Source organism: Vibrio aestuarianus, from assembly GCF_028858425.1.
In the GTDB taxonomy this organism is placed as follows: Bacteria; Pseudomonadota; Gammaproteobacteria; order Enterobacterales; family Vibrionaceae; genus Vibrio; species Vibrio aestuarianus.
The window spans coordinates 1-115,343 of sequence record NZ_JAKNYQ010000001.1 but is presented as its reverse complement, the minus strand read 5'-3'; the positions used below and the strand labels follow the sequence as shown (position 1 = coordinate 115,343).

At 44.2% G+C, this 115,343-nt stretch carries 90 protein-coding genes, 22 tRNA genes, 9 rRNA genes and 2 pseudogenes (1 of these 123 running past the window's edge); 94 read left to right on the top strand and 29 right to left on the bottom strand.

Going from position 1 to position 115,343, the window contains the following annotated elements; all coding sequences use genetic code 11:
• Both ompR and envZ read left to right on the top strand, forming a co-directional pair.
• Positions 1–409 carry the 3' portion of an osmolarity response regulator transcription factor OmpR gene (gene ompR / locus MCT08_RS00610; protein WP_053312223.1) on the top strand. It extends 311 nt beyond the left edge of the window, so 409 of the gene's 720 nt are visible here — the last part of the coding sequence; the start codon falls outside the window, past its left edge; its stop codon occupies positions 407–409.
• A gap of 59 nt (positions 410–468) precedes the next feature.
• Positions 469–1,773 carry a two-component system sensor histidine kinase EnvZ gene (gene envZ / locus MCT08_RS00605; protein WP_192075107.1) on the top strand — a complete coding sequence of 435 codons (1,305 nt, stop codon included), beginning with the start codon at positions 469–471 and terminating at the stop codon, positions 1,771–1,773.
• 99 nt (positions 1,774–1,872) lie between these two features.
• On the opposite strand, the gene MCT08_RS00600 is transcribed toward envZ, so the two are convergent.
• The 6 genes from MCT08_RS00600 to gmk all read right to left on the bottom strand — a co-directional run bounded on the left by MCT08_RS00600 (position 1,873) and on the right by gmk (position 9,564).
• A complete protein-coding gene (locus tag MCT08_RS00600; protein WP_274677698.1) occupies positions 1,873–3,267 on the bottom strand; it encodes a uracil-xanthine permease family protein in 1,395 nt (464 codons plus the stop codon).
• 217 nt (positions 3,268–3,484) lie between these two features.
• Positions 3,485–5,563: an ATP-dependent DNA helicase RecG gene (recG, locus tag MCT08_RS00595; protein ID WP_274677697.1), complete on the bottom strand. Its 2,079-nt coding sequence runs from the start codon at positions 5,561–5,563 to the stop codon at positions 3,485–3,487.
• 84 nt (positions 5,564–5,647) lie between these two features.
• On the bottom strand, positions 5,648–6,334 hold the full coding sequence (gene trmH, locus MCT08_RS00590; protein ID WP_274677696.1) for a tRNA (guanosine(18)-2'-O)-methyltransferase TrmH: 687 nt from the start codon (positions 6,332–6,334) through the stop codon (positions 5,648–5,650).
• Positions 6,335–6,401: 67 nt separating this feature from the next.
• Positions 6,402–8,522, bottom strand: coding sequence for a bifunctional GTP diphosphokinase/guanosine-3',5'-bis pyrophosphate 3'-pyrophosphohydrolase (gene spoT / locus MCT08_RS00585; protein WP_261915903.1), 2,121 nt, complete (start codon positions 8,520–8,522; stop codon positions 6,402–6,404).
• A gap of 39 nt (positions 8,523–8,561) precedes the next feature.
• The gene (rpoZ, locus tag MCT08_RS00580) at positions 8,562–8,834 is read right to left on the bottom strand and encodes a DNA-directed RNA polymerase subunit omega (protein WP_053312218.1); all 273 of its coding nucleotides are present in this window, start codon (positions 8,832–8,834) and stop codon (positions 8,562–8,564) included.
• Positions 8,835–8,940: 106 nt separating this feature from the next.
• Entirely contained in the window at positions 8,941–9,564 is a 624-nt protein-coding gene (gene gmk / locus MCT08_RS00575) for a guanylate kinase (RefSeq protein ID WP_053312217.1), read from the bottom strand.
• Positions 9,565–9,953: 389 nt separating this feature from the next.
• Here gmk and MCT08_RS00570 point away from each other — a divergent pair, with 389 nt between their 5' ends.
• Positions 9,954–10,628 carry a 7-cyano-7-deazaguanine/7-aminomethyl-7-deazaguanine transporter gene (locus tag MCT08_RS00570; RefSeq protein WP_168523646.1) on the top strand — a complete coding sequence of 225 codons (675 nt, stop codon included), beginning with the start codon at positions 9,954–9,956 and terminating at the stop codon, positions 10,626–10,628.
• A 75-nt stretch (positions 10,629–10,703) separates the two neighbouring features.
• Here MCT08_RS00570 and gppA read toward each other — a convergent pair whose 3' ends face one another.
• Entirely contained in the window at positions 10,704–12,197 is a 1,494-nt protein-coding gene (gene gppA, locus MCT08_RS00565; RefSeq protein WP_053312215.1) for a guanosine-5'-triphosphate,3'-diphosphate diphosphatase, read from the bottom strand.
• A 7-nt stretch (positions 12,198–12,204) separates the two neighbouring features.
• Positions 12,205–13,515, bottom strand: a complete 1,311-nt coding sequence (gene rhlB / locus MCT08_RS00560) for an ATP-dependent RNA helicase RhlB (RefSeq protein ID WP_053312214.1) — start codon at positions 13,513–13,515, stop codon at positions 12,205–12,207.
• Positions 13,516–13,626: 111 nt separating this feature from the next.
• On the opposite strand from rhlB, the gene trxA reads away from it, so the two are divergent.
• The 13 genes and pseudogenes from trxA to MCT08_RS00500 all read left to right on the top strand — a co-directional run bounded on the left by trxA (position 13,627) and on the right by MCT08_RS00500 (position 25,280).
• Complete coding sequence (gene trxA / locus MCT08_RS00555; RefSeq protein ID WP_053312213.1) at positions 13,627–13,953, top strand: thioredoxin TrxA; 327 nt, start codon at positions 13,627–13,629, stop codon at positions 13,951–13,953.
• 197 nt (positions 13,954–14,150) lie between these two features.
• Complete coding sequence (gene rho, locus MCT08_RS00550) at positions 14,151–15,410, top strand: transcription termination factor Rho (RefSeq protein ID WP_053312212.1); 1,260 nt, start codon at positions 14,151–14,153, stop codon at positions 15,408–15,410.
• Positions 15,411–15,517: 107 nt separating this feature from the next.
• Positions 15,518–16,513 (top strand): hypothetical protein, encoded by a 996-nt coding sequence (locus MCT08_RS00545; RefSeq protein WP_274677695.1) that lies wholly within the window; start codon positions 15,518–15,520, stop codon positions 16,511–16,513.
• 77 nt (positions 16,514–16,590) lie between these two features.
• Positions 16,591–17,968: pseudogene (gene ubiD / locus MCT08_RS00540) on the top strand (4-hydroxy-3-polyprenylbenzoate decarboxylase); the annotation flags it as partial.
• 83 nt (positions 17,969–18,051) lie between these two features.
• Positions 18,052–18,447: pseudogene (locus MCT08_RS18630) on the top strand (4-hydroxy-3-polyprenylbenzoate decarboxylase); the annotation flags it as partial.
• Positions 18,444–18,713, top strand: a complete 270-nt coding sequence (locus MCT08_RS00535) for a 2Fe-2S iron-sulfur cluster-binding protein (RefSeq protein WP_274676936.1) — start codon at positions 18,444–18,446, stop codon at positions 18,711–18,713. The pseudogene MCT08_RS18630 and the gene MCT08_RS00535, both read left to right, overlap by 4 nt.
• A gap of 14 nt (positions 18,714–18,727) precedes the next feature.
• Positions 18,728–19,438 carry an NAD(P)H-flavin reductase gene (fre, locus tag MCT08_RS00530; RefSeq protein ID WP_274677694.1) on the top strand — a complete coding sequence of 237 codons (711 nt, stop codon included), beginning with the start codon at positions 18,728–18,730 and terminating at the stop codon, positions 19,436–19,438.
• Positions 19,439–19,977: 539 nt separating this feature from the next.
• Positions 19,978–21,523, top strand: a 16S ribosomal RNA gene (locus tag MCT08_RS00525).
• A gap of 65 nt (positions 21,524–21,588) precedes the next feature.
• A tRNA-Ile gene (locus MCT08_RS00520) sits at positions 21,589–21,665 on the top strand.
• Between the two features lie 44 nt (positions 21,666–21,709).
• Positions 21,710–21,785, top strand: a tRNA-Ala gene (locus tag MCT08_RS00515).
• 298 nt (positions 21,786–22,083) lie between these two features.
• Positions 22,084–24,975: ribosomal RNA gene (locus tag MCT08_RS00510) — 23S ribosomal RNA — on the top strand.
• A gap of 83 nt (positions 24,976–25,058) precedes the next feature.
• Positions 25,059–25,174, top strand: a 5S ribosomal RNA gene (rrf, locus tag MCT08_RS00505).
• Together the 16S, 23S and 5S rRNA genes with 3 tRNA genes alongside form the textbook arrangement of a ribosomal RNA operon.
• A gap of 29 nt (positions 25,175–25,203) precedes the next feature.
• Positions 25,204–25,280, top strand: a tRNA-Asp gene (locus MCT08_RS00500).
• 199 nt (positions 25,281–25,479) lie between these two features.
• Here MCT08_RS00500 and pssA read toward each other — a convergent pair.
• Both pssA and MCT08_RS00490 read right to left on the bottom strand, forming a co-directional pair.
• Positions 25,480–26,820 carry a CDP-diacylglycerol--serine O-phosphatidyltransferase gene (pssA, locus tag MCT08_RS00495; protein ID WP_171980933.1) on the bottom strand — a complete coding sequence of 447 codons (1,341 nt, stop codon included), beginning with the start codon at positions 26,818–26,820 and terminating at the stop codon, positions 25,480–25,482.
• A 71-nt stretch (positions 26,821–26,891) separates the two neighbouring features.
• Positions 26,892–27,401 (bottom strand): GNAT family N-acetyltransferase, encoded by a 510-nt coding sequence (locus tag MCT08_RS00490; RefSeq protein WP_080996316.1) that lies wholly within the window; start codon positions 27,399–27,401, stop codon positions 26,892–26,894.
• Between the two features lie 8 nt (positions 27,402–27,409).
• Here MCT08_RS00490 and murB point away from each other — a divergent pair, with 8 nt between their 5' ends.
• Together murB and birA are read left to right on the top strand one after the other, a co-directional pair.
• The gene (murB, locus tag MCT08_RS00485) at positions 27,410–28,456 is read left to right on the top strand and encodes a UDP-N-acetylmuramate dehydrogenase (RefSeq protein ID WP_274677693.1); all 1,047 of its coding nucleotides are present in this window, start codon (positions 27,410–27,412) and stop codon (positions 28,454–28,456) included.
• The gene (birA, locus tag MCT08_RS00480) at positions 28,453–29,415 is read left to right on the top strand and encodes a bifunctional biotin--[acetyl-CoA-carboxylase] ligase/biotin operon repressor BirA (protein WP_274677692.1); all 963 of its coding nucleotides are present in this window, start codon (positions 28,453–28,455) and stop codon (positions 29,413–29,415) included. Before murB ends, birA begins: the two co-directional genes overlap by 4 nt.
• Before the next feature lie 17 nt (positions 29,416–29,432).
• Here birA and coaA read toward each other — a convergent pair whose 3' ends face one another.
• A complete protein-coding gene (gene coaA / locus MCT08_RS00475) occupies positions 29,433–30,356 on the bottom strand; it encodes a type I pantothenate kinase (protein WP_053309849.1) in 924 nt (307 codons plus the stop codon).
• 214 nt (positions 30,357–30,570) lie between these two features.
• On the opposite strand from coaA, the gene MCT08_RS00470 reads away from it, so the two are divergent.
• The 13 genes from MCT08_RS00470 to rpoC all read left to right on the top strand — a co-directional run bounded on the left by MCT08_RS00470 (position 30,571) and on the right by rpoC (position 44,473).
• Positions 30,571–30,646 (top strand) — tRNA-Thr (locus MCT08_RS00470).
• Between the two features lie 35 nt (positions 30,647–30,681).
• A tRNA-Tyr gene (locus MCT08_RS00465) sits at positions 30,682–30,766 on the top strand.
• Between the two features lie 34 nt (positions 30,767–30,800).
• Positions 30,801–30,875: transfer RNA gene (locus MCT08_RS00460), tRNA-Gly, on the top strand.
• Positions 30,876–30,887: 12 nt separating this feature from the next.
• Positions 30,888–30,963 (top strand) — tRNA-Thr (locus tag MCT08_RS00455).
• A 101-nt stretch (positions 30,964–31,064) separates the two neighbouring features.
• Positions 31,065–32,249 carry an elongation factor Tu gene (tuf, locus tag MCT08_RS00450; RefSeq protein ID WP_171980930.1) on the top strand — a complete coding sequence of 395 codons (1,185 nt, stop codon included), beginning with the start codon at positions 31,065–31,067 and terminating at the stop codon, positions 32,247–32,249.
• A 254-nt stretch (positions 32,250–32,503) separates the two neighbouring features.
• Positions 32,504–32,884: a preprotein translocase subunit SecE gene (secE, locus tag MCT08_RS00445; RefSeq protein ID WP_053309807.1), complete on the top strand. Its 381-nt coding sequence runs from the start codon at positions 32,504–32,506 to the stop codon at positions 32,882–32,884.
• Between the two features lie 12 nt (positions 32,885–32,896).
• On the top strand, positions 32,897–33,445 hold the full coding sequence (gene nusG / locus MCT08_RS00440; RefSeq protein WP_013857954.1) for a transcription termination/antitermination protein NusG: 549 nt from the start codon (positions 32,897–32,899) through the stop codon (positions 33,443–33,445).
• A 130-nt stretch (positions 33,446–33,575) separates the two neighbouring features.
• Positions 33,576–34,004, top strand: coding sequence for a 50S ribosomal protein L11 (rplK, locus tag MCT08_RS00435; protein ID WP_053309808.1), 429 nt, complete (start codon positions 33,576–33,578; stop codon positions 34,002–34,004).
• A gap of 4 nt (positions 34,005–34,008) precedes the next feature.
• Positions 34,009–34,710: a 50S ribosomal protein L1 gene (gene rplA / locus MCT08_RS00430; protein ID WP_053309809.1), complete on the top strand. Its 702-nt coding sequence runs from the start codon at positions 34,009–34,011 to the stop codon at positions 34,708–34,710.
• A 288-nt stretch (positions 34,711–34,998) separates the two neighbouring features.
• Positions 34,999–35,493 carry a 50S ribosomal protein L10 gene (gene rplJ / locus MCT08_RS00425; protein ID WP_168523632.1) on the top strand — a complete coding sequence of 165 codons (495 nt, stop codon included), beginning with the start codon at positions 34,999–35,001 and terminating at the stop codon, positions 35,491–35,493.
• A 57-nt stretch (positions 35,494–35,550) separates the two neighbouring features.
• Complete coding sequence (gene rplL, locus MCT08_RS00420; protein ID WP_274677691.1) at positions 35,551–35,916, top strand: 50S ribosomal protein L7/L12; 366 nt, start codon at positions 35,551–35,553, stop codon at positions 35,914–35,916.
• 246 nt (positions 35,917–36,162) lie between these two features.
• Entirely contained in the window at positions 36,163–40,191 is a 4,029-nt protein-coding gene (rpoB, locus tag MCT08_RS00415; RefSeq protein WP_053309812.1) for a DNA-directed RNA polymerase subunit beta, read from the top strand.
• Between the two features lie 79 nt (positions 40,192–40,270).
• A complete protein-coding gene (gene rpoC / locus MCT08_RS00410; protein WP_053309813.1) occupies positions 40,271–44,473 on the top strand; it encodes a DNA-directed RNA polymerase subunit beta' in 4,203 nt (1,400 codons plus the stop codon).
• A gap of 142 nt (positions 44,474–44,615) precedes the next feature.
• Here the strand turns inward: rpoC and MCT08_RS00405 are convergent, their stop codons facing one another.
• Complete coding sequence (locus MCT08_RS00405; protein ID WP_053309814.1) at positions 44,616–45,110, bottom strand: Rsd/AlgQ family anti-sigma factor; 495 nt, start codon at positions 45,108–45,110, stop codon at positions 44,616–44,618.
• A 176-nt stretch (positions 45,111–45,286) separates the two neighbouring features.
• Between MCT08_RS00405 and nudC the strand changes: the two genes are divergently transcribed.
• From nudC to MCT08_RS00385, 4 genes are all read left to right on the top strand, one after another.
• A complete protein-coding gene (nudC, locus tag MCT08_RS00400) occupies positions 45,287–46,075 on the top strand; it encodes an NAD(+) diphosphatase (RefSeq protein WP_274678640.1) in 789 nt (262 codons plus the stop codon).
• A 252-nt stretch (positions 46,076–46,327) separates the two neighbouring features.
• Complete coding sequence (hemE, locus tag MCT08_RS00395; RefSeq protein ID WP_053309815.1) at positions 46,328–47,395, top strand: uroporphyrinogen decarboxylase; 1,068 nt, start codon at positions 46,328–46,330, stop codon at positions 47,393–47,395.
• Positions 47,396–47,485: 90 nt separating this feature from the next.
• Positions 47,486–48,124 (top strand): TetR/AcrR family transcriptional regulator, encoded by a 639-nt coding sequence (locus MCT08_RS00390; RefSeq protein WP_053309816.1) that lies wholly within the window; start codon positions 47,486–47,488, stop codon positions 48,122–48,124.
• Between the two features lie 88 nt (positions 48,125–48,212).
• Positions 48,213–49,172: a DHH family phosphoesterase gene (locus MCT08_RS00385; protein ID WP_274677690.1), complete on the top strand. Its 960-nt coding sequence runs from the start codon at positions 48,213–48,215 to the stop codon at positions 49,170–49,172.
• Between the two features lie 16 nt (positions 49,173–49,188).
• Here MCT08_RS00385 and MCT08_RS00380 read toward each other — a convergent pair whose 3' ends face one another.
• From MCT08_RS00380 to rsgA, 7 genes are all read right to left on the bottom strand, one after another.
• Positions 49,189–50,340, bottom strand: coding sequence for a murein hydrolase activator EnvC family protein (locus MCT08_RS00380; RefSeq protein ID WP_274677689.1), 1,152 nt, complete (start codon positions 50,338–50,340; stop codon positions 49,189–49,191).
• 202 nt (positions 50,341–50,542) lie between these two features.
• Entirely contained in the window at positions 50,543–52,075 is a 1,533-nt protein-coding gene (gene gpmM / locus MCT08_RS00375) for a 2,3-bisphosphoglycerate-independent phosphoglycerate mutase (protein ID WP_274677688.1), read from the bottom strand.
• Positions 52,076–52,242: 167 nt separating this feature from the next.
• Positions 52,243–53,130 (bottom strand): DMT family transporter, encoded by an 888-nt coding sequence (locus MCT08_RS00370; RefSeq protein ID WP_053309820.1) that lies wholly within the window; start codon positions 53,128–53,130, stop codon positions 52,243–52,245.
• 115 nt (positions 53,131–53,245) lie between these two features.
• Positions 53,246–55,126 carry a methyl-accepting chemotaxis protein gene (locus MCT08_RS00365; protein WP_261915891.1) on the bottom strand — a complete coding sequence of 627 codons (1,881 nt, stop codon included), beginning with the start codon at positions 55,124–55,126 and terminating at the stop codon, positions 53,246–53,248.
• 287 nt (positions 55,127–55,413) lie between these two features.
• The gene (locus tag MCT08_RS00360; RefSeq protein WP_168523618.1) at positions 55,414–56,829 is read right to left on the bottom strand and encodes an SLC13 family permease; all 1,416 of its coding nucleotides are present in this window, start codon (positions 56,827–56,829) and stop codon (positions 55,414–55,416) included.
• A gap of 181 nt (positions 56,830–57,010) precedes the next feature.
• Positions 57,011–57,868 carry an archaetidylserine decarboxylase gene (gene asd, locus MCT08_RS00355; RefSeq protein WP_274677687.1) on the bottom strand — a complete coding sequence of 286 codons (858 nt, stop codon included), beginning with the start codon at positions 57,866–57,868 and terminating at the stop codon, positions 57,011–57,013.
• A 153-nt stretch (positions 57,869–58,021) separates the two neighbouring features.
• Positions 58,022–59,083, bottom strand: coding sequence for a small ribosomal subunit biogenesis GTPase RsgA (rsgA, locus tag MCT08_RS00350; protein ID WP_053309824.1), 1,062 nt, complete (start codon positions 59,081–59,083; stop codon positions 58,022–58,024).
• A 153-nt stretch (positions 59,084–59,236) separates the two neighbouring features.
• Between rsgA and orn the strand changes: the two genes are divergently transcribed.
• From orn to MCT08_RS00300, 10 genes are all read left to right on the top strand, one after another.
• On the top strand, positions 59,237–59,782 hold the full coding sequence (orn, locus tag MCT08_RS00345) for an oligoribonuclease (RefSeq protein WP_274675416.1): 546 nt from the start codon (positions 59,237–59,239) through the stop codon (positions 59,780–59,782).
• A 177-nt stretch (positions 59,783–59,959) separates the two neighbouring features.
• Positions 59,960–60,035: transfer RNA gene (locus tag MCT08_RS00340), tRNA-Gly, on the top strand.
• A 57-nt stretch (positions 60,036–60,092) separates the two neighbouring features.
• Positions 60,093–60,169: transfer RNA gene (locus MCT08_RS00335), tRNA-Met, on the top strand.
• 31 nt (positions 60,170–60,200) lie between these two features.
• A tRNA-Gly gene (locus MCT08_RS00330) sits at positions 60,201–60,276 on the top strand.
• A 152-nt stretch (positions 60,277–60,428) separates the two neighbouring features.
• Positions 60,429–60,505, top strand: a tRNA-Met gene (locus MCT08_RS00325).
• A 31-nt stretch (positions 60,506–60,536) separates the two neighbouring features.
• Positions 60,537–60,612 (top strand) — tRNA-Gly (locus MCT08_RS00320).
• Between the two features lie 57 nt (positions 60,613–60,669).
• Positions 60,670–60,746, top strand: a tRNA-Met gene (locus MCT08_RS00315).
• A gap of 31 nt (positions 60,747–60,777) precedes the next feature.
• Positions 60,778–60,853 (top strand) — tRNA-Gly (locus tag MCT08_RS00310).
• Positions 60,854–60,955: 102 nt separating this feature from the next.
• A tRNA-Met gene (locus tag MCT08_RS00305) sits at positions 60,956–61,032 on the top strand.
• A 31-nt stretch (positions 61,033–61,063) separates the two neighbouring features.
• Positions 61,064–61,139 (top strand) — tRNA-Gly (locus tag MCT08_RS00300).
• Positions 61,140–61,796: 657 nt separating this feature from the next.
• Here the strand turns inward: MCT08_RS00300 and queG are convergent.
• Entirely contained in the window at positions 61,797–62,921 is a 1,125-nt protein-coding gene (gene queG, locus MCT08_RS00295; RefSeq protein WP_168523612.1) for a tRNA epoxyqueuosine(34) reductase QueG, read from the bottom strand.
• A 219-nt stretch (positions 62,922–63,140) separates the two neighbouring features.
• Between queG and tsaE the strand changes: the two genes are divergently transcribed.
• The 9 genes from tsaE to MCT08_RS00250 all read left to right on the top strand — a co-directional run bounded on the left by tsaE (position 63,141) and on the right by MCT08_RS00250 (position 72,545).
• Positions 63,141–63,605, top strand: coding sequence for a tRNA (adenosine(37)-N6)-threonylcarbamoyltransferase complex ATPase subunit type 1 TsaE (gene tsaE, locus MCT08_RS00290; protein WP_053309826.1), 465 nt, complete (start codon positions 63,141–63,143; stop codon positions 63,603–63,605).
• Entirely contained in the window at positions 63,599–65,317 is a 1,719-nt protein-coding gene (locus MCT08_RS00285; RefSeq protein ID WP_053309827.1) for a LysM peptidoglycan-binding domain-containing protein, read from the top strand. Before tsaE ends, MCT08_RS00285 begins: the two co-directional genes overlap by 7 nt.
• Before the next feature lie 9 nt (positions 65,318–65,326).
• Positions 65,327–67,300, top strand: a complete 1,974-nt coding sequence (gene mutL / locus MCT08_RS00280) for a DNA mismatch repair endonuclease MutL (protein ID WP_274677686.1) — start codon at positions 65,327–65,329, stop codon at positions 67,298–67,300.
• Between the two features lie 15 nt (positions 67,301–67,315).
• Positions 67,316–68,248: a tRNA (adenosine(37)-N6)-dimethylallyltransferase MiaA gene (gene miaA, locus MCT08_RS00275; protein WP_274678639.1), complete on the top strand. Its 933-nt coding sequence runs from the start codon at positions 67,316–67,318 to the stop codon at positions 68,246–68,248.
• Between the two features lie 196 nt (positions 68,249–68,444).
• On the top strand, positions 68,445–68,711 hold the full coding sequence (gene hfq, locus MCT08_RS00270; RefSeq protein WP_053309830.1) for an RNA chaperone Hfq: 267 nt from the start codon (positions 68,445–68,447) through the stop codon (positions 68,709–68,711).
• A 41-nt stretch (positions 68,712–68,752) separates the two neighbouring features.
• Entirely contained in the window at positions 68,753–70,042 is a 1,290-nt protein-coding gene (hflX, locus tag MCT08_RS00265) for a ribosome rescue GTPase HflX (protein WP_053309831.1), read from the top strand.
• 45 nt (positions 70,043–70,087) lie between these two features.
• Complete coding sequence (gene hflK / locus MCT08_RS00260; RefSeq protein WP_274677685.1) at positions 70,088–71,287, top strand: FtsH protease activity modulator HflK; 1,200 nt, start codon at positions 70,088–70,090, stop codon at positions 71,285–71,287.
• A gap of 2 nt (positions 71,288–71,289) precedes the next feature.
• The gene (gene hflC, locus MCT08_RS00255; protein WP_053309833.1) at positions 71,290–72,270 is read left to right on the top strand and encodes a protease modulator HflC; all 981 of its coding nucleotides are present in this window, start codon (positions 71,290–71,292) and stop codon (positions 72,268–72,270) included.
• Between the two features lie 86 nt (positions 72,271–72,356).
• Positions 72,357–72,545 (top strand): DUF2065 domain-containing protein, encoded by a 189-nt coding sequence (locus tag MCT08_RS00250; protein WP_053309834.1) that lies wholly within the window; start codon positions 72,357–72,359, stop codon positions 72,543–72,545.
• Positions 72,546–72,548: 3 nt separating this feature from the next.
• Here the strand turns inward: MCT08_RS00250 and MCT08_RS00245 are convergent, their stop codons facing one another.
• Positions 72,549–72,776 (bottom strand): SlyX family protein, encoded by a 228-nt coding sequence (locus MCT08_RS00245; RefSeq protein WP_053309835.1) that lies wholly within the window; start codon positions 72,774–72,776, stop codon positions 72,549–72,551.
• A gap of 9 nt (positions 72,777–72,785) precedes the next feature.
• A complete protein-coding gene (locus MCT08_RS00240; protein WP_171981013.1) occupies positions 72,786–73,766 on the bottom strand; it encodes a WD40 repeat domain-containing protein in 981 nt (326 codons plus the stop codon).
• 139 nt (positions 73,767–73,905) lie between these two features.
• On the opposite strand from MCT08_RS00240, the gene fkpA reads away from it, so the two are divergent.
• The 13 genes from fkpA to rplI all read left to right on the top strand — a co-directional run bounded on the left by fkpA (position 73,906) and on the right by rplI (position 82,873).
• A complete protein-coding gene (gene fkpA, locus MCT08_RS00235) occupies positions 73,906–74,694 on the top strand; it encodes an FKBP-type peptidyl-prolyl cis-trans isomerase (protein WP_168523601.1) in 789 nt (262 codons plus the stop codon).
• 179 nt (positions 74,695–74,873) lie between these two features.
• Positions 74,874–75,593, top strand: a complete 720-nt coding sequence (locus MCT08_RS00230) for a helix-turn-helix transcriptional regulator (RefSeq protein WP_053309838.1) — start codon at positions 74,874–74,876, stop codon at positions 75,591–75,593.
• Positions 75,593–75,991 carry a sulfurtransferase complex subunit TusD gene (gene tusD / locus MCT08_RS00225; protein ID WP_420883316.1) on the top strand — a complete coding sequence of 133 codons (399 nt, stop codon included), beginning with the start codon at positions 75,593–75,595 and terminating at the stop codon, positions 75,989–75,991. The genes MCT08_RS00230 and tusD overlap by 1 nt, the downstream gene beginning before the upstream one ends.
• Positions 75,988–76,344, top strand: coding sequence for a sulfurtransferase complex subunit TusC (gene tusC, locus MCT08_RS00220; protein ID WP_274675512.1), 357 nt, complete (start codon positions 75,988–75,990; stop codon positions 76,342–76,344). The genes tusD and tusC overlap by 4 nt, the downstream gene beginning before the upstream one ends.
• Before the next feature lie 9 nt (positions 76,345–76,353).
• Complete coding sequence (gene tusB, locus MCT08_RS00215) at positions 76,354–76,629, top strand: sulfurtransferase complex subunit TusB (RefSeq protein WP_192075474.1); 276 nt, start codon at positions 76,354–76,356, stop codon at positions 76,627–76,629.
• A gap of 181 nt (positions 76,630–76,810) precedes the next feature.
• A complete protein-coding gene (gene rpsL / locus MCT08_RS00210; RefSeq protein ID WP_005595139.1) occupies positions 76,811–77,185 on the top strand; it encodes a 30S ribosomal protein S12 in 375 nt (124 codons plus the stop codon).
• 96 nt (positions 77,186–77,281) lie between these two features.
• The gene (rpsG, locus tag MCT08_RS00205; RefSeq protein ID WP_053309842.1) at positions 77,282–77,752 is read left to right on the top strand and encodes a 30S ribosomal protein S7; all 471 of its coding nucleotides are present in this window, start codon (positions 77,282–77,284) and stop codon (positions 77,750–77,752) included.
• Positions 77,753–77,827: 75 nt separating this feature from the next.
• Complete coding sequence (gene fusA, locus MCT08_RS00200) at positions 77,828–79,924, top strand: elongation factor G (RefSeq protein WP_168523595.1); 2,097 nt, start codon at positions 77,828–77,830, stop codon at positions 79,922–79,924.
• A gap of 123 nt (positions 79,925–80,047) precedes the next feature.
• Positions 80,048–81,232 (top strand): elongation factor Tu, encoded by a 1,185-nt coding sequence (gene tuf / locus MCT08_RS00195; RefSeq protein ID WP_171980930.1) that lies wholly within the window; start codon positions 80,048–80,050, stop codon positions 81,230–81,232.
• A gap of 234 nt (positions 81,233–81,466) precedes the next feature.
• Positions 81,467–81,835, top strand: a complete 369-nt coding sequence (gene rpsF, locus MCT08_RS00190; protein WP_053311187.1) for a 30S ribosomal protein S6 — start codon at positions 81,467–81,469, stop codon at positions 81,833–81,835.
• Positions 81,836–81,843: 8 nt separating this feature from the next.
• Positions 81,844–82,146 (top strand): primosomal replication protein N, encoded by a 303-nt coding sequence (priB, locus tag MCT08_RS00185; protein ID WP_053311188.1) that lies wholly within the window; start codon positions 81,844–81,846, stop codon positions 82,144–82,146.
• A gap of 16 nt (positions 82,147–82,162) precedes the next feature.
• Positions 82,163–82,390, top strand: coding sequence for a 30S ribosomal protein S18 (rpsR, locus tag MCT08_RS00180; RefSeq protein ID WP_000090472.1), 228 nt, complete (start codon positions 82,163–82,165; stop codon positions 82,388–82,390).
• A 33-nt stretch (positions 82,391–82,423) separates the two neighbouring features.
• A complete protein-coding gene (rplI, locus tag MCT08_RS00175) occupies positions 82,424–82,873 on the top strand; it encodes a 50S ribosomal protein L9 (RefSeq protein WP_168523591.1) in 450 nt (149 codons plus the stop codon).
• Between the two features lie 60 nt (positions 82,874–82,933).
• Here rplI and MCT08_RS00170 read toward each other — a convergent pair whose 3' ends face one another.
• Positions 82,934–83,698, bottom strand: coding sequence for a DUF481 domain-containing protein (locus MCT08_RS00170; RefSeq protein ID WP_171375569.1), 765 nt, complete (start codon positions 83,696–83,698; stop codon positions 82,934–82,936).
• Between the two features lie 174 nt (positions 83,699–83,872).
• Here MCT08_RS00170 and MCT08_RS00165 point away from each other — a divergent pair, with 174 nt between their 5' ends.
• Genes MCT08_RS00165 through MCT08_RS00155 form a run of 3 tightly spaced genes read left to right on the top strand, consistent with a single transcriptional unit; the run spans position 83,873 to position 87,605 of the window.
• A complete protein-coding gene (locus MCT08_RS00165) occupies positions 83,873–85,279 on the top strand; it encodes a replicative DNA helicase (protein ID WP_053311190.1) in 1,407 nt (468 codons plus the stop codon).
• Between the two features lie 13 nt (positions 85,280–85,292).
• Complete coding sequence (gene alr / locus MCT08_RS00160; RefSeq protein ID WP_274678637.1) at positions 85,293–86,378, top strand: alanine racemase; 1,086 nt, start codon at positions 85,293–85,295, stop codon at positions 86,376–86,378.
• Between the two features lie 54 nt (positions 86,379–86,432).
• Entirely contained in the window at positions 86,433–87,605 is a 1,173-nt protein-coding gene (locus MCT08_RS00155) for a BamA/TamA family outer membrane protein (RefSeq protein WP_246203196.1), read from the top strand.
• A gap of 27 nt (positions 87,606–87,632) precedes the next feature.
• On the opposite strand, the gene MCT08_RS00150 is transcribed toward MCT08_RS00155, so the two are convergent.
• Positions 87,633–88,064 carry a secondary thiamine-phosphate synthase enzyme YjbQ gene (locus tag MCT08_RS00150; RefSeq protein WP_274677684.1) on the bottom strand — a complete coding sequence of 144 codons (432 nt, stop codon included), beginning with the start codon at positions 88,062–88,064 and terminating at the stop codon, positions 87,633–87,635.
• A gap of 291 nt (positions 88,065–88,355) precedes the next feature.
• Here MCT08_RS00150 and pgi point away from each other — a divergent pair, with 291 nt between their 5' ends.
• Positions 88,356–90,008 carry a glucose-6-phosphate isomerase gene (gene pgi, locus MCT08_RS00145; protein WP_274677683.1) on the top strand — a complete coding sequence of 551 codons (1,653 nt, stop codon included), beginning with the start codon at positions 88,356–88,358 and terminating at the stop codon, positions 90,006–90,008.
• Between the two features lie 106 nt (positions 90,009–90,114).
• On the opposite strand, the gene MCT08_RS00140 is transcribed toward pgi, so the two are convergent.
• The 3 genes from MCT08_RS00140 to MCT08_RS00130 all read right to left on the bottom strand — a co-directional run bounded on the left by MCT08_RS00140 (position 90,115) and on the right by MCT08_RS00130 (position 91,748).
• Positions 90,115–90,576 (bottom strand): chemotaxis protein CheX, encoded by a 462-nt coding sequence (locus MCT08_RS00140; RefSeq protein ID WP_053311194.1) that lies wholly within the window; start codon positions 90,574–90,576, stop codon positions 90,115–90,117.
• A gap of 17 nt (positions 90,577–90,593) precedes the next feature.
• Positions 90,594–91,052 carry a zinc uptake transcriptional repressor Zur gene (gene zur / locus MCT08_RS00135; RefSeq protein WP_171375566.1) on the bottom strand — a complete coding sequence of 153 codons (459 nt, stop codon included), beginning with the start codon at positions 91,050–91,052 and terminating at the stop codon, positions 90,594–90,596.
• 405 nt (positions 91,053–91,457) lie between these two features.
• On the bottom strand, positions 91,458–91,748 hold the full coding sequence (locus MCT08_RS00130; protein ID WP_130711870.1) for a pyocin activator PrtN family protein: 291 nt from the start codon (positions 91,746–91,748) through the stop codon (positions 91,458–91,460).
• 476 nt (positions 91,749–92,224) lie between these two features.
• On the opposite strand from MCT08_RS00130, the gene MCT08_RS00125 reads away from it, so the two are divergent.
• The 4 genes from MCT08_RS00125 (at position 92,225) to MCT08_RS00110 (ending at position 94,463) form a co-directional block, all read left to right on the top strand.
• Positions 92,225–92,851, top strand: coding sequence for a hypothetical protein (locus MCT08_RS00125; RefSeq protein WP_274677682.1), 627 nt, complete (start codon positions 92,225–92,227; stop codon positions 92,849–92,851).
• A 112-nt stretch (positions 92,852–92,963) separates the two neighbouring features.
• Complete coding sequence (locus MCT08_RS00120; protein ID WP_236531849.1) at positions 92,964–93,182, top strand: hypothetical protein; 219 nt, start codon at positions 92,964–92,966, stop codon at positions 93,180–93,182.
• Between the two features lie 46 nt (positions 93,183–93,228).
• Positions 93,229–94,125, top strand: coding sequence for a hypothetical protein (locus MCT08_RS00115; RefSeq protein WP_274677681.1), 897 nt, complete (start codon positions 93,229–93,231; stop codon positions 94,123–94,125).
• A complete protein-coding gene (locus MCT08_RS00110) occupies positions 94,125–94,463 on the top strand; it encodes a hypothetical protein (RefSeq protein WP_274677680.1) in 339 nt (112 codons plus the stop codon). Before MCT08_RS00115 ends, MCT08_RS00110 begins: the two co-directional genes overlap by 1 nt.
• A gap of 184 nt (positions 94,464–94,647) precedes the next feature.
• Here MCT08_RS00110 and MCT08_RS00105 read toward each other — a convergent pair whose 3' ends face one another.
• Positions 94,648–95,187: a hypothetical protein gene (locus tag MCT08_RS00105; protein ID WP_274677679.1), complete on the bottom strand. Its 540-nt coding sequence runs from the start codon at positions 95,185–95,187 to the stop codon at positions 94,648–94,650.
• 136 nt (positions 95,188–95,323) lie between these two features.
• The gene (locus tag MCT08_RS00100; protein WP_274677678.1) at positions 95,324–96,451 is read right to left on the bottom strand and encodes a tyrosine-type recombinase/integrase; all 1,128 of its coding nucleotides are present in this window, start codon (positions 96,449–96,451) and stop codon (positions 95,324–95,326) included.
• 150 nt (positions 96,452–96,601) lie between these two features.
• Here MCT08_RS00100 and dusA point away from each other — a divergent pair, with 150 nt between their 5' ends.
• The 19 genes from dusA (at position 96,602) to rrf (MCT08_RS00005) (ending at position 115,341) form a co-directional block, all read left to right on the top strand.
• Positions 96,602–97,597 carry a tRNA dihydrouridine(20/20a) synthase DusA gene (dusA, locus tag MCT08_RS00095; protein ID WP_176246862.1) on the top strand — a complete coding sequence of 332 codons (996 nt, stop codon included), beginning with the start codon at positions 96,602–96,604 and terminating at the stop codon, positions 97,595–97,597.
• A gap of 229 nt (positions 97,598–97,826) precedes the next feature.
• A complete protein-coding gene (gene pspG, locus MCT08_RS00090; RefSeq protein ID WP_053311204.1) occupies positions 97,827–98,045 on the top strand; it encodes an envelope stress response protein PspG in 219 nt (72 codons plus the stop codon).
• Between the two features lie 98 nt (positions 98,046–98,143).
• The gene (locus MCT08_RS00085) at positions 98,144–98,800 is read left to right on the top strand and encodes a TIGR04219 family outer membrane beta-barrel protein (protein WP_274677677.1); all 657 of its coding nucleotides are present in this window, start codon (positions 98,144–98,146) and stop codon (positions 98,798–98,800) included.
• Between the two features lie 153 nt (positions 98,801–98,953).
• A complete protein-coding gene (locus MCT08_RS00080; protein WP_053311198.1) occupies positions 98,954–99,184 on the top strand; it encodes a hypothetical protein in 231 nt (76 codons plus the stop codon).
• Between the two features lie 96 nt (positions 99,185–99,280).
• Positions 99,281–101,134 carry an assimilatory sulfite reductase (NADPH) flavoprotein subunit gene (locus MCT08_RS00075; RefSeq protein ID WP_274673706.1) on the top strand — a complete coding sequence of 618 codons (1,854 nt, stop codon included), beginning with the start codon at positions 99,281–99,283 and terminating at the stop codon, positions 101,132–101,134.
• Positions 101,134–102,867 carry an assimilatory sulfite reductase (NADPH) hemoprotein subunit gene (cysI, locus tag MCT08_RS00070; protein WP_274677676.1) on the top strand — a complete coding sequence of 578 codons (1,734 nt, stop codon included), beginning with the start codon at positions 101,134–101,136 and terminating at the stop codon, positions 102,865–102,867. Before MCT08_RS00075 ends, cysI begins: the two co-directional genes overlap by 1 nt.
• A complete protein-coding gene (locus MCT08_RS00065) occupies positions 102,860–103,636 on the top strand; it encodes a phosphoadenylyl-sulfate reductase (protein ID WP_274677675.1) in 777 nt (258 codons plus the stop codon). The genes cysI and MCT08_RS00065 overlap by 8 nt, the downstream gene beginning before the upstream one ends.
• Positions 103,637–104,297: 661 nt before the next feature.
• A 16S ribosomal RNA gene (locus MCT08_RS00060) occupies positions 104,298–105,844 on the top strand.
• Positions 105,845–105,909: 65 nt separating this feature from the next.
• Positions 105,910–105,986, top strand: a tRNA-Ile gene (locus MCT08_RS00055).
• A 44-nt stretch (positions 105,987–106,030) separates the two neighbouring features.
• Positions 106,031–106,106 (top strand) — tRNA-Ala (locus MCT08_RS00050).
• A 298-nt stretch (positions 106,107–106,404) separates the two neighbouring features.
• A 23S ribosomal RNA gene (locus MCT08_RS00045) occupies positions 106,405–109,296 on the top strand.
• A gap of 83 nt (positions 109,297–109,379) precedes the next feature.
• Positions 109,380–109,495: ribosomal RNA gene (gene rrf / locus MCT08_RS00040) — 5S ribosomal RNA — on the top strand.
• A 367-nt stretch (positions 109,496–109,862) separates the two neighbouring features.
• Positions 109,863–111,409: ribosomal RNA gene (locus tag MCT08_RS00035) — 16S ribosomal RNA — on the top strand.
• Positions 111,410–111,497: 88 nt separating this feature from the next.
• Positions 111,498–111,573, top strand: a tRNA-Glu gene (locus tag MCT08_RS00030).
• Position 111,574: 1 nt separating this feature from the next.
• Positions 111,575–111,650, top strand: a tRNA-Lys gene (locus MCT08_RS00025).
• A gap of 44 nt (positions 111,651–111,694) precedes the next feature.
• A tRNA-Ala gene (locus tag MCT08_RS00020) sits at positions 111,695–111,770 on the top strand.
• Between the two features lie 43 nt (positions 111,771–111,813).
• A tRNA-Val gene (locus MCT08_RS00015) sits at positions 111,814–111,889 on the top strand.
• A 361-nt stretch (positions 111,890–112,250) separates the two neighbouring features.
• Positions 112,251–115,142: ribosomal RNA gene (locus tag MCT08_RS00010) — 23S ribosomal RNA — on the top strand.
• 83 nt (positions 115,143–115,225) lie between these two features.
• Positions 115,226–115,341: ribosomal RNA gene (gene rrf, locus MCT08_RS00005) — 5S ribosomal RNA — on the top strand.
• Positions 115,342–115,343 lie beyond the last annotated feature (2 nt).

Genomic DNA, 115,343 nt, shown 5'->3' with positions numbered 1-115,343 from the left:
AAAACCGTTCAATCCACGTGAGCTATTGGCTCGAATTAAAGCGGTATTGCGTCGTCAAGTGATTGAAGCACCGGGAGCTCCGAGCGCTGAAGAGTCGGTGATTGAATTTGGTGAATTCCGCCTAAATTTAGGCACGCGTGAAATGTTTCGTGGTGATGAACCAATGCCACTCACATCCGGTGAGTTTGCGGTATTGAAAACTTTAGTGACCAATGCGCGTGAACCAATGTCTCGTGACAAACTGATGAACATGGCGCGCGGTCGTGAATATTCCGCAATGGAGCGTTCTATCGACGTGCAGATTTCCCGTTTACGTCGCATGCTTGAAGTTGATCCAAGCAAACCTCGATATATTCAAACCGTTTGGGGACTTGGTTACGTCTTTGTCCCAGATGGTAAAGAATCTTAAGATTTAACGAGCTCCTGAATGGTTACCATCAGGAGCTTTTTTCACAGCAAGGTCTTCGTATGCGTATTCGCAGCTCGTTCACTCAATCGATTCTACTTTTCTTTTCATTACTCATTGCTAGCCAAATGTACTCTTACTATGCGGTGTTCAATTATGCTTTGATGCCAAGTTTGCAGCAGTTCAATAAAATTCTCGGGCACGAAATTAACCTCATGCTCGATGATGCAGCCAGCGATACTGATGGGCTGGATATGGATGCCCCGCAGCGCCGCCGCGTGTTAGAGCAGTTAGGGGTAACCATTCATGCTGAAGGCAGTGAAATTGCACAAGAGTATGAACAGGCGCTTAGTATTGATTTGATGAGTGAGGAGATGACTCATGAGCTCGGCTCTCCCACTGATGTACGCATGATGCTTGGCAAAGAGAGTTACATTTTATGGATAAAAGTGGAGTCGTTCCCTGGATCATTGATTCGAATCCCACTATCTGAGTTGCAAAAGGAAGATTTTTCACCGTTATTTCGCAACAGTTTGCTGATGGCGATTTTTATTGTTGTCGGCGGGTGGTTGTTTATCCGTTTACAAAATCGTCCTTTAATTGCGCTAGAAAAAGCGGCTAAGGCGGTGGGGCGAGGTGACCATCCACCGCCATTACCAGTAAAAGGGGCATCGGAAATTCGTTCCGTCACCGTGGCGTTTAACCAAATGTCACAAGGGATACAAGCCTTAGAGGAAGATAGAGCATTACTGATGGCAGGCATAAGCCATGACTTACGCACGCCATTGACGCGCATTCGTCTTGCGACGGAGATGATGTCACCTCAAGACAGCTATCTAGCGGAAGGGATCATCAGTGATACCGAGGAGTGCAATGAGATCATCAGTCAATTTATGGATTATCTAAAACCGGTCAATATACAGACATTTGAGAAGGTTGATCTCAATGAGATAGCCAACGATGTCGCAACTGCTGAAGGGGGATATGAGATAAAAATTGATGTCTCTTTGCATTCATCGATGCAGACCGCTTTCGGTAACCCCATTGCAATTAAGCGTGCGGTGAGTAACTTGGTGGTGAATGCGATTCGTTATGGAAATGGATGGGTAAAAGTCAGCACGGGCACCACTGCCGATAATAAAATGGCGTGGATATGTGTTGAAGATAATGGTCCCGGTATTGAGCCTAGCCAAGTGAGTAAAGTATTTGAACCCTTTACGCGTGGAGATACCGCACGAGGCAGCGAAGGGACCGGATTGGGGCTTGCGATAGTCAAACGTATTGTCGGACAGCACCATGGTAGCGTGACGGTTCGTAATCGCAGTGAAGGTGGTTTGAAAGCGCAGATCAGCTTCCCAACTAAATGAAGTTAACGCAACATCGTTCAATATCCTATCGTGATATTCGATCGATAAATCGATAGTAATAAAAATGGGCTCATCTGAGCCCATTGTTGTATTTGCTGGTTAATTCGATTTCATCTCTTCTAAGAGGCCATCTTCTTCTGGCAATCTTTCTGGCAAAATTAGATTAAGCAAAATAGCGGTAATACCGCCAGCGGCTACGCCAGATGAGAAAATACTCTTAATGAATTCAGGCATGAATTGTAAGATTTCAGGTTTTTGAGCAATACCTAAGCCCATCGAAAATGACAGTGCCATGATCAAAATGGCGCGGCGGTCGAGTTCAACACGCGAAATAATACGCACTCCAGCGGCTGCGATTGTGCCAAACATAACAATGGTCGCACCGCCTAATACTGGTTCAGGAATCAACTGCACAAAGCTGGCAACACCTGGGAATAAACCAAGTAGCACTAACATTGCTGAGATAAAATAACCCACGTAGCGACTTGCTACGCCAGTTAGCATGATCACGCCGTTGTTTTGGCTAAAGGTTGAATTGGGGAAACTATTAAATACCGCTGCCAGTGCAGAGTTTAGACCATCGGCTAAGACGCCGCCTTTAATCCGCTTCATGTAGATAGGGCCTTTTACAGGCTCTCCTGACACCTCTGATGTAGCGGTGATATCACCAATGGCTTCGAGAGCGGTGATCAAGAAAATTAGTACTAATGGAATAAATAGCGACCAATCAAAACCGAGACCAAACTGCATCGGTATTGGTAGTGCAATGGTTGCCGTTTCACCTAATGAGGAAGTGTCTATCATGCCCATGAAGTACGCCATCATATAACCGGTGAGCATCGCAATCACGATCGAGGCAACACGAATGTAAGGGTTGCTTGAGCGGTTCAGTAACACAATCAGCCCCAATACGGTTCCAGCTAGCGCCAGTTTATCTAGGCTGCCAAAGGTTCCGTCGCTTAAAGCGGCGTAACCGCCCCCCATTGAGACCAAACCAACTTGTACTAACGTTAGGCCAATCAGTGTGACCACAATGCCAGAGACCAAAGGCGTAATGACTCGGCGTGCGTATTCTAAAACGCGAGATAGTAAAATTTCAGCAAAAGAGGCGACCAAAATGGTGCCGAAGATTGCGGCCATCATGGTTGATATATCCGCGCCGCCCGCTTTTAGTGATAAGCCAGCGCCAATGATTGGGCCAAGAAAGTTAAAGCTGGTCCCTTGAATTGACAATAATCCAGAGCCAATCGGACCAATGGTACGAATTTGAATGAAAGAGGATAAACCAGACGCGAACAATGACATGCTAATAATGGTGTTGGTTTGTTCTGGTGACACACCGAGAGCTTGGCAGATGATTAATGATGGCGTAATCACGGCAACAAACATGGCCAGTAAGTGTTGTAGGGCCGCAAAAATCGTTTGTGGCAGTGGCGGTCGGTCATTGAGTTGATAAACCAAGTCAGACTTACGCGAAGCGTTTTGGGTAGTCATAGTGTTTTCCTAATTGTGCATAGTAGCTTAGAGCCCGCTGAATGGGAGCACTAAGTGGAGCAGATACGTCATCTGTGATTGCTGTTAGTCAGAATCTGCTCGGACTGGGAGTGGTGAGTCGATCACCAAAAAAATTGGCGAAATTATAGAGGCTTTATTGTGAAAAGCAAACGTTTGCCTTTGGTGGGGCCAAATTAATATGCAAAGGAGTCACGTACTAAGCTTTAGCGTAAACGTCTTTATCACCGAGCCAGCGTTCAATAATCGCGGTGGCGTTACTTGGATAGTGGTCGTGTAAATAACGTGCGATACGCTGTACTTCAGGTATTAAGCGCTGATCGCGGATTAAATCGGCAATTTTAAAATCAGCCAAACCAGTTTGTTTGGTGCCGAGTAATTCACCCGGGCCACGGATTTCTAAATCACGCTGGGCAATCACAAAACCATCATTGCTTTCGCGCAATACCGCGAGTCTTTTTTGTGCCGTTTTAGAGAGTGGAGCGTGGTAAAGCAATACACAATGGCTGGCGACGGAACCGCGTCCAACGCGTCCACGCAATTGATGTAGTTGAGCTAAACCTAAGCGTTCTGGGTTCTCAATGATCATTAAACTCGAATTGGGAACGTCTACTCCAACCTCTATGACCGTGGTCGCGACCAATAAGTGTAGCTCGTTGTCTTTGAACGCTTTCATCACCGCCTGTTTTTCAGCTGGCTTCATTCTGCCATGCACTAAGCCAATTTTGACATCGGGCAGCGTTCGTTGCAGTTCTTCAGCCGTATCTGCCGCAGCTTGTGCTTCTAATACTTCTGATTCATCAATTAAGGTACAAACCCAATAGGCCTGTTTTCCTTCATTGAGGCAGGCGTTACGCACTCGTTCGACGATGTCATCACGTTTGGTATCAGGAATGGCGACCGTTTGAATGGGGGTTCGCCCCGGTGGTAGTTCATCAATCACTGAGGTTTCTAAGTCAGCATAGGCGGTCATGGCCAGTGTGCGTGGAATCGGTGTGGCCGTCATGATTAGCTGATGCGGATAAGCCCCTTGTTTGGCTCCTTTTTCTCGCAGTTCCAAACGCTGGTGGACACCAAAGCGATGTTGTTCATCAATGATCACCAGAGCCAAATGGTGGAATTGCACATGTTCTTGGAACAGTGCGTGAGTACCTACTACCATTTTTGCCTCACCGCTAGCAATACGCGCAAGTTCAGTTTCTTTGGCTTTTCCTTTTAGTTTACCCGCCAGCCAGCCAACAGTAATGCCCATATTTTCAAACCAGTTGGCAAAATTGATCGCATGCTGCTCGGCCAGTAATTCGGTAGGGGCCATTAACGCAACCTGATATCCATGTTCTATCGCGCGTAGAGCGGCCAACGCTGCCACCAATGTTTTACCGGAACCAACATCACCTTGAACCAAGCGCATCATCGGGTGTGGTTTGGCAAGGTCAGCTTCGATCTCTTGCACCACACGTGTCTGAGCATTGGTTGGCGAAAAAGGCAGTTGTTTAAGTAGCTGCCGTTTGAGGTTTGCAGATTCTGTTAGTGGCAGTGCAATATCTTGTTGCCCTTGGCTACGAACCGCCAACATCGAAAGATTCTGCGCAAGTAATTCTTCGATGATTAAGCGAATTTGTGCCGGGTGTTTACCTTCATCAAACAGTTCGAGATTGATGTCAGTTGGTGGGCGATGGACGATGTGCAGCGCTTGGGCTAGCGTTAATTGGTGAGCGTATAAACCGGAAGGCAGTAACTCTTGTACTGCGGCTTTATCGAGTAAATCGAGAGCTTGATCTGTGAGGGTACGCAGTGTCAGTTGGCGCAGACCATCGGTGGTTGGGTAAACTGGTGTTAAGCTGGCTTCAATATCTGGTTGTTGCTGTGGGACATGGAATTTGTAATCAGGGTGGACAATTTCTAATCCAAAACCACCGCGCTTTATTTCGCCGTAAGCGTGTACTAACTTACCTTCCGAAAAGTTATTTTTCATTCCTGCTGTGAAATTAAAAAAACGCAGCGTGATCGTACCATTGCCATCGCTGATTTTAACCGTCAGCATTTTACGTTTACCAAATACCGTATCAACGGTCATCACTTTACCCTGTACAGCAGCCCAAAGCCCAGGGTGAAGTTTGGCTATTGGGTAGATACGAGTTCGGTCTTCGTAGCGTAAAGGAAGATGAAACAGCAGATCTTGAACGTTATTCAAGCCAATTTTACTGAGCTTCTCAGCCACTTTTGCCCCCACTCCAGAGAGTGAGGTAAAAGGAATTGCAGAAAGTAGCTGTGACATAAAGTGGCTCGTTAACAGTTCATTTTGTTGTTATTCAATCATCTAACTGTTTTTTTGTACAGGATAAAATAAGGTGAGTTGAGGTTACTTGCTTTGCATCGCCTGCCACCAAGCTTCATCCGCCACAATTTGTCCTACATGGTCTAATTCGGGGTAGGATAACCCCTTACGCTTGGCCACTTTGGCTAAGACTGGATGACCACGTTCAAAAATAATGCGTTGAATGGTTTGCTCCGGTAGGAGACTCTTTTCTCGGTCATACATGCCTGCCGCTTGGCGTTGACGCTGTGCTTCATACAGAATCAAAGCACTGGCGACAGAAACATTGAGTGATTGCACCATACCTACCATGGGAATGATGATGTCTTGGTCTGCGAGATCTAACGCTTGCTGAGTGATCCCATTTTTTTCACCGCCTAAAATGATGGCGGTCGGTTTGGTGTAATCAATCTCTCTAAAATCCACAGCGCTATCTGATAAATGCGTCACTAATACCTGCATGCCTTGGTTTTTTAATTCACTTACCGCATCGCCGATGGTGTCATGGGTATCGACCTCGACCCAGTTTCTTGCCCCCGCTGAAGTATGGGCTAGAGTACGCATTTTTTTGTCTGGCCACACAGCATGAATTTTATGTAAGCCAGTTGCATCCGCGGTGCGGATAACCGCTGACACATTGTTGGGTTTGTGAACTTCCTCTAGGCATAGGGTGAGGTCTGGTTGACGAGCTTTTAATACTTGTTGGATTCGTTGGTATCGTTCGATATTCATAAAAAATTTAGCTTGTATGGAAATAAAAATGCCCTTGAGCATCAGCATCAAGGGCACGTTTTGATCTTTAGTTCTTTCTACGTCGCACTTTGAGTGCATGAGGCATCACGCGAATTTTCTTCATAATGCCAGCCAAGTGAATGCGATCTTTTGTGGTCAGTAGTACCGTTACCGTATACAAACGACCATCACGCTCTTCTGTTGATAGACCATGAATGTTTGATCCCGTTTTTGAGATCACATTGGTCAATGCCGCTAAAGCACCTTGGTGGTTTTGCATATCCACTTTAAGCTCGGTAATGAACTCTTGGTCGTAATCTTTTGACCATTCCACTGCCATATATTTGTCCGGTTCTCGTTGATAGCCACGGACATTCGGACAAGTTTCACGGTGCACGACTAAACCACGTCCCGGAGAGACATGAGCAATGATGTGATCATCTGGAATAGGGTGACAGCAGTTCGCAAAGGTCAGCAAAATTCCTTCAGCACCACGGATTGGTAGTTTTTTCCTCGGCTTTCCATCACTGCTTTGCACTTCGGTCAGTTCATCAGCATCGCCCAATAAGCGGCGCGCAATGACAATGCTCATCAGTTCGCCCAAACCAATGGCAGCAAGGAGATCATCGACGGAGGCAATTTTCAGTTCGCCTAATACGTGCTTGATATTGCTCTCATTGATATCACTCAGTGAGAGATCGCCCAACGCGTGGTTTAGTAAGCGGCGGCCGAGAGTGATTGACTCTTCGCGACGCATTGTTTTGAGTACTTGACGGATCTTCGTACGAGCACGAGAGGTCACTACGTAGTTGAGCCAAGCGGCGTTAGGACGAGCACCAGGTGCACTGATGATTTCTATCGTTTGGCCATTCTTTAGGGCTTTGCTCAGTGGGTATGGGCTGCGATCTACACGTGTACCAACACAAGTATTGCCAACGTCGGTATGAACTGCGTAAGCAAAATCAACGGCGGTTGCACCGACAGGTAGCTCAACAATGCGACCTTTTGGAGTAAAGACATAAATCTCATCAGGGAAGAGATCAGATTTTACATTTTCAATAAATTCAAATGAGTTACCAGCACTTTGTTGAAGCTCAAGTAGGCTTTGCATCCAACGCTGCGCTTTGATTTGCGCAGTGGTACCAGTACGGTCACCATTGCCTTTATAAGACCAATGCGCCGCAACCCCTTTGTCCGCCATTTGATCCATATCTTCCGTTCGGATTTGGACTTCAACAGGCACACCGTGAGGGCCAACCATTGAGGTATGAAGTGATTGATAGCCATTCGCTTTTGGTACGGCAATATAATCCTTCATACGACCTGGACGAGGCTTGTAAAGGCTGTGTACTTGTCCTAACACGCGATAGCATGTATCGGCGCTATCAACGATGACACGAAATGCGTAGATATCCATGATGGTGTGAAAGCGCTGCTCTTTGGTTTTCATCTTGTTGTAGATAGAGAACAGGTTTTTTTCACGGCCAACCACGCGAACTTGCAGGTTAACGTCTTGCAGACGGCCTTCAATTTCACTATGGATACGCTGGATCATCTCTTTTCGATTACCACGCGCTGACTTTACCACTTCTTTTAGAACACGATAGCGATTGGGATACAGTGCTTCAAAGCCAAGCTCTTCGAGTTCAGTCTTAATATTATGGATACCCAAACGATGAGCAAGTGGGGCGTAAATCTCTAGCGTTTCGCGGGCAATACGACGTTTTTTATCCGGTCGCAGAGCGCCCAGCGTGCGCATGTTATGTGTGCGGTCAGCAAGTTTGATAAGAATAACGCGAATATCTTGCACCATGGCGAGCACCATCTTACGAAAGTTCTCTGCTTGTGCTTCTTTGCGGTCACGGAATTTAAGTTTGTCGAGCTTGGAAACGCCATCCACAAGTTCTGCAACGGCATGGCCAAATTGATTTTCGAGATCGTCTTTGGTGACGTCGCAATCTTCAATGACATCATGTAGCAATGCCGCTTGAAGCGTTTCTAAATCTAGACGCATTTCGGCCAAGATACGAGAAACAGCAACAGGGTGAATGATATAAGGCTCGCCGCTAGAACGTGTCTGCCCTTCATGAGCCTCACGTGCGACAACATAAGATTGACGCAGAGCCTCAACTTGAGGCTCTGTTAGATATTCTTGTACAACGTCTTTAAGGCTATCAAATAGGTACAAATTATAGGCCCGGAAGGTTGTTGAATTTGAATGTCAGAATTAACGGTTGTGAGCGATACTGCTTACTGCGGCTAATTCTGCTGCTTCTTGCTCTTGTTGCTCTTGACGCTCACGTGCATCAAGTACATCTTTCGTGATAAGACCTTCTTCAATTTCGCGAAGAGCGATAACTGTCGTCTTATCGTTCTCTTCTGGCACAAGTGAATCTTTACCGCCAGTTTGCATTTGACGTGCGCGGCGAGCCGCAATCAGAACTAGGTCGAAACGGTTGCCAACTTTTTCAACAGCGTCTTGAACAGTTACGCGTGCCATGAGAACTCCAAATAGTTAACTAAATTTTTGAATGACGAGAAAGTATACAGCCTAACGATACTAGATTCTAGCAATTAGACTGCTCTATATCAGTTTGTGGCTGAGGTTATTCAGCCAATAGTGCTTTAAGCATGCCGTTATATTTAGCAGCTTGCTTGTCTTGCTTCAATCTTTCTGCTCGAATGATGGCTTTAAAATCAATCAGGGCAGTGTCGAAATCATCGTTAATGATCAAATAATCGTATTCATCATAATGAGAAATTTCAGATTTTGCTTCAGCCATGCGTTTTGCAATAACCGCTTCGCTGTCTTGACCACGAGTGTTAAGGCGACGCTCTAATTCACCGTTTGATGGCGGCAAAATGAACACGCTTTTTGCAAGTGGCATCTGCTCTCGAATTTGACGGGCACCTTGCCAGTCAATGTCCAAGAACACATCAATTCCTTTATCTAGGTTATTTTCAATCCAAATACGAGAAGTACCGTAGTAGTTACCAAACACTTCCGCATGCTCTAAAAATTCACCCTGGGCAATGAGTGTTTCAAACTGCTCTTTTTGAACAAAGTGGTAGTGTACGCCATCTTGTTCGCCAGGACGCATGCCGCGAGTAGTATGGGAAACAGACACTTTCATTGCATAAGCTGGGTTGGTTTCCAACATTGCAGAGATCAAGCTAGATTTGCCTGCGCCACTCGGTGCAGAGACGATATAAAGAGTACCTTTGCCCATCAGTTCTGTTCCACTTTAAGGTTTGGATTGAACGTTGATAATACGTCTATCAACATTATAAAAGATAGCACTGACCGCGACAGTCACATCAAGTTTGATGGAAAATTAGGCCAGAAAAAATGGAGGCGAAGAGTAGCATGATCTTTCAGATCTTCACAAGAGAAAGCTTGATCCCAAGTGATAAAGGAAAATGCCACCAACTATAAAAATAGCGTAAAGAAAGTTTATTAGCTTAAACGTTTGCTTTTTTGGAGTCACTTGCAGCGTAAATTGATTAATGTATAATCGCCGCCCGCTGAGTTTTCATGCTCAGTCATACCATTTATTCGCAGAAGATTTTTCTTCAATTTGGGTTCCCTCGCCCCCAAAACAAACTAAAAAGGTACAGTATGAATAACTTTACCCCTGCGCAGCAGCGCAAAGCTTTGGCACTATTGGTGCTGTTTCATTTGATCATTATTGCTTCAAGCAACTACCTTGTTCAATTACCCTTTACGGTGTTTGGCTTCCATACCACTTGGGGCGCATTTACATTTCCGTTTATTTTCCTAGCGACAGACTTAACCGTGCGTATTTTTGGTGCGCCATTAGCTCGTAAGATTATCTTCTTAGTGATGTTACCGGCATTGGCAGTGTCGTACTTTTTGTCGGTGGTGTTCTTTGAAGGTCAATATCAAGGAGTGGCTCACCTACAGGAATTTAACCTGTTTGTCGCGCGGATTGCGATTGCGAGCTTTATGGCTTACTTGCTTGGACAAATTATGGATGTTCATGTCTTTAACCGCTTACGCCAAATGAAGCAGTGGTGGGTGGCACCGACCTGTTCGACGCTATTTGGCAATGCTCTCGATACCATCGCCTTTTTTGCTATTGCATTTTACCAAAGCCCAGATCCATTTATGGCCGAGCATTGGACTGAAATCGCGTTGGTTGATTACGGTTTTAAACTGGTGATTAGTTTAGGTTTATTTGTACCTATGTACGGTGTGTTACTGAATTATTTAATTAAGAAGCTGACGGCAGTCAACCCTGGTTTTCGTGCAGTTGGTATGAAAGCGCAATAAGTTTCTCTATAAATAGTTCCAAATATAAAAAAGCCCGAGTATGGTGAGTGCTCGGGCTTTTTTATTGATATTGTTTTAGCTATTTTCGATAGCTAGCGGCCAACCAATATCGGTTTGACGGTTAGCCTCTATTTCTAATTCTGCTGCAGTAAGAGGATTGGCTTTTAACCAACTTGCTTGCAAAGTGAGTGTGAGCTGATCGTCTTGCGCATGAAGCGTGAAGGTCGGCTCTAACTGACTATTTCGGCGATGGCTAAGTAATACCGCGAGGCGTAGCAGGCGTAAAACTCGTTTACCACTGTTTGCAGAAAGCGCGTGTTGTTCTGGCAATGAATAAAGCTGTTCACGATAACGGCGTACTACTTCAGCTAAAAAGTGTTTTTGTGCCCGCGTATAACCGGGTAAATCGAGGTTTTGTAGTAGGTAGGCGCTGTGTTCGCCCCCTTTTTTGAAATCTATCGCTAAGCCGATTTCATGTAATTGTGCTGCCGTTGATAGCAGCATTGCAGCTTGTGGTTCCGCAACCCAATCTTCACCACCACACTGTTGCAGTAGTGATAATGTCAGTTTAGAAACTTGCTGGGCGTATTCAGTATCAATTTGATATCGAGCTTGCACACTGTTAATCGTACGAGCTCGAATATCGTTTTGGCGTAATTCGTCGACCATCTCATAAACTAAGCCTTCGCGTAGTGCGCCTCCAGCTAAAGTCATCGACTCAATGTTGAGTAACTCAAAGATAGCAATCAAAATGGAAAGACCACTTGGGAAAACTAACGCTCTCTCTAGGGTTAAGCCTTCGATCTCTAGCTCTTCTAAATGGTCGGCCAACATTGCTTGTTTTTGTAAGCGTTTGAGCTTGGCATGAGTGATTACCTCATCCATACCTTGCGCTAACATAATTTCTTGTAGTGCTTGTACTGTGCCGCTGGCACCGACACAAACATTCCATCCCAACTGAGAGTATTGCTCAAGAATTGGTTCTAGAGTTTGCTTGGCAGCTTCAATCGCTTGATTGAAATTGGTGACGTTGAGCTGTCGATCTTTAAAATGACGTTCAAGCCAAGTTACACAACCCATTTTTAGACTAGTTAGGGCTTTGGCTTCAAAACCTTCACCAATAATGAGTTCGGTACTGGCACCACCAATATCGACCACTAAGCGACGTCCTAAGCCACCAGAAGTATGAGCTACCCCTTTGTAGATAGTGGCAGCTTCTTCTTCACCAGAGATAACGTTAATTTGATGGCCTAAGATGCTATTGGCTTTGGTTAAGAACAAATCAACGTTAGTCGCAGTGCGCAGTGTGGCAGTACCAACAATACGAATATTGCTGGCGGGTATGTCTTGCAGTCGTTCCGCAAATAAGCTTAAGCAGTCCCATCCTCTTTGCATGGCTTCATGGCTGAGTTGGTTGTTATCGTTTAACCCAGCAGCTAAGCGAACCTTACGCTTTATTTTGGCCATGGTCTGCACACTACCATTGATATGACGCACAATGAGCATATGAAAACTGTTCGACCCAAGGTCGATGGCAGCATAGAGTGGAGAGGAGGCGGCTTTACTCATAAATGAATTAAGAACTCTTATTCTGATGCGGTTGACGTGGTCGACGGTTTTGCGGCTTGCGATTATTGCCAGAACGAGGACCGTTATTATTGGTACGACGTTGTTGCGGGTTGCGACTACGCATACGTATTGGTGCTGGAAGGTCTTCAATGAGAGCTGAAGCATCGTAGTCGGATACAGGAATCGCGTGTCCGGTGTATTCTTCAATCGCCGTTAAGTTAATGGCATATTCTTCACATGCAAAACTGATGGAATGACCACTTGCTCCTGCACGACCAGTACGGCCAATGCGGTGAACGTAATCTTCGCAATCGTCGGGTAAATCATAGTTAAATACGTGAGTTACTTGTGGAATATGCAAACCACGAGCGGCGACATCTGTTGCGACAAGAATATCAACTTCACCAGTTGTGAATTGCTCAAGGATTTTTTCACGTTTTTTCTGTGGAACATCACCCGTTAGCAAGCCTACACGGTGACCATCTGCAGCTAAGTGTCCCCAGATTGAATCACAACGGTATTTGGTATTAGCAAAAATAATGGCGCGCTCTGGCCAATCTTCTTCGATAATGGTCTGTAATAATGCCATCTTGTGTTCATTAGAAGGGTAGAAAAGCTCTTCTTGAATACGATGACCCGTTTTTTGCTCAGGTTCTACTACCACGTGCTCAGGGTTGTTCATGTGTTCAAAAGCTAACTCTTGCACACGATATGACAAAGTTGCTGAAAACAGCATGTTCAAACGCTCTTTCGGTTCTGGCATACGGCGGAACAAGAAACGAATGTCTTTAATAAAGCCAAGGTCGAACATGCGATCTGCTTCATCAAGTACAACTGCTTGAATGTTGTTTAAGTTAAATACGTGCTGTTTGTAGAAATCAATGATACGGCCAGTGGTACCGATTAATACATCCACACCACCTTGTAACTTAGTTAGCTGTTTATCATAGCTTTCACCACCATAAGCTAACGCGGCTTTAATACCAGTGCTAGCAATTAGCGGTTCTGCATCATTGTAAATCTGGATTGCTAACTCACGCGTAGGAGCCATGATAATGGCACGAGGCTGAGTCGGTTTACGCCCTTCATGTTCAGGGGTGGTAAGCAAATGGTTAAAAGTAGCAGTAAGAAACGCAAGCGTTTTACCAGTCCCTGTTTGGGCCTGGCCTGCAATGTCTTGGCCGGTGAGCAGTACCGGCAACGCCAAGGCTTGGATCGGGGTACAATAATCGAACCCTTTTTTCTCCAATCCTTCAACAACTTGAGGGTTTAATCCCAAATCGGCGAACTTTTGCTCTGTGATATGCGTCTTTTTCATTGCTATAGAATATCAGCTTAAGCTTGCAATACGAAAGTAAATACATTCCAATAGAGCATCTATTTACTGGTTAGCTTACAACCAGTTCAGAAAAACACATTGGAGTGGAAGATGAGCGATAAGATTTTGCAGCTTACGGATGAAGGTTTTGAGAACGATGTAATCAAAGCTGCAGGCCCAGTTCTTGTTGATTTTTGGGCAGAATGGTGTGGTCCTTGTAAGATGATTGCCCCAATTCTGGATGAAATTGCAGAAGAGTACGAAGGCAAACTGACTATCGGTAAATTAAATATCGACCACAACGCAGGTACTCCACCTAAGTTTGGTATTCGTGGCATCCCAACGCTATTGCTGTTTAAAAATGGTAGTGTTGCAGCAACGAAAGTAGGCGCGCTATCAAAAACTCAGTTAAAAGAGTTTTTGGACGCTAACCTATAACTGGTATCATAAGGCCGTACATTTTTGATGTACGGCTTTGTTTTTTGAAATTAAACAAACTCTAGACTAGGCTAGTATTTAGTGCTAGTTTATCGCACGTTAATTAGACATGTGTTCACTTCTTGGTCGATCCTGAGACCAAAATCCATCTTAACTAGAAAATAGATCCTATTTTGACTAAACAAGTATCCACCACAATGAATCTAACAGAATTGAAGAACAGACCAGTGTCTGATCTTGTGAAACTTGGTGAGAGCCTAGGCCTCGAAAACCTAGCGCGTCTAAGAAAACAAGACATTATCTTCTCCATCCTAAAAGCGCACGCAAAAAGTGGTGAAGACATATTTGGCGACGGGGTCTTGGAAATTCTTCAAGACGGTTTTGGTTTTCTTCGCAGTGCCGACAGCTCATACCTAGCTGGTCCTGACGATATCTACGTATCACCAAGCCAAATTCGTCGTTTCAACTTACGCACTGGTGACTCAGTAGCGGGTAAAATTCGTCCACCCAAAGAAGGTGAGCGTTACTTTGCTTTGCTGAAAGTTAACACGGTTAACCGTGATAAGCCTGATAACGCACGTAACAAAATCTTATTCGAGAACTTAACACCTCTTCACGCTAACGAGCGTATGATCATGGAGCGTGGTAATGGTTCGACAGAAGATATTACCGCACGTGTTCTTGATCTAGCTTCACCTATCGGTAAAGGCCAGCGTGGTTTGATTGTTGCTCCGCCAAAAGCGGGTAAAACCATGTTGCTACAGAACATCGCACAAAGTATTGCTAACAACCACCCAGAATGTGAGTTGATGGTACTGCTTATTGATGAACGCCCTGAAGAAGTTACTGAAATGCAACGTTTGGTAAAAGGTGAAGTGATTGCATCGACGTTTGATGAACCTGCTTCCCGCCACGTTCAAGTTGCTGAAATGGTAATTGAAAAAGCGAAGCGTCTGGTTGAGCATAAGAAAGACGTTGTTATCTTGCTTGACTCAATTACTCGCTTAGCTCGTGCTTACAACACCGTTGTTCCTTCATCTGGTAAGGTACTGACTGGTGGTGTCGACGCTAACGCATTGCATCGTCCTAAACGTTTCTTCGGTGCCGCTCGTAATGTCGAAGAGGGTGGTAGTTTAACCATTATCGCGACTGCGCTTGTGGATACAGGCTCTAAAATGGATGAAGTTATCTACGAAGAGTTCAAAGGTACAGGTAACATGGAACTGCACCTTAACCGTAAGATTGCAGAAAAACGTGTCTTCCCAGCGATTGATTTCAACCGCAGTGGTACTCGTCGTGAAGAGTTGTTAACTAAGACCGATGAACTGCAAAAAATGTGGATTCTACGTAAGATCGTTCATCCTATGGGTGAGTCGGATGCGATGGAATTCCTTATTGATAAGCTTGCAATGACGAAAACTAACGATGAGTTTTTTGATGCAATGCGTCGTCAATAACGACAGCTAAGTTATACTTTGCGAACGCCACCTACTTAGGTGGCGTTTTTATTTGCATTATCCTCAGTAACCTTTCACAATGGATGAAATGTTACAAGGAGGTTAACATGCAACAAGGAATGTTGTCGTCACTTATCCTTTCGGCTGTTTTGTTGCAGGCGACGCCCACAGCGTTGGCAATTGAAATGCCGTCAGCTAATGCCCAACAATGGCTACAAGAAGAATCAATTCGCAATAAAACCGCGGAATTACTGCAGTATGCGATGCTTGATGAAGTTGATTCTCTGAATTTTGCGTTACAGCGATTAGCATTACCGCAGCAAGAAGCTGTGCGTTTTCTTTTGTTGCAGAAAATAGAGCAGTTGAATCTCACTTTAACGCCGAAAATGCTTATCTTTGTCGAATCTCAACAAGCAATAGTACCGACTTATCAAGTAGTGGAAAAAGAAGAGGGGTATGAATTTTCAACGCCTGCTTTTAATTCTCCCTCTATAGCAAACCGCCTAATTAAAAAGCAGCAGCAAGAGCAAACCATTCTCGATTTTTTGATCAAGGTAGAGCAGAAAGATTTGATATTAAAAACCTGGCTATCTGGTAGTGCCAATCAGGTGCGTATACGAGAAGCGTTATTGATCCGTGAATTAGACCGTTTATCAACGGAAGCGCTTTTGTATCTTGCCGCTCAATTGACCTCTGAATCGGTGACAAGTTGGTTGCCATCTTCCCAAGTGATGGTGCGTTTAGCTCAAGTTAGCGAAAATCCAGACATATATAAGTTGCTCTGGCTAATGCGGGCTGACTTCCATCTTGAACAAGAATTGGTTCGTCTAGCTAGTGTTGGTAACGAGTTTGCCATCAATCAGATAATACTAGCCAGTGAAAACCCAAGCTTAAAAATACAAGCGATTGATGAGTTAGTCCGAATAGAGCCGATGCCACCGTTAGTTCGTGAGTTTTTGATCGCAAAAATGTCAACCAATGATGATGTATCTCTTGTAGCTAGTGCATTGGTTGAACAAGGGCAGTCAAATTGGTTGAAAGAATTAGTATCTAGTAATCATCGAGTAAAAAGTCATAATATTTTGCAGGTGCTCTCGCAATAACCTCATTAAAATTGGGGATCGTCTCACGTTTGTTTTTGGTATACTGCATGCAGTTTAACCAGCCATGCAGTAGGCCTATGAGTTTTAAGGATTTACGTGAGTTCATTGACCACCTAGAAAAAATCGGTCAATTGAAGCGTATAACTCACCCCATCGACCCTCATTATGAAATGACGGAGATCAGCGATCGTATTTTACGTGCAGCTGGTCCTGCTTTGTTGTTTGAAAATCCTATCGGTTACGATTTTCCCGTACTGACCAACCTATTCGGTACGCCAGAGCGTGTGGCTATTGGTATGGGGCGTCAAGAGGTTCAAGAACTACGAGAAGTAGGTAAATTGTTGGCTTATCTCAAAGAGCCGGAGCCACCGAAAGGTTTTAAGGATGCGATTGATAAGCTACCAGTTTTTAAACAGGTGCTTAATATGCCGACTAAACGTTTGCGTAAAGCATTTTGCCAAGAAGTAATTTGGCAGGGTGAGCAAGTTGATCTAGATAAAATTCCAGTGATGAGTTGTTGGGCTGACGATGTTGCACCGCTCCTTACTTGGGGTTTAACTGTGACTAAAGGGCCTAATAAGAAGAGACAAAATCTCGGGATTTATCGTCAGCAGAAGCTAGGTAAAAATAAAATTATCATGCGCTGGCTTGCTCACCGAGGTGGTGCTCTGGATCTAAGAGATTGGATGGAAACTCACCCTGGGGAAAATTTCCCAGTTTCTGTGGCCTTTGGTGCAGATCCTGCAACCATTTTAGGCGCGGTAACCCCCGTTCCCGATACACTTTCTGAATACGCTTTTGCAGGCTTGCTCCGTGGTAGCAAAACCGAAGTCGTTAAATCAATTAGCAATGATCTAGACGTGCCTGCCAGTGCTGAAATTGTGCTGGAAGGCTACATCGATCCAAACGAATTTGCTGATGAAGGACCTTATGGTGACCACACTGGTTACTATAATGAAGTAGAAAAACATCATGTATTTACCATCACTCATATTACGATGCGTAAAAATCCAATCTATCACAGTACTTACACGGGGCGTCCGCCGGATGAACCTGCTGTGTTAGGAGTGGCACTAAATGAGGTTTTCGTACCAATACTCCAAAAGCAATTCCCTGAAATTATTGACTTCTATTTACCCCCTGAAGGCTGTTCGTATCGAATGGCTGTAGTGACAATGAAGAAACAGTATCCTGGCCATGCGAAACGGGTCATGATGGGAGTATGGTCATTCCTACGTCAATTTATGTATACCAAATATGTGATTGTTTGCGATGAATCGGTGAATGCCCGAGATTGGAGCTCAGTAACGCAAGCGATGACAGAGCATATGGAGCCGGTCCGGGATACATTGTTCATTGAGCACACTCCGATTGATTCATTAGACTTTGCTTCTCCGGTTGTTGGTTTAGGTTCAAAGATGGGCTTCGATGCAACCATCAAATGGGATGTAGAATCGTTAAGTTCCGCTGAAGTATTGGAATTGGAAACAGCAAGTATTTGCTCTGAGCATATAGAGCAGTTAAAAACACTGTATCCAGAAGTTATTGATGTCTACCTGCCGCTAGCACCTCAAGATAATCGCTTTGTAACTATCACGATGAAGAAGCAAAGCGCAGGACAATCTATAACAGTATTACAAGGTGTTTGGTCATTCTTAGAGCGGTTCACTGATGCAAAATTTATTGTGCTGTGTGATGAAGATGTTAATGCCCGTGACTGGAATGATGTAATCTGGGCTATCACCACTCGCATGGATCCTGCGCGCGATACTATCCAGCTCAAAGCACAATCAGGTCGATGTTCTAAATTGGCTTTAGATGCAACTAATAAATTAGGTGATGAGGTTCAGAGGGAGTGGGGAACACCAATTAAAAAAGACGCGCAACTTGTCGGCAAAATTGATTCATTGTGGGATGAGTTAGGTATTTTATGACCTACAGCGTGATCTTGTTGCCTAAAGGCGATAGTTTCGATGTTCAAGATGGAGAAACAGTATTGGAAGCTGCACTCAATAATAACATCAGCTTTCCGAACCGCTGTCATATAGGCGCATGCGCTATGTGTATGTGCAAAAAATTAGAAGGTGAAGTGGAATACAACCTTGAACCAATGTTGACGGATAGTGAGCAACAACAAGGCTGGATATTCCCTTGCCTAGCTTTTGCAAAAAGTAATTTAGTACTTACTTTCGCTGAGTAAGTAAGAGGAAGAACATGACCATTCAATGTAAAGTGCAGTCTATTGAACCATTAGCTTGTAATACGTATAAAATAATCCTTAACCCCGAAACAGCTTTGGCCTTCAAAGCTGGACAGTATTTGATGGTTGAAATGGGTGAAAAAGATAAACGTCCATTTTCAATTGCAAGTAGTCCTTGCCGTCATAATGGTGAGTTGGAATTGCATATTGGTGCAGCAGAGCACAATGCTTATGCATTTGAAGTTGTAGAAATGATGAAAACGGTTTTGAATGGCAATGGAACGGTAAGTATCGATGCTCCACACGGTGAAGCATGGCTCAAAGAAAGTGAGCGACCTCTGCTGTTGATTGCAGGGGGAACTGGCTTTAGCTATGTGCGTTCAATCCTCGATCAATGTATAAATCGAAATAAAACAACACCTATCTATTTATACTGGGGAGCCAAAGATAGCTGCCAGTTGTATGCGCAAGATGAACTAAAGGATATTGCACAGCAATTTGATAACATACATTTTGTGCCTGTTGTTGAAAACGCAGATGAAGTTTGGAATGGGAAAGTTGGTAATGTACTTCAGGCAATTAATGAAGACTTTGAGTCTCTAGAAGACTATGATATTTATATCGCAGGTCGTTTTGAAATGGCAGGCTCGGCAAGAGAACAGTTTACTCAGCATAAACAAGCCAAAAGTGATCGAATGTTCTCTGATGCATATGCTTTTATATAAATATTGCTATTCAATCATAACTAAGAGAAGGCTAAAAACCTTCTTTTGTGCACTTTCGACGTATATTTAATCAAACAACCTGTTTTTATCAGTTTTTATTAAAAACCGCTTGCACTCATCTTCGCTATCCCTATAATGCCGCCTCACTGACACGGCACAGCCAGTAAGGGTTCAAGCCCCACTAGCCAGTCAATCAGTAGGTCAAATCGGTAAGACGAAATAATTTAAAAAAGTGTTTGACACAAAAAATTATCTCGCTAGAATGGCCGCCTCTTCCAAGGAAGCCACGGCAACCAAACGAAGAACGCTCTTTAACAATATAAACCTATCAATCTGTGTGGGCACTCGTTGATGATAATCGAAAAAGATTTATCAATGAACTGAGTGACCAATCAGAATCAAGTTTACTTGATTTTGGCACAGTCAATTCATTGTTGTTCTGTTGGAACAGCAATAGCTTTAAAATTACTTTTTACTTTCGAGTAAGAGCAGTTTTGAAGTCAGTATTCATTGAGCCGGTCTTAGGACCAACAAAACTTTAATTGAAGAGTTTGATCATGGCTCAGATTGAACGCTGGCGGCAGGCCTAACACATGCAAGTCGAGCGGTAACATTTCAAAAGCTTGCTTTTGAAGATGACGAGCGGCGGACGGGTGAGTAATGCCTAGGAAATTGCCCTGATGTGGGGGATAACCATTGGAAACGATGGCTAATACCGCATGATGCCTACGGGCCAAAGAGGGGGACCTTCGGGCCTCTCGCGTCAGGATATGCCTAGGTGGGATTAGCTAGTTGGTGAGGTAATGGCTCACCAAGGCGACGATCCCTAGCTGGTCTGAGAGGATGATCAGCCACACTGGAACTGAGACACGGTCCAGACTCCTACGGGAGGCAGCAGTGGGGAATATTGCACAATGGGCGCAAGCCTGATGCAGCCATGCCGCGTGTATGAAGAAGGCCTTCGGGTTGTAAAGTACTTTCAGTCGTGAGGAAGGGGTGTTGTTAATAGCAGCATCATTTGACGTTAGCGACAGAAGAAGCACCGGCTAACTCCGTGCCAGCAGCCGCGGTAATACGGAGGGTGCGAGCGTTAATCGGAATTACTGGGCGTAAAGCGCATGCAGGTGGTTCGTTAAGTCAGATGTGAAAGCCCGGGGCTCAACCTCGGAACTGCATTTGAAACTGGCGGACTAGAGTACTGTAGAGGGGGGTAGAATTTCAGGTGTAGCGGTGAAATGCGTAGAGATCTGAAGGAATACCGGTGGCGAAGGCGGCCCCCTGGACAGATACTGACACTCAGATGCGAAAGCGTGGGGAGCAAACAGGATTAGATACCCTGGTAGTCCACGCCGTAAACGATGTCTACTTGGAGGTTGTGGCCTTGAGCCGTGGCTTTCGGAGCTAACGCGTTAAGTAGACCGCCTGGGGAGTACGGTCGCAAGATTAAAACTCAAATGAATTGACGGGGGCCCGCACAAGCGGTGGAGCATGTGGTTTAATTCGATGCAACGCGAAGAACCTTACCTACTCTTGACATCCAGAGAATCCAGCGGAGACGCAGGAGTGCCTTCGGGAGCTCTGAGACAGGTGCTGCATGGCTGTCGTCAGCTCGTGTTGTGAAATGTTGGGTTAAGTCCCGCAACGAGCGCAACCCTTATCCTTGTTTGCCAGCGAGTAATGTCGGGAACTCCAGGGAGACTGCCGGTGATAAACCGGAGGAAGGTGGGGACGACGTCAAGTCATCATGGCCCTTACGAGTAGGGCTACACACGTGCTACAATGGCGCATACAGAGGGCAGCCAACTTGCGAAAGTGAGCGAATCCCAAAAAGTGCGTCGTAGTCCGGATTGGAGTCTGCAACTCGACTCCATGAAGTCGGAATCGCTAGTAATCGTGGATCAGAATGCCACGGTGAATACGTTCCCGGGCCTTGTACACACCGCCCGTCACACCATGGGAGTGGGCTGCAAAAGAAGTGGGTAGTTTAACCTTTCGGGGAGGACGCTCACCACTTTGTGGTTCATGACTGGGGTGAAGTCGTAACAAGGTAGCGCTAGGGGAACCTGGCGCTGGATCACCTCCTTATACGATGATTACACTGATGAGTGTCCACACAGATTGATGGTTTATACAGTTTTAGAGACGATGCTGGGTCTGTAGCTCAGGTGGTTAGAGCGTTCGCCTGATAAGCGAGAGGTCGGTGGTTCAAGTCCACTCAGACCCACCAATTCTTCTTAATCGAAGATTGGCACACAGTATCACACACCTGATGGGGCTATAGCTCAGCTGGGAGAGCGCCTGCCTTGCACGCAGGAGGTCTGCGGTTCGATCCCGCATAGCTCCACCATCTTTAAGCACATTTGCTTAAGTGTTCTTAAAAATGGTTTTCATCAGAAAATCTTGCTCTTTAACAATTTGGAAAGCTGACTGATAACAACGTGATTTGTTGTTATCAAATAAAAGTTCTCAATATCAATACGTTTACGTGTTGATACCAAACACATTCAAGTGTTCTTGGGAAAGCTTACTGCGGTAAGTTTTCAAAATTGAGTCCGGCAAAATCGAAATGTCTCTCGCTCATTCAATAAAGAGAGACACTAAACCTTGGTGACTTGTCATCAACACGAAACTTCTTCGGGTTGTATGGTTAAGTGACTAAGCGTACACGGTGGATGCCTTGGCAGTCAGAGGCGATGAAGGACGTATTAACTTGCGATAAGCGTAGATTAGGCAGTAAAAGCCACTTGAGTCTACGATTTCCGAATGGGGAAACCCACTAGCATAAGCTAGTATCGCTGCGTGAATACATAGCGCAGCGAGGCGAACTCGGGGAACTGAAACATCTAAGTACCCGAAGGAAAAGAAATCAACTGAGATTCCGAAAGTAGCGGCGAGCGAAATTGGACTAGCCCTTAAGCTTTAAATGATGCAGGTGAACACGCTGGAAAGCGTGGCAATAAAGGGTGATAGCCCCGTAACCGACACGTCATTCTAAGTGAAAACGAGTAAGGCGGGACACGTGATATCCTGTTTGAATATGGGGGGACCATCCTCCAAGGCTAAATACTACTGACTGACCGATAGTGAACCAGTACCGTGAGGGAAAGGCGAAAAGAACCCCTGTGAGGGGAGTGAAATAGAACCTGAAACCGTGTACGTACAAGCAGTAGGAGCAGGCTTTGTCCTGTGACTGCGTACCTTTTGTATAATGGGTCAGCGACTTATATTCAGTGGCAAGGTTAACCGTATAGGGGAGCCGTAGGGAAACCGAGTCTTAACTGGGCGCTTTAGTCTCTGGATATAGACCCGAAACCGAGTGATCTAGCCATGGGCAGGTTGAAGATTGAGTAACATCAATTGGAGGACCGAACCGACTAATGTTGAAAAATTAGCGGATGACTTGTGGCTAGGGGTGAAAGGCCAATCAAACTCGGAGATAGCTGGTTCTCCCCGAAAGCTATTTAGGTAGCGCCTCGGACGAATACTACTGGGGGTAGAGCACTGTTAAGGCTAGGGGGTCATCCCGACTTACCAACCCTTTGCAAACTCCGAATACCAGTAAGTACTATCCGGGAGACACACGGCGGGTGCTAACGTCCGTCGTGGAGAGGGAAACAACCCAGACCGCCAGCTAAGGTCCCAAATTACTACTAAGTGGGAAACGATGTGGGAAGGCTCAGACAGCCAGGATGTTGGCTTAGAAGCAGCCATCATTTAAAGAAAGCGTAATAGCTCACTGGTCGAGTCGGCCTGCGCGGAAGATGTAACGGGGCTAAGTAGTAAACCGAAGCTGCGGCTGCAATCGTAAGATTGTGGGGTAGGGGAGCGTTCTGTAAGCCGTTGAAGGTGTGTTGTAAAGCATGCTGGAGGTATCAGAAGTGCGAATGCTGACATGAGTAACGATAATGGGGGTGAAAAACCCCCACGCCGGAAGACCAAGGGTTCCTGTCCAACGTTAATCGGGGCAGGGTAAGTCGACCCCTAAGGCGAGGCTGAAAAGCGTAGTCGATGGGAAACGGGTTAATATTCCCGTACTGCTTATAATTGCGATGGGGGGACGGAGAAGGCTAGGTGGGCCTGGCGACGGTTGTCCAGGTTCAAGTGCGTAGGCTAAGAGACTAGGTAAATCCGGTTTCTTGTTAGGCTGAGACACGACGTCGAGCACCTACGGGTGTGAAGTCATTGATGCCATGCTTCCAGGAAAAGCCTCTAAGCTTCAGATTATAAGCAATCGTACCCCAAACCGACACAGGTGGTCGGGTAGAGAATACCAAGGCGCTTGAGAGAACTCGGGTGAAGGAACTAGGCAAAATGGTACCGTAACTTCGGGAGAAGGTACGCTCTTGGCGGTGAAGTCCCTAGCGGATGGAGCTACTGAGAGTCGCAGATACCAGGTGGCTGCAACTGTTTATTAAAAACACAGCACTGTGCAAAATCGTAAGATGACGTATACGGTGTGACGCCTGCCCGGTGCCGGAAGGTTAATTGATGGGGTTAGACTTAGGTCGAAGCTCTTGATCGAAGCCCCGGTAAACGGCGGCCGTAACTATAACGGTCCTAAGGTAGCGAAATTCCTTGTCGGGTAAGTTCCGACCTGCACGAATGGCGTAATGATGGCCACGCTGTCTCCACCCGAGACTCAGTGAAATTGAAATCGCTGTGAAGATGCAGTGTACCCGCGGCTAGACGGAAAGACCCCGTGAACCTTTACTACAGCTTGGCACTGAACATTGAACCTACATGTGTAGGATAGGTGGGAGACTTAGAAGCGCAGTCGCTAGATTGCGTGGAGTCGTCCTTGAAATACCACCCTTGTAGTTTTGATGTTCTAACGTTGGCCCCTAATCGGGGTTGCGGACAGTGCCTGGTGGGTAGTTTGACTGGGGCGGTCTCCTCCCAAAGAGTAACGGAGGAGCACGAAGGTGGGCTAAACACGGTTGGACATCGTGTGGTTAGTGCAATGGCATAAGCCCGCTTAACTGCGAGAATGACAATTCGAGCAGGTACGAAAGTAGGTCATAGTGATCCGGTGGTTCTGAATGGAAGGGCCATCGCTCAACGGATAAAAGGTACTCCGGGGATAACAGGCTGATACCGCCCAAGAGTTCATATCGACGGCGGTGTTTGGCACCTCGATGTCGGCTCATCACATCCTGGGGCTGAAGTCGGTCCCAAGGGTATGGCTGTTCGCCATTTAAAGTGGTACGCGAGCTGGGTTTAGAACGTCGTGAGACAGTTCGGTCCCTATCTGCCGTGGGCGTTGGAAGATTGAAGGGGGCTGCTCCTAGTACGAGAGGACCGGAGTGGACGAACCTCTGGTGTTCGGGTTGTTACGCCAGTAGCATTGCCCGGTAGCTAAGTTCGGAATCGATAACCGCTGAAAGCATCTAAGCGGGAAGCGAGCCCTGAGATGAGTCTTCCCTGGCACTTTAAGTGTCCTAAAGGGTTGTTCGAGACTAGAACGTTGATAGGTTGGGTGTGTAAGCGCTGCGAGGCGTTGAGCTAACCAATACTAATTGCCCGTGAGGCTTAACCATACAACACCGAAGGGGTTTTGTGGGCTCAATAGAAGAACATTGAATGTGAAGAACGAAGACAGCTTTCCGAATTAAAGAATTTGCTTGGCGACCATAGCGTTGCGGACCCACCTGACTCCATGCCGAACTCAGAAGTGAAACGCAATAGCGCCGATGGTAGTGTGGGGCTTCCCCATGTGAGAGTAGGACATCGCCAGGCTTTGAATATTGTCTAACCAGACACGCAGCGGAGCGGTAGTTCAGTTGGTTAGAATACCGGCCTGTCACGCCGGGGGTCGCGGGTTCGAGTCCCGTCCGCTCCGCCACTTTATTAGAAACCCCAGCAGCAATGCTGGGGTTTTTTGCGTTTAGGGCATTAAACTATACTCGTTACCTCTTTTCCTACTAGCCTCTCTTCTCTTCCCATGTCTTATTGCTACAGCGACAGATGTGCACAGCACTAAAAAATGAGTATAAAAAAGCCGATACATAATGTGATCGGCTTTTGCTATCGAGAGTTGGGTATTATAGAATTTGCTTAAGTACTTTATCTGCTTTAACTCTGGTGACTTTTCGTAATAGCTTTTGCACCGAATTAGGGTAATCCTCAATTTTTTCTAATTGCTTGTAAGTACAGACTAATTGAGTGTGCTTAAGGATATTTTCGATTTCACGATCAAATTTTTCAGTAAGATGATGGTAGTGATCTTGGATAAGAATCGCATTTTCTAGATCTAACTTCCAAGCCCTTGGATTTAAGTTATTGCCTGTAATTAGCATATAGCGTTTATCTACCCATATCCCTTTTAGGTGAAAGCTATTTTCATCATGCTTCCAAAGATGAATAGAAAGGTTTCGGCTAGCGATATTGGCTTCATTGGCTTTGGCAAAACGACGCAGATTTATTTCGTATAAATAAGGCAATCCACCAATAGTTTTAAAATCTTGCTCAGGAGAGATATAGAAGTCGTTGGCTGTTTTATCACCGACCACGATATGAACTTTTACTCCTCTTTTTAATGCTCTTTTGACTTCCTTAGCAACACTTTTGGGGAAATTAAAATATGGAGTACAGATAAAAACTTCATCTTTGGCTTGAGCTATCAATTGATTAATATGGTGATTGAGCTTATTTCTACGTTTGCCAATGCCAACCAATGGCGTTAAAGCAACTTGCTCTGCGCTTATCGTTTGTGTTTCAAATTCATAGTTTGCTAAAGCCAAAGTTGCGCGAAATTGACGGATGTCGGCTTTAATATCTTTTGTTTTTGGTTTTGATGTACAGGCTAAGTCATTGACAGCTGGATGGCTGATCATTGTTTGGTGAATGAATTTCACCATTGAGTCTGCCAGTGTTTCATTATCGATAGTATGGTAACGGTCGAATCGATAGCGCTCTTGCTGATGCAGATAAACGTTATTGAGACTAGCCCCACTGTAAATTACTTGATCGTCAATGATGAAACCTTTGAGGTGTAAAACACCAAAAACCTCTCTACCTCTGACGGGGATGCCGTAAACGGGAATTGCATGCTCATGCTTTTGGGCCAACTCTTTGTACATTGAAGCATTCCCTTCAGATGCATCAGCGCCAATGAGGCCACGCTGAGCTCTGTGCCAATCAACGCAAATTACAATGTCTAAGCCTGGGTTTCTTTGCTTGGCTTGATAAAGTTCGTTGAAAACTTCTCTGCCCGCTTCGTCATCTTCTAAATAAAGAGCCACAAGATAAATCCGCTTACTTGCCTGACGGATCGACTCAATCAAGTGATTCTTAAATTCTTTGGCGGAAAATAAAACCTCAAATTGATCTGGCGATTGTGCAATAGTTGGCAGGTGTTCGAATGGATTTCTATGAGCAATCATATTGGATGATATACCTTACTTATTTGCAAAATTGCGAACTCTAGATAGTATCAAATTAGAGTGATGAATTGCTAGAGAAGCTGATTATTCTCACTAGCTTTTCCCATGTATCGCATAGGAATGAGATCTTTGCCACTACGTAAATAGCGCTCTAGAAGCTGCATGAGGCTTTGTGGTATTTCATTTGGCGCTAAAGTCCTAAAACCGTGCGCACAATAAAAACTTTCTAGATGGCTATAGGCAAAACAATAGTCTTGTGAGGTCAGAATGTGAGATTCACAATAGCCGAGCAACTGTGAGCCAACTCCTTGCCCTCTATGCACTGGAACAACAAGCATGCCAGTTAATAATCGATATTGTTCAATGCTTCTAAATCTAACCACAGTGCATATCGCGCCGTTGATAGTCCCCACAATACACAGCTCATCTTTCTTTGCTTTTGCTGAAGGATAGTGATCTTTATAGATCCGCTTGATCAAGGGGAGTTTGATTGGGGGAAGGACTTCAAAGTGTAGTTCAGTCATTTCTTTCTGCTTCATATAACTATCTGTTGTAGAATGAAGCGAGTTTAATTTATTCATAGAATGCCATGCAATTACATCCCAACGCTAATCTCAAAGACCACCATACTTTTGCTATTGAGCAGTCATGCCACTTCCTAGTTGAAATTGAATCAGTACAAGATTTGATTGAAGTTTATCAGAGCCCGCAATGGCACAATTTACCCAAACTTATACTCGGTAAGGGAAGTAATGTACTATTCACTAGTGAGTTTCAAGGTGTGGTATTAAGCAACCAAATTAAAGGGTTGCAGCATACACAGGATGAAAATTATCACTATTTACATATCTCTGGTGGGGAAGATTGGCCTTCACTTGTTGAGTGGACGGTGGAACAAAATATCGCAGGTCTTGAAAATTTAGCCTTGATACCCGGTTGTGCGGGCTCTGCCCCGATCCAAAATATCGGAGCTTATGGCGTAGAGTTTCAAGATGTTTGTCATTACGTTGATTATCTATGTTTAGAGTCATTTACCGTTAGACGTTTAACAGCCCAAGAGTGCTTGTTTGGTTATCGAGACTCTATTTTCAAACATCAGCTATATGGCAAAGCTATTGTGGTTGCGATTGGATTAATACTTCAGAAAAATTGGCAACCCACTCTGAATTATGGACCGTTACAGGATCTTAATGCCGAATCTTGCACATTGTTGGATATATATCAGTGTATATGTGCAACGCGCCAAGCTAAATTACCTGATCCCCGAATACTTGGTAATGCTGGCAGCTTTTTTAAGAATCCTATTATTAGTCTAAGTCTATGGGAAGTATTATTACAGCGTTATCCTGATATAGTTTCTTACCCGGTTAATGGCGGTAGAAAAATTGCTGCGGGTTGGTTGATTGATCAGTGTGGGCTAAAAGGTGTTCGTGTTGGAGGGGCTCAAGTGCATCCAAAACAAGCTCTTGTTATTGTCAACAGTGGTGATGCAACCGCGGAAGATGTTATTCAACTTGCTTCGAAAATTTGTAAGACGGTTTACAGTAAATATTCTATCTATTTAGAGCATGAAGTCCGATTTTTAGACAACAAGAAAGAAACAACGCTACAGCAAATTATGGAGAAGCAAGATTGAAAGATCATAGCGTTAAATTATCTTTGTTAAAACATTTAGCCAAGGGTGATTTCTGCTCAGGAGAGTCCTTAGGGGCTGGACTTGGCATCTCTCGTGCTGCTATTAGCAAGCACATGCAGGGCATCCAAGAATGGGGTATTGATGTTTTTCGTGTGCAGGGGAAGGGGTATCAACTTGCTCAACCTCTGAGCTTACTTAACGAAGACGTCGTTCAAGAAGCGGTCGATAACCCTGTCAAACTCTTTCCTATCATTGATTCGACTAACCAGTACTTACTCGAAAAAATTGATAGTTTGCCATCGGGGAGCGTGTGCTTAGCCGAGTATCAAGCTAATGGTCGTGGCCGTCGTGGTCGCCAATGGATCTCTCCTTTTGGTAGTAATCTTTATATTTCAATGTATTGGAGATTAGAGGCTGGAATGGCTGCAGCCATGGGACTTAGTTTGGTGGTTGGGGTTGCCATTGTTGAGGCTTTAGAACGCCTAGGGTTTGACGGAGTTAAGCTGAAATGGCCAAATGATCTCTATTTTCAAGATAGAAAGCTTGCTGGAATTTTGGTTGAATTGACTGGTCAGGCTGGAGCAGCAGCGCATTTAGTTATTGGCATGGGGATGAACATTTTTATGTCGGAAAATGAATCATCAATTGATCAACCTTGGGCTAGCCTGTCACAAGTCACTGATCGTGCCAATATTGATCGGAACCAGCTCACAATTGCGTTTATCCAATCTCTGGACCACGCTCTACGTGATTATGAAATGAACGGTATGAAAGATTTTGTGCCGCGCTGGAATCGCCTTGATAATTTCATCGGTCGTAAAGTTAAGTTGATCATCGGTCCGCGAGAAATCTATGGAACAGTGCATGGAATTAGTGAGCACGGTGCAGTTTTACTTCAAACTGAAAATGGCTTACAAAGCTATATTGGTGGTGAGATCTCATTACGTAAGGCTGAATAGATGTATCTGTAAATCCATTACTTTCGCAACAATATCTCTTCAACGGTATGATTTACCCCTTTGCGTAAAATAAGCTGGGCACGTTCTTTTGTCGGTAGAATATTGCTTTGCAGGTTTTTACCATTGATGGAATGCCAGATACTTTGTGCTTTTTCCCGCGCTTCTTGCTCTGATAGTTTTGTATAGTGACTGAAGTAAGAACCAGATTTTTTGAAAGCGCCATGACGAAATTTCATAAATCGTTCCACGTACCACTTTTCAATCTGTTCGCTATCAGCATCAACATAAAGAGAAAAGTCTAAGAAATCTGAAATAAACACGCGATGAGGGTCATGGGGATAATCCATACCACTCTGAAGGACATTCAAGCCTTCAATGATCAGAATGTCAGGCCTATCTACTACTTTTTCTTCACTTGTAATGTCATAAGTAAGATGTGAGTAGACTGGTGCTGAAACATGACGCTTTCCTGCTTTAACATCCGAAACAAACTGCACGAGGCGTTTCATATCATAGGATTCAGGAAAGCCCTTTCGTTGCATTATTCCTTTTTCATTCAATACTTGATTAGGAAATAAAAAGCCATCGGTGGTGATCAATTCAACTTTAGGGTGGTTTTCCCATCGTGAAAGTAGAGCTTTTAATAGGCGAGCTGTCGTACTTTTTCCTACAGCAACACTGCCAGCAATACCAATCACAAATGGTGGAGCAATGTCCGTGTTACCAATAAACTGGTGAAGAACCGTGTTTCGGCTCTGTCTTGCTACGACATATAGGTTGAGTAAACGAGCCAAAGGTAAGTAGATTTCTTCGGTTTCTTTCATCGTCAGATTTTCATTAATCCCTTGCAGTTCCTTTAGATCGGCTTCAGATAAAGTCATCGGTACAGAGTTGCGTAACTCCGCCCATTGATGGCGATCAAAAGAGATGTAAGGACCCATAGAATACTCGGCAATGAAAATAAGAGAGAAATTAAGAGGATGAAACATACCTCAAGGTGAAAAGAATGCAAACTTCTAAAGTGAGAGAATTGAGCTAGAAAACGCAATTAGTCCGAAAAAGCAACGAATAAGCGAAAATTACAGAAAAATAGATTTTTTTTTAAATTTGGTCTTGCAAGCTAGAACATCATTCAATAGAATGCGCCCCACTTATGCCGACTTAGCTCAGTAGGTAGAGCAACTGACTTGTAATCAGTAGGTCACCAGTTCGATTCCGGTAGTCGGCACCATTCTTCCTTATTTGAGGAGGAGTGGCGAAAAATTTGGAGGGGTTCCCGAGTGGCCAAAGGGAGCAGACTGTAAATCTGCCGGCACTGCCTTCGATGGTTCGAATCCGTCCCCCTCCACCATATTCTTAAGGAAATAGCTCTCAGAGTTACGTGTGCGGGCATCGTATAATGGCTATTACCTCAGCCTTCCAAGCTGATGATGCGGGTTCGATTCCCGCTGCCCGCTCCAACCATTTTGAGTGCTGATATAGCTCAGTCGGTAGAGCGCACCCTTGGTAAGGGTGAGGTCCCCAGTTCAAATCTGGGTATCAGCACCAGCTCTCTAAGCAATAATTTCCTTTTGATATATACTTCTTACCAATAATTTTGGTTGCGTGGTCATCAAAGCCACCTAAATCCGTACCTAGAGGGACAACTCATGTCTAAAGCAAAATTTGAACGTACGAAACCGCACGTAAACGTTGGTACTATCGGCCACGTTGACCACGGTAAAACAACTCTAACTGCTGCTATCTGTACTACACTTGCAAAAGTGTACGGTGGTGTTGCGAAAGACTTCGCATCTATCGATAACGCTCCAGAAGAGCGCGAGCGCGGTATTACAATCAATACTTCTCACGTAGAGTACGATACTCCAGCACGTCACTACGCACACGTAGACTGCCCAGGACACGCGGATTATGTTAAAAACATGATCACAGGTGCTGCGCAAATGGACGGCGGTATCCTAGTTGTTGCGGCAACAGATGGCCCAATGCCACAAACACGTGAGCACATCCTACTTGGTCGCCAAGTTGGTATTCCTTACATCATCGTATTCATGAACAAATGTGACATGGTTGACGATGAAGAGCTTCTAGAGCTAGTAGAAATGGAAGTTCGTGAACTTCTATCTGAGTACGACTTCCCAGGTGATGATCTACCAGTAATCCAAGGTTCAGCTCTAGGTGCTCTAAACGGCGAAGAGCAATGGGAAGCTAAAATCATTGAGCTAGCAGAAGCGCTAGACACTTACATCCCAGAGCCAGAGCGTGCAGTAGACCAAGCGTTCCTACTACCAATCGAAGACGTATTCTCAATCCAAGGTCGTGGTACAGTAGTAACTGGCCGTATCGAGCGCGGTATCCTACGTGTAGGTGATGAAGTAGCGATCGTTGGTATCAAAGACACAGTAACAACCACATGTACTGGTGTTGAGATGTTCCGTAAGCTTCTAGACGAAGGTCGTGCGGGTGAGAACGTTGGTGCACTTCTACGTGGTACTAAGCGTGACGAAGTTGAACGTGGTCAAGTACTAGCTAAGCCTGGTTCAATCACTCCACACACTAAGTTCGAATCAGAAGTATACGTACTGTCTAAAGATGAAGGCGGCCGTCATACTCCGTTCTTCAAAGGCTACCGTCCACAGTTCTACTTCCGTACAACTGACGTAACTGGTGATATTTCTCTACCAGAAGGCGTAGAAATGGTAATGCCAGGTGACAACATCCAAATGGTTGTAGAGCTAATCGCTCCAATCGCGATGGATGAAGGTCTACGTTTCGCGATTCGCGAAGGTGGCCGTACAGTTGGTGCTGGTGTTGTTGCTAAAGTTATCGCTTAATTGCTGATTTAGCCGTTTAAATACGAATAGTATTTGACTAACGACTACCAAAAAGGGCATCATTTGATGCCCTTTTTCTGCGCTAAAATTGGTCATTGTCGATTTGTTGGTCGATAAAGCCAGTGCAAAGGATTTAAGATAGAGAAGTCTTTATCTTGATGAGTATGTATAGGTAACCTTTACCTGTGCTATGGATTTGCCCTGCAACAGCGGGGTTGTTGTCGTCTATATTAAGACTTGTAACAGGTTGGTTTATGAAAGCAAACAATGCTGAAACTCCTGATAGCTCAAGTGCAGCAGACACATTTAAGTGGATTGTCACTTTTGCTCTGTTAGCTGCCGCTGTTGTGGGTAATTACCTGTATGGTGAAATGTCTGTAGTGCTTCGTGCTGCAGGTGTGGTTGTGTTAATTATTGCAGCACTCGGTGTTGCAGCAACAACCACAAAAGGAAAAGCTGCGATTGTGTTTGCACGCGAATCTCGTATGGAAGTTCGTAAAGTGGTATGGCCTACACGCCAAGAAACCATGCAAACCACATTTATCGTTTTAGCTGTAAGTATCGTAATGGCTCTAGTACTGTGGGGCATTGACGGCATTATGGTTCGTCTTGTTGCATTGGTAACTGGGGTATAGAGGGTTTAATACATGAGTGAAGCTCCTAAAAAACGCTGGTATGTAGTTCAAGCCTTCTCTGGATTTGAAGGTCGCGTAGCTCAATCGCTTCGTGAGCATATTAAAATGCACGCGATGGAAGAGTTCTTCGGTGAAGTTCTTGTACCAACGGAAGAAGTCGTTGAAATGCGCGCTGGCCAACGCCGTAAGAGTGAGCGCAAGTTCTTTCCAGGTTATGTACTAGTCCAAATGCTGATGAATGATGAATCATGGCACTTAGTACGTAGCGTTCCTCGTGTAATGGGTTTCATTGGTGGAACCTCTGATCGTCCTGCACCAATCACTGATAAAGAAGCTGATGCTATTCTTAATCGTCTAGAGAAAGCGAGTGAAGCGCCTCGTCCTAAGACGATGTTTGAAGCGGGTGAAGTGGTTCGTGTTAACGAAGGTCCATTTGCTGATTTCAACGGAACAGTTGAAGAAGTGGATTACGAGAAGAGCCGCATTAAAGTATCGGTATCGATCTTTGGTCGTGCGACACCAGTAGAACTTGAGTTTGGTCAAGTTGATAAACTTGATTAAAAAAACACCTTTTTAGGGTTGTTTAGGGTGTGAAATGTGATTATAATTTCGCGCCTTTTTACAGGTCTTTATGACAAAACCGGGGAGCTGATCGGTTGATTAGCGTCTGAACCCAAATTTAGGAAATATCATGGCTAAGAAAGTTGAAGCTTATATCAAGTTGCAAGTTGCAGCTGGTATGGCAAACCCAAGTCCACCAGTTGGTCCTGCTCTAGGTCAACACGGTGTTAACATCATGGAATTCTGTAAAGCGTTTAACGCGAAAACAGAATCAATGGAGAAAGGTCTACCTACTCCAGTTGTTATCACAGTATACAGCGATCGTTCTTTCACGTTCGTAACTAAGACTCCACCTGCTGCAGTTCTTCTTAAGAAAGCGGCTGGTCTTAAGTCTGGTTCTGGTCGTCCAAACACTGAAAAAGTGGGTACGATCACTGATGCTCAAATCCAAGAAATCGCAGAAACTAAAGCTGCAGATATGACTGGTGCTGACATTGAAGCGATGAAACGTTCTATTGCGGGTACTGCTCGTTCAATGGGCCTAGTGGTAGAGGGTTAAGATCATGGCAAAACTAACTAAGCGCATGCGCACTATTCGTGAAAAAGTAGACGCAACTAAAGAATACGAAATCAACGAAGCAGTAGCACTTCTTAAAGAACTAGCTACAGCTAAATTCGTTGAGTCTGTAGACGTTGCTGTAAACTTAGGTATCGATGCTCGTAAATCTGACCAAAACGTACGTGGTGCAACTGTACTACCTCACGGTACTGGTCGTGACATCCGCGTTGCAGTGTTCACTCAAGGTGCAAACGCTGAAGCTGCTAAAGAAGCAGGCGCAGATCTAGTGGGTATGGAAGATCTAGCTGAGCTAGTGAAAAAAGGCGAAATGAACTTCGACGTAGTGGTTGCTTCTCCAGATGCAATGCGCGTTGTTGGTCAACTAGGTACTATCCTAGGTCCACGCGGTCTAATGCCAAACCCTAAAGTTGGTACTGTAACTCCTAACGTTGCTGAAGCTGTTAAGAATGCTAAAGCTGGTCAGGTTCGTTACCGTAACGACAAAAACGGCATCATCCACACTACCATTGGTAAAGTGTCTTTCGATGCCAACCAACTACAAGAGAACTTAGAAGCTCTACTAGTTGCGCTTAAGAAAGCAAAACCGTCTTCAGCGAAAGGTACTTTCCTGAAGAAAGTTAGCATCTCTACTACAATGGGTGCTGGCGTTGCTGTTGATCAGAATACTCTGAACACTCAAGCATAATAATACATTTGATTAGGCGCAGAATTTGTGTATAATTCTGCGCCTAATATTTGTGGTTGGGGCTGAACTTTAGTTCTTAGAATTATGACCCAGTCTCCGTCCAAGACCGTAGGCGCTGTTTGTCTTTTTAGATAAATAACTTAATCGTACCTACGTAGATGGTGCCCGAACTGACAGAAAGCAGAATTTATTTTTAATAGATAATCTTTCTTCTGGGACTGCACCGAAATAACTCTCACTGTTGTGATAATAGTGAGTGGTGTAACGACAACCAGGAGTAAATCCAAGATGGCTTTAAACCTTCAAGACAAAAAAGCAATTGTTGCTGAAGTCAACGAAGCTGCCAGTGGTGCACTTTCTGCAGTTGTTGCTGACTCTCGTGGCGTTCAAGTAGGCGCGATGACTTCTCTACGTAAACAAGCTCGTGAAGCGGGTGTTTACATGAGAGTTGTTCGTAATACTCTAGCTCGTCGCGCAGTAGAAGGCACAGACTACGAATGTCTACAAGACGTATTCGTTGGTCCTACTTTGATTGCATTCTCTACCGAGCACCCAGGTGCTGCAGCGCGTCTTTTCAAAGACTTCGCTAAAGAGAACAAGAACTTTGAAATCAAAGCAGCTGCATTTGAAGGCGCAATTACTGACGCTGAACTACTAGCGACACTACCAACTTACGACGAAGCTATTGCACGCCTAATGATGTGCATGAAAGAAGCTTCTGCTGGCAAGCTGGTACGTACTATCGCTGCTATCCGCGATCAAAAAGAAGAAGCTGCGGCTTAAGCCTTGCTTTTTACTGGTTGCAAAATAAACTTATTGTTGACTTAAAAGAGAATTGTTATGTCTATTACTAACGAGCAAATCCTAGACGCAGTTGCAGAAATGTCTGTAATGCAAGTTGTTGAGCTTATCGAAGCTATGGAAGAAAAATTCGGTGTTTCTGCTGCAGCTGCAGTAGTTTCAGGCGGCGCAGCAGCAGCAGCTGTTGAAGAGCAAACTGAATTCGACGTAATCCTAACTGCTGCTGGCGCAAACAAAGTTGCTGTAATCAAAGCAGTACGTGGCGCGACTGGCCTAGGTCTTAAAGAAGCTAAAGGTCTTGTAGACTCAGCTCCTGCAGCGCTAAAAGAAGGCGTTGACAAAGCTGAAGCTGAAGCTCTTAAAGCTCAGCTAGAAGAAGCAGGCGCTTCTGTTGAAATCAAGTAATTATTACTTGATTTCTTAGCCGCAAGGCTAATGGCTGGTGGTTTATTGACCACCGGCCTTTTTGCGCTGTAGGGTATAGGCGAATTTTCCCGCTGTTTAAACGCTTATATTCGTGCAAAAACACACACAACCATTTTTTAGGTTATGTGTTTACTACATTAAACAGCTGTTAGTCACTGTCCCATCACCTTTTATTTAATACTAGGCGGACAGTTTGGGTCACTTATCAGCGAGCTGAGGAACCCCATGGTTTACTCTTATACCGAGAAAAAGCGCATCCGTAAGGACTTTGGTACTCGTCCACAAGTGTTGGACATTCCATACCTGCTATCGATCCAGCTCGATTCGTTCGACAAGTTTATCGAACAGGATCCTGAAGGACAATACGGTCTTGAGGCTGCTTTTCGTTCTGTATTTCCTATTCAGAGCTATAACGGCAATTCTGAGCTGCAATACGTTAGCTATCGTCTTGGTGAGCCAGTTTTTGACGTTAAAGAATGTCAAATTCGTGGTGTAACTTATTCAAAACCACTACGCGTAAAATTACGTCTAGTGATCTTTGATAAAGACGCGCCAGCAGGTACTGTAAAAGATATTAAAGAACAAGAAGTCTACATGGGTGAAATTCCACTCATGACAGACAATGGTACCTTCGTAATTAATGGTACCGAGAGGGTTATCGTATCCCAGCTGCACCGAAGCCCAGGCGTATTCTTCGACAGCGATAAGGGTAAAACTCACTCATCAGGTAAAGTTCTTTATAACGCACGTGTTATTCCTTACCGTGGTTCATGGTTAGATTTTGAGTTCGATCCAAAAGATAACCTGTACGTACGTATCGACCGTCGTCGTAAATTACCTGCATCTATTATTCTTCGTGCACTTGGCAAATCGACAGAAGAGATCTTGGATCTATTCTTCGAGAAAGTGAACTTTGAAGTTAAAGACAAAACACTACTAATGGCGTTGGTTCCTGAACGTCTACGTGGTGAAACTGCGTCTTTTGACATTGAAGCAAATGGTACGGTTTACGTTGAGCAAGGTCGCCGTGTAACGGCTCGCCATATCCGCCAACTAGAAAAAGATGGTGTTGAGTTTATCGATGTACCTGTTGAGTACATCGTCGGCAAAGTTGCTTCTAAAGATTACATCAATGAAGCGACTGGCGAGATTATCGTTGCGGCAAACCAAGAAATTAGCTTGGAAGCATTAGCGAACCTTTCACAAGCGGGCTATAAGCAACTAGAAGTTCTATTTACGAACGATCTAGATCATGGTCCATTTATGTCAGAGACGTTACGTATCGACAGCACTGTTGATCGTATCTCTGCGCTTGTAGAAATCTATCGCATGATGCGCCCTGGCGAGCCACCAACAAAAGAAGCAGCTGAATCACTGTTTGAAAGCCTATTCTTCTCAGAAGAACGCTATGATCTATCAACGGTAGGTCGTATGAAGTTCAACAGCTCTATTGAGCGTGAAGATGCAGGTGAGCAAGGTACGCTTGACGAGACTGATATCATCGAAGTGATGAAGAAGTTGATCGCAATCCGTAACGGTATTGGCGAAGTGGACGATATCGACCACCTTGGTAACCGTCGTATCCGCTCTGTTGGTGAAATGGCTGAAAACCAATTCCGCGTAGGTCTTGTACGTGTTGAACGTGCAGTTAAAGAGCGCCTAAGCCTTGGCGATCTTGATGCTATCATGCCTCAAGATTTGATCAATGCTAAGCCTATCTCTGCGGCAGTTAAAGAATTCTTCGGTTCTTCACAGCTATCTCAGTTTATGGACCAGAACAACCCGCTTTCAGAAGTAACGCACAAGCGTCGTATTTCTGCATTGGGTCCTGGCGGTCTAACTCGTGAGCGTGCTGGCTTTGAGGTACGTGACGTACACGTAACTCACTACGGTCGTCTATGTCCGATCGAAACGCCAGAAGGTCCGAACATCGGTCTAATTAACTCACTATCTGCATTTGCACGTTGTAATGAGTACGGTTTCCTTGAGACGCCATACCGTCGTGTTGTTGATGGTGTTGTGACTGATGAAGTTGATTACTTATCAGCTATCCAAGAAGGTCAATTTGTTATCGCGCAGGCAAACGCTATTCTTACAGAAGAAGGTACGTTTGCAGATGAGCTGATCACAGCTCGTCAAAAAGGTGAATCTGGTCTTCACCCTCGTGAACATGTTGACTACATGGACGTTGCTACCAACCAAGTAGTATCTATCGCTGCTTCGCTTATCCCGTTCCTAGAACACGATGATGCGAACCGTGCATTGATGGGTGCGAACATGCAACGTCAAGCGGTTCCAACTTTACGCGCTGAGAAGCCGTTGGTTGGTACTGGTATCGAACGTAACGTAGCAGTTGACTCTGGTGTAACTGCGGTTGCTAAACGTGGCGGTATGGTGCAGTCAGTTGATGCATCTCGTATCGTTGTTAAAGTTAATGAAGATGAACTTGTACCTGGTGAAGCGGGTATCGACATCTACAACCTAACTAAATACACACGTTCGAACCAAAATACATGTATTAACCAACGCCCTACTGTGATGCCAGGTGAACCTGTTGCTCGCGGTGACGTACTTGCTGATGGTCCTTCAACAGACCTTGGTGAGCTAGCGCTTGGCCAAAACATGCGTATCGCATTCATGCCTTGGAATGGTTATAACTTCGAAGACTCGATCTTAGTATCTGAGCGCGTAGTTCAAGAAGACCGTTTCACGACAATTCACATTCAAGAACTATCTTGTGTGGCTCGTGATACTAAGCTGGGTTCTGAAGAGATCACAGCGGATATTCCAAACGTAGGTGAATCTGCTCTGTCTAAACTAGATGAGTCAGGTATCGTTTACATTGGTGCTGAAGTTAAGGGTGGCGACATCCTAGTAGGTAAAGTAACTCCGAAAGGCGAAACTCAACTTACTCCAGAAGAGAAGCTACTACGTGCTATCTTCGGTGAAAAAGCCTCTGATGTTAAAGATACATCACTACGTGTACCAAACTCTGTTTCAGGTACCATCATTGACGTTCAAGTTTTCACTCGCGATGGCGTAGAGAAAGATAAGCGTGCGCTTGAAATTGAACACATGCAGCTAAAAGAAGCGAAGAAAGACCTTACTGAAGAGTTCCAAATCTTTGAAGGTGGTCTACTTGCTCGTGTGAAAGCTGTATTGCTAAACGGTGGTTACTCTGAAGCTAAGCTTGATTCGATCGATCGTAAGAAATGGCTAGAGCAAACGTTAGAAGACGACGAGCTACAATCTCAACTTGAACAGCTTGCTGAGCAATGGGATGAGCTAAAAGCTGACTTCGATAAGAAGTTTGAAGCGAAACGTCGTAAAATCACTCAAGGTGATGATCTAGCGCCTGGCGTTCTGAAGATTGTTAAAGTTTACCTAGCGGTTAAACGTCGTATCCAGCCTGGTGATAAGATGGCAGGTCGTCACGGTAACAAGGGTGTAATCTCTAAGATCAACCCTGTTGAAGACATGCCTTACGATGAAAACGGTCAGCCGGTTGATATCGTACTAAACCCACTGGGTGTACCTTCACGTATGAACATCGGTCAGATCCTAGAAGTACACTTAGGTTTGGCTGCAAAAGGTATCGGTGACAAGATCAACCAAATGGTTAAGGAACAACAAGAGCTGGCTAAGTTCCGTGAGTTCCTACAGAAGGTTTATGATCTCGGTGATACTCGTCAGAAAGTTGATATTGCAACATTGTCTGATGATGAAGTTCGTACGCTAGTTGGCAACCTACGTGGTGGTTTACCAATTGCAACTCCAGTATTTGATGGTGCTTCAGAAGCATCAATCAAGGAACTATTGAGCCTCGGTGATCTACCAACTTCTGGTCAGCTTACCTTGTTTGATGGTCGTACTGGTGATGCGTTTGAGCGTCCTGTAACTGTTGGTTACATGTACATGCTTAAACTGAACCACCTTGTTGACGATAAGATGCACGCTCGTTCAACTGGTTCGTACAGCCTAGTAACTCAGCAACCACTTGGTGGTAAAGCTCAGTTCGGTGGTCAGCGTTTCGGTGAGATGGAAGTATGGGCACTAGAAGCATACGGTGCTGCTTACACGTTACAAGAAATGCTAACCGTTAAGTCAGATGACGTTAACGGTCGTACGAAGATGTATAAAAACATCGTCGATGGTGACCATAGCATGGAGCCTGGCATGCCAGAGTCTTTCAACGTATTGCTGAAAGAAATCCGCTCGCTAGGTATCAACATCGAGCTAGAAGACGAAGAGTAATCTTGACGGTAAACCCTCTGGATTATCCTGGTAGAAAGGCGCTCGCCGAGCGCCTTTTAACTCCTTACAGGAGCTGATTGTGAAAGACTTATTAAACTTTCTAAAAGCACAGCATAAGACCGAAGAATTTGATGCAATCAAAATCGGTCTATCTTCACCAGACATGATTCGTTCATGGTCTTTTGGTGAAGTTAAAAAACCTGAAACGATCAACTATCGTACGTTCAAGCCTGAACGTGATGGTCTGTTCTGTGCGCGTATCTTTGGTCCAGTAAAAGACTATGAATGTCTTTGTGGCAAATATAAGCGTTTGAAACACCGTGGTGTGATCTGTGAGAAGTGTGGCGTTGAAGTTACACAAACTAAAGTTCGTCGTGACCGTATGGGCCACATCGAGCTTGCATCACCAGTGGCTCACATCTGGTTCCTAAAATCGTTACCATCTCGTATCGGTTTGCTAATGGATATCCCTCTACGTGATATCGAACGTGTTCTTTACTTCGAAATGTATGTAGTAACTGAACCGGGTATGACAGATCTAGAAAAGAGTCAGATGCTTACTGAAGAAGAGTATCTAGACCGTCTAGAAGAGTGGGGCGACGAGTTTACTGCGAAAATGGGTGCAGAAGCGATCAAAGACCTCCTTGGTTCTATGGATCTTGCAGCCGAAGTAGAAATGATGCGTGAAGAGTTAGAAACGACTAACTCAGAAACTAAACGCAAAAAACTGACGAAGCGTCTGAAGCTTGTTGAAGCGTTTATCAGCTCAGGTAATAACCCTGAGTGGATGATTCTTACAGTGCTTCCGGTTCTTCCGCCAGATCTACGTCCTCTAGTACCGCTAGATGGCGGTCGCTTTGCGACATCTGATCTAAACGATCTATACCGTCGTGTGATCAACCGTAACAACCGTTTGAAGCGTCTTCTAGAGCTAGCAGCTCCGGACATCATCGTACGTAACGAAAAACGTATGCTGCAAGAGTCTGTTGATGCGCTACTAGATAACGGTCGTCGTGGTCGTGCGATCACCGGTTCTAACAAGCGTCCTCTGAAATCTCTTGCTGATATGATCAAGGGTAAACAAGGTCGTTTCCGTCAGAACCTACTAGGTAAACGTGTAGACTACTCTGGTCGTTCTGTAATCACAGTAGGTCCAACACTACGTTTGCATCAGTGTGGTCTTCCTAAGAAGATGGCACTTGAGCTATTCAAACCATTTATCTACAGCAAGCTAGAAACTCGTGGCATGGCGACGACAATCAAAGCGGCTAAGAAAATGGTTGAGCGCGAAGAAGCGGTTGTTTGGGATATCCTAGACGAAGTGATCCGTGAACACCCAGTACTATTGAACCGTGCACCAACACTTCACCGTCTTGGTATCCAGGCGTTCGAACCAGTACTTATCGAAGGTAAAGCGATTCAGCTACACCCACTTGTGTGTGCGGCGTATAACGCGGACTTCGATGGTGACCAAATGGCGGTTCACGTGCCTCTAACTTTAGAAGCACAGCTTGAAGCTCGTACTCTGATGATGTCGACAAATAACATTCTGTCGCCAGCGTCAGGTGATCCGATCATCGTACCTTCTCAGGACGTTGTATTGGGTCTGTACTACATGACTCGCGAAATGATCAACGCGAAAGGTGAAGGTATGTACCTTGCTGGCCCTAAAGAGGCTGAAAAGGCATACCGTACTAAGACAGCGGCGCTACATGCACGCGTTAAAGTACGTATCACTGAAACTGTTGTTGATGAAGACGGTCACAGCACGACAGAAACTAAGATGGTCGATACGACTGTTGGTCGTGCAATGCTATGGCAAATCGTGCCTAAAGGCCTGCCATACAGCATCGTGAACCAAAAGCTTGGCAAAAAGCAGATCTCTAACCTATTGAATGAAGCTTACCGTAAGCTTGGTTTGAAAGACACAGTCGTATTTGCTGACCAAATCATGTACACCGGTTTTGCTTATGCTGCACTTTCTGGTGTATCAGTTGGTATCGACGATATGGTTGTACCAGCAGCGAAATACACTGAAATTGCTGAAGCAGAAGAAGAAGTACGCGAAATCCAAGAGCAATTCCAATCAGGTCTTGTTACTGCGGGTGAGCGCTACAACAAAGTTATCGATATCTGGGCGTCTACCAACGACCGTGTTGCGAAAGCGATGATGGATAACCTGTCTTCTGAAACAGTAATCAACCGTGACGGTGAAGAAGAGAAACAAGAGTCGTTCAACAGCATCTACATGATGGCTGACTCGGGCGCTCGTGGTTCTGCGGCACAGATTCGTCAGCTAGCGGGTATGCGTGGTCTGATGGCGCGTCCAGATGGCTCGATCATCGAAACGCCGATCACTGCGAACTTTAAAGAAGGTCTGAACGTACTACAGTACTTTATCTCAACGCACGGTGCTCGTAAGGGTCTTGCGGATACAGCACTTAAGACAGCGAACTCAGGTTACCTGACTCGTCGTTTAGTAGACGTAGCACAAGACGTTGTTGTAACTGAACATGACTGTGGCACTCATGAGGGTGTCGACATGATGCCTCACATCGAGGGTGGTGATGTTAAAGTTGCACTAACTGAACTTGCTCTAGGTCGTGTAGTTGCTGAAGATGTACTAAAACCTGGCACAGAAGAAGTTCTGATCCCACGTAATACTCTGATTGATGAGAAGTGGTGTCAGATCATGGAAGAGAACTCAGTTGACAGCATGCGCGTACGCTCAGTTGTTACTTGTGACTCTGACTTCGGTTGTTGTGCTCAGTGTTACGGTCGTGACCTAGCTCGTGGTCACCTAGTGAACCAAGGTGAAGCAGTCGGTGTTATCGCGGCTCAATCTATCGGTGAACCTGGTACACAGCTAACGATGCGTACGTTCCACATCGGTGGTGCAGCATCTACGGCAGCCGCAGAGAACAGCATTCAAGCTAAGAACAACGGTTCTGTTAAGCTTCACAACGCTAAGTTCGTAATTAACAAAGATAAGAAACTGGTAATCACGTCTCGTGCATCAGAATTGACTATCATTGACGAATTTGGTCGTACCAAAGAGAAGCACAAACTGCCTTACGGTTCTATCTTGAGCAAAGGTGATAACGATGCAGTTGAAGCTGGTCAAACAGTGGCTAACTGGGAAGCGCACACATTGCCAATCATCACTGAAGTGGCTGGTCGCATCCAATTCGTTGACATGATCGATGGCGTAACGGTTTCTCGCCAGACAGATGACCTTACTGGTCTATCTTCAAGTGAAGTAACTGAAGCGGCCGCTCGTCCAGCAGCAGGTAAAGATATGCGTCCAGCTATCAAACTTGTGGATGAGAAAGGTAACGATGTAATGATCCCTGGTACTGATATGCCAGCTCAATACTTCCTACCAGGTAAAGCGATCGTTAACATTGAAGATGGCAGTGAAGTAGGCATTGGTGACACACTAGCGCGTATTCCACAGAAATCTAGCGGTAACCGAGATATCACGGGTGGTCTACCTCGCGTAGCTGACTTGTTTGAAGCTCGTAAACCGAAAGAGCCTGCTATTCTTGCTGAACACACAGGTACTGTGTCATTTGGTAAAGAAACGAAAGGTAAACGTCGTCTAATCATCACTCGTGAGGGTGGCGAAGCTTATGAAGAAATGATTCCTAAGCACCGTCAGCTAAACGTGTTTGAAGGTGAGAAGATCGAACGTGGTGATGTTATCGCTGATGGTCCAGAGACTCCGCACGATATCCTACGTCTACGTGGTATTCATGCAGTAACTTCTTACATCGCTAACGAAGTTCAAGAAGTTTATCGTCTGCAAGGCGTTAAGATTAACGATAAGCACATTGAGACTATCGTTCGTCAAATGCTACGTAAGTGTACGATTACACACGCTGGTGACTCTGAGTTCCTAGTGGGTGAGCAAGTTGAATACTCAAACGTTAAGATTGCAAACCGTAACCTAGAAGCAGACGGCAAACAGCCAGCTCGTTTCGAACGTGAGCTACTAGGTATTACGAAAGCATCGCTAGCGACTGAATCGTTCATCTCTGCGGCATCGTTCCAAGAGACAACTCGCGTACTAACAGAAGCGGCAGTTTCTGGTAAGCGTGATGATCTTCGTGGTCTGAAAGAAAACGTAATTGTAGGTCGTCTAATTCCTGCAGGTACTGGTTTCGCATATCACCAAGAGCGTCAAGCTAAGCGTGCTGCTCAACTAGAAGGTCCGTCTGCTGAACAAGCAACTGATAATCTAGCAGCATTGCTAAACGCAGGCTTTTCTTCAGAAGAATAAGTAGTCTAACGAGCAATCGTAAAGCGTTATGATAAAGGCACCTTCGGGTGCCTTTTGAGTTTCTGCTAGATAGGTTGAGCCGAGAAAGTAAAAAGGCTTATCCGATTCGAATAAGCCTTGATGCTTGGAAGTGAGGTTGTGATTAAGCTCCAGGAGGAATAGCTAAGCTATCGGCGATTAATTGAATCAAGTAATCTTCTACTTCAAACCTAGCTTCAATAATTTCACCAATTAATGACAGGTCACTGTCGAAGTCATCCAGATCATCCTCATCACTTACTGCTGCATATTTGTCGGTAAAATTAAGTAGAGGTTCTGTCGTGAGAACGATTTTGCCATAGGTCTGATTAATCTCATCTGTCGCTTCAAAGCCAGTGGAGCGCCATTTATCCATCACCATGTCATATATTTTAAAATGACCTTCCGAGATGTAGTCGACCAGCTGTTGGCAAAATAATTGTAATTCTTTAGGGGAGGGAAGTTCTGTTACGTTTGTCTTAGCCGAACAGGGTTGTAGAGCGGCAAGTTTGCAGTATTCTACAATCAGTGTTTGACGAGTATCGAGCCAATGATCAATTAACTCACTGGAACCGCCCCATTGTTCTTGTGTTCGTTTTAATTTTTTTAGCATGACCATGCCCTCATGATCTGGCCACAAAATGTGACCTTTTCCTTTGCGTAGGGTTGTGTCTTTGTAGATACAACTTATTGTCCTTACAAGAATTTATAGAACTAAAATTGCAATGTTACAAATTCTGGTATGAATTTAGATTGCCAGTAAAATGGAACAACTGCAAGGAAAGAGGTATGAACATGTTACAAAAGAGTGATGTAAAATCCGCTTATTGGTGTGTTGTTTCAGGAAGTGAGATCTGGACCATCAATGGTGAGCTTCCATTTGGTTGTGCTGCTGACTACTCGTTACCTCAAGAGAAAGCGATTGAGATAACGCGTTATAACGGTCATCCAGTGATGTGGCTCAATGATGCAGACCTTGATAAAGAAAATGAAATGACCTCATTACGGGAGCTTCTGCACCTAAATCAAGAGCTATTCTTTGCTGTGAGCAAAGCGATTCAGTACGGACATATGAGCCAGACATTACGCTTTTGCCCGCAATGTGGTGGACGTAATTTTCTCAACCATAATCAACTGGCCATGCAGTGCGGAGAATGCCGTACTCTACATTATCCGCGCATTTTCCCTTGCATCATTGTTGCGGTGCGCAAGCAAGATCAAATACTACTCGCGCAACACTCAAGGCATAAAAGCGGAATGTATACCGTGATTGCTGGCTTTCTTGAAGTTGGTGAAACATTAGAACAGTGTGTGGCACGTGAAGTGCTCGAAGAAACTGGCATCAAAGTGAAAAACATTCGCTACTTTGGTAGCCAGCCTTGGGCATTCCCTTCTAGCATGATGATGGGATTTGTTGCTGAATATCAGTCTGGTACTATCAAGCCAGATTATACAGAATTGAGTGATGCGTGTTGGTTTGGTGTCGATAAAATGCCACAGGTTGCCCCAGTTGGTACGATTGCTAGAGCTTTAATTGAGCATACTGTTGCAGAAATAAAGGAACGGTACCCTACTGAAAAGTAAAAAAAAAACCCTCCGATGAAGGAGGGGGTAAGTAAGATGTCGTTATGAGATGCTGAGTACTTAATACCCAGTTTATTATTGTAGTTTTCGCTAGCGAGCAAATTTTTAACATTGTTACATGTTGCTTGCAAATTAAGCATTGATTTAAAAGTTAATAACTTGATCTAGGTTGCAAAGCACACAGCTTTTGCCTGTTATTCGATGTTAGAATAGCACCCACAAAAAATAATAAGCCTTAAATTGGAAGACGGAATGACTGAATTAAAAAATGACCGCTATTTGCGTGCACTGCTAAAACAACCTGTCGATTGCACACCTGTATGGATGATGCGCCAAGCTGGTCGTTATCTGCCAGAATACCGTGCAACTCGTTCGCAAGCGGGTGACTTTATGTCTTTGTGTAAAAACGCAGAGCTCGCCTCTGAGGTGACATTGCAGCCACTGCGTCGTTTCCCACTGGATGCCGCTATTCTGTTTTCTGATATTCTGACAATCCCAGATGCGATGGGGTTGGGGTTGTACTTTGAAGCTGGTGAAGGTCCTAAATTTGAACGGCCAATTACTTGTAAAGCTGATGTGGATAAAATTGGTTTGCCTGACCCTGAAGGTGAACTGCAATATGTGATGAATGCGGTGCGTCAGATCCGTAAAGATCTGCAAGGAGAAGTGCCATTAATTGGTTTTTCTGGTAGCCCATGGACACTAGCCACCTATATGGTTGAAGGCGGTAGCTCGAAAGCGTTTACTAAAATCAAGAAAATGATGTATGCCGAGCCACAAACGCTGCACCTTTTACTCGATAAGCTAGCGGACAGTGTTATTGAGTACCTTAACGCACAAATTAAAGCCGGTGCTCAATCAGTAATGGTTTTTGATACCTGGGGTGGTGTACTTACCCCCCGTGACTACAACCTCTTTTCACTGCAGTACATGCATAAAATCGTCGATGGATTGATTCGTGAAAATGATGGGCGTCGTGTGCCGGTAACTTTATTTACAAAGAATGGCGGCATGTGGTTAGAGCAAATCGCAGCGACTGGCTGTGATGCAGTTGGTCTCGATTGGACAATCAATATCGCTGATGCGAAATCTCGTGTCGGTGATAAAGTTGCTTTACAAGGTAATATGGATCCATCAATGCTTTACGCGCAACCTGAACGAATTCGTCAAGAAGTGGCAACGATTCTAGAAGGTTTTGGTGAGGGGGGGACTGGTCACGTATTCAACCTTGGGCATGGCATTCACCTTGATGTACCACCAGAAAATGCCGGTGTATTTGTTGAAGCCGTGCATGAGTTGTCGAAGCCATATCATAAGTAATTAGCATTAAAGTACCTTATATTGGTAAGGTACTTTTCCTATTCTAATATAGATAGGAATAATCAATGAGCTCAAAGCTAATGAGGTAAGATGAAGACAAAAGATAGGATCGTGTATGCGGCATTAGAGCTGTTTAACGAACATGGTGAAAGAACCATTACCACTAATCATATCGCAGCTCACATCGAGATTAGCCCCGGTAATTTGTATTACCACTTCCGTAACAAACAAGAAATTGTTCGCGAAATCTTTGCGTTATATTCCGCTGAACTACTTGAACGTTTTACACCGATTCAAGGGCAACGAGAAAGCTTGACCCTGCTTAAGCATTATCTTGATTCGATCTTTACCTTAATGTGGAAATATCGTTTCTTCTATGCCAATTTGCCGGAAATTCTTCAGCGCGATGAAGTGCTACATGAAGAATATATTCAAGTACAAGAAAAGTTGCAAAGTAACCTGATTGACATTATGCGAGCATTCGTTGACTTAAAACTGCTGGCGGTGGTTGAGGATGAAATGAAGCCGTTAGTCACGACGCTACATATGATTGCTTCAAGTTGGCTTAGTTATCAATCGGCAATGTCTTCTAAAACACACATTACTGAGCAAGTCATTCACCAAGGCATGTTGCAAATGATTGCAGTGGTTAAGCCGAAGGCAACAGAGCAAGGAATAGAACAGCTTCTGTTGTTAGAAGACGGCGTTCGTGCAATGAATGCACAATGAGTGATTAGTTATAACCTTTGAGTATTGTTATTAAGCAATTGAAACTGCTAGTTTCTCGGCTATTCAATTACGAAGGGTTCTCCTTGATATGCACTACGACATCTTTAATGGTGATGCTGATGGCATCATCTCTCTTCTTCAAATCAGGCTTGCTCAGCCACGTACAACAACGTTGATTACTGGTGTCAAACGTGATATTCAATTACTTGAAGGCTTGGATTTTCAAGCGAGAGATAGCTTCACGGTGTTGGATCTTTCTCTCAATAAAAATCGTACCGCTTTACAGCGAGCTCTTGATATGGGGGTGACAGTATTCTATGCCGATCATCACCAAGCCGATGATATTCCTGTTAGCCGCCTGCTTGATGCTCATATTGATTTAGATCCAGATACTTGCACTGCATTGATTGTCGATAAATGGCTCGGTGGGCAATTCCATGAATGGGCAATAACTGCCGCTTATGGTGACAATTTGCTAGCGAAGGCCGATAAGCTAGCTATTAAAGCCGGGCTTAGCATTAATCAAGCAGAGCAGCTCAAGGAATTGGGGACGTTAATCAATTATAACGGCTATGGAGAATCGGTTGATCAGCTTCATTATCATCCAGCAAATTTGTATCAAGCATTATTGGTCTATCCGTCTCCATTTGATGTTATTGCAGACCTCAATTCTCCCTTTTATCATCTGCAACAGGCCTACGAACAAGATATGCAGGCCGCTCAGTCATTAACCCCAATTCATCGCAGTCAATGGTTAAGTGTGTTTGAATTACCTGACGACGCGGCTTCGCATCGAGTCTGTGGTGTATTTGGAAATTGGCTTGCTAACCAAACTCCCGGTTCAGCGCATGCCGTTTTAACCCAAAACCAAAATGGCAGTTATACGGTGTCATTACGCGCCCCTTTAGATAATAAACAAGGGGCTGGCGGTTTGTGCAGTGCTTTTGCCACAGGCGGGGGAAGGGAAGCTGCTGCTGGAATTAATGCGCTCGATAAATCTCAGTTAGCCGAATTTATTGAAGCAGTGGAAGCGTATTACCGTACATAAAACGGGGGTGGTTAGCTTATCGAGTTAGCCAACTTTTCGGGTTTTCTGCTTTACTGTTACGTCGAATTTCAAAATAAAGAGAAGGTTGTGACTGCCCACCTGTATCACCAGCTAAGGCAATGGTTTCTCCGGCAATGACCTTGTCCCCCTCTTTTTTCAGCAGGCTTTGATTAAATCCATACAAGGTCATGTCACCTTTACCATGGTCGAGTAATACAACCAGACCATAGCCACGTAGATATTCGGCAAACACGACAGTTCCAGAATAAACCGCTTTTACTGATTGACCGTAATTGGCGTCGATCACGATCCCTTTCCAATCAATTTGTCCGCTTTGACGAGTACCAAAACTGTGTAAAATTTTCCCTTTCAATGGCCAAGGTAATTTGCCTTTTTGCTTAGCCAAACCATCCATTAATACCGCGTTACGCTTTGCGGCTTTGGCGATTTCTGCTTGTAAGCGGGTTTCATTGCGTTGTAGCTCAGCCAAATAGACTTTGTCACCAGAAATACTTTTTTGAATTTTATTAACGGTTTGGCGTCGTTGAGACTGTGTTTTAGCTAATGTATCACGCTTCTTCGTTTGCTGTTCAAGCAGTGAGGCAATTTGGTCACGTTCAAGCTGTAATTGTCGGTCACTTTCGTTCAACTCGACTTGCGTGCTTTCCAGTTCTTGAATCGTCTTGGTGCGAGCTTTGGCAAGGTGTTGATAATACTGGCTTATTCTATCTTCTTCTACGCCATTGTTGAGTATGTTTGCCGCGACTGTTGCTCGTTGGGTGGCGTAGTAAGTTTTGATGAGTTGGGCGAGTTTCTCTGTTTGTTGAGCTTTCTGAGTTTCTAGCAGCTTAATTTTTTGTCTAAGTTTATCGATATTAGCATTGGCAGTCGTCAATTGCGTTTTGGTGGCTTTGATTTCATTTTCTAAGCTCGAGATACCTAGCTCTTGAGTTTTCAATGAATTTTGTAGGGTATCAAGCTCTTTTTGTTGCTTAGTGAGTGTTTTCTGCTGACGAGAAATTTCCCCCTTCACGCCGTTTAATTCTTGTTGTGTTGCTGCGTAAATATGAGTGCTTGAGATACAACCGATCCCTATAACCAATGTCAGGCTTATTTTTTGCCATAGATCAGAAGTCTTGATTGGTTGCGGTGTCGGCTTATTTTTCATCAGCTTTTCAAGTTTATATCTACAAATAAGTAAACCAGTATACTCAAAGCGATAGGAGAGTCGAAATTTGAATGTCAAAACTTGCAATCAAATCTGATCTTTAGACGAAAAAAAGCCTCGGCGGATATCGTCGAGGCTTAAGTTGATTGCGTTTTTAGCTACAGACCTAGAATGACCCGTTCGCGAACACTCAGTTTGTCAGTTACTTATATAGAACTTCACCTGACATTTCGGCAGGAATTTCCATATCAGTTAAAGCCAGCATTGTTGGAGCTAGGTCAGAAAGTTTACCACCTTCTTTTAGCTCAAGATCTTTGCTACCTACGTAAATAAGTGGTACTGGCAGGTTAGTATGCGCTGTGTGTACACCGCCAGTTTCTGGGTTTACCATCATCTCTGCGTTGCCGTGGTCAGCCGTGATCAGTAGTTGACCATCCACTTCTTTAATGGCTTCAACTACCTTGCCAATGCATTCATCTAATGCTTCACACGCTTTTACTGCTGCATCGTAAACGCCAGTATGGCCAACCATATCGCCATTCGGGTAGTTACAGATGATAGCGTCATATTTACCAGATTTGATCGCAGCAACGAGCTTTTCAGTTAGCTCTGGTGCGCTCATTTCTGGTTGTAGGTCATAAGTTGCAACTTTTGGAGAGGCAACTAGTTGACGCTCTTCTCCGGCGAATTCGCTCTCAACACCACCGTTGAAGAAGAAGGTAACGTGCGCGTATTTTTCGGTCTCAGAAATACGAAGCTGCGTTTTACCTGCTTTTGATAGCCACTCACCGTAAGTGTTTTCTAGTGATGCTGGTGGGAAAGCGCAAGCTAGAGGAATATCAGCTGCGTATTGAGTTAGCATCACAAAATCAACGGCTGGGAATTTAGCACGTTCAAAACCGTCAAAATCAGGTACGAATGCTCGAGTAATTTCACGAGCACGGTCAGCACGGTAGTTCATAAAGATAACGGCATCGCCATCTTCAATTGCTGCTGATTGTTGCTCTTCAGTTTTGATTTCAGTCGCTTTAACGAATTCATCGTTTTCTTCACGAGCATAAGCGGCTTCAAGGCCTGCCACTGCAGAATCAAAAGTGTACTCGGCTTTAGCTTCAACCAACAGGTCGTATGATTTCTGTACACGATCCCAGTTATTATCACGGTCCATGGCATAGTAGCGGCCGATCAGTGATGCAATGCGACCTTTGCCAAGTTTCGCGAAAAGCTCTTGGAAACGTTGTAATGAACCTTCAGCACTGCGTGGCGGTGTATCACGGCCATCTAAGAAACAGTGTAGGTAGATTTTTTCAGCGCCACGAGCGGCTGCCATTTCAATCGCTGCGTAGATGTGGTCTTCATGAGAGTGAACGCCACCAGGAGACATCAAACCTAGTAGATGAACGGCTTTACCTGCTTTGATCGCTTTATCCATCGCTGCGACTAAAGCTTCAGTTTGTTGAAACTCACCATCGGTGATCGATTTAGTGATGCGAGTGAGGTCTTGGTAGACAATGCGACCAGCACCAATGTTGGTGTGACCCACTTCTGAGTTACCCATTTGGCCATCCGGTAGACCTACGTCCATGCCTGAAGCTGAAATAAGTGTATTTGGGTTGTTCGCGATTAAGCTATCCATGACTGGAGTATTCGCGTTGTTGATTGCGTTGTTTGCGTTATCTTCACGGTAACCCCAACCGTCAAGAATTACTAAAGCCATTGGCTTCTTAGCTGACATAGTTATGACCTCGTCAAATTCAAAGTAACTTAAAACAGAAATTAGCGTAATTTTACTACACTTTGAAGCGATTGCAGTAGGTTAAGATCAATGATTCTCCCTATCAATGCCTATAAAGGTAGCCTATCGATCAACATTTTTAAGCCAATAGAACGGGTTACAATGGTTTAATAGACCAGAATTCCCGTACCTAAGACGGCAATTAAAGCGCCACACCAAGCGAAGCGGTTTGGTCTTTGTTTGGTATACAACCATAAAATCGGCAGTAACATGATTGGAGTTGTAGAAGATAGTAGCGCTACCATGCCGACGTTTCCTTCGCGTAAGGCATAGAGGATTAAAGTCATTCCTACTGCCATTGCAAGAAAACCGTTAATGGCCGTGATAGTAAATATGCGCAGGTTAATGGCTTGGGTTGCTCGCGCCAATTTAGCCCCGGTAAATAGAAATAAACAGTGGGCTGTAAATGCGGTTATCATCCTGATTGCAGAGGCGGAAACAGGGTCAATGCCGGTTTGCATCACTGGCTTGGCAATGATGCCGCCTAAAGCTTGGCACAACGCGGCGATAAGACCAAGGCTGATGCCAATCCAAATGCGGCCGTTAATGGCTTCTAATGCGTTATGATTTTGTCCACGACGACCAAAAAATATGGCGGTGAGTACGCCAGAAAAGACTAAGGAAGCACCGAGTAATTCAGCATTACTCATACTTTCGCTGAATAAAAAATAGCCGAGAATAGCAGAAAATACCGCATGACAAGAAAATAGCAGCCCCGCTTGTCTAGGACCCATACGATTTAAGCAGGCGAATAATGCTGTGTCGCCAATGAAAATCCCAATTAATCCAGAAAGCATCATTGGAGTGATCATATCGCCATTGACTGTTGCCCAGCCCCCCGTTGCGAATGCCATGCTGATTAAGATTACCGAGGTGCAGCCCATTCGCCAGCGACTATAAGCAAAGGTACCTAAATGTTTGGCTGGTATTACCGACATGAGACTGGCAATAGCCCAAAGAAATGCAGCAGCAAGAGCGAGCCACTCGTAACCCATGATGACATCCTTGTGGGGGTTAAGGGGCTCTCAATATGCCTTAATGAGTGGAGAAAACAAAGATAATTTGTTGGCTGCCTCTAACGCTCCATTTCATTAGGCAGCCTGGTGGCGATTACACTTTAAAGCGGCTGATCTCGTGGCGCATAGCTTCTGTTGAGCGGTGCATATCACTGGTACTTTGACTGCTTTGTTGAGTCTGACTGGCGAGATCATCAGACGCATCTTTAATACCTTGAGTATTACGGCTGATGTCTTCACTAACCGCGCGTTGCTCTTCAGCTGCGCTAGCGATTTGTAGTGCCATATCATTAATTTCAGTAATTGCTTGAGTGATTCTAACCAAGCTATCGTGTGCTTGTTCTGCGTATTCGACACTGTTATCGGCCAGTTTAGTACTGGCTTCCATGTTTTCTACCGCATGTTGAGTGTTGCTTTGCAGTGTCTCAATCATGGTGCGGATCTCTTCGGTTGAACCATGCGTGCGTTGACTAAGTACCCGTACTTCATCGGCAACGACTGCGAACCCGCGTCCTTGCTCACCAGCACGTGCCGCTTCAATCGCTGCGTTTAAGGCCAATAGGTTGGTTTGCTCAGCAATACCTTGGATGGTGGAAAGGATTTGGTTAATGCTTTGTGCATTGCTTTCCAGTTCGCGGATCACTTTGGCAGCACTATCGACTTGATTAGCCAAACTCGTAATTGAGTCTCTGTTCTTTTTAATTACCGCTTGCCCATCATCACAAGCGCTTGCGGATGCTTGAGATGCGCTGGCCGTTAATTCAGCATGGCTTGCGACTTCAGCCGCTGTGGCGGACATTTCATGGATAGCGGTCGCGATTTGGTTAACATCATTTTGTTGATGTTCTACACGCAGAGATGCTTGAGTGGAAAGATCATTCGCATTTTGTGCTTGTGTCGAAAGCTGGTGGCTATGCTCAACAATGCCCTTTAACATTCCCTGCATTTGACTCAAGAAGAGGTTTACTTTTTCTGCCAGCTCTCCTATTTCATCCATACGACGGATGTCTATTCTCTGAGTTAAGTCGCCTTCACCTTGAGCAAGTTGCGCTAATGCCCCCGAAAGCTCTTGAAGAGGTTTCAGCAGGCGAGTTACGACCCAGGTGCTGATACTGGCGATGACGATATAAAGAATCAAAGAGGCGATTGCGGTAAAGGTTATCTGTTCTGATACCGACGCATAAGCGAGAGATTTATCAACCACAATCCCTAGTGACCAATCGGTATTTGGGATACGTGACACGTAGACCAGTTTATCGCCTTGCTGTGGCCAACTAATGGTTGCCACTTGGTTTCCTTGAACCAGTGTCGCCATTTTTTGCGAGCTCAGTTGGCCGTTTAAATCGGTAAGTGGTTTCTGGCTTAGAGCTTCATCTTTGTAAGCGACAATATTATTTTTACCATCGACCAGAAAAGCAAAGCCTTGGTTATCGAGTTTTACACTTAATACTTCTTTGATGATGTTGGTGACGGTCAAATCAGCAGCAAGTACCCCTTGTTTTTGACCATGGAAGGCTTTAGCAAAGCTCACGACGATACTGCCATCAAAGTCTTGGTAGGGTTCAGTAATGATAAGTCCTTGCTGGGACATGGCGTCTTTATACCAAGGACGAGTTCTTGGGTCGTAATCGGCTGGCCAGTCTTCGGTTTTGTCACCATAGGCGATGGAACCATCACTGAACCCGGCATAAACCGAAAGAAAATCACCGCCTTTTTTAGTCACCAGAAGTTCTTTATCAGCATTATCACTGTTTGCAAGCGAAGTCTCATTGGCAAGCATCATATCACTGCGAATACCTAGCCAATCACTGATGTAGCGGCTGGTAGCAATACTGACATTCTCCATTTCACTATTAATTGCGTGAGTAGTTTCTTGCTGGAGTTGGTTAACTGAAATAAAGGCTTGTACACCACTAACAATGGCAATAATGATCGCAATAGCGACCTGAATTTTAAATTTGATGGTGTGTCTCATGAGTGATGTCCTTTGAGCGATATGATCAAGGTTTCGTCAATACCGCAAATTATAAGTTTGGTTGATTTACTGTGGTTTTATTAATTAATAGGTGAATGGTTGTCCGTGTTGGCAATTTGACAGAAATATAAATAAGCTATTTGGGAAAATACTACAATATTATACGGTAGATTAATCTGATTTTGCTCGATTATTCGTCAGCAGATTGTGGTTGGTGATACTCGATGTGGTTGGAAAGTTCAATTGCGTGACCTGCGTTCAATTGTGCAAGCCACGCATTTAGATGGCTAGGTTAGTAACAGAGCAGCAGTGTAGACAATACATAGCCCTACGATGCCAATAATGACACCCGTTTTCGCCATGTCTTTACTTTCAATCAAGCCTGTAGAGTAAGCTAATGAATTGGGTGGGGTTGATACAGGCAGGATCATACCGAGTGACGCTGAAAAGGCGACCACAACTAACAGGCCTTGTATACCGCCGATACTTGCAAGGCTTTCCATCGATACTGCAATTGCCGCTGCAATGGGCATTAATAAGTTCGCGGTTGCAGTATTAGACATAAAATTCGCCATTATCCAACACACTAATGATAGCGTGATAACCACAGAAACGGGCGATAGTGCGCTATAGTCAATTGCGTGAGCTAACGCTGAAGCGAGCCCTGTTTTATCCAAGCCAATACCAATAGCGATACCACCGGCGACTAACCATAAAACGTCCCAATTGATCTGTTTTAATTCCTCCTTGCCCATAATGCCGGTGAGTGTGAAAACTGCCAAAGGAATGATAGAGACAACATACGTATTCATACCATGCAGTGAGGTTGTCATCCAAAGGACAATGGTGGCAGCGAATGTTATATAAACTACGATCGCTTGCCAGCTTTTCTGGAATTTACCATTCAGTTTTAAGATCATCTGTTTTTCAGAAGAAGGGAAGAGTTTCTGCAGTAAGAACCACGCTAATGTCAGCTGAATCATCACAAAGGGTAGGCCCATCATCATCCAAGAAAGGAAGTCGATGCTGTTTTCGCCAGTGAGATATTGCAAAGCAATAGCATTGGGTGGTGTACCAATGGGTGTTGCAATGCCACCAGTATTAGCTGCAATTGGGATACACAATACCAAGGCTTTAATTCCCAAATCACCTTTAGGAGCCGAGGCCACAATAGGCCCGAGTAATGCTAGCATCATGACTGTGGTGGCGGTGTTAGACATGAACATTGAGAACACAGCAGTAATTAGCATTAACCCTAACATAATGAACCGAGGTTGATTGCCAAAAGGTTTGAGTAACACGCGCGCTAAGTTGCTATCAAGATCATATTTGGAGGCGGCAATCGCCAGAGCGAAACCACCCATAAATAAAATAATGATTGGCGATGAGAACGCACTGAAAATATCGGTGTACTTCATCAGTTCACCTAAATCATGCCCTGCTGGTGGTGCACGAAATAGATGTAGTCCTTTGTCGGATATCATGATCAATTCAAGAGCGATGATCAAAATTGACGTCGCAAAGACGGGAACAGGTTCAAGTACCCATAGCAAAGCTGCTAGTAAAAAAATCGCCAATAGCCTGTGTTGAATTAAAGTGAGGTCATCAATAGGAATTGAATCGATAGGCATAAATAATACGCCAAGCGGTAGCAAAAAGCAGATTGCTAGCTTTATCAGTATTCCCGGATTGATATTTGGCATACTCATGTCACCTTACTTTGTTTACTTGAGGTGACTATCGTAAATGATATGTGAATTAGGGTCTTAGATACGGATTGAAGTTTTGGATTTTATGTTTGGAATGTGTGATTGATTTGTTTTTAGTCAATAAATTTGAGAGAAAATGAGCTCACATGCTAAGCAATGAGCTCATTGTTTGATGTTAGTTTTGATGTGCGTACGGAGTACCCATAACTGTTGGTTCGCCGTGTTGCATTGAATCATCAAAGCGTACTTTATCTTTAGCGAACAAGTTGATCACGGTAGAGCCTAGTTTAAAGCGGCCCATTTCTTGACCTTTCTTCAGCATAACCGCCTTATTACCTTGTGCTGGGTAGTCCCAACGATAAACAGTGTTACCACGTGGTGGAGTGATCGTGCCAGCCCAAACCAGTTCGATGCTTCCCACAATGGTTGCACCAACAAGCACTTGTGCCATTGGACCAAACTCGGTGTCAAAGATACACACCACTCTTTCATTGCGAGCAAACAAGTTTGGAACGTTTTCTGCGGTTAGTGGGTTCACCGAGAAAAGATCACCAGGCACGTAAATCATCTGGCGCAATACACCATCGCATGGCATATGAACGCGGTGATAGTCTCGTGGTGATAGGTAAAGTGTTGCAAATTCACCTTCATCAAATTCTTGTGCTAGCTTTTCATCACCGCCAAGTAAGGCCACTGCGGTAAAATCATGGCCTTTTGCTTGAATCAGTTTACCGCCATTAATTGGGCCAAATTGGCTTACGCAAGCATCAGCAGGATGAGTAATAACAGCTTCACCTTCGGCAATAGGGCGAACTCCCTCTTTCAACTCACGCACAAAAAATTCATTGAATGATTTGAAATGGCTAGGATCGGAGTGCAAAGCCTCGTCCATATTGACGCTATACTGCTTGATAAACCAACGAATGACTGCTGTGGTTAGACCGCCAGCTTTGGCTGATGCGAGCCACCCCATCAGGCGTGTTAAGCCGTGTTGTGGGATCCAGTATTGCAGTCCAACTTTAATTTTATCCATTGTTTAATATTCCAATGTTAACTGTATGTTCTTCACTTTGGGCGCGAGATGTTACTGAAAAATAGGCACGATGTCAGTAGTTACTCATGATCATAGATCGATTATTCAAACGAAAAAATGAAACAAAATTTGCGTTTGAATTTTAGCTCAAGGCTATAAATCTGCTTTTTTATTCCGCGAATATTGTCGGTTGGCTTTGTTTTCTAACATGCTCTCAAGAATTCGATGATAGTTTTCAAAACGTATTGCACTGATATCGCCTTTCTCAACCGCTTCACGTAATAAACAACCAGGGTCATCACCGTGTTTACAGTCTCTAAATTTGCAGCCACCTAAAAATGGACGAAATTCGACAAAAGCTTCAGTAATTTCTTCGGCTTCTAAGTGCCATAGACCGAATTCACGTACTCCTGGTGAGTCAATCAGATCACCACCAGTAGGAATATGATACAAGCGAGCGGCTGTGGTGGTATGTTGGCCAAGGCCGGAGTTTTGAGAAACTTCACCTTCTTCGATTTCATTTTCCAAATCAGGCATTAAGGCATTCACTAAACTGGATTTACCCACACCAGATTGCCCGACGAAAATGTTGATACGTCCACTCAACTCAGCCTCTAGCTCTACAATACCTTCGCCAGTCACTTTACTGACCAGTAGAACTTTGTAGCCGATACGTTCGTATTCACGTAACCATTCTTGGTATTGGGTGCGTTGCTCATCGCTCAGTAAATCGATTTTATTGAGTACAACCAAAGGCGCGATTTTTACGGTTTCTGAGGCAATCAAATAACGGTCAATAATATTGAGTGATAACTCGGGTAAAACTGAAGAGACGATCACCATTTGGTCAATATTGGCCGCTACAGGCTTCAAACCGTCATAGTAATCGGGACGCGTCAACACCGACTTGCGTGGTTCTACTGCTTCAACAACGCCAGAAATACCCGCCATTGATTCAAGCCCAGGTCGCCAAATAACACGGTCACCAGACACTAGGGTTTCAATGCCGCGGCGCAGGTTGCAGCGCTGTACCGTTTGCGTTTCGAGATCTTCAATGTCTGCATGTTGGCCAAAACGAGTAATGACTAACCCTGTCTTGGCAGTACCCAGCATGGCTTCATCCCACTGAATAGTGTCTTCTTTTTGCAGTCGTTTACTCTGATTATTACGAACGCGTCGTACTTGACCTTTCGTCAGCTTCTTTTTCTTTGCCACGATTATCTACTTAAATGATTGTCATACGTTTGACCCACATTGAGATTTCACTCGAAACCATACGCTTTGAATCCTATGTCCAAAGGTATCTTGGGGATCTGAATTTGGGTATAGTACCTTTTTTATCTGCAAACCAATATAGGCAACGTATTTATGTCCTTTAGCGATCAGAACTTAATTTGGGTTGATCTTGAGATGACAGGCTTAGATCCTGAAACTCATAAAATTATCGAAATTGCTACCATTGTGACTGATAGCGAATTAAACATTTTAGCTGAGGGACCTGTACTGGCCGTCCATCAACCTGAAGATGAATTAGCGAAAATGGACGACTGGTGTACAACAACCCATACCAATAGTGGTCTGGTTGAGCGAGTTCGCCATGAGTCGGTGTCACAACAAGAAGCGGTTGAACAGACGATCGCCTTCTTAGAAAAATGGGTACCTAAAGGGAAATCCCCTATTTGTGGTAATAGCATAGGTCAAGATCGACGCTTTCTTTACAAACACATGCCAGCGTTAGAAGAATATTTCCATTATCGATATGTTGATGTCAGCACACTAAAAGAGCTGACTCGTCGCTGGAAACCAGAGGTTTTGGATGGTTTTTCCAAACAAGGGAGTCACCTAGCTCTGGATGATATTCGAGAGTCGATCGCGGAACTTAAATATTACCGTCAAACAATATTCAGCATTTAATCAGTAAAGCGTAAATTTTAGATGATGGCGCGTTAATCGATTCCACAGATTAACACGTCATATTTGTGTGCTTTTTCAGCAAACTGATAAAAAATGACTTTTTTTATCAGGAAGGACTTGCATCACAAAAAAATGCTCTTATAATTCGCAGCCCTGAACAGCGGAAACGTTGTCAATGCGACACTAGCTCAGTTGGTAGAGCGCAACCTTGCCAAGGTTGAGGTCACGAGTTCGAACCTCGTGTGTCGCTCCAGCTTCTTTTGTTAGAAAGCTTAAAGCGCTCATCATGCTTTGAATGATGAAATACGGACGCGGGGTGGAGCAGCTTGGTAGCTCGTCGGGCTCATAACCCGAAGGTCGTTGGTTCAAATCCAGCCCCCGCAACCAATTTAGATTAAGTGCAACAGCGTTTAATCATGCGACACTAGCTCAGTTGGTAGAGCGCAACCTTGCCAAGGTTGAGGTCACGAGTTCGAACCTCGTGTGTCGCTCCAAATTCTTTTCGAAGAAAAGAATAGCGCCGCACAACCTAGTTAAGGTTGAGGTCACGCCTTTTTGTATAAAGAAAGTGAACCTCGTGTGTCGCTCCAGCTTCTTTTGTTAGAAAGCTTAAAGCGCTCATCATGCTTTGAATGATGAATACGGACGCGGGGTGGAGCAGCTTGGTAGCTCGTCGGGCTCATAACCCGAAGGTCGTTGGTTCAAATCCAGCCCCCGCAACCAATTTAGATTAAGTGCAACAGCGTTTAGTCATGCGACACTAGCTCAGTTGGTAGAGCGCAACCTTGCCAAGGTTGAGGTCACGAGTTCGAACCTCGTGTGTCGCTCCAGCTTCTTTTGTTAGAAAGCTTAAAGCGCTCATCATGCTTTGAATGATGAAATACGGACGCGGGGTGGAGCAGCTTGGTAGCTCGTCGGGCTCATAACCCGAAGGTCGTTGGTTCAAATCCAGCCCCCGCAACCAATTTCGATTAAGTGCAATAGCGTTTAATCATGCGACACTAGCTCAGTTGGTAGAGCGCAACCTTGCCAAGGTTGAGGTCACGAGTTCGAACCTCGTGTGTCGCTCCAAATTCTTTTCGAAGAAAATCGAGTCCCATAACTTTTAAGGTTAGGGTCGAGTTTTTTAGAAAGTTTAAAGCGCTCATCATGCTTTGAATGATGAAATACGGACGCGGGGTGGAGCAGCTTGGTAGCTCGTCGGGCTCATAACCCGAAGGTCGTTGGTTCAAATCCAGCCCCCGCAACCAATTTCGATTAAGTGCAATAGCGTTTAATCATGCGACACTAGCTCAGTTGGTAGAGCGCAACCTTGCCAAGGTTGAGGTCACGAGTTCGAACCTCGTGTGTCGCTCCAAATTCTTTTCGAAGAAAAGAATAGCGCCGCACAACCTATCTAAGGTTGAGGACACGACTTTTTGTATAAAGAAAGTGAACCTCGTGTGTCGCTGTCGCTCTAACTTCCTTCAGACTAGTCTCTGAACTTGGACCAAATATGGTCTATGCTCTTTCTTTAATGCTGTGAAGCATCACCCCAAAAAATTATAAATAATCTGCAACTATTGCGGATTTATTTTCGTCTTAATAACTTCAGTATTGCACTTCAATACACACTGAACATCAATGAAACCTAGTGACTCACGGGCGCTTGTGGCTTTTCACTAACAGACTTATCCACAAAAAATAATTGTGGATAACTTGGTGAATAACGTGTTTTTTAATGATGGTATAAAGTGAAACCAAAAGATCTTCCTACAGCACCTCAACTCGTACATTTATTTCTATCTATCGCAACTAATTGATTTTGATTGGTTTTGTTGGTTTTTTCTATGTTGGATATACTTATTAATAGGATCGTTAATGAATGAATCTTTGATCCTTATCATTTATTGAAGATGTGACTAACTTTCCTCGATTATAGAAAACAGCGTTGTGTTTAAATTTTTGTCCACATAGCTATATTTTGAGATGCATATCAAAGTAAATGCCGATCAGCTATGCAAACGTTTAGCGTTCATGCATCACGTGGTAGCCCTTTCTCGATAATTCTTATTAGCCGCTGATGTTTGAGATTGGATTGCTCTAGAGTGCTAGAGCGTTTCTGTTCTTGTTCTTCGATTGCCCACAGAATATGCTCATCTAACAGTTCTGATGTACCCATCTTGGCTTTTAATGCTGTCAAAATGTATTCGGAATAAGGTGCGTTACCCAATGCGATCGCGATATTACGTAGCCATTGTTGGTGGCCAATTCTGCGAATCGCTGAACCTTCCATATTGCGTAAGAATTTATCTTCACTCCATGCAAACAACTCGACTAAATCTGGCTCATTGAACACATTGCGACGATGGAAATCATTTTTTTGGGTTAGATCTGAAAATCGGTTCCAAGGGCATACTAACTGACAATCATCGCAACCATAAATGCGGTTGCCCATCGCCCGGCGAAATTGGTGAGGAATAATACCATCATACTCAATGGTTAAATAAGAGATACATCTGCGTGCATCTACCACACCTGCTTCCACAATTGCCTGTGTTGGGCATGATGTTATACAAGCGCTGCATTTACCGCATTGATCTGTGCTTGGCGCATCAATAGGAAGGGGCAAGTCAATCAATAACTCGCCAAGGAAAAACCAAGAGCCACTGTCTTTATCTAAAATTAGTGAATGTTTACCTGTCCAACCAAGGCCTGCTTTTTGGGCTAGTGGCCGTTCAAGTATTGGAGCCGAGTCAACAAAGGGCCGATAACCTAATGCGCCAACTTCTTGCTCAATTTTTTCACCTAGTTTTTTTAACTGGTTACGGACCAATTTATGATAATCACGACCAAGCGCATAACGGCTGATATAAGCATGGTTGGGGTTATTTAGGTTGCTGGCAAAGCGAGCTTCTGGAGGGAGATAGTTCATGCGCGCGCTGATAACACGCACAGTTCCCGGAAGTAGTTCATTAGGCCTTGCTCGCATCATGCCGTGACGAGCCATCCAGTCCATTTCACCGTGATAGCCAGCATCTAACCACTTTTGCAGCGTCGATTCATGTTCGCTAAGATCAACATCGCAGATCCCAACTTTCTCGAAACCAAGCTCACGTGCCCACATTTTTATATTGTCTGCCAGTGCTTGGTAATTCATGATCAACGAGTTCATCGAAAAGGGGGCGGGATCTTAACGGATCATGAATGAAGGATCTAGCGAATGATCGTCAGTTTTATCGATTAAACTGACATTTGGGCAGAGTTTTTTCCTTTTACTTACAGAAGAGATCTTGTCTCCCAATTCCAACCCAGTTTACTATTCGAGTTCTTTTGATTTTTATATAGTCAACTACCGACACTAGAGAGCTTGTAATTCATGACCACGAAGATTTTTACCTTAGAAGACGAACAGCAAACGGTAAAATTAGGCGCAGAGCTAGCGACACTGTGTTCCGAGCAGACAACCATTTATTTGCATGGTGATCTTGGTGCAGGAAAAACAACATTCAGCCGTGGTTTTATTCGTCAGTTAGGGCATGTCGGTAACGTCAAAAGCCCGACTTATACACTTGTTGAACCTTATCAACTGGCGAACTGGCAAGTTTATCACTTTGATCTTTACCGTTTAGCTGACCCTGAAGAGCTTGAATTTATGGGGATCCGAGATTACTTCACCAGTGATGCTATTTGTCTTGTTGAGTGGCCAGAGAAGGGTTATGGCTTACTACCGACATCGGACTTGGACATTGAATTACGCTACGATGGTGAGCAACGACAAGCGATGTTAACCGCTAATAGCCATTATGGAACGGCATTACTTAGCCAATTGGAGTTATGTTGAGCGCTAATTTATTTCGAACTTTTGTTATATCGCTTGCCTGCTGCAGCGGGTGGTTATTCACATCAACGGCTTGGGCGAATGCTTTAGAAGGGGTACGTGTTTGGCCTTCTCCTGATGAAACTCGGGTGGTTATCGATCTTAAAAACGAAGCAGATTACAGTTACTTCACACTTAGTAGTCCTGAGCGGCTGGTTGTGGATTTAAAAAAAACGACACTCAGTACTAAATTACCTTTACAGGTTTCCGATAGCCCGATTCTTAAACAGATCCGCAGTAGTTCTCCCCCAGAAAAAGGCACCTATCGTTTGGTTTTCGAACTTAAGCGTAAAGTTAATCCGCAACCTTTCAAACTTTCACCGACGCCCGGTGGTCAATATGGGCATCGTTTAGTGGTTGATTTACCCCATGGCGAGCAGGGTGAAAAAGCGTCGGCAAAACCAGCTAGCAATACTCAGGTTAGTCGTGATGCTTCACAGTTATTAGGTACAGCCGATATTGTAGTGGCGATCGATGCTGGGCATGGTGGCGAAGACCCTGGTTCAATTGGTCCTACTCGTAAATATGAAAAAAATGCCACGCTGAGTATTTCCAAAAAAATTGCCGACCAAATTAATGCTGTACCGGGAATGAAAGCGGTTCTGACTCGTGGTGGCGATTACTTTGTTAACCTCAACAAACGTTCAGAAATCGCGCGGCGCAATAAAGCGCATCTTTTAGTGTCAGTCCATGCCGATGCTTTCCATACGCCACAACCAAGAGGCGGTTCGGTATTTGTATTGAATACTAAGCGTGCGAATAGCGAAATTGCTCGCTGGGTCGAAAACCACGAAGAGCAATCGGAATTGCTTGGTGGAGCAGGACAAGTGTTGGCAAAAAATAATAGCGATCGTAATGTCAGCCAAACTTTACTGGATTTACAATTTAGTCATTCGCAAAAAGAAGGCTACAAAGTGGCGACTCATCTACTCAAAGAGATGGGGAAAGTGGCTCACTTACATAAAAAGGAGCCAGTAAACGCAAGTTTGGCGGTATTGAAATCACCTGATATTCCATCAGTTTTGGTTGAAACTGGTTTTATCTCGAACCCAACAGAAGAAAAACTATTATTCCAACGTAGCCATCAAGATAAGCTAGCCCGTGCATTGGCAAAAGCTATCGTGCAATATTTTGAAGAGAACCCACCAGAAGGCACTCTATTTGCTAACCGTGGCAAAGCGCAAAAGCATAAAGTCCAACGCGGTGAATCTCTATCTGTGATTGCTAAGAAATACGGTACTTCAACGCAAGCTTTAATGACAGCAAATAACCTCAAAAGCGCGAGTTTAGCCATTGGGCAAGTATTGAGTATTCCCGGATCTTCTGCACCAATCTCAGTGCCGGTGGTGAATAACCCTGTTGAGACAGAAACCATTACTCATGTGGTTAAATCTGGTGATTACTTAGGAAAGATAGCTGCTAATTACAAAGTGAGTGTTGAAGAAATCAAACGAGAAAATAAACTGCGTTCTGACACATTAAAGCTAGGGCAAAAACTGAAAATAACGGTGAGCTTAAAAGACAAACCACTTCGCAAGCACAAAGTGCAAAAAGGGGAGTTTTTGAGCAAAATTGCTAACCAGTATCAAGTATCGATTAGTAGTATTCGCCAAGCCAATCAATTGCGATCAGATCAACTGGCGATTGGTCAAGTGCTGATCATTCCCAATAAGTAGATAATCATTATGGTAATTAAAATTCTACCGGCTCGTCTCGCTAACCAAATTGCTGCTGGTGAAGTAGTAGAACGGCCTGCATCAGTAGTAAAAGAGTTGGTAGAAAACAGCCTTGATTCTGGTGCTACCCGTATCGATATCGATATCGAGAAAGGTGGCGCTAAGCTGATTCGTGTTCGTGATAACGGCACTGGGATTGATAAAGAGGAATTGGCATTAGCATTAAGTCGCCATGCTACCTCTAAAATCCACACCCTAGATGATTTAGAGGCGATTGTCAGTTTAGGTTTTCGTGGCGAAGCACTGGCCAGTATTAGCTCGGTTTCTCGGCTAACCTTAACCTCTCGTCCGGCGACACAAGAACAAGCGTGGGCAGCGCACAGTGAAGGGCGAGATATGGCGGTGAAACTTGAACCTACCGCACATCCGATTGGCACCTCAGTCGAAGTGTTAGACCTATTCTTCAATACACCAGCTCGGCGTAAATTTCTTCGCACCGAAAAAACAGAATTTACGCATATTGATGAACTGCTAAAACGTATCGCTTTGAGTCGTTTTGATGTGACAATCAATGTACGCCATAACGGTAAAATGGTGCGACAGTACCGCGCCGCTAAAACTACATCTCAGGAAGAAAAAAGAATTGCAGCAGTGTGTGGTAATGCCTTTGTGCGTCACATGCTGAGGATTGAACTTGAACATCAAGGGCTAAAGTTACACGGTTGGATAACAACCCCAGAAGGAGCTCGTCAGCAGAGTGACTTACAGTATTGTTATGTGAATGGTCGTATGATGCGTGATAAATTGATTAATCACGCCATCAGACAAAGCTATGAGACCAGCTTAAAAGCAGATCAATTTGCAACTTATGTACTGTTTATCGAGTTAGATCCGCATCAAGTTGATGTCAATGTGCACCCTGCAAAACATGAGGTGCGTTTTCATCAAGCTCGTCTAGTTCATGATTTTATCTACCAGGCATTAAGTAGCGCGCTTGCTGAAAGCAAACATATCACAGAGCCTGAAGTTAACCAGTCAGCCTTTCATCACCCCAGTGTTGAGCTAGCAAACAAAGGCGCTGAAAATAGAGAAATAGAAAAGAGTGACACTGACCTAGCTGCGCAGATAGGGCGGGCAGTGGATAAAGTCCCTGCATATCCCCGTAAGGCCGATAGTAACTATGCAGAGGTAGCGGCTACAGCCATACATTCTATTCAAGAAGCTCCTAAACGTAGTGAGTGGCAGCAAACTGCTACCCAAAGTACGTCTCGTTCGAATTATGAGCGCTCACCACAGCCGTCACCTTCTAAAGTGGAAGTGAAGGCATACCAAGAGCTGATGAAAACCGTTCAACCTGCAACAGCAGTGACAATTCCAACGAAGCTGCCTGAAACTCTTAATCAACCACTGAAATTAGAGCAACTAGGTAAGGCGATTTCTGTTATTCAAGGCCAATACTTGCTGATGGGGTCTAAACAAGGTGTGGTGTTACTTTCTCTTATCAAAGGGGCATGGCTTAAAACTAGAGGGCAACTTAATACTGCCGCTGGAGAGTTAAAAAGCCAACCACTGCTAGTGCCACTGTCACTGAAATTGTCTGAACCAGAACGTAAAACACTTGCTCAGTGTCAGCCTGTACTCCGTGAGTTGGGGATTGAGTTAAAAGAACGTAATACGCAAAACATGATGGTGATGGGAGTCCCTCAGCCACTTCGACAGCAAAATCTACAACACTTAATTCCAGATCTGTTATCTTACGCCTCCTTAAATTTGAATGAATCTGGCGGGCAAATAAAAGCGGATATTTTAGCCGATTGGCTTGCCCAGCAGACAACTGAAGTAAAAAGTGACTACACTTTATCGGAAGCGATTCAAATGATTTCGGAATTGGAACAGCTTTGGCAGGGCAAACTACCTTTACACGATACTCGTTTTGTTCAGCCGGTTGATTTTTCCACCACGATTGCTGCGTTGTTAGCATAAATAATTAAAGTAATGATGAATCAGACACTACCACTTGCTCTATTTTTGATGGGGCCAACCGCATCGGGTAAAACTGAAGTTGCTATCCGTTTGCGTCAGAAATACCCAGTTGAAATTATCAGTGTCGATTCGGCTCTGATCTATAAGAGTATGAATATTGGTACGGCGAAGCCCGATGAACGTGAACTTGCGCTCGCTCCTCATCGCTTGATTGATATTCTCGATCCTAGCGAAGCTTATTCGGCTGCTGATTTTCGTCGTGACGCTCTACAAGCCATGCATGACATTACCGCACAAGGAAAAATTCCTCTATTGGTCGGGGGAACTATGTTGTATTACAAAGCTCTACTAGAGGGGTTGTCGCCACTTCCGGCTGCAAACCCAGAAATACGACAACAGATTGAGCAAGAAGCAGCAGCACATGGCTGGAGCTTTTTGCACGATCAGCTGAAAGAGATTGATCCTGTTTCAGCTGACAGAATTCACCCCAATGATCCACAAAGATTGTCGCGGGCATTGGAAGTTTATCGAATTTCAGGTAAAACTCTTACTGAGCTAACTCAAACCAAAGGTGAAAGCCTGCCATTTCGAGTTAAGCAGTTTGCAATAGCTCCCAAGGAAAGGGCTGAGCTCCACCGTCGGATCGAACTTAGGTTTGAAAAAATGATCGAAGCTGGATTTGAAGAGGAGATGAGAGCGCTCTACGCTCGAAAAGATCTTCATCCAGATTTGCCATCCATTCGCTGTGTTGGCTACCGACAAATGTGGGTCTATTTGGATGGGAATTGTACACTGGATGAAGCGGTATTTCGTGGAATCTGTGCAACCCGTCAATTGGCCAAGCGTCAGATCACCTGGTTACGCAGCTGGGATGATTTAACTTGGTTAGATAGCGAAAACATTGATCATGCAGTAGAAACTCTCTCAAATGCGATAGCATCTGACTGAATTAGCTGTGTATAATGTGATCGCTTTTGCGTGATGTACCCTGTAAAGGATCCGTTACTTGAATTTGGACGTATTCATCTCCATAACAAGTAATCACGGGGTTTTTATTCGTTTAGCTCAGATGCAAAGGCCGCACAAATAATGCAGTGCACCACTAGCTAAATAACTACAACAAAATTCAAATAAGGAAAATAAAATGGCTAAGGGGCAATCTCTACAAGACCCATTCTTAAATGCACTACGTCGTGAGCGCATTCCCGTTTCGATCTATCTTGTGAACGGTATTAAACTTCAAGGTCAGATTGAATCATTCGATCAATTCGTGATCCTACTGAAAAATACAGTTAATCAGATGGTATACAAGCACGCAATTTCTACGGTTGTTCCTGCACGTGCAGTGAGCCACCATACCGCGGAACCGCGTACTGGATCTGATCGACCATCAGACAAATCAGAAGATTAATCCTCTGATTAGCATCGTTTATTTACAAAGGAGTTGGTTGCTTGTTTGACCGTTACGAAGCCGGTGAGCGAGCCGTACTTGTTCATATCAACTTCACGCATAAGGGTGAATGGGAAGATCTTAGCGAATGTGAAATGCTAGTTTCTTCTGCTGGAGTGTCGACACTGCAAGTGATTACTGGCAGTCGTCAAACTCCACACCCTAAATATTATGTCGGTGAAGGCAAAGCCCAAGAAATCGCCCAAGCAGTGCAGGCAACTGAAGCTGATGTGGTGATCTTTAACCATGCCCTTTCTCCAGCTCAAGAACGTAACCTAGAACATTTGTGCCAATGCCGAGTGATTGATCGTACTGGTCTTATCCTCGATATTTTTGCTCAACGCGCTCGAACCCATGAAGGTAAGTTGCAAGTTGAACTGGCGCAGTTACGTCACCTTTCAACTCGATTAATTCGAGGCTGGACGCACCTTGAGCGCCAAAAAGGTGGGATAGGTTTGCGTGGTCCAGGCGAAACCCAGTTAGAAACCGACAGACGATTATTGCGTGAGCGCATTAAAGCGATATTACGTCGCTTAGAAAAAGTCGCGAAGCAGAGAGAACAAGGGCGCCGAGCTCGAAATCGAGCTGAAATTCCCACAATATCCCTGGTGGGTTACACCAATGCGGGTAAATCGACCTTATTTAATCGAATTACCGAAGCGGGTGTATACGCAGCAGATCAACTGTTTGCAACGTTAGACCCAACACTGCGTAAAATTGATTTAGCCGATGTGGGTACCGCTATTTTGGCGGATACGGTAGGGTTTATTCGTCATCTACCGCATGATTTAGTTGCAGCGTTCAAAGCCACGTTACAAGAAACTCAAGAAGCTGACATTTTGTTACATGTTGTTGATGCCAGTGATGAGCGTTTTCGTGAGAATATCAAAGCTGTTCATGATGTATTAGAAGAAATTGATGCCCATGAGGTGCCAACTCTTGTCGTTATGAACAAGATCGACAATCTAGAAGGCCAACAACCTCGAATTGAAAGAGATGATGAGGGGATTCCCCGAACAGTATGGGTATCGGCAATGGATGGTCAAGGTATTGACCTGCTTTTCGAAGCACTGACGGAGCGACTAGCTAGTCAGGTGATTCAATATCAACTGTGTATCCCACCACTGCATCAAGGACGCATTCGTAGTACATTTTCACAAATGAAATGTATTCAACAAGAAGAGTATGACCCAGAAGGCAACTTAGTGATTCATATTCGAATGCAGCAAGTCGATTGGTCTAGACTAGAAAAAAGAGAAGAAGCAGTTTTGCGTGACTTTATAGTTACTTAAAGGACTGCTACAGTATAACGTCATATCAAATGATGGAGCTTTCTAATGGCGTGGAATGAGCCTGGTAATAACAACGGCAACAATGGCCGCGATAATGACCCTTGGGGTAATAATAATCGTGGTGACAAAAACTCCGGTGGCCGTGATCAAGGACCACCAGATTTGGACGAAGTTTTTAATAAACTGAGCCAAAAACTGGGTGGAAAGTTTGGTAAGAAAGGTGGTAAAGGCCCTTCGTTCTCTGGTGGTAGTGCAATTGGCTTTGGTGTCATTGCTGCTATTGCGGTGGCGGTATGGTTCTTTTCCGGTTTCTATACTATTGGTGAAGCCGAACGTGGTGTAGTGCTGCGTTTAGGTAAGTATGATCGCATCGTTGATCCTGGTCTAAACTGGCGTCCTCGTTTTATTGATGAAGTGTCAGCGGTTAACGTTGAAGCTATTCGCTCGTTACGTGCATCTGGCCTCATGCTGACCAAAGATGAAAACGTGGTGACAGTAGGAATGGATGTTCAATATCGCGTTTCTGATCCATACAAGTACTTGTATCGTGTTACGAATGCTGACGATAGCTTACGCCAAGCAACTGACTCTGCGCTACGTGCTGTCGTGGGTGACTCATTGATGGATAGTATTTTGACCAGTGGTCGTCAACAAATTCGTCAAAGCACTCAAGCGACATTAAATCAAATCATCGACAGCTATGATATGGGCTTGATGATTGTTGATGTCAACTTCCAATCTGCACGTCCGCCAGAGCAAGTAAAAGATGCATTTGATGATGCGATTGCTGCACGAGAAGATGAAGAGCGTTTCATCCGTGAAGCCGAAGCGTATAAAAATGAAATTCTGCCGAAAGCAACCGGCCGCGCTGAGCGTTTGAAGAAAGAAGCACAAGGTTACACTGAGCGCACAATCAATGAAGCATTAGGTCAAGTGGCTCAATTTGAGAAACTGTTGCCTGAATACAATGCAGCTCCAGAGGTTACTCGTAATCGTCTCTACCTCGATACGATGGAAGAAGTGTATTCTAATACCTCTAAAGTGCTGATTGATTCTGAATCTAGCGGTAATCTGTTGTACTTGCCGATTGATAAATTAGCCGGTCAGGAAAAATCAGAGACCAAACGTCAAACGAAATCATCATCAGCGTATGATCAGATCGAGCTTGAATCTCAGCGTACCGATACGGCAGCTGACACTGATGCTCAGTCTCGTTCAACTAGTACACGTCAAGGGAGATACTAATAATGCGTAAGTTAATGATCCCTGTATTGGTGATTGCACTTGTTCTGATGCTGATGTCATTATTTGTCATCCCTGAAGGTGAGCGTGGAATCGTGGTTCGTTTTGGTCGAGTATTGAAAGACAATAACGAAATTGCCCGCATCTACGAGCCTGGCTTGCATTTTAAAATGCCACTGTTTGACCGTGTGAAAACATTAGACGCACGTATTCAAACTATGGATGGCCGTTCTGACCGCTTTGTCACGTCTGAGAAAAAAGACGTGATCATTGATACCTACGTAAAATGGCGTATCGAAGATTTCGGTCAATACTACTTGGCAACAGGTGGCGGTAATGCACTAACAGCAGAAGCACTGCTTGAGCGTAAAGTGACGGATATTCTTCGTTCTGAAATCGGTTCACGTGAAATCAAGCAAATCGTTTCCGGTCCTCGCAATAAGGATGTGTTGCCTGACAGTACCGATGCGGAAGTGGTGACGACTGAAGCGGCTAAGCAAGCGTTGGAAATTGATGGTCAGCGTGACCAGATTATGGAAGACGTACTGACTGATACTCGCGAAAGCGCTATGAAAGATTTGGGTGTTGAAGTGGTTGACTTCCGTATGAAGAAAATCAACTTACCTGATGAGATCAGCGAGTCTATCTACCGTCGTATGCGTGCTGAACGTGAATCGGTTGCTCGTAAACACCGCTCTCAAGGTCGTGAGAAAGCTGAAATCATTCGTGCCCAAGCTGAGCTTGAAGTGGCGACAATTTTAGCTGAAGCGGATAAAACTGCACGTGTAACACGTGGTGATGCCGATGCAAAATCAGCGAAGATTTACTCTGATGCTTACAGCAAAGATCCTGAATTTTACGGTTTCCTACGTTCTTTGAGAGCGTATGAAAAATCATTCAGTGAGAAAAGCGATATCCTAGTGTTGGATCCTAAGAGTGATTTCTTCAAGTACATGAATAACACCAGTGGTGTTGCAGCTAAATAATCGTTAGTTGTTTAATCAAAGGCTCCTTCTCGGAGCCTTTGTTGTTTTATTGGGATAATATTTCACTGTTCGATAGAGATAATGCAATGTCTAATTCAATTTGGTTTGCGGTAGGTTTGGTGCTGATTGTGGAAGGTCTTGGACCGCTAATCGCCCCCAACGGTTGGCGTAAAATGGTTGCCGAGCTTAGCCAGCAGCCCAATAACCAATTGCGTAGAATCGGTGGCTGCTTGGTGGTGGCCGGCGGAATAATAGCTTATTACTTTGCCAGCTAGAGATCAGTAGTGAGGAGGAGGTGTCTCTTCTGAGGCATCGGCCAAATTAGAGGTATCCATATTCTTCACTTTACCCACCATGTATTTCATTTGATCTTGCATTTTAGTGATCAACATTTGCTGTTGTGTCAGAGCATCATTGAGTTCATTGATGGTTTGTTCTTGAAAAGCCAGTTGGCATTCTAAGTCATTAACACGCTGTTCTAATTGCTGCATATTTTTATCGTTCATCACTTATCACTAATCGTTTAATTTCCATGCTTGAGCAATACCTGCTGATGTACCAGTAATGACTCGCTGCTGGTGGTCAAAGGCCGCATCATACACTACAGCTCGTGGTGGACGGGCATCTTTTAACGGTTCAACCTCGAATCCTTGCTGCTTTTTACCGTTTTTAGCATTCCAAATAGCTACTTGGCTAGAGGGTGAACCAGTCACTAACAAGGAGCCGTCATCGGAAAAACGCGCGGTTGTGAAAATCAGTTGTCTGGAAAAGCTACTCAATTGCGCTATTTTTTTACCGGAAGTTAGATCCCAAATAACGGATTGATTACCACCATCGGAAGTAAATGCCATCAAACCATCTCGTTGTAGAGCAACTCGGTTGACGCGTTGTTCGTGTTCAAAAGAGCGCAAAATTTGACCTGTTTTGGTATCCCAAAGATAAGCGAAATAATCATTGCCACCAGTGAGAGCAAAGCGACCATTGGGAGATAGGGCGACAGAATTGACTTTTTCTCTATGAGCAAGGAACTCTAGGCGGCGACCGCTGACTAAGTCCACATAAATAGCTTTACCATTGGATAAACCAAGTAGTACTTGTTCGCCATCATTTGATATATCAATACTTCGAATGAGGCCGTCAGAGATGGACCATAAGCCCTGTGCTTGTGTCCAACCTAAGTCCCATACCGCAAAATTAATTTGGCTTGCGGTGACAGCGAAACGGCCATTATCGGAGATGCGAATGTGTGAGACAGTATTTGCTTGAGGGTCTTGAGGCCCTAGGTCTGCGAGCATTTTATCTTGTTCAAGATCCCACAAAACCAATTGTTTTTGTTTGGAGTAGATAAGCGCAAAACGACCATCACGGCTGAGGCCGAAGCTGGTCGATCCATTCGGTTCTAGTTCCCAGCGTTGCACGTCGTTGTTAGAGAAAAAACAACCATTTAACATCAATATGACAATGCAGCATAGGATTGAATGAGAAATTATCCGCATGACGTCTAATTATCCGCTTTGAGTGTAAAGACAATCGATCAACATACCGTTATATTGGTACAACTCTGTTTTATGCACCAGTCTTTCTCTGAGATTTGTGCACAATAACAAAAGGTTTGCCTACAAATTGGAGAAATAAATGAAATCATTGTTTAAAGTGTCACTGCTTGCGGCAACCGTAATGCTAGCAGTTGGCTGCCAGAAAGATGAAGCACCAAAAACTGAAGCAGCACCAGCGGCAGAACAAGTGCAAGCTGAAACCGGAAAAACGGTTCACTTTAAAACTGAAGATGACAAAGCAGCTTACGCAATTGGTGTCTCTTTTGCTAATTACTTGAGTACAAGCATTGAGAAACCAAGTGAAATTGGCATCAATCTTGATAAAGATTTTGTACTTAAAGGTATCGAGCACGTTTTTGCGGGTAACGCAGAGCTAAGTGAAGAAGAAACTCGTGCGGCTTTAGAAGCGCTTGATAAGCGTGTTGCAGAAACGATGAAAGCTAAAGCTACTGAAAAAGCGGCAGCTGCAAAAGCTGCAGGAGACGACTTCCGTGCTGAATTTGAAAAACAAGAAGGCGTGAAAAAAACAGAGTCAGGTTTACTTTATCAAGTAATGACACCAGCCACTGGTGAATTACCTAAAGAGACCGATACTGTTCAAGTACACTACAAAGGTACTCTTACAGACGGTACACAGTTTGACAGTTCTTACGACCGTGGCGAACCAGCTACATTCCCGCTAAATCGCGTTATTCCAGGTTGGACTGAAGGCGTACAGTTAATGCAAGTGGGTTCTAAGTATAAGTTTGTTATTCCACCTGAGCTTGCCTATGGCGAACAAGACACACCAACCATTCCTGCTAATTCAACACTCGTATTTGAAGTTGAATTACTGAAGATTGATAACGGTGACGAAGCCGCAAAATAATTGCTTTTCAACGTCATTATTACGCTAAGGGCCTGAATTTATCAGGCCCTTTTCTTTGAACCGCATACTCTGATTAGTTGTTCTAAATCACTTGCTCAAGACTTAACTAGGTTTAAAATTAAAATTTTCTGATAAACTTACATCAATTTGTTGATTTTTCGCACTAAGGCTAGATAACAGTGACAATGACAGAAACTCTAAATGCGGAGATGTTGCTTGAAATGGAATCCGTACATGTGATGCCATTTAGTGAGCACGATAAAATTATTCTTCGTTCCTATGAAGCCGTCGTGGATGGTATTGCTAGTTTGATTGGCCCTTTCTGTGAGATCGTGCTGCACTCATTGGAAGATCTCAATACATCAGCTATCAAAATCGCTAACGGTGAGAATACAGGGCGTCAAGTTGGTTCACCCATCACCGATCTAGCACTGCGTATGCTAAAAGACATTGAAGGTTCAGAGCGCAACTTCTCTCGATCTTACTTTACTCGTGCTAAAGGTGGCGTATTGATGAAGTCCATTACAGTGGCAATCCGTAATGGTGATAATCGAGTTATTGGTTTGTTGTGTATTAACGTCAACCTAGACGCGCCATTTTCTCAGGTTCTGCAATCTTTCATGCCAACACAAGAAGCGCAAGAAGCGGCGTCTTCAGTGAACTTTGCTAGCGACGTTGAAGAGCTGGTGGATCAAACTGTTGAGCGCACGATTGAAGATATCAATGCAGACAAGTCGGTATCTAACAACACCAAAAACCGTCAGATCGTGATGGAGTTGTATGACAAAGGTATTTTTGATATCAAAGATGCCATCAACCGTGTTGCTGACCGACTGAATATTTCCAAGCATACCGTGTACCTCTACATTCGCCAGCGTAAGACTGGAGAAGAATCGTAGTGAGCCAAACGTTGACTTATACGCTACTGGTCAATGGGGCGGTTTATGGCTCTCAGTCAGCGCGCAGTGCTTATCGCTTTGCTTGTGCTGTGATAGAAAAAGGCCACACCCTATCGAGCGTCTTTTTTTATCAAGACGGTGTGCTTAATGGTTCGTCGATTACCGCTCCAGCTAACGATGAGTTTGATTTAGTCAAAGCTTGGCAACAGCTTGCGCTAGAGCATAACGTTAAATTAGAAACTTGCGTGGCGGCGGCGCTCCGCCGTGGCATTATCAGTGATAGTGAAGCGCAACAACATCAACTTGCTACGCATAATTTAGCGGATAACTTTGAGCAAGCTGGTTTAGGGAGTTTGGCCGGAGCATTACTGACGCAAAATAGAGTGGTACAGTTTTGAAAAAATTAGGTTTTGTTTTTCAATCCGCTCCTCATTCAACGTCGGCAGGAAGAGAAGGCTTAGATGCTGTACTCGCTGCGTCAGCGTACAGTGATGATATTGCCCTCTTTTTTGTTGGTTCAGGCGTTACTCAACTCATCGCCAGTCAATCACCAGAACAGGTATTGAGCCGCGACTATATCAGCGCATTTAAATTACTCGACCTATACGATATTGAACAAATCTACCTTTGCCAGCAAAGTATTGATGAATTTGGCTTAGGGGCCGCTAGTTGGGTGATCGATGCTCAAAAGATATCTCCTCAGCAAATCGCACAATTATTGGCACAGTGTGATCAAGTGTTAACCTTCTAAGGAGAGCCAATGCTTCATATCGTAAAAGACGCATCTAAAATGACATTAGTACAGCGATATTCTACCGATGAAGATGAGATACTTTTGATTGAAGATGCTGTATACATGTCCAACCCAAACGCTATGCATTTTGGGCAAATTATCGATCTAACGAAGGTTTATGTCCTTTCCGAGGATCTCGCAGCGCGCGGTGTGGAAGATCTCAGCTCGCCTCATATGATGAAAGTCAATTTTTCTGGCTTTGTTGATTTAACCGTTAAACATGATAAATCAATAACTTGGTAATGTTTTTCTGTTGATTTTATATTTAAAAAATCAACAGCCTTTTTTAGTGGTTAAAAAAGATCTGTATATTTCTTGACACACCTCTCACTGCTGCATAGAATTTTGCGTCCCTATTTGTACTAAGTACGTAGGGACTAGATTTTTCACAAAGCTTACTTTAAGTAAATTCAGGAGCTAGTTAATGGCAACTATTAACCAGTTGGTACGCAAGCCTCGTGCAAAGCAAGTTGTTAAAAGCAACGTGCCAGCACTAGAAGCGTGCCCACAAAAACGTGGTGTATGTACTCGTGTTTACACTACTACACCTAAAAAACCTAACTCAGCACTTCGTAAAGTTTGTCGTGTACGTTTGACAAACGGCTTCGAAGTAACATCGTACATCGGCGGTGAAGGCCACAACCTTCAAGAGCACTCAGTTGTTCTAATTCGTGGTGGTCGTGTAAAAGACCTTCCGGGTGTTCGTTACCACACAGTTCGTGGTGCACTTGACTGTGCAGGCGTTAACGACCGTAAACAAGCTCGTTCTAAGTACGGTGTGAAACGTCCTAAGTCTTAATGGATTTCCGTTAAGTAAGGCCAAACACTAAATTATTTAATTTTTGAAGAAACTGAAAAGTTTTGGATAACCTGAAAAAGACAACGGAGAATATCCATGCCACGTCGTCGCGTTATTGGTCAGCGTAAGATCCTTCCAGATCCAAAGTTCAAGTCTGAACTGCTGGCAAAATTCGTTAACATTCTTATGGTTGACGGTAAAAAATCTACTGCAGAAAAAATTGTTTACACTGCACTAGACACTATGGCTGAGAAATCTGGTAAAGATCACTTAGCTGTATTTGAAGAAGCTCTTGAAAACGTACGTCCAGCGGTAGAAGTTAAATCTCGCCGTGTGGGTGGTTCAACTTACCAAGTACCTGTAGAAGTACGTCCGGTTCGCCGTAACGCACTTGCTATGCGTTGGGTAGTTGATGCTGCGCGTAAGCGTGGTGAAAAATCTATGGCTGCTCGCCTAGCTGCTGAAATGCTAGATGCGTCAGAAAACAAAGGTTCTGCTGTTAAGAAACGTGAAGACGTTCACCGCATGGCAGAAGCGAACAAAGCATTCGCTCATTACCGCTGGTAATACCTTTAGTGCTGCGAGTTTCTCTCGCAGCACATCTTTATACTCTAAGGGATACCTTAGTAAGAGGATACAATCGTGGCTCGTAAAACTCCTATTGAGCGCTACCGTAACATCGGTATCTGTGCTCACGTAGATGCAGGTAAAACAACCACTACTGAACGTATTCTGTTCTACACTGGCCTTTCTCACAAAATCGGCGAAGTTCACGATGGTGCTGCAACCATGGACTGGATGGCGCAGGAGCAAGAGCGTGGTATTACTATCACATCTGCTGCTACAACAACCTTCTGGCGTGGTATGGAAGCACAGTTCCAAGATCATCGCGTAAACATCATTGATACCCCAGGACACGTTGACTTTACAATCGAAGTAGAGCGTTCACTTCGTGTGCTTGATGGTGCAGTGGTTGTATTCTGTGGCTCATCTGGTGTTGAACCTCAGTCTGAAACTGTATGGCGTCAAGCTGATAAATACGGTGTTCCTCGCATGGTGTTCGTTAATAAAATGGACCGTGCTGGCGCAGACTTTTTACGTGTTGTAGACCAAATTAAAAATCGTCTTGGTGCGACTCCTGTTCCTATCCAATTGAATATTGGTGCAGAAGAAGAGTTCAGAGGTGTCATCGACCTTATCAAGATGAAAGCAATCAACTGGAATGAAGCCGATCAAGGCATGACGTTTACATACGAAGACATTCCGGCTGACATGCAAGAACTTGCTGAAGAATGGCACAATAACCTTGTTGAAGCAGCGGCTGAAGCAAGTGAAGAGTTAATGGATAAATACCTTGAAGAAGGTGAGTTGACGGAAGCGGAAATTAAACAAGCATTACGTACTCGTACCATTAATAATGAAATTGTATTAGCTACGTGTGGCAGTGCCTTTAAAAATAAAGGTGTTCAAGCCGTACTTGATGCAGTAATCGAATATTTGCCTTCGCCAATTGATGTTCCAGCAATTAAAGGTCTTGATGACAATGACAATGAAGTTGAGCGTCATGCTGACGACAACGAACCATTTGCAGCGTTAGCCTTTAAAATTGCGACAGACCCATTTGTTGGTACACTAACGTTTATGCGTGTTTATTCTGGAGTCGTAAACTCAGGCGATGCCGTTTACAACTCTGTGAAGCAAAAGCGTGAGCGTTTTGGGCGTATCGTTCAAATGCACGCCAATAAGCGTGAAGAAATTAAAGAAGTTCGCGCTGGCGATATCGCTGCAGCGATTGGCCTTAAAGATGTCACTACTGGTGATACTTTGTGTGATCAAGACCATAAAGTGGTACTTGAGCGCATGGAATTCCCAGAGCCTGTAATTCAAATTGCGGTAGAGCCTCGCTCTCAAGCAGACCAAGAAAAAATGGGTATTGCGCTAGGTAAACTGGCTGCAGAAGATCCATCGTTCCGTGTTGAAACCGACAAGGAAACGGGTCAAACATTGATTTCAGGTATGGGTGAGCTTCACCTAGACATCATCGTTGATCGCATGAAGCGTGAATTCAGTGTTGATTGCAACGTCGGTAAGCCACAAGTGGCGTATCGCGAAACTATCCGTGGTAAAGCGGAAGTTGAAGGCAAGTTCGTTCGTCAATCTGGTGGTCGTGGTCAATATGGTCACGTTTGGCTTAAGATTGAACCTGCGGAACTCGGTGAAGGCTTTGTCTTTGTCGACGAAATCGTTGGTGGTGTGGTTCCTAAGGAATACATCAGCTCGGTTGCGAAAGGTATCGAAGAGCAAATGAACAACGGTGTGTTAGCTGGCTATCCTATTATGGATGTCAAAGCGACATTATTCGATGGTTCATATCATGATGTCGACTCAAACGAGATGGCGTTTAAAATTGCTGGGTCGATGGCGTTCAAGAAAGGTGCTTTAGAAGCGCAACCTGTTCTTCTTGAACCAATGATGAAAGTTGAAGTAACCACTCCTGAAGATTGGATGGGTGATGTTGTTGGCGACTTAAACCGTCGTCGCGGCATGATTGAAGGTATGGATGAAGGTCATGCTGGCCTAAAAATTATCCATGCTAAAGTCCCTCTATCTGAAATGTTTGGTTACGCAACAGACTTACGTTCTGCCACTCAGGGCCGTGCTTCTTACTCTATGGAGTTTGCTGAGTACGCTGATGTGCCGAAGAATGTTGCAGAAGCAATTATTGCAGAGCGCACTTAACAGTTATTTGTTTAATAACGAATCTATTGCGCTGACGAGAGTTGGCGCATAAAATAGCAATTTCTGGCGCGTCTTGAGCTATATGTGACTCAAGGCGAATCATAACTAGGAAGGAACACGATCGTGTCTAAAGCAAAATTTGAACGTACGAAACCGCACGTAAACGTTGGTACTATCGGCCACGTTGACCACGGTAAAACAACTCTAACTGCTGCTATCTGTACTACACTTGCAAAAGTGTACGGTGGTGTTGCGAAAGACTTCGCATCTATCGATAACGCTCCAGAAGAGCGCGAGCGCGGTATTACAATCAATACTTCTCACGTAGAGTACGATACTCCAGCACGTCACTACGCACACGTAGACTGCCCAGGACACGCGGATTATGTTAAAAACATGATCACAGGTGCTGCGCAAATGGACGGCGGTATCCTAGTTGTTGCGGCAACAGATGGCCCAATGCCACAAACACGTGAGCACATCCTACTTGGTCGCCAAGTTGGTATTCCTTACATCATCGTATTCATGAACAAATGTGACATGGTTGACGATGAAGAGCTTCTAGAGCTAGTAGAAATGGAAGTTCGTGAACTTCTATCTGAGTACGACTTCCCAGGTGATGATCTACCAGTAATCCAAGGTTCAGCTCTAGGTGCTCTAAACGGCGAAGAGCAATGGGAAGCTAAAATCATTGAGCTAGCAGAAGCGCTAGACACTTACATCCCAGAGCCAGAGCGTGCAGTAGACCAAGCGTTCCTACTACCAATCGAAGACGTATTCTCAATCCAAGGTCGTGGTACAGTAGTAACTGGCCGTATCGAGCGCGGTATCCTACGTGTAGGTGATGAAGTAGCGATCGTTGGTATCAAAGACACAGTAACAACCACATGTACTGGTGTTGAGATGTTCCGTAAGCTTCTAGACGAAGGTCGTGCGGGTGAGAACGTTGGTGCACTTCTACGTGGTACTAAGCGTGACGAAGTTGAACGTGGTCAAGTACTAGCTAAGCCTGGTTCAATCACTCCACACACTAAGTTCGAATCAGAAGTATACGTACTGTCTAAAGATGAAGGCGGCCGTCATACTCCGTTCTTCAAAGGCTACCGTCCACAGTTCTACTTCCGTACAACTGACGTAACTGGTGATATTTCTCTACCAGAAGGCGTAGAAATGGTAATGCCAGGTGACAACATCCAAATGGTTGTAGAGCTAATCGCTCCAATCGCGATGGATGAAGGTCTACGTTTCGCGATTCGCGAAGGTGGCCGTACAGTTGGTGCTGGTGTTGTTGCTAAAGTTATCGCTTAATTTCGATAATTTATGCACATACTGCATTGAAAAGGGAAGCTTCGGCTTCCCTTTTCTTTTGCCAGAATATAGCAAAAAGACTACTTCTACTTACTTCACATATTTCCCTTGCTATATCTGCTTCCTTTCTATACTATTTGCCGTCCTTAATTCTCGGTCTTTTTCTTTCGTTCCTTGCTTCCTCTGGATGACCGAGCCAACTCAGGAAGCTGAATAATCCGTAAGGAGCAACCGATGCGTCATTATGAAATCGTATTCATGGTGCACCCAGATCAAAGCGAGCAAGTTGCTGGCATGATCGAGCGTTACACTGGTTCTATCACTGAAGCTGGCGGTACTATCCACCGTCTAGAAGATTGGGGTCGTCGTCAAATGGCTTACCCAATCAACAAGCTTCACAAAGCTCATTACGTTCTTATGAACGTTGAAGCTGGCCAAGCTGTGATTGATGAGTTAGAAACTGCTTTCCGTTTTAACGATGCAGTTCTACGTAACATGATCATGCGTACTAAAGCTGCTATCACAGAGCCATCTATCATGCTGAAAGCTAAAGAAGAGCGTTCTAAGCGTGAAGATACTCGTTTCGAAGCAGACGCAGAGTAATTGATTGTATGACCAATCGAATGGAGTTGAGTGGCATTGTCGCGAAACCTCCCATTCGAAGCCAAAGTCCTGCTGGTGTTGAACATTGCCGTTTCTGGCTTGAACATCGCTCAACAGTGATAGAAGCTGATTTACCGAGACAAGTTTATTGTCGTATGCCGGTAGTTGTCAGTGGGCTAAGGTCACAAGCACTCACTCAAAATTTAGTACAAGGCAGCACCATAAACGTTAGTGGCTTTGTCACTTACCAAACCAGCCGTAATGGCGTAGGTAAATTGGTGTTACATGCCGACCACATTACTCAAATTTAAGATCAGGAGATAGCCCATGGCTCGTTTCTTCCGTCGTCGTAAATTCTGCCGTTTTACTGCAGAAGGCGTACAAGAGATTGATTACAAAGACGTAGCAACTCTTAAAAACTACATCACTGAAGCTGGTAAAATCGTACCTAGCCGTATCACTGGTACTAGCGCTAAATACCAACGTCAGCTAGCTCGTGCAATCAAGCGTTCTCGCTACCTAGCTCTACTGCCATACACTGACAAACATCAGTAATTGGCACCGTTTATTAAGAAAGAGGATTAAACAATGCAAGTTATTCTACTTGATAAAATCGGTAACCTAGGCAGCCTTGGCGACACAGTAATCGTTAAATCTGGTTATGCTCGTAACTTCCTTATCCCACAAGGTAAGGCTGTAATGGCAACTAAATCTAACGTTGAAATGTTCGAAACTCGTCGTGCTGAACTTGAAGCTAAAGTTGCTGAGCAACTAGTAGCAGCTCAAGCTCGCGCTGATCAAGTTGACGCTCTTGAAGCGGTTGTTATCGCTTCTAAAGCTGGTGACGAAGGTAAACTATTTGGTTCTATCGGTACTCGTGACATCGCTGACGCTATTACAGCGGCAGGTGTTGCAGTAGCTAAGAGCGAAGTTCGCCTACCTGAAGGTGCTCTACGTAACATTGGTGCGTTCGAAGTTAGCATTCAACTTCATTCAGAAGTTTTTGCAACTGCGAAAGTACAAATCGTTGCTGAGTAATTTCAGTCTTCAGACGAATTGAAAACACCAGCTTCGGCTGGTGTTTTTTTTTGCTTGAAACTAAAAATTGAAAAGTAGATTTATGGAAAAAATGCTATCAGCCTTGCTCAATCCTTCGGGCACTTTATCGTGATACTGTCGAGAGTTGCTGATTTTTAATGCGATAGTTTCTGTGATGTTATTGGTCAGGCTAAGCTCGCTATCGGTTCGGGTGTTGCTTTCACCTGATACTATAGTGACATCCGCTGAAAGAGCTAAATTATCTAAAGCTTGCCAATCTATTCTTACATTGCCACGAAATATGAGCTCTTCAACAATGTCAGGGAAAATGATGTCGTCGTCGTCAATCTCGTCTAAATTGGGCTCTTGATAGCGAAAACCAGGCCCAACCTCGAGTTCCAATATAAACTCATCAGTATTGACGAACTGATAACCTAAGCCGCTAGAAAGCGTATAATCTTTAAAGTAAGCGGTGTATTTAGAGTCAACCCCTTTGAAGCTGCCGTATAAGTAGGTTTTTGCTCCTAACTTATAATCGCTTTGAGCGGAATAGGTTGATTGGCGTTTATCTTCTTCCCCATCTTTGTACAGCATGTAGAATTTCCACTCGCCACTGGTTCGGTGTCGCCCCTCGGTATACTCCGCTCGAAGGCGTGTGTTAAGGGATTCCGAATCAGAATTACCTGAGTGTGCTTGATAGCCTAACTCTGCTTGAGCATTCCAGGGGGAAGGAACTTCGATTTCCGTATCGCTTTTAGTCTCCTCATCGGCATAGGCTGTACTCAGGGTGAGCAGGCTAAGACTCAGAAGCCAAATTTTGGACACGAAGTACCTCTGTGATGAATATAGCAATGGGCAAAATAGTATGTGCAGTATCATGGTATTTGGTCAGCATAAGGTTAATTCTAGATTAGATAAACACAAAGTTTCGTTTACATAATTACAAATGATCTATTCTCGCTATAATGGACGGTCATTAGATAGTTATTGAGCGAAATCATGCCCGCACCACGAACTAATAACCGAAACCGTAAACCGTTTGACGCGCAAGTAGATGCAATTAAAGTCCCCCCGCACTCCATTGAAGCTGAACAATCAGTCATTGGCGGGTTACTGCTTGATAACGAACGTTGGGATACCGTTGCTGAACGTGTGGTAAGCAAAGACTTTTATAGTCGTCCTCATCGTCTGATTTTTGATGGCGTAAAGTCAATTCTAGAGTCTGGTAAGCCTTTGGATTTAATTACGCTTTCTGAACACCTCGAGCGCCATGAGCAGTTAGATGATGTCGGCGGCTTTGCTTACTTGGCTGATTTAGCGAAAAACACGCCAAGTGCTGCCAATATTAACGCCTATGCCGAGATTGTTGCAGAGCGTGCTTTAGTGCGCAACTTGATTGGGGTGGCAAATGAAATTGCCGATGCAGGGTATGATCCTCAAGGGCGTAGCTCTGAAGATCTACTCGACCTAGCGGAAAGTAAAGTTTTTGCTATCGCTGAAGAACGAACTAGTGAAAACGAAGGGCCACAAAATGTAGACTCTATCCTCGAAAAAACGCTAGAGCGTATCGAGCTTCTATACAAAACTCCTCAAGATGGCGTCACTGGCGTTAACACTGGCTTCACTGATCTCAATAAAAAAACGGCAGGCTTACAAGGGTCTGATCTCATTATCGTCGCCGCTCGTCCTTCAATGGGTAAAACGACCTTTGCGATGAACTTGTGTGAAAACGCAGCGATGGAACAAGAAAAGCCAGTGTTGATTTTTTCGCTAGAGATGCCTGCAGAACAAATCATGATGCGTATGTTGGCTTCCTTATCTCGCGTTGATCAAACCAAGATACGTACTGGCCAATTAGACGATGAAGATTGGGCCCGTATCTCTTCGACCATGGGGATCCTCATGGAGAAGAAAAATATGTATATCGATGACAGCTCTGGTTTAACCCCGACCGAAGTGCGTTCTCGTGCTCGACGTATAGCGCGTGAGCATGGCGGGTTGTCATTAATCATGGTCGATTACCTACAGTTAATGCGTGTGCCTGCATTGTCAGATAACCGAACGTTGGAAATTGCCGAGATTTCTCGCTCGTTAAAGGCGCTCGCAAAAGAGTTAAACGTTCCTGTTGTGGCTTTGTCTCAGTTAAACCGTTCTTTGGAGCAACGTGCTGATAAACGCCCAGTGAACTCAGATCTACGTGAATCAGGCTCTATCGAGCAAGATGCCGACTTAATCATGTTTATCTATCGAGATGAAGTTTATCACCCCGATAGCGCACTAAAAGGTATCGCTGAAATCATTTTAGGTAAGCAACGTAATGGTCCTATCGGTTCAGTTCGCCTGACTTTCCAAGGACAGTATTCTCGCTTTGATAACTATGCAGGACCAGCATTTGATGATGAATAATTCGATGAGCTATATGAAAGCCGCAACGGCTTGGATTGATCTTAATGCGCTCACGCACAATTTGAAGTTAATCAAGCAGCAAGCTCCAAGCAGTAAAGTTATGGCTGTTGTTAAGGCCAATGGTTATGGTCACGGTTTACGGCATGTTGCTAAGCATGCGTTTGATGCGGATGCTTTTGGTGTTGCGAGAATTGAAGAAGCTTTGCAGCTGCGAGCTTGTGGGGTTGTAAAACCGATTCTACTGCTCGAGGGTTTTTACTCTCCTGTTGATTTAGCGGTGCTCGTTACTAATAACATTCAAACTGTGGTGCATTGTGAAGAACAATTACAAGCGTTAGAGCAAGCCCAGCTAGATACTCCAGTGGTTGTTTGGTTAAAAATTGATAGTGGAATGCATCGTTTAGGGGTTCGCCCTGAACAATACTCGGAGTTTGTTGAGCGTTTGCATGCGTGCAAAAATGTGGCTAAACCACTGCGTTATATGAGTCATTTTGGCTGTGCTGATGAACTAGACAAAGCAACGACTCAACAACAAATTGAGCTATTTTTATCGCTTACTGATGGTCATGACGGAGAGCGCTCGCTCGCGGCATCTGCAGGCTTATTGGCTTGGGAAAAGAGTCGACTCGAATGGGTTCGACCTGGGATCATCATGTATGGAGTGTCGCCTTTTTCTGATAAGTCAGCGAAAGAGTTGGGCTATCAGCCAGTCATGACTTTAAAGTCACACTTGATTGCGGTTCGTGATGTTAAAGCCGGTGAGAGTGTCGGTTATGGTGCGACGTGGACAAGCTTGCGGGATACCAAAGTTGGGGTGATTGCCATTGGTTATGGTGATGGTTATCCCCGAACGGCACCTAATGGTACGCCAGTAATCGTTAATGGTCGTAAAGTGCCTATCGCAGGTAAAGTATCGATGGACATGCTAACGGTTGATCTCGGGCCAGACTGTAATGATAAAGTTGGCGATGAAGTCGTTCTGTGGGGTAATGAGTTATCGGTTGAAGAAGTTGCGTTACATATCGGCACTATTGCTTACGAATTGGTGACTAAACTTACCTCGCGTGTGGAAATGAAGTATCAAGATAAGCTGAGTTAAATGGCGCGGTTAAAGCGTTTTAACGTTACTTTATTTTCCTCAATGATTGTGCTTATGTCTTCTGATTCAGCCAATGCAAATAATGATTGGACGCATTGGTTAGAAGATTCTGCTTTTGTACCTTACCTGTTTTCAACCGACAGCTTAGGGGTAACCGCAGGGGTTGCAGGTATCGTCAAAGGAGTCGGTCAGCCACAAGCTAGCTTGTTTGGTACGGCAATGATATCGAGTAAAGGGAGTTATTTAGGGTATGTTTCGTTTAATAACTATCAAGTGGCTACCCAATGGCTATTGGGGGGTGAGATCTATCAAAGTCAGTTTAACGATTACACCTATTACCTTGGTCAACAGGCTGGTAATGGTTCTTCTCTTGAGGATACGACGCTAGCTAATGGGGAAGATAGTCGTTATAGACTCTCCTTTCGTTACATTCTCCCATGGGGAGAGGCGGAACAGAAAGGCGTTAACGCCGCTGTTAGCCCAACTCGGACATTGATGGGTAGAACACCTTTCTCAAGTGGTGTATCAAGTATCGATATCCAGCCCTATTTTGAATCAAGAGATTTAGATTTTATTCATGCGGGTTTCACATCAGAAAAAACGACAGCATTAGAGGTGAAATTTGAATGGGATAATCGCGATGATTCTCGTAATCCTAGCGCCGGTTCTCGTACTCGTTTTGATGTAACCTATGCTCCCGAGGCATGGAATGAGTCGTCATGGGGAACGTGGGAGATTGAAAATACTCATTATTGGGATCTTGGCAGTGTCGGTGAAATTTTCGATAAACAGGTAGTTGCGTTTGGCGTTTACACGGCTGATACGCCAACGTGGGAGCATTGTTCTGAAGAGCAATGCCAGCGTCCTCCGGATGTTAGCCAAGTGAAACTAGGGGGATTATATCGCCTTCGTAGCTATGATAGTGGTCGTTATCATGGTCGTTCAGCTATTCACTACACGGCTGAGTATCGTGTGATGCCACAGTGGCAGCCGCTCGGTGAGTGGCCAATTTTTAAGTACTATAATGTGCCGTGGTGGCAGTGGGTCGCTTTTGTTGATGTTGGCCGTGTCGCTGATGACTACAACTTAAAAACCTTACATACCGACATGAAATGGAGTGCTGGAGGCGCGTTACGCTTTCAAGTCGAAGGTGTTATTGTCCGGGCTGAAATGGCCTGGGGAGCAGAGCAAAGCTCTTTTATTGTGATGGTTAATCAACCTTTCTAACTCGCATCCTACTTCGCCTACCAAATACTATTGATCATGGCGTTGGCCATAGAGTGTAGCGATGATTTGTCGACTCCCTCCGTAGTTACGGTGTTCTCCTAAGTAAATACCTTGCCAAGTTCCAAGTGCTAACCTGCGATTCGAAATAGGAATAGAAATACTGGTGTTGAGTATTGATGCCTTGATATGCGCTGGCATGTCATCGTTACCTTCATAAGTATGTTGATAGTATGGTGCTTGTTCTGGTACGTAGTGATTAAAGTGTTGCTCCATATCAATACGTACCGTTGGGTCTGCATTTTCGTTAATGGTTAAGCTTGCGGATGTGTGCTGGATAAAAAGATGTAACAAACCAACAGATAACGCATTTATCTCTGGGATTTGTTGTTCAATTTCATCAGTGATGAGGTGAAACCCACGCTTACGAGCACTAAGCTGAATGGTCTTTTGGTACCACATAAGTAACCTTCTATAATCTATTGGTAAAATTGATAGTTTGACGCTATGGTGAGCACCATGCAGCAATAGCGTAAAGTGCATAGCTCAATCGTTAACGTGATTTAACTCAATATGAGTGCAGACGAGCTGCGTCATAATTACGCACTGAAAATTAATTACAATTTATTGCCGCCTTGAAGTGGGCAATAGTAACAATATTCTTTTTTTTTGCTAAATCGGGGATTCCATCATTCTGACACAATGTTCAGTGATGATAGGAATAAAACCTACTGTAACATCGGGATAGATACCATGTTGAAAAATATCAATCCAACGCAAACACAAGCTTGGAAAGCACTAACTGCGCATTTTGAATCAGCGCAAGATATGGACCTCAAATCATTATTTGCACAAGATAGCCAACGTTTCGATAAGTTCTCGACTCGCTTTGGTTCTGATATTCTTGTCGACTATTCAAAAAACCTTATCAGTGAAGAAACACTAAAGCACCTACAAGCTTTGGCGAATGAAACTGAACTAAAATCAGCCATTGAAGCGATGTTTAGTGGTTCTGCTATCAACCAAACTGAAGGTCGTGCGGTATTGCACACAGCATTGCGTAATCGTAGCAATACGCCAGTGATGGTTGATGGTGAAGATGTCATGCCAGCGGTGAATGCTGTACTTGAGAAGATGAAATCTTTCTCTGAGCGTGTGATTTCTGGTGATTGGAAAGGCTATACCGGCAAAGCGATTACGGATATTGTTAACATCGGCATTGGTGGTTCAGACCTTGGTCCTTACATGGTGACTGAAGCTTTGGCGCCTTATAAGAACCATTTAAACATGCATTTTGTTTCCAACGTTGATGGTACACACATCGTTGAAACATTGAAAAAGGTTAACCCTGAAACCACATTATTCTTGGTGGCTTCAAAAACATTCACCACTCAAGAAACTATGACTAACGCACACAGTGCGCGTGACTGGTTCCTAGCTGAAGCGGGTGATGAAGCGCATGTCGCAAAACACTTTGCAGCGCTATCAACCAATGCAAAATCAGTGTCTGAGTTTGGTATTGATACTGACAACATGTTTGAGTTTTGGGATTGGGTTGGTGGTCGCTACTCACTATGGTCAGCGATTGGTTTATCTATTGCTCTGGCTGTAGGTTACGACAATTTTGTTGAGCTACTAGCGGGTGCGCATGAAATGGACCAGCATTTTGTTGCAACACCATTTGAAAACAATATCCCAGTGATCCTCGCCTTAATTGGTATTTGGTATAACAATTTCCATGGTGCAGAATCAGAAGCTATTTTGCCTTACGATCAGTATTTGCACCGCTTTGCTGCTTACTTCCAACAAGGCAATATGGAATCAAACGGTAAATATGTTGACCGTAATGGTGAAGCTGTAACTTACCAAACAGGTCCAATCATTTGGGGTGAACCAGGTACTAACGGTCAACACGCTTTTTACCAGTTGATCCACCAAGGTACGAAATTGATCCCTTGTGACTTTATTGCTCCAGCGGTTAGCCATAACCCCGCAGGTGACCACCATCAAAAATTGATGTCAAATTTCTTTGCTCAAACTGAAGCTTTAGCTTTTGGTAAAACATTAGAAACGGTTGAAGCAGAGTTAAAATCGGCGGGTAAAACAGATCAAGAATTGGCTGCAATTGCACCATTTAAAGTATTTGAAGGTAACCGCCCAACCAACTCTATTCTGGTTAAGCAATTTACGCCACGTACCTTGGGTAACCTGATTGCTATGTACGAGCATAAGATTTTCGTACAAGGTGTGATTTGGAATATTTTCAGCTTTGACCAATGGGGAGTAGAGCTAGGTAAGCAGCTAGCTAACCAAATTCTTCCTGAATTGGCAGGCCAAGAGCAAGTGATTTCTCACGATAGCTCAACTAACGGTTTGATTAACGCATTTAAAGCGTTTAAAGCATAACTCAATTGCCCTAATCTCGTTTACTACGAGCTAGATTAGAAAATAAAAAGGTTGATACTACGAAGTATCAACCTTTTTTTATCTTTTTTGAAAGAAAGCCGATGGCTTATTCGAAACAGATTTCGATAAACGCATTACCCCATTGAGATGTGAAAGGCATAATAATGATGGCTCCTTCACATTTATGGCGGATAGTATGGCCTTTACCAGAAACGACAACTGGGGTCGCCATATCAAAGTCAAAGCCACTTTCTGCAAGAATGCGCTTGGCTCCACCAGTCACCATATTGGTAATTTCACCCACCATATCTGTGACTTCTTCATTTAAACCATTCGGGCGTTCACCTAACATATTTTGCATGATCTCTAACGCTAGACTTTCATCGAAAGTGATAGACATAGAACCACGACTTTGAGTGCCGACCATACCGATCAAGCCAGAGACATCACCACGAGCAATTTCATCTTTCTTCACACGAGGTTTCTGTGGCTTCAACTCTAGAGAAGCCATCGTTTTTAACACGTTCATTAAAGAGGCTAAAAACGGGTTTACAAATTCAGCGCGCATAATCTTCTTCTACTGTTTTATACTTTTAGATTTGAGGAACACGTTCGGCAAATACCATGAGATTCAATAACGTGATTAACGATGTCAAAACCGTGTTTCTCAGCATTGCTTGCTAGCAAGGCTACCAGACTGTTATCTTGCAATTCAATAACATTGCCGCATTTGTCACAAATTAAAAGGTGTGAGAAATGCATGTTGGCATTACAAGAGCAACACGAAATAAAACTGTTTGTTGACTCTACTCTATGAATAAAGCCCTGTTCGAGCAAAAAGTCCAGAGCGCGATACACCGTCGGCGGTTTAGCTTGGGGTTCACTTTGCTTTAAATCTTCAAGTAATTCATAAGCACTGGACGCTTTTTTGCTTGAACAAATCAGTTCAAACACCCTTTTTCGTTGAGAGGTAAGTCTTACCCCTCGTGCTGCACATATATCTTCAATTTGTTGTGTTAACTTGTGGTCCAAATTCATCACCATAACCATTGGACTTTAATAATAATATACTACTTCCAGATGAATGGCGTTGTGCCCTATAACATTTTTTGGAGTTAGTTAGCGATGTCATCGTTATTTGTAACGAAATAGTGCTTAAACTACCCTATATCAATGTAAAACGATACTGTAGAAGAACTGTTGGCGATATAAACTGGAAGCGATTACAATGCCCAGCTTTGTTTTTGGCTGTAATTGTCACCACTAATGACTCAATGGGATATCTAAATCATGACTCACCCTTGTAGGCTCTCAGTAGCACCCATGTTGGATGGGATCTCTTTTTGATTTAAGGTATTGATTAATTGGGGTTGTTTTTGATTTTTGTTTGTGGTGGGGTCATTTTGGGGTTAAAAACAGCAGGGGGAAAATCCCCCGTACTGCCAAACGCTAACTCGCCAAGGCAAACTGATATTCATTCCATAAATCACGAGAACGCTTGGCTTTTTCATCAATGAACTTCACCAGATCGTTTATATGGACATAAAAAGGTGATTTTTGACTGTCGTCCAATTTCAGCGTAGGAAAGGGTAGGAGGTTGCTCTTAGCCTTTCTCTTAGCGGTATTAGGCGATAAGCCCAAATAAGCCCCTGATAGCTCTTCTAAGGGGATTAAAACCCTATATCCGAACTCAGCCATAACAATGTGGTGTGTAATCGATAGAACGTTGTTGTTTTTCATTTTTTGCCCCTGTGTTGTTGTTGGGGCGAACCACAAGATCTAATCCTTTTGATAGTGGTAAGTTGTGATTTGTTGGATTGATTACTCCTTAGACAAAAACACAGAAAAAATGTATCAGCTCGATGTGTATAGTGTCAAACAGGAAAAGGCTCATCGCTGCGCTCTTCGCTCTTCCCAGCTTCCTCCCGCCAGGGAGTTATATTGTTATTATTATATTTAATATTATTAAAAGATAATAATTATATTAATTAATATTATAAGGGTATCAGTTCTCGGTAAATATAAAACAGTTGTCGGTTTTTTTATCACAACTCTCGGTCTGTTTTGTAAAAGTCTCGGATTTGAGGGTATTATTAGCATAATAATATTTTTGTTGACTATTATTGAAATGTTATATATTTTACATTGGCTATGAGGCTAAAAGACTTTTTCTAAATTAAAAATATGAAACCGCCTCCTTTTAAGGAGACGATTTAATGATTAATAAAACAAAACAATATTACGCACATTTAAATATAAGATTTTTTGATAACAAAGATAGCTATATATCTGAGTTTCTTAATGGTGTAAATACTTCCCGCCGACTTACAGTATTATTATATATTGTTTCTCAATGTTATTATCAATATAAAAACAATAAAACACCTATTTTATGTCTGGATAAGAAGGTTAATTCAAAGACTTCATTTCTTAAAAATCTAAAATTATCAAATGTTGATGTCATAAGAGAAATTGAAAGGATAAGAAAAACTAAATATATAGATGAGGTTAAAGTTAATGATAAATATATTGAAATTAATTTTGAACCTGATTTGTTTGTTATTGATGATAAAAAGAAACGATTTACAGTATGTTTAAACGATTTATTGTCATTTAAATATATAGAGCACTCTATTGTATATCTTCTTACACGATACGGTAAAAGCCAAGGTTATCTATATCACAATTATCTATGTAAGGTTTTACACCTTCATCATTTGCCTTTTTCTAGGCAAAAACAAAGGCTTAAAAGGATCTTTGCACTTTTGAAAAAAAGAGGTTTTATCATGTCATATCGATATGAAAACTATACTTATTTTTATGAGAGAGAAGTGTTTTTTTAGGGTTTCAAAAGGGGCTTCCCTTTTGCAAGTAGGGGGATAACCAAAGGTTTCCCCATCTTGAAATAACATCAATGTTATCAAGTTTTATTTAAATAAATATCAGGAGAGAAAAATGAATAATTTAAATGTTGAAGATATAATGTCAGTAGTTAAAGAGCAGCCAAGACTACAAGAGTTTGTAATGTGTTTATATACAGAGGAAGGATATAAATTAAATAGGATTAAAATGTTAGATAGAAATAATAGAGACATTGCACTTTCAATAATATTTAATATTTACCCTGAGTATAAAAAAGATATGTTGATGTGCTGTAAAGATATATTATCTTGACAATTGATATACATTTGCTTTCCTATTTGTATAGGAGAATAAATATATGGCAATTAAAAACTGGTTTGTAAGAAGTGAAGCAATAACGGATAAATCCCTTGGTGCTATCCGTTATGCAAGATATTTAACTGATAAAAACCATCCAAACCACAAAGGGAAAACATCTATATTTAATATTCATAGTAAACCTGTGGATATTGCGCTAATAGCGATTAAAGAAGCGTATAATGCGGATTTGAATAATGCTAAAAAACAAAAGGGTGGACGACCTACAAGTTCATATTTACAGAGTTTTGTTTTTTCATTGCCTGCTGATGTTGAGCTTAATAATGAACAATGGAAAAATATTTCAAAAGCTTTGATTAAAGATCTAGCTGACAGGTTTAATGTTTCAACAAAACAGCTCTTGAAATATTCTTCTCTGGTTCTGCATAAGCAAAACAACCCACATCTAAACCTAATTATTTCCAGAACTATGGACGGGCAATCTTTTCAGCAAGCACTGACCAGACCAAGCACTACCAACCTATTAAAAGCGTCTTTCAATAGGGAACTGATAAAGTGCGGCTATGACTATCAAGATTACAAACCTAAGGCAAAGAGAAGTAAAAGATTGAAACGTTGGGAGGAGCTGACAGAAAAAGAGAAGCTCATTGATGATAAACACCAAAGCCTCAAAGCGGTTCATTCAGTGATCCGAAAGTTAAACAATCAGCTGAAAAAGTTGGTATTGGCTTATCGAACCGAAGATCAAAAAAACATCAAACGCCAACAAAACCGATTAAACCGAACAATTGAGAAACTAGAGCCTGATGAGCTTACAGCACTTCAAAAAAACTCGTCTTTGGAAGAGATTAGGGAACAGTTAAGTCAGTTAGAAAATGAAACAGGAAAGGACATTATTACGGATAAGAACAAATCAAGATTAAGGAGAGCACCATAATGCAGGAGCGTATAAAACAATCGGAACAAAAGATCAAAAAACTATCAGAGGATCTACGTAAGCAACTACTTTTTATGAGTATGATGGAAAAGCCAACTAAAGCAGCAAAAGACAAGCTCTACAAAATAGAGGGGTTGCTATCAGCAGAGGTTTGCGAGTTGGTAAGGATTTCTTATGAACTAGCTCTTATGTATGAGGAAATGATCACATCGCCAGATATTCGAATTAGACTTGAAGCTGCAAAGATCAAAACTTATTTCGTTAATTACGTTAATGAAATAGGACTTGATACAAAAAATTGCAGAAAAATATCAAAAAATAGGGGCAAAAAAAATTGAATATGAGTTCATTCATTACTACCTAAGATAGCTAAGAATAACTTCATAAAACTATAAGATGCTACTAAAGCCCATAAAAGCACCAGTACTAACAACAACTCAAAATATTTTGAATTGTATACACTGAGCAGTTTTTTAGGGATAAGTGGTTCAACTAATTTTTTGTATTCTATCCAATACTCTCTCATTCATAACCCATTACATAGCTTGTCCATTGTAGAGTCGTTTTTTTACCATCACTACTTATAAAGTCCATCATTTCCTCGCCGCCAACTTGTTGTCCTTGAAGGTTAGTGAGATCCCGATCATCTTGTAAATCTAAAAAGCGATTAAAAAGATTATGTCCTTCCATTTCTCCATAAAGTGATATAAACACACTCTCCATAATATACATAGCAATCTTTGGAGTTGAATTAAACGATATCCCTTTTAGCTGTAAATAGGCATCTACATAGCCAGCAATATACCCTATAGACCATTCATCTTTTGATTTTGATGGGAGTGAACCGTTTTCAGAAGTCATCAACATTTGTTGCATTTGGAGCAAAGATGATAATGAATTGATTGACGTAGAAACTATCTCATCAATAGCATTATTTTGAGGGGAAGGCGTTTTTTCATTTACAACATCATATGCTGTTTTTACGCCACGAGCGGCTAACTTTATTACGGAAAATATTACAAACCCGACTATAAAGAAAATTATAACTATACCTTTGCCCATATCTTGCCTCTATAAGTTATTAAGATGATTATACTTGGCTAGTTTTATGCAATCAGTTTATGCCAAAGGCGTAAAGTTATAAATGATTTTAGTTAGGTTTATACTACTTTTAGATTGTTTCTAAGGGCAGAGAGTGCTAGTTTTTTAAGTATTTTGAATAACCATCTTTACCAAACTCTTTAACGTCAATTTTTGCATAAATGTTATGTAAGATATTGATGTTCTTATGTCCTGTAATTCGAGCCACAATGTTGATTGGTAGCCCCATCTCAGCAAGTCTTGAAGCTGCCTCTCTGCGTAGGTCGTGATAACGGAGATCTTCAATGCCTAACTTGTCTCTTACTCTTTGCCAACCTGCCGAAATGGATCTTGGATTGTATGGAAAAATCAGGTTGGGGTTTGTAGGGTCAATTCGTTCTTTTTGCTTAATTACTAGCTCAAAAGCACCGCCTAAAAGTGGAATCTCATGATCGTTCCCTGATTTATTTCGAGGGTCTTTTCTATCTCTTATTATGATGGTTCGATTTTCTGTGTCTAAATCACTCCAACGAATACGGGTGATCTCGGATACACGCATAGCGGTAAGTAGTGAAAATTGCAAAATATCACCGTAAGGGATCTTTGCTGCGTGGTGATCTTCCCTTGCGGTTAGGTGCTGCTCCATTAACATTAGTTCTTTTCGGGTTGGTCTACGATTGCGCTTGTGTGAACGACCAATCAGTTTTAAATCTACTAAGGTAGGTAAAGCGTCATCGTGATAGGTTGTATTAGCATTTACTTTAAAAATAGTTTTTGCAACGCTCATTACTGATTTGAGATAGGTGACATCTTGATAAACGGTTTGAGGTGTAGGTTTCGTGTCGTCCTTAAGCCTAAACTCGCAATGTCTAATCAAATCATCGGCTCTTAACTTACTGGCGGTTATATCTGCTATGTCATAATGTAGCAAAGCGGCAAGGACATAATATTTAGTTCTGCCTATATCTTTTGATATTCTTGGGTGTTCTAAATATTGGGTTATCAGCTCACCAACGGTGATCTCGCTTAGGTCTAGATCGGATCTATGGATACCTGCCTCAATATCATTTAATTTTTGCTCCATTGCTGATTTGGTTTGATCTGCCCATTTTTGAGCCATTGCCTTTGTTGGAAATGTTTTAGTTTTTCGCTCGATTATCTTCCCTTTTTTCGTTGATCTAACCTGAGCACGATAAGAAACCTTACCCGTTTTACCTGTTCTTTGTTCTATTAAGACTGCGGCCATAGTGTATAATCTCTTCATCAGGTTCTATGGGGTTAAAAATGGGGTCGTTTTTGGGGTCATAGAACAGTCAAAATATACAAAAATAGCGCAAAATAATCAAAAATAAACATTGGTTAATGAGCGGTGTTTTTATTTAAGCTATTGAGTTTTATGAGTAAAAATATTTTATATCCATCTTCACGCCTGAGCGTGGCACCAATGCTCGATTGGACTGATCGTCACTGTCGATACTTCCATCGTCTGCTTTCTTCACAAACTCTGCTTTATACAGAGATGGTGACCACGGGAGCAATTATTCATGGTAAAGGTGATTTTTTAGCATACAACGAAGAGGAGCACCCCCTTGCGCTTCAACTTGGCGGTTCAAACCCAACTGATTTAGCACATTGTGCGAAGTTAGCGCAAGAACGTGGTTATGATGAAATCAACCTAAACGTTGGCTGCCCTTCTGATCGAGTGCAAAATGGCCGCTTTGGAGCTTGCTTAATGGCAGAGCCGCAACTGGTGGCAGATTGTGTTGCCGCGATGAAAGATGTTGTTGATATTCCTGTGACAGTAAAAACTCGTATTGGTATTGACGATATGGATTCTTATGAATTCTTAACTGATTTTATTTCGTTAGTATCAGAGAAGGGAGGCTGTGAACAGTTTACTATTCATGCGCGCAAAGCTTGGCTTAGTGGTTTGAGCCCAAAAGAAAACCGTGAAATCCCACCGTTAGATTATCCACGTGCATATCAGTTAAAAAAAGACTTTCCGCATTTAGTGATTGCCGTTAATGGTGGGGTCAAAACGCTAGCAGAAGCTAAAGAGCACTTACAGCACCTTGATGGCGTAATGATTGGCCGCGAAGCTTATCAAAGTCCTTACTTACTCGCCGAAGTTGATCAGCAGATCTTTGGTTTGGATACCCCAATCAAAAAACGCTCTCAAGTTGTTGAGGAAATGTATCCTTACATCGAGCGTGAGTTGGCTAATGGTGCATATCTTGGTCATATTACTCGCCACATGTTAGGTATATTCCAAAGTATGCCCGGTGCTCGCCAGTGGCGTCGTTATATTAGTGAGAATGCTCATAAAACGGGTTCAGGCATTGAAGTGGTGCAAGCAGCTTTGGCGAAAATACCTAAAGAATTAAATGTGTAAAAATAGACACATTTCATGGTGAATTTTACCATTCATTAAGGGCTAGGTCGTAGGCAACGATTTAGCCCTTTGTTTTATCATCTTGCTATCTGCGTTTTATAAAATTCCATCGAGGCTAATACTGCTCGGCATTTATCTCCTTTTGACTTAGCTGTTTATCTAAACAATAGAGTTGATTTGTAAAGTTGGCTCGATATCTGCTTTAGCAAATAAAAAGAGGGGAATGATTATGTTTGAGCTTATTTTTTTACTAGTGTTTGTAGCGACCCTTTTAGTAACGGGTATGACAATGATGACAGTATTTGCAGCAATGGTTATTGCTTTTATTGTTATGACTCTATTAGGGATGATCGGCGTTATGCTGAAATTATTACCTTGGATTTTGGTGATTGCTTTGGGTGTTTGGTTTTTCAGAAACTTTGTCTATAGTCCTCGTCAAAAATATTAACAAATGATGTTTAAGCATTAACCAATCTAAGGAATATGCTACTATTCGCGCTTAATTGAAAAGTGTATATATAGCGAAATAGATTGGGAGCTATTAGGATGAATAAACCAACGTTAGTTGCGTTGACAAGCGTTGCGATGATGATGTCTGCTGCGTCAATAAGTGCTGAGTCTTTTTATGGTGGAAAGATTGGTGCAGATATGTGGTGGGGTAGTACGAAAGTTGACCATACTCGCCGCGATGACGTAAAAGCCCCCGCAATCTATTTCGCCTTTGAACATCAGTATCCTTATGTACCGAATGCTAGTATACGTTACACGACGATTGATGCTGATTATGCCTCTTTCGATAAGTATGACTACACGTTGTATTATAAAGTACTAGAGCGTGAATTGATGTCATTTGATGCGGGCATTACTTTTACTCAGTATGATGGGTCTCAATACCAAGCTGAAAATAATCAAAAATACAGTTTCGATAAAACGACATTTAACTGGTATGCCTATGCTGAAATTCAAATTCCTCGCACGAACATAGATGTGATTGGTCAGTTTGATTTTGGTGATGGCAGCGGAGTCAAAAGTGCGGATCTTATGGCTGGGCTTCAGTATTCGTTCCCTATCGATGCTGGAAATATTGCACTGCGTGGTGGTTATCGAGTCATCGATCTTGAATTTACGGAGCTAGCAGCAGATACGAAAGAATCTTTCGTTTTTGTTGATGGTTGGTTTCTTGGTGCAGAATTCGAATTTTAGATATTCCAATATCCTGTAGAACAGATAGAACGCCATTTTATTAAGTGGCGTTTTTTTATAATTGATAGCTATATCGCCTTCGACTTTCTTAGCAGAAAAACTGAAATGAACCATGCTTAGTGAACAAGTAAATAAATACGGCGTGGTGTAGTTATGACGATTACGGAATTAAGAAATTTATATCGCGAGAATCAGCTTATCGAAGCCATTATTGAACCTTCATCCCAAGAGGGGTGTTGGATTGTTGAGTTCAGACATCATCGAGGCGGGTTTGTGCTATTAACGGATGCTCATGGAGATGAATGCCAATATGAAGATCTCGATATAGCTTCTAAGTCTGCCATGGCTGTTGGCTTCAAGCAGGTGAGAGTGGAGTCTAAGTAAACCTCTTTTTGAAAGTTCTTACTTCCAAAAAGTTATAAAACATACTTATCTATTCTTTCTTGTTATTAAAGAGAGTGGTTAATCTATCGTCACGCAATGAATAGGGAAGTCGTGACAATGTCTTCAGGAAATACCATACCAAAAGAGCTAGCCGGCTTAGCTAGCCCGCTTAATGATTTGCAGCTTACTGGGTTGCAGCAAACTATTTCAGAACTTTCTCCTCAGCAGCTAGCATGGGTTAGCGGGTATTTTTGGGGATTGAGTCAATCTCAAACTTCAGGGGCTGCAGCTCCTATTTCTAATGCAGCGGCTTTAGTTTCGGCTAAACCGGCAGGTAAATTGACCATTATTTTCGCTTCTCAAACGGGTAATGCAAAAGGTGTTGCAGAGGCGTTAGAACGCGAAGCTCAGTCCGCTGGTATTGTTGTGCAATTATTTGATGCCAGTGATTACAAAGGTAAAGATCTTGCCAAAGAAACACATGTTATTTTTGTTGCTTCGACTAATGGTGAAGGTGAAGCGCCAGATAATGCTTTAGCGCTTCATGAATATTTACAGTCGAAAAAAGCGCCCAAACTGCCTAACTTACAATACGGTGTGATTGGTTTAGGTGATTCTAGCTATGAATTTTTCTGCCAAACTGGTAAAGATTTTGATGCGTTTTTAGAAAAGCTTGGGGCGAAACGCTTTATTGAGCGAGCTGATTGTGATGTTGACTATGAACTTCAAGCAACCGAATGGAAAATAAAAGCTTTAGAGGTGGTTAAAGAAACCCTCGTGAGTACCCAAGCACAAGTTGTGCAATTGCCAGTGGGTCAAGCTACGAGTCATCATTCCCAATACACTAAGCAAAATCCTTACACAGCTACCTTGCTGACAAGTCAAAAAATTACAGGGCGTGACTCAGGGAAAGATGTTCGACACATAGAAATAGACTTGGGTGAGTCCGGATTGACTTATCAACCTGGTGATGCGTTGGGAGTGTGGTACGAAAACAGTGCAGAATTAGCCAATGCTATTTTAAGTGTTGTTGGGTTGTCCGGTGTTGAAAGTATTGATGTAGATGGTGAGAGTTTATCTATTCATCGCGCGTTAGTGAGCAAATATGAAATCACCGCAGCAAACCCACAATTAGTAACGAAGTTTGCTGAGTTGTCAGGAAGTAAAAAGCTACAAAAGCTGGTGGATGATAAAAATAAGCTGAGAGAGTACGCCAGTAACACACAAATTATTGATGTATTAAAAGAGAAGAAAACCAAGCTCTCTGCTGAAGCTTTGACTTCTCTACTTCGTCGTTTAACGCCTCGTCTTTATTCAATTGCTTCAAGTCAAAGCGAAGTTGAAGACGAAGTGCACTTAACAGTTGGTATCGTCGAGTATTTGCAAGAAGGCGAAAGTCGTCAAGGTGGAGCATCAAGTTATCTTGGTCAACGCCTAGAAGAGGGGGGGGAGCTTAAAGTCTTTATTGAACACAACAATAACTTTAAGTTACCGACCGATGATTCTACACCCGTTATCATGATTGGGCCTGGCACTGGTATCGCTCCATTCCGTAGCTTTATTCAAGAGCGAGATAACCGAGGTGCTGAAGGTAAAAACTGGCTGTTTTTCGGGGACCGAACTTTTACTCAAGATTTTCTCTATCAAGTGGAATGGCAAAAGTATCTTAAATCGGGTGTATTAAATCGTTTAGATGTTGCTTTTAGTCGTGATCAGCATGAGAAGGTTTACGTTCAACATCGATTACTTGAGCAAGCAGAGCAAGTTTGGCATTGGCTGGAGCAAGGTGCTTATTTATATGTGTGTGGAGATGCGACTCGCATGGCCAAAGATGTGCATGATGCGTTGATCGTCATTGCACAACAGCAAGGTGGCCTATCACAACAGCGGGCGGAAGAATTTATTAATGATCTGCGCAAAGCAAAACGTTATCAAAGGGATGTGTACTAATGAGCACAAAACAAGAATCCAATAGCCAACAAGTATTAGGCGAAGTGCTAGGTCCATTATCGGATAACGAGCGCCTAAAGAGAGAAAGCAATTTTCTTCGCGGTACGATCGAGCAAGATCTACAAGATCGAATTACTGGTGGCTTCAGTGCCGACAACTTCCAGCTTATTCGTTTTCATGGCATGTATCAGCAAGATGATCGTGATATTCGCAATGAGCGCGCAAAGCAAAAGTTAGAGCCTCTACAAAATGTAATGCTTCGAGCTCGTATGCCTGGAGGTATCATCACACCGCAGCAATGGTTAGCGATAGACAAATTTGCAACTGAGCATAGTTCGTATGGCAGTATCCGTTTGACGACTCGCCAAACTTTTCAGTTCCATGGCGTATTAAAGCCGAACATTAAGCTTATGCACCAAACGTTAAATAGTATTGGTATTGATTCGATAGCTACTGCAGGAGATGTAAACCGCAACGTTCTCTGCACATCAAACCCAGTGGAATCAGAACTTCATCAACAAGCGTATGAGTGGGCAAAGAAGATTAGCGAACATCTTCTACCTAAGACTCGAGCCTACGCAGAAATATGGCTTGATGGTGAAAAAGTAGAAACAACAGATGAAGAGCCAATTCTAGGTAGTAACTATTTACCACGTAAATTCAAAACAACGGTTGTAGTTCCGCCACAAAATGATGTCGATGTACATGCCAACGACTTAAACTTTGTGGCTATTGCCGATAATGGAAAGTTAGTGGGCTTTAATGTACTTGTCGGTGGCGGTTTGGCGATGACGCATGGCGATACGTCTACTTATCCACGCCGTGCTGACGATTTTGGTTTTATTCCTTTAGATAAAACCTTAGATATTGCTGCGGCAGTGGTGACTACTCAGCGTGATTGGGGTAACCGCTCAAATCGTAAAAATGCTAAAACTAAATACACACTCGATCGTGTCGGTGTCGATGTATTTAAAGCTGAAGTGGAAAAGCGCGCAGGCATTAAATTTGCGCCAAGCCGACCTTATGAGTTTACTGAGCGTGGCGATCGCATTGGTTGGGTGGAAGGTATTGATGGCAAACATCACCTAACGCTTTTTATTGAAAATGGACGCTTGCTTGATTTCCCTGGTAAGCCGCTCAAAACCGGTGTTGCTGAAATTGCTAAAATTCACCAAGGTGATTTTAGAATGACAGCAAACCAAAATCTGATTGTTGCAGGGGTGCCAACGCAGCAAAAATCTGCGATAGAGGTTATCGCACGTCAGCATGGTTTGATGGACGATGCAGTGAGTGAGCAGCGCAAAAATTCTATGGCTTGTGTGGCATTTCCAACCTGCCCACTAGCAATGGCTGAAGCGGAACGTTTTCTACCTCAATTTGTAACAGATGTAGAAGCTATTTTACAAAAGCACCAACTCCCGGCAGACGAAAATATTATTTTACGTGTGACTGGCTGTCCAAACGGTTGTGGGCGAGCGATGTTAGCTGAAATCGGCTTGGTTGGTAAAGCACCTGGTCGTTATAACTTACACCTTGGTGGTAATCGTGCTGGTACTCGTGTACCTAAAATGTATAAAGAAAACATCACCGACAAACAGATCCTCGAAGAAATAGATCAACTAGTGAGTCGCTGGGCAACTGAACGCCAAGCTAACGAAAGCTTTGGTGATTTTACGATTCGCGCTGGGGTTATAGAAGAAGTGATTGTATCCAAGAGGGACTTCTATGCTTGAAGCCAAGATTGCGAAACCCAACTTAGCGCAGTTGCTGTCTATGACCAAAGCGCAACAAACACTACACCTTGCTGAGCTGAACGGGTATTTAGAAACGTTAACAGCCCAACAAAGAGTGGAATGGGCATTGGAGAACTTGGAAGGAACGCATGCCGTTTCATCCAGCTTTGGTATTCAAGCTGCGGTTATGTTGCACCTAGTGTCACAAGTGAAAAGTGATGTGGCCGTAGTATTAACTGACACTGGTTACCTTTTTCCGGAGACATACCAATTTATTGATTATTTAACAGAGCGTTTGAATCTCAATCTCAATATTTTCCGAGCTGAAACGAGCCCAGCTTGGCAAGAAGCACGTTATGGGAAACTATGGGAGCAAGGTGTTGAAGGTATCGAGCAATACAATCGTATTAATAAAGTTGAGCCGATGCGAAGGGCGCTAGATGAACTTGCGATTACTACCTGGTTTTCGGGATTACGGCGTGAGCAATCGCAGTCACGGGCTAACTTACCGATTTTAGCCATTCAAAACGGTGTGTTTAAGTTTTTACCTGTTATTGATTGGACAAATAAAGATGTGCACTACTATCTTAATGAACATCATCTTCCCTACCATCCATTATGGGATCAAGGCTACCTTTCTGTTGGTGATACGCATACCACTCGTAAATGGGAGCCGGGTATGAGCGAAGAAGAAACTCGCTTCTTTGGTTTAAAGAGAGAGTGTGGTCTTCATGAAGATGATGGTGAAGTGAATGGCTCCGGTATCTAATCGAGTCTATCTATATAGAAAGAGCTGCATTGACAGCTCTTTTTTCGTAAGAGCTATTGCGTCTTCGAGATTGGTTTGTGTATAAGTCTGTGGGTAAGGTGTTTGCTATATCTTAGTAAAGTTGAATAAATGAGGCTTTGAACGCAAATTAGCCTATTAAGCTTTATTTTTGCAATTTTATGAAAATAACACTTGCCAATGTGATGATGATCTCTATAATGCGACCTCACTGACACGGCACAGCCAGTAAGGGTTTAAGCCCCACTAGCCAGTCAATCAGTAGGTCAAATCGGTAAGACGAAATAATTTAAAAAAGTGTTTGACACAAAAAATTATCTCGCTAGAATGGCCGCCTCTTCCAAGGAAGCCACGGCAACCAAACGAAGAACGCTCTTTAACAATATAAACCTATCAATCTGTGTGGGCACTCGTTGATGATAATCGAAAAAGATTTATCAATGAACTGAGTGACCTGAACTAGCAATAGTTCGAATGCTTTTTGATTTCACTTTTTATTAAAAAGTGAAATCCAATAAGCGGCACAGTCAATTCATTGTTGTTCTGTTGGAGCAACAATAGCTTTAAAATTACTTTTTACTTTCGAGTAAAAACAGTTTTGAAGTCAGTATTCATTGAGCCGGTCTTAGGACCAACAAAACTTTAATTGAAGAGTTTGATCATGGCTCAGATTGAACGCTGGCGGCAGGCCTAACACATGCAAGTCGAGCGGTAACATTTCAAAAGCTTGCTTTTGAAGATGACGAGCGGCGGACGGGTGAGTAATGCCTAGGAAATTGCCCTGATGTGGGGGATAACCATTGGAAACGATGGCTAATACCGCATGATGCCTACGGGCCAAAGAGGGGGACCTTCGGGCCTCTCGCGTCAGGATATGCCTAGGTGGGATTAGCTAGTTGGTGAGGTAATGGCTCACCAAGGCGACGATCCCTAGCTGGTCTGAGAGGATGATCAGCCACACTGGAACTGAGACACGGTCCAGACTCCTACGGGAGGCAGCAGTGGGGAATATTGCACAATGGGCGCAAGCCTGATGCAGCCATGCCGCGTGTATGAAGAAGGCCTTCGGGTTGTAAAGTACTTTCAGTCGTGAGGAAGGGGGTATCGTTAATAGCGGTATTCTTTGACGTTAGCGACAGAAGAAGCACCGGCTAACTCCGTGCCAGCAGCCGCGGTAATACGGAGGGTGCGAGCGTTAATCGGAATTACTGGGCGTAAAGCGCATGCAGGTGGTTCGTTAAGTCAGATGTGAAAGCCCGGGGCTCAACCTCGGAACTGCATTTGAAACTGGCGGACTAGAGTACTGTAGAGGGGGGTAGAATTTCAGGTGTAGCGGTGAAATGCGTAGAGATCTGAAGGAATACCGGTGGCGAAGGCGGCCCCCTGGACAGATACTGACACTCAGATGCGAAAGCGTGGGGAGCAAACAGGATTAGATACCCTGGTAGTCCACGCCGTAAACGATGTCTACTTGGAGGTTGTGGCCTTGAGCCGTGGCTTTCGGAGCTAACGCGTTAAGTAGACCGCCTGGGGAGTACGGTCGCAAGATTAAAACTCAAATGAATTGACGGGGGCCCGCACAAGCGGTGGAGCATGTGGTTTAATTCGATGCAACGCGAAGAACCTTACCTACTCTTGACATCCAGAGAATCCAGCGGAGACGCAGGAGTGCCTTCGGGAGCTCTGAGACAGGTGCTGCATGGCTGTCGTCAGCTCGTGTTGTGAAATGTTGGGTTAAGTCCCGCAACGAGCGCAACCCTTATCCTTGTTTGCCAGCGAGTAATGTCGGGAACTCCAGGGAGACTGCCGGTGATAAACCGGAGGAAGGTGGGGACGACGTCAAGTCATCATGGCCCTTACGAGTAGGGCTACACACGTGCTACAATGGCGCATACAGAGGGCAGCCAACTTGCGAAAGTGAGCGAATCCCAAAAAGTGCGTCGTAGTCCGGATTGGAGTCTGCAACTCGACTCCATGAAGTCGGAATCGCTAGTAATCGTGGATCAGAATGCCACGGTGAATACGTTCCCGGGCCTTGTACACACCGCCCGTCACACCATGGGAGTGGGCTGCAAAAGAAGTGGGTAGTTTAACCTTTCGGGGAGGACGCTCACCACTTTGTGGTTCATGACTGGGGTGAAGTCGTAACAAGGTAGCGCTAGGGGAACCTGGCGCTGGATCACCTCCTTATACGATGATTACACTGATGAGTGTCCACACAGATTGATGGTTTATACAGTTTTAGAGACGATGCTGGGTCTGTAGCTCAGGTGGTTAGAGCGTTCGCCTGATAAGCGAGAGGTCGGTGGTTCAAGTCCACTCAGACCCACCAATTCTTCTTAATCGAAGATTGGCACACAGTATCACACACCTGATGGGGCTATAGCTCAGCTGGGAGAGCGCCTGCCTTGCACGCAGGAGGTCTGCGGTTCGATCCCGCATAGCTCCACCATCTTTAAGCACATTTGCTTAAGTGTTCTTAAAAATGGTTTTCATCAGAAAATCTTGCTCTTTAACAATTTGGAAAGCTGACTGATAACAACGTGATTTGTTGTTATCAAATAAAAGTTCTCAATATCAATACGTTTACGTGTTGATACCAAACACATTCAAGTGTTCTTGGGAAAGCTTACTGCGGTAAGTTTTCAAAATTGAGTCCGGCAAAATCGAAATGTCTCTCGCTCATTCAATAAAGAGAGACACTAAACCTTGGTGACTTGTCATCAACACGAAACTTCTTCGGGTTGTATGGTTAAGTGACTAAGCGTACACGGTGGATGCCTTGGCAGTCAGAGGCGATGAAGGACGTATTAACTTGCGATAAGCGTAGATTAGGCAGTAAAAGCCACTTGAGTCTACGATTTCCGAATGGGGAAACCCACTAGCATAAGCTAGTATCGCTGCGTGAATACATAGCGCAGCGAGGCGAACTCGGGGAACTGAAACATCTAAGTACCCGAAGGAAAAGAAATCAACTGAGATTCCGAAAGTAGCGGCGAGCGAAATTGGACTAGCCCTTAAGCTTTAAATGATGCAGGTGAACACGCTGGAAAGCGTGGCAATAAAGGGTGATAGCCCCGTAACCGACACGTCATTCTAAGTGAAAACGAGTAAGGCGGGACACGTGATATCCTGTTTGAATATGGGGGGACCATCCTCCAAGGCTAAATACTACTGACTGACCGATAGTGAACCAGTACCGTGAGGGAAAGGCGAAAAGAACCCCTGTGAGGGGAGTGAAATAGAACCTGAAACCGTGTACGTACAAGCAGTAGGAGCAGGCTTTGTCCTGTGACTGCGTACCTTTTGTATAATGGGTCAGCGACTTATATTCAGTGGCAAGGTTAACCGTATAGGGGAGCCGTAGGGAAACCGAGTCTTAACTGGGCGCTTTAGTCTCTGGATATAGACCCGAAACCGAGTGATCTAGCCATGGGCAGGTTGAAGATTGAGTAACATCAATTGGAGGACCGAACCGACTAATGTTGAAAAATTAGCGGATGACTTGTGGCTAGGGGTGAAAGGCCAATCAAACTCGGAGATAGCTGGTTCTCCCCGAAAGCTATTTAGGTAGCGCCTCGGACGAATACTACTGGGGGTAGAGCACTGTTAAGGCTAGGGGGTCATCCCGACTTACCAACCCTTTGCAAACTCCGAATACCAGTAAGTACTATCCGGGAGACACACGGCGGGTGCTAACGTCCGTCGTGGAGAGGGAAACAACCCAGACCGCCAGCTAAGGTCCCAAATTACTACTAAGTGGGAAACGATGTGGGAAGGCTCAGACAGCCAGGATGTTGGCTTAGAAGCAGCCATCATTTAAAGAAAGCGTAATAGCTCACTGGTCGAGTCGGCCTGCGCGGAAGATGTAACGGGGCTAAGTAGTAAACCGAAGCTGCGGCTGCAATCGTAAGATTGTGGGGTAGGGGAGCGTTCTGTAAGCCGTTGAAGGTGTGTTGTAAAGCATGCTGGAGGTATCAGAAGTGCGAATGCTGACATGAGTAACGATAATGGGGGTGAAAAACCCCCACGCCGGAAGACCAAGGGTTCCTGTCCAACGTTAATCGGGGCAGGGTAAGTCGACCCCTAAGGCGAGGCTGAAAAGCGTAGTCGATGGGAAACGGGTTAATATTCCCGTACTGCTTATAATTGCGATGGGGGGACGGAGAAGGCTAGGTGGGCCTGGCGACGGTTGTCCAGGTTCAAGTGCGTAGGCTAAGAGACTAGGTAAATCCGGTTTCTTGTTAGGCTGAGACACGACGTCGAGCACCTACGGGTGTGAAGTCATTGATGCCATGCTTCCAGGAAAAGCCTCTAAGCTTCAGATTATAAGCAATCGTACCCCAAACCGACACAGGTGGTCGGGTAGAGAATACCAAGGCGCTTGAGAGAACTCGGGTGAAGGAACTAGGCAAAATGGTACCGTAACTTCGGGAGAAGGTACGCTCTTGGCGGTGAAGTCCCTAGCGGATGGAGCTACTGAGAGTCGCAGATACCAGGTGGCTGCAACTGTTTATTAAAAACACAGCACTGTGCAAAATCGTAAGATGACGTATACGGTGTGACGCCTGCCCGGTGCCGGAAGGTTAATTGATGGGGTTAGACTTAGGTCGAAGCTCTTGATCGAAGCCCCGGTAAACGGCGGCCGTAACTATAACGGTCCTAAGGTAGCGAAATTCCTTGTCGGGTAAGTTCCGACCTGCACGAATGGCGTAATGATGGCCACGCTGTCTCCACCCGAGACTCAGTGAAATTGAAATCGCTGTGAAGATGCAGTGTACCCGCGGCTAGACGGAAAGACCCCGTGAACCTTTACTACAGCTTGGCACTGAACATTGAACCTACATGTGTAGGATAGGTGGGAGACTTAGAAGCGCAGTCGCTAGATTGCGTGGAGTCGTCCTTGAAATACCACCCTTGTAGTTTTGATGTTCTAACGTTGGCCCCTAATCGGGGTTGCGGACAGTGCCTGGTGGGTAGTTTGACTGGGGCGGTCTCCTCCCAAAGAGTAACGGAGGAGCACGAAGGTGGGCTAAACACGGTTGGACATCGTGTGGTTAGTGCAATGGCATAAGCCCGCTTAACTGCGAGAATGACAATTCGAGCAGGTACGAAAGTAGGTCATAGTGATCCGGTGGTTCTGAATGGAAGGGCCATCGCTCAACGGATAAAAGGTACTCCGGGGATAACAGGCTGATACCGCCCAAGAGTTCATATCGACGGCGGTGTTTGGCACCTCGATGTCGGCTCATCACATCCTGGGGCTGAAGTCGGTCCCAAGGGTATGGCTGTTCGCCATTTAAAGTGGTACGCGAGCTGGGTTTAGAACGTCGTGAGACAGTTCGGTCCCTATCTGCCGTGGGCGTTGGAAGATTGAAGGGGGCTGCTCCTAGTACGAGAGGACCGGAGTGGACGAACCTCTGGTGTTCGGGTTGTTACGCCAGTAGCATTGCCCGGTAGCTAAGTTCGGAATCGATAACCGCTGAAAGCATCTAAGCGGGAAGCGAGCCCTGAGATGAGTCTTCCCTGGCACTTTAAGTGTCCTAAAGGGTTGTTCGAGACTAGAACGTTGATAGGTTGGGTGTGTAAGCGCTGCGAGGCGTTGAGCTAACCAATACTAATTGCCCGTGAGGCTTAACCATACAACACCGAAGGGGTTTTGTGGGCTCAATAGAAGAACATTGAATGTGAAGAACGAAGACAGCTTTCCGAATTAAAGAATTTGCTTGGCGACCATAGCGTTGCGGACCCACCTGACTCCATGCCGAACTCAGAAGTGAAACGCAATAGCGCCGATGGTAGTGTGGGGCTTCCCCATGTGAGAGTAGGACATCGCCAGGCTTTAATTTCCGACTGGTCTCATTGAGACGAGTCACCATAATATTCTCATGAAAATGTGAGAGTTTTATGTTGACTTTCAAAGTGGAAAGCGTATTATACGCGTCCTGCTTAGGTGTTAAGGCACTGAAAGGCAAGCTCTTTAACAATATAAACCTATCAATCTGTGTGGGCACTCGTTGATGATAATCGAAAAAGATTTATCAATGAACTGAGTGACCAATCAGAATCAAGTTTACTTGATTTTGGCACAGTCAATTCATTGTTGTTCTGTTGGAACAACAATAGCTTTAAAATTATTTTTTACTTTCGAGTAAAAGCAGTTTTGAAGTCAGTATTCATTGAGCCGGTCTTAGGACCAACAAAACTTTAATTGAAGAGTTTGATCATGGCTCAGATTGAACGCTGGCGGCAGGCCTAACACATGCAAGTCGAGCGGTAACATTTCAAAAGCTTGCTTTTGAAGATGACGAGCGGCGGACGGGTGAGTAATGCCTAGGAAATTGCCCTGATGTGGGGGATAACCATTGGAAACGATGGCTAATACCGCATGATGCCTACGGGCCAAAGAGGGGGACCTTCGGGCCTCTCGCGTCAGGATATGCCTAGGTGGGATTAGCTAGTTGGTGAGGTAATGGCTCACCAAGGCGACGATCCCTAGCTGGTCTGAGAGGATGATCAGCCACACTGGAACTGAGACACGGTCCAGACTCCTACGGGAGGCAGCAGTGGGGAATATTGCACAATGGGCGCAAGCCTGATGCAGCCATGCCGCGTGTATGAAGAAGGCCTTCGGGTTGTAAAGTACTTTCAGTCGTGAGGAAGGTGGTGTTGTTAATAGCAGCATCATTTGACGTTAGCGACAGAAGAAGCACCGGCTAACTCCGTGCCAGCAGCCGCGGTAATACGGAGGGTGCGAGCGTTAATCGGAATTACTGGGCGTAAAGCGCATGCAGGTGGTTCGTTAAGTCAGATGTGAAAGCCCGGGGCTCAACCTCGGAACTGCATTTGAAACTGGCGGACTAGAGTACTGTAGAGGGGGGTAGAATTTCAGGTGTAGCGGTGAAATGCGTAGAGATCTGAAGGAATACCGGTGGCGAAGGCGGCCCCCTGGACAGATACTGACACTCAGATGCGAAAGCGTGGGGAGCAAACAGGATTAGATACCCTGGTAGTCCACGCCGTAAACGATGTCTACTTGGAGGTTGTGGCCTTGAGCCGTGGCTTTCGGAGCTAACGCGTTAAGTAGACCGCCTGGGGAGTACGGTCGCAAGATTAAAACTCAAATGAATTGACGGGGGCCCGCACAAGCGGTGGAGCATGTGGTTTAATTCGATGCAACGCGAAGAACCTTACCTACTCTTGACATCCAGAGAATCCAGCGGAGACGCAGGAGTGCCTTCGGGAGCTCTGAGACAGGTGCTGCATGGCTGTCGTCAGCTCGTGTTGTGAAATGTTGGGTTAAGTCCCGCAACGAGCGCAACCCTTATCCTTGTTTGCCAGCGAGTAATGTCGGGAACTCCAGGGAGACTGCCGGTGATAAACCGGAGGAAGGTGGGGACGACGTCAAGTCATCATGGCCCTTACGAGTAGGGCTACACACGTGCTACAATGGCGCATACAGAGGGCAGCCAACTTGCGAAAGTGAGCGAATCCCAAAAAGTGCGTCGTAGTCCGGATTGGAGTCTGCAACTCGACTCCATGAAGTCGGAATCGCTAGTAATCGTGGATCAGAATGCCACGGTGAATACGTTCCCGGGCCTTGTACACACCGCCCGTCACACCATGGGAGTGGGCTGCAAAAGAAGTGGGTAGTTTAACCTTTCGGGGAGGACGCTCACCACTTTGTGGTTCATGACTGGGGTGAAGTCGTAACAAGGTAGCGCTAGGGGAACCTGGCGCTGGATCACCTCCTTATACGATGATTACACTGATGAGTGTCCACACAGATTGATGGTTTATACAGTTTTAGAGAAAGAATGTTCCCAAACATTCGCCACTTAGTGTCCCGTTCGTCTAGAGGCCTAGGACACCGCCCTTTCACGGCGGTAACAGGGGTTCGACTCCCCTACGGGATACCATGGGTCGTTAGCTCAGTTGGTAGAGCAGTTGACTTTTAATCAATTGGTCGCAGGTTCGAATCCTGCACGACCCACCATTTCCTCCCGCGGAAATGCTTACTTTAGGTAAGAAAATAAATTCGGGGCTATAGCTCAGCTGGGAGAGCGCCTGCCTTGCACGCAGGAGGTCTGCGGTTCGATCCCGCATAGCTCCACCATTTCCTCCCACGGAAATGCTTACTTTAGGTAAGAAAACAATGTGGGCGATTAGCTCAGTTGGGAGAGCACCTGCCTTACAAGCAGGGGGTCACTGGTTCGAGCCCGGTATCGCCCACCACTCTCTAAGGATTTTTGGATGCACACTTCCAAACCAGATTAAGTAATTGAACTGGTTGGTTTGTTTGACGCTGAAAGTCATTAGAAAGTGATTCATTCCTTTGGGAATAACACTCGCTCTTTAACAATTTGGAAAGCTGACTGATAACAACGTGATTTTTTGTTGTTATCAAATAAAAGTTCTCAATATCAACACGTTTATGTGTTGATACCAAACACATTCAAGTGTTCTTGGGAAAGCTTACTGCGGTAAGTTTTCAAAATTGAGTCCGGCAAAATCGAAATGTCTCTCGCTCATTCAATAAAGAGAGACACTAAACCTTGGTGACTTGTCATCAACACGAAACTTCTTCGGGTTGTATGGTTAAGTGACTAAGCGTACACGGTGGATGCCTTGGCAGTCAGAGGCGATGAAGGACGTATTAACTTGCGATAAGCGTAGATTAGGCAGTAAAAGCCACTTGAGTCTACGATTTCCGAATGGGGAAACCCACTAGCATAAGCTAGTATCGCTGCGTGAATACATAGCGCAGCGAGGCGAACTCGGGGAACTGAAACATCTAAGTACCCGAAGGAAAAGAAATCAACTGAGATTCCGAAAGTAGCGGCGAGCGAAATTGGACTAGCCCTTAAGCTTTAAATGATGCAGGTGAACACGCTGGAAAGCGTGGCAATAAAGGGTGATAGCCCCGTAACCGACACGTCATTCTAAGTGAAAACGAGTAAGGCGGGACACGTGATATCCTGTTTGAATATGGGGGGACCATCCTCCAAGGCTAAATACTACTGACTGACCGATAGTGAACCAGTACCGTGAGGGAAAGGCGAAAAGAACCCCTGTGAGGGGAGTGAAATAGAACCTGAAACCGTGTACGTACAAGCAGTAGGAGCAGGCTTTGTCCTGTGACTGCGTACCTTTTGTATAATGGGTCAGCGACTTATATTCAGTGGCAAGGTTAACCGTATAGGGGAGCCGTAGGGAAACCGAGTCTTAACTGGGCGCTTTAGTCTCTGGATATAGACCCGAAACCGAGTGATCTAGCCATGGGCAGGTTGAAGATTGAGTAACATCAATTGGAGGACCGAACCGACTAATGTTGAAAAATTAGCGGATGACTTGTGGCTAGGGGTGAAAGGCCAATCAAACTCGGAGATAGCTGGTTCTCCCCGAAAGCTATTTAGGTAGCGCCTCGGACGAATACTACTGGGGGTAGAGCACTGTTAAGGCTAGGGGGTCATCCCGACTTACCAACCCTTTGCAAACTCCGAATACCAGTAAGTACTATCCGGGAGACACACGGCGGGTGCTAACGTCCGTCGTGGAGAGGGAAACAACCCAGACCGCCAGCTAAGGTCCCAAATTACTACTAAGTGGGAAACGATGTGGGAAGGCTCAGACAGCCAGGATGTTGGCTTAGAAGCAGCCATCATTTAAAGAAAGCGTAATAGCTCACTGGTCGAGTCGGCCTGCGCGGAAGATGTAACGGGGCTAAGTAGTAAACCGAAGCTGCGGCTGCAATCGTAAGATTGTGGGGTAGGGGAGCGTTCTGTAAGCCGTTGAAGGTGTGTTGTAAAGCATGCTGGAGGTATCAGAAGTGCGAATGCTGACATGAGTAACGATAATGGGGGTGAAAAACCCCCACGCCGGAAGACCAAGGGTTCCTGTCCAACGTTAATCGGGGCAGGGTAAGTCGACCCCTAAGGCGAGGCTGAAAAGCGTAGTCGATGGGAAACGGGTTAATATTCCCGTACTGCTTATAATTGCGATGGGGGGACGGAGAAGGCTAGGTGGGCCTGGCGACGGTTGTCCAGGTTCAAGTGCGTAGGCTAAGAGACTAGGTAAATCCGGTTTCTTGTTAGGCTGAGACACGACGTCGAGCACCTACGGGTGTGAAGTCATTGATGCCATGCTTCCAGGAAAAGCCTCTAAGCTTCAGATTATAAGCAATCGTACCCCAAACCGACACAGGTGGTCGGGTAGAGAATACCAAGGCGCTTGAGAGAACTCGGGTGAAGGAACTAGGCAAAATGGTACCGTAACTTCGGGAGAAGGTACGCTCTTGGCGGTGAAGTCCCTAGCGGATGGAGCTACTGAGAGTCGCAGATACCAGGTGGCTGCAACTGTTTATTAAAAACACAGCACTGTGCAAAATCGTAAGATGACGTATACGGTGTGACGCCTGCCCGGTGCCGGAAGGTTAATTGATGGGGTTAGACTTAGGTCGAAGCTCTTGATCGAAGCCCCGGTAAACGGCGGCCGTAACTATAACGGTCCTAAGGTAGCGAAATTCCTTGTCGGGTAAGTTCCGACCTGCACGAATGGCGTAATGATGGCCACGCTGTCTCCACCCGAGACTCAGTGAAATTGAAATCGCTGTGAAGATGCAGTGTACCCGCGGCTAGACGGAAAGACCCCGTGAACCTTTACTACAGCTTGGCACTGAACATTGAACCTACATGTGTAGGATAGGTGGGAGACTTAGAAGCGCAGTCGCTAGATTGCGTGGAGTCGTCCTTGAAATACCACCCTTGTAGTTTTGATGTTCTAACGTTGGCCCCTAATCGGGGTTGCGGACAGTGCCTGGTGGGTAGTTTGACTGGGGCGGTCTCCTCCCAAAGAGTAACGGAGGAGCACGAAGGTGGGCTAAACACGGTTGGACATCGTGTGGTTAGTGCAATGGCATAAGCCCGCTTAACTGCGAGAATGACAATTCGAGCAGGTACGAAAGTAGGTCATAGTGATCCGGTGGTTCTGAATGGAAGGGCCATCGCTCAACGGATAAAAGGTACTCCGGGGATAACAGGCTGATACCGCCCAAGAGTTCATATCGACGGCGGTGTTTGGCACCTCGATGTCGGCTCATCACATCCTGGGGCTGAAGTCGGTCCCAAGGGTATGGCTGTTCGCCATTTAAAGTGGTACGCGAGCTGGGTTTAGAACGTCGTGAGACAGTTCGGTCCCTATCTGCCGTGGGCGTTGGAAGATTGAAGGGGGCTGCTCCTAGTACGAGAGGACCGGAGTGGACGAACCTCTGGTGTTCGGGTTGTTACGCCAGTAGCATTGCCCGGTAGCTAAGTTCGGAATCGATAACCGCTGAAAGCATCTAAGCGGGAAGCGAGCCCTGAGATGAGTCTTCCCTGGCACTTTAAGTGTCCTAAAGGGTTGTTCAAGACTAGAACGTTGATAGGTTGGGTGTGTAAGCGCTGCGAGGCGTTGAGCTAACCAATACTAATTGCCCGTGAGGCTTAACCATACAACACCGAAGGGGTTTTGTGGACTCAATAGAAGAACATTGAATGTGAAGAACGAAGACAGCTTTCCGAATTAAAGAATTTGCTTGGCGACCATAGCGTTGCGGACCCACCTGACTCCATGCCGAACTCAGAAGTGAAACGCAATAGCGCCGATGGTAGTGTGGGGCTTCCCCATGTGAGAGTAGGACATCGCCAGGCTT

Excerpts from the sequence above, each read along its gene's own strand:
- gpmM (WP_274677688.1), bottom strand. The coding sequence starts at position 52,075 with ATGTCAGCTAAGAAGCCAATGGCTTTAGTAATTCTTGACGGTTGGGGT.
- MCT08_RS00065 (WP_274677675.1), top strand. The coding sequence starts at position 102,860 with ATGCTTGAAGCCAAGATTGCGAAACCCAACTTAGCGCAGTTGCTGTCT.
- zur (WP_171375566.1), bottom strand. The coding sequence starts at position 91,052 with ATGGTGATGAATTTGGACCACAAGTTAACACAACAAATTGAAGATATA.
- rplL (WP_274677691.1), top strand. The coding sequence starts at position 35,551 with ATGTCTATTACTAACGAGCAAATCCTAGACGCAGTTGCAGAAATGTCT.
- rho (WP_053312212.1), top strand. The coding sequence starts at position 14,151 with ATGAATCTAACAGAATTGAAGAACAGACCAGTGTCTGATCTTGTGAAA.
- gmk (WP_053312217.1), bottom strand. The coding sequence starts at position 9,564 with ATGGGCAAAGGTACTCTTTATATCGTCTCTGCACCGAGTGGCGCAGGC.
- mutL (WP_274677686.1), top strand. The coding sequence starts at position 65,327 with ATGGTAATTAAAATTCTACCGGCTCGTCTCGCTAACCAAATTGCTGCT.
- dusA (WP_176246862.1), top strand. The coding sequence starts at position 96,602 with ATGAGTAAAAATATTTTATATCCATCTTCACGCCTGAGCGTGGCACCA.
- coaA (WP_053309849.1), bottom strand. The coding sequence starts at position 30,356 with ATGGGTCCTTACATCTCTTTTGATCGCCATCAATGGGCGGAGTTACGC.
- priB (WP_053311188.1), top strand. The coding sequence starts at position 81,844 with ATGACCAATCGAATGGAGTTGAGTGGCATTGTCGCGAAACCTCCCATT.
- MCT08_RS00385 (WP_274677690.1), top strand. The coding sequence starts at position 48,213 with ATGCACTACGACATCTTTAATGGTGATGCTGATGGCATCATCTCTCTT.
- MCT08_RS00120 (WP_236531849.1), top strand. The coding sequence starts at position 92,964 with ATGAATAATTTAAATGTTGAAGATATAATGTCAGTAGTTAAAGAGCAG.
- trxA (WP_053312213.1), top strand. The coding sequence starts at position 13,627 with ATGAGCGATAAGATTTTGCAGCTTACGGATGAAGGTTTTGAGAACGAT.
- MCT08_RS00245 (WP_053309835.1), bottom strand. The coding sequence starts at position 72,776 with ATGAACGATAAAAATATGCAGCAATTAGAACAGCGTGTTAATGACTTA.
- rplJ (WP_168523632.1), top strand. The coding sequence starts at position 34,999 with ATGGCTTTAAACCTTCAAGACAAAAAAGCAATTGTTGCTGAAGTCAAC.
- queG (WP_168523612.1), bottom strand. The coding sequence starts at position 62,921 with ATGAATTACCAAGCACTGGCAGACAATATAAAAATGTGGGCACGTGAG.
- gppA (WP_053312215.1), bottom strand. The coding sequence starts at position 12,197 with ATGAGTAAAGCCGCCTCCTCTCCACTCTATGCTGCCATCGACCTTGGG.
- MCT08_RS00380 (WP_274677689.1), bottom strand. The coding sequence starts at position 50,340 with ATGAAAAATAAGCCGACACCGCAACCAATCAAGACTTCTGATCTATGG.
- rpsG (WP_053309842.1), top strand. The coding sequence starts at position 77,282 with ATGCCACGTCGTCGCGTTATTGGTCAGCGTAAGATCCTTCCAGATCCA.
- MCT08_RS00405 (WP_053309814.1), bottom strand. The coding sequence starts at position 45,110 with ATGGTCATGCTAAAAAAATTAAAACGAACACAAGAACAATGGGGCGGT.
- rpsF (WP_053311187.1), top strand. The coding sequence starts at position 81,467 with ATGCGTCATTATGAAATCGTATTCATGGTGCACCCAGATCAAAGCGAG.
- MCT08_RS00600 (WP_274677698.1), bottom strand. The coding sequence starts at position 3,267 with ATGACTACCCAAAACGCTTCGCGTAAGTCTGACTTGGTTTATCAACTC.
- murB (WP_274677693.1), top strand. The coding sequence starts at position 27,410 with ATGCAATTACATCCCAACGCTAATCTCAAAGACCACCATACTTTTGCT.
- MCT08_RS00125 (WP_274677682.1), top strand. The coding sequence starts at position 92,225 with ATGATTAATAAAACAAAACAATATTACGCACATTTAAATATAAGATTT.
- asd (WP_274677687.1), bottom strand. The coding sequence starts at position 57,868 with ATGGATAAAATTAAAGTTGGACTGCAATACTGGATCCCACAACACGGC.
- MCT08_RS00155 (WP_246203196.1), top strand. The coding sequence starts at position 86,433 with ATGTCTTCTGATTCAGCCAATGCAAATAATGATTGGACGCATTGGTTA.
- envZ (WP_192075107.1), top strand. The coding sequence starts at position 469 with ATGCGTATTCGCAGCTCGTTCACTCAATCGATTCTACTTTTCTTTTCA.
- MCT08_RS00240 (WP_171981013.1), bottom strand. The coding sequence starts at position 73,766 with ATGCGGATAATTTCTCATTCAATCCTATGCTGCATTGTCATATTGATG.
- tsaE (WP_053309826.1), top strand. The coding sequence starts at position 63,141 with ATGACCACGAAGATTTTTACCTTAGAAGACGAACAGCAAACGGTAAAA.
- MCT08_RS00100 (WP_274677678.1), bottom strand. The coding sequence starts at position 96,451 with ATGGCCGCAGTCTTAATAGAACAAAGAACAGGTAAAACGGGTAAGGTT.
- MCT08_RS00370 (WP_053309820.1), bottom strand. The coding sequence starts at position 53,130 with ATGGGTTACGAGTGGCTCGCTCTTGCTGCTGCATTTCTTTGGGCTATT.
- miaA (WP_274678639.1), top strand. The coding sequence starts at position 67,316 with ATGAATCAGACACTACCACTTGCTCTATTTTTGATGGGGCCAACCGCA.
- pssA (WP_171980933.1), bottom strand. The coding sequence starts at position 26,820 with ATGATTGCTCATAGAAATCCATTCGAACACCTGCCAACTATTGCACAA.
- MCT08_RS00570 (WP_168523646.1), top strand. The coding sequence starts at position 9,954 with ATGAATAACTTTACCCCTGCGCAGCAGCGCAAAGCTTTGGCACTATTG.
- MCT08_RS00360 (WP_168523618.1), bottom strand. The coding sequence starts at position 56,829 with ATGCCAAATATCAATCCGGGAATACTGATAAAGCTAGCAATCTGCTTT.
- rplI (WP_168523591.1), top strand. The coding sequence starts at position 82,424 with ATGCAAGTTATTCTACTTGATAAAATCGGTAACCTAGGCAGCCTTGGC.
- MCT08_RS00365 (WP_261915891.1), bottom strand. The coding sequence starts at position 55,126 with ATGAGACACACCATCAAATTTAAAATTCAGGTCGCTATTGCGATCATT.
- cysI (WP_274677676.1), top strand. The coding sequence starts at position 101,134 with ATGAGCACAAAACAAGAATCCAATAGCCAACAAGTATTAGGCGAAGTG.
- nusG (WP_013857954.1), top strand. The coding sequence starts at position 32,897 with ATGAGTGAAGCTCCTAAAAAACGCTGGTATGTAGTTCAAGCCTTCTCT.
- MCT08_RS00080 (WP_053311198.1), top strand. The coding sequence starts at position 98,954 with ATGACGATTACGGAATTAAGAAATTTATATCGCGAGAATCAGCTTATC.
- alr (WP_274678637.1), top strand. The coding sequence starts at position 85,293 with ATGAAAGCCGCAACGGCTTGGATTGATCTTAATGCGCTCACGCACAAT.
- recG (WP_274677697.1), bottom strand. The coding sequence starts at position 5,563 with ATGTCACAGCTACTTTCTGCAATTCCTTTTACCTCACTCTCTGGAGTG.
- MCT08_RS00075 (WP_274673706.1), top strand. The coding sequence starts at position 99,281 with ATGAATAGGGAAGTCGTGACAATGTCTTCAGGAAATACCATACCAAAA.
- MCT08_RS00150 (WP_274677684.1), bottom strand. The coding sequence starts at position 88,064 with ATGTGGTACCAAAAGACCATTCAGCTTAGTGCTCGTAAGCGTGGGTTT.
- rpsL (WP_005595139.1), top strand. The coding sequence starts at position 76,811 with ATGGCAACTATTAACCAGTTGGTACGCAAGCCTCGTGCAAAGCAAGTT.
- rplA (WP_053309809.1), top strand. The coding sequence starts at position 34,009 with ATGGCAAAACTAACTAAGCGCATGCGCACTATTCGTGAAAAAGTAGAC.
- MCT08_RS00085 (WP_274677677.1), top strand. The coding sequence starts at position 98,144 with ATGAATAAACCAACGTTAGTTGCGTTGACAAGCGTTGCGATGATGATG.
- tuf (WP_171980930.1), top strand. The coding sequence starts at position 31,065 with ATGTCTAAAGCAAAATTTGAACGTACGAAACCGCACGTAAACGTTGGT.
- MCT08_RS00130 (WP_130711870.1), bottom strand. The coding sequence starts at position 91,748 with ATGAAAAACAACAACGTTCTATCGATTACACACCACATTGTTATGGCT.
- MCT08_RS00105 (WP_274677679.1), bottom strand. The coding sequence starts at position 95,187 with ATGGGCAAAGGTATAGTTATAATTTTCTTTATAGTCGGGTTTGTAATA.
- MCT08_RS00390 (WP_053309816.1), top strand. The coding sequence starts at position 47,486 with ATGAAGACAAAAGATAGGATCGTGTATGCGGCATTAGAGCTGTTTAAC.
- rplK (WP_053309808.1), top strand. The coding sequence starts at position 33,576 with ATGGCTAAGAAAGTTGAAGCTTATATCAAGTTGCAAGTTGCAGCTGGT.
- hemE (WP_053309815.1), top strand. The coding sequence starts at position 46,328 with ATGACTGAATTAAAAAATGACCGCTATTTGCGTGCACTGCTAAAACAA.
- fre (WP_274677694.1), top strand. The coding sequence starts at position 18,728 with ATGACCATTCAATGTAAAGTGCAGTCTATTGAACCATTAGCTTGTAAT.
- MCT08_RS00535 (WP_274676936.1), top strand. The coding sequence starts at position 18,444 with ATGACCTACAGCGTGATCTTGTTGCCTAAAGGCGATAGTTTCGATGTT.
- MCT08_RS00115 (WP_274677681.1), top strand. The coding sequence starts at position 93,229 with ATGGCAATTAAAAACTGGTTTGTAAGAAGTGAAGCAATAACGGATAAA.
- hflK (WP_274677685.1), top strand. The coding sequence starts at position 70,088 with ATGGCGTGGAATGAGCCTGGTAATAACAACGGCAACAATGGCCGCGAT.
- MCT08_RS00250 (WP_053309834.1), top strand. The coding sequence starts at position 72,357 with ATGTCTAATTCAATTTGGTTTGCGGTAGGTTTGGTGCTGATTGTGGAA.
- MCT08_RS00545 (WP_274677695.1), top strand. The coding sequence starts at position 15,518 with ATGCAACAAGGAATGTTGTCGTCACTTATCCTTTCGGCTGTTTTGTTG.
- rhlB (WP_053312214.1), bottom strand. The coding sequence starts at position 13,515 with ATGAAAAAGACGCATATCACAGAGCAAAAGTTCGCCGATTTGGGATTA.
- MCT08_RS00140 (WP_053311194.1), bottom strand. The coding sequence starts at position 90,576 with ATGCGCGCTGAATTTGTAAACCCGTTTTTAGCCTCTTTAATGAACGTG.
- hflC (WP_053309833.1), top strand. The coding sequence starts at position 71,290 with ATGCGTAAGTTAATGATCCCTGTATTGGTGATTGCACTTGTTCTGATG.
- MCT08_RS00110 (WP_274677680.1), top strand. The coding sequence starts at position 94,125 with ATGCAGGAGCGTATAAAACAATCGGAACAAAAGATCAAAAAACTATCA.
- hfq (WP_053309830.1), top strand. The coding sequence starts at position 68,445 with ATGGCTAAGGGGCAATCTCTACAAGACCCATTCTTAAATGCACTACGT.
- fkpA (WP_168523601.1), top strand. The coding sequence starts at position 73,906 with ATGAAATCATTGTTTAAAGTGTCACTGCTTGCGGCAACCGTAATGCTA.
- pgi (WP_274677683.1), top strand. The coding sequence starts at position 88,356 with ATGTTGAAAAATATCAATCCAACGCAAACACAAGCTTGGAAAGCACTA.
- rpoZ (WP_053312218.1), bottom strand. The coding sequence starts at position 8,834 with ATGGCACGCGTAACTGTTCAAGACGCTGTTGAAAAAGTTGGCAACCGT.
- nudC (WP_274678640.1), top strand. The coding sequence starts at position 45,287 with ATGTTACAAAAGAGTGATGTAAAATCCGCTTATTGGTGTGTTGTTTCA.
- MCT08_RS00490 (WP_080996316.1), bottom strand. The coding sequence starts at position 27,401 with ATGAATAAATTAAACTCGCTTCATTCTACAACAGATAGTTATATGAAG.
- trmH (WP_274677696.1), bottom strand. The coding sequence starts at position 6,334 with ATGAATATCGAACGATACCAACGAATCCAACAAGTATTAAAAGCTCGT.
- tusB (WP_192075474.1), top strand. The coding sequence starts at position 76,354 with ATGCTTCATATCGTAAAAGACGCATCTAAAATGACATTAGTACAGCGA.
- MCT08_RS00165 (WP_053311190.1), top strand. The coding sequence starts at position 83,873 with ATGCCCGCACCACGAACTAATAACCGAAACCGTAAACCGTTTGACGCG.
- rpoB (WP_053309812.1), top strand. The coding sequence starts at position 36,163 with ATGGTTTACTCTTATACCGAGAAAAAGCGCATCCGTAAGGACTTTGGT.
- orn (WP_274675416.1), top strand. The coding sequence starts at position 59,237 with ATGTCCTTTAGCGATCAGAACTTAATTTGGGTTGATCTTGAGATGACA.
- MCT08_RS00285 (WP_053309827.1), top strand. The coding sequence starts at position 63,599 with ATGTTGAGCGCTAATTTATTTCGAACTTTTGTTATATCGCTTGCCTGC.
- secE (WP_053309807.1), top strand. The coding sequence starts at position 32,504 with ATGAAAGCAAACAATGCTGAAACTCCTGATAGCTCAAGTGCAGCAGAC.
- rpsR (WP_000090472.1), top strand. The coding sequence starts at position 82,163 with ATGGCTCGTTTCTTCCGTCGTCGTAAATTCTGCCGTTTTACTGCAGAA.
- pspG (WP_053311204.1), top strand. The coding sequence starts at position 97,827 with ATGTTTGAGCTTATTTTTTTACTAGTGTTTGTAGCGACCCTTTTAGTA.